The sequence below is a fragment of the Lentzea sp. NPDC020367 genome (genome assembly GCF_044387305.1).
GTDB lineage: Bacteria > Actinomycetota > Actinomycetes > Mycobacteriales > Pseudonocardiaceae > Lentzea.
Genome location: NZ_JBIRVV010000001.1, coordinates 853,067 through 968,139, shown reverse-complemented (window position 1 = coordinate 968,139; position 115,073 = coordinate 853,067). Strand labels below are relative to the sequence as shown.

General features: G+C 70.1%; 102 protein-coding genes (1 of these 102 cut by a window edge). 52 read left to right on the top strand and 50 right to left on the bottom strand.

Annotated elements, in window-relative coordinates:
* The 11 genes from ACH413_RS04315 to ACH413_RS04265 form a co-directional block, all read left to right on the top strand.
* On the top strand, window positions 1-83 hold the 3' portion of the coding sequence (locus ACH413_RS04315) for an alpha/beta fold hydrolase (protein WP_396424861.1). Its footprint begins 694 nt before the window's first position; 83 of the gene's 777 nt are visible here — the last part of the coding sequence; its start codon lies beyond the left edge, outside the window; it ends in the stop codon at window positions 81-83.
* A complete protein-coding gene (locus tag ACH413_RS04310; RefSeq protein WP_360042829.1) occupies window positions 80-1,258 on the top strand; it encodes a SpoIIE family protein phosphatase in 1,179 nt (392 codons plus the stop codon). The genes ACH413_RS04315 and ACH413_RS04310 overlap by 4 nt, the downstream gene beginning before the upstream one ends.
* Complete coding sequence (locus ACH413_RS04305) at window positions 1,255-1,614, top strand: STAS domain-containing protein (RefSeq protein ID WP_360042832.1); 360 nt, start codon at window positions 1,255-1,257, stop codon at window positions 1,612-1,614. The genes ACH413_RS04310 and ACH413_RS04305 overlap by 4 nt, the downstream gene beginning before the upstream one ends.
* A 310-nt stretch (window positions 1,615-1,924) precedes the next feature.
* The gene (locus ACH413_RS04300) at window positions 1,925-2,602 is read left to right on the top strand and encodes a GAF and ANTAR domain-containing protein (RefSeq protein ID WP_360042835.1); all 678 of its coding nucleotides are present in this window, start codon (window positions 1,925-1,927) and stop codon (window positions 2,600-2,602) included.
* A 72-nt stretch (window positions 2,603-2,674) separates the two neighbouring features.
* On the top strand, window positions 2,675-3,442 hold the full coding sequence (locus ACH413_RS04295; protein WP_360042838.1) for a GAF and ANTAR domain-containing protein: 768 nt from the start codon (window positions 2,675-2,677) through the stop codon (window positions 3,440-3,442).
* 81 nt (window positions 3,443-3,523) lie between these two features.
* A complete protein-coding gene (locus ACH413_RS04290) occupies window positions 3,524-4,813 on the top strand; it encodes a glycosyltransferase (RefSeq protein ID WP_360042841.1) in 1,290 nt (429 codons plus the stop codon).
* Window positions 4,814-4,876: 63 nt separating this feature from the next.
* A complete protein-coding gene (locus tag ACH413_RS04285; protein WP_360042844.1) occupies window positions 4,877-6,061 on the top strand; it encodes a glycosyltransferase in 1,185 nt (394 codons plus the stop codon).
* A 105-nt stretch (window positions 6,062-6,166) separates the two neighbouring features.
* The gene (locus ACH413_RS04280; RefSeq protein WP_360042847.1) at window positions 6,167-6,346 is read left to right on the top strand and encodes a hypothetical protein; all 180 of its coding nucleotides are present in this window, start codon (window positions 6,167-6,169) and stop codon (window positions 6,344-6,346) included.
* Between the two features lie 101 nt (window positions 6,347-6,447).
* The gene (locus ACH413_RS04275; protein ID WP_360042850.1) at window positions 6,448-7,569 is read left to right on the top strand and encodes a glycosyltransferase; all 1,122 of its coding nucleotides are present in this window, start codon (window positions 6,448-6,450) and stop codon (window positions 7,567-7,569) included.
* Window positions 7,566-8,576: a hypothetical protein gene (locus ACH413_RS04270; protein WP_360042853.1), complete on the top strand. Its 1,011-nt coding sequence runs from the start codon at window positions 7,566-7,568 to the stop codon at window positions 8,574-8,576. Before ACH413_RS04275 ends, ACH413_RS04270 begins: the two co-directional genes overlap by 4 nt.
* Window positions 8,573-10,036 carry a glycoside hydrolase family 130 protein gene (locus ACH413_RS04265; protein WP_360042856.1) on the top strand — a complete coding sequence of 488 codons (1,464 nt, stop codon included), beginning with the start codon at window positions 8,573-8,575 and terminating at the stop codon, window positions 10,034-10,036. Before ACH413_RS04270 ends, ACH413_RS04265 begins: the two co-directional genes overlap by 4 nt.
* Here ACH413_RS04265 and ACH413_RS04260 read toward each other — a convergent pair.
* Complete coding sequence (locus ACH413_RS04260) at window positions 10,001-11,242, bottom strand: polyketide synthase (protein WP_360042859.1); 1,242 nt, start codon at window positions 11,240-11,242, stop codon at window positions 10,001-10,003. The genes ACH413_RS04265 and ACH413_RS04260 overlap by 36 nt on opposite strands.
* A gap of 105 nt (window positions 11,243-11,347) precedes the next feature.
* Between ACH413_RS04260 and asnB the strand changes: the two genes are divergently transcribed.
* The 4 genes from asnB (at window position 11,348) to ACH413_RS04240 (ending at window position 16,132) form a co-directional block, all read left to right on the top strand.
* Window positions 11,348-13,162, top strand: a complete 1,815-nt coding sequence (gene asnB, locus ACH413_RS04255; RefSeq protein WP_360042862.1) for an asparagine synthase (glutamine-hydrolyzing) — start codon at window positions 11,348-11,350, stop codon at window positions 13,160-13,162.
* Window positions 13,163-13,357: 195 nt separating this feature from the next.
* Window positions 13,358-14,296 carry an acyl-CoA desaturase gene (locus ACH413_RS04250; RefSeq protein WP_360043055.1) on the top strand — a complete coding sequence of 313 codons (939 nt, stop codon included), beginning with the start codon at window positions 13,358-13,360 and terminating at the stop codon, window positions 14,294-14,296.
* A 345-nt stretch (window positions 14,297-14,641) separates the two neighbouring features.
* A complete protein-coding gene (locus tag ACH413_RS04245; protein WP_360042865.1) occupies window positions 14,642-15,367 on the top strand; it encodes a GAF and ANTAR domain-containing protein in 726 nt (241 codons plus the stop codon).
* A 39-nt stretch (window positions 15,368-15,406) separates the two neighbouring features.
* Window positions 15,407-16,132 carry a GAF and ANTAR domain-containing protein gene (locus ACH413_RS04240; protein ID WP_360042868.1) on the top strand — a complete coding sequence of 242 codons (726 nt, stop codon included), beginning with the start codon at window positions 15,407-15,409 and terminating at the stop codon, window positions 16,130-16,132.
* Window positions 16,133-16,158: 26 nt separating this feature from the next.
* Here ACH413_RS04240 and ACH413_RS04235 read toward each other — a convergent pair whose 3' ends face one another.
* Entirely contained in the window at window positions 16,159-16,314 is a 156-nt protein-coding gene (locus tag ACH413_RS04235) for a DUF6307 family protein (RefSeq protein ID WP_360042871.1), read from the bottom strand.
* Window positions 16,315-16,568: 254 nt separating this feature from the next.
* Between ACH413_RS04235 and ACH413_RS04230 the strand changes: the two genes are divergently transcribed.
* Both ACH413_RS04230 and ACH413_RS04225 read left to right on the top strand, forming a co-directional pair.
* Window positions 16,569-17,306: a GAF and ANTAR domain-containing protein gene (locus tag ACH413_RS04230; protein WP_360042874.1), complete on the top strand. Its 738-nt coding sequence runs from the start codon at window positions 16,569-16,571 to the stop codon at window positions 17,304-17,306.
* 92 nt (window positions 17,307-17,398) lie between these two features.
* A complete protein-coding gene (locus ACH413_RS04225; protein ID WP_360042877.1) occupies window positions 17,399-18,016 on the top strand; it encodes a hypothetical protein in 618 nt (205 codons plus the stop codon).
* Between the two features lie 75 nt (window positions 18,017-18,091).
* Here the strand turns inward: ACH413_RS04225 and ACH413_RS04220 are convergent, their stop codons facing one another.
* Window positions 18,092-18,268, bottom strand: coding sequence for a CsbD family protein (locus ACH413_RS04220; protein WP_360042880.1), 177 nt, complete (start codon window positions 18,266-18,268; stop codon window positions 18,092-18,094).
* Window positions 18,269-18,466: 198 nt separating this feature from the next.
* Between ACH413_RS04220 and ACH413_RS04215 the strand changes: the two genes are divergently transcribed.
* On the top strand, window positions 18,467-19,627 hold the full coding sequence (locus tag ACH413_RS04215) for an AI-2E family transporter (protein WP_360042883.1): 1,161 nt from the start codon (window positions 18,467-18,469) through the stop codon (window positions 19,625-19,627).
* A 2-nt stretch (window positions 19,628-19,629) separates the two neighbouring features.
* Here ACH413_RS04215 and ACH413_RS04210 read toward each other — a convergent pair whose 3' ends face one another.
* Window positions 19,630-20,070: a MarR family transcriptional regulator gene (locus tag ACH413_RS04210; RefSeq protein WP_360042886.1), complete on the bottom strand. Its 441-nt coding sequence runs from the start codon at window positions 20,068-20,070 to the stop codon at window positions 19,630-19,632.
* Window positions 20,071-20,148: 78 nt separating this feature from the next.
* Between ACH413_RS04210 and ACH413_RS04205 the strand changes: the two genes are divergently transcribed.
* Window positions 20,149-21,036, top strand: a complete 888-nt coding sequence (locus tag ACH413_RS04205) for an NmrA/HSCARG family protein (RefSeq protein ID WP_360042889.1) — start codon at window positions 20,149-20,151, stop codon at window positions 21,034-21,036.
* On the opposite strand, the gene ACH413_RS04200 is transcribed toward ACH413_RS04205, so the two are convergent.
* Window positions 21,030-21,908 carry a LysR family transcriptional regulator gene (locus tag ACH413_RS04200; protein ID WP_360043058.1) on the bottom strand — a complete coding sequence of 293 codons (879 nt, stop codon included), beginning with the start codon at window positions 21,906-21,908 and terminating at the stop codon, window positions 21,030-21,032. The genes ACH413_RS04205 and ACH413_RS04200 overlap by 7 nt on opposite strands.
* Window positions 21,909-21,987: 79 nt before the next feature.
* Between ACH413_RS04200 and ACH413_RS04195 the strand changes: the two genes are divergently transcribed.
* Both ACH413_RS04195 and ACH413_RS04190 read left to right on the top strand, forming a co-directional pair.
* Window positions 21,988-22,899, top strand: a complete 912-nt coding sequence (locus ACH413_RS04195; protein ID WP_360042892.1) for an NAD-dependent epimerase/dehydratase family protein — start codon at window positions 21,988-21,990, stop codon at window positions 22,897-22,899.
* Window positions 22,900-22,901: 2 nt separating this feature from the next.
* Entirely contained in the window at window positions 22,902-23,759 is an 858-nt protein-coding gene (locus ACH413_RS04190; RefSeq protein WP_360042895.1) for an aldo/keto reductase, read from the top strand.
* Here ACH413_RS04190 and ACH413_RS04185 read toward each other — a convergent pair.
* Complete coding sequence (locus ACH413_RS04185; RefSeq protein WP_360042898.1) at window positions 23,756-24,418, bottom strand: TrkA family potassium uptake protein; 663 nt, start codon at window positions 24,416-24,418, stop codon at window positions 23,756-23,758. The two genes, ACH413_RS04190 and ACH413_RS04185, sit on opposite strands and share 4 nt — an antisense overlap.
* Window positions 24,408-25,736 (bottom strand): potassium transporter TrkG, encoded by a 1,329-nt coding sequence (locus ACH413_RS04180; RefSeq protein WP_360042901.1) that lies wholly within the window; start codon window positions 25,734-25,736, stop codon window positions 24,408-24,410. The genes ACH413_RS04185 and ACH413_RS04180 overlap by 11 nt, the downstream gene beginning before the upstream one ends.
* A gap of 74 nt (window positions 25,737-25,810) precedes the next feature.
* On the opposite strand from ACH413_RS04180, the gene ACH413_RS04175 reads away from it, so the two are divergent.
* On the top strand, window positions 25,811-26,278 hold the full coding sequence (locus tag ACH413_RS04175; protein ID WP_360042904.1) for a DNA topology modulation protein FlaR: 468 nt from the start codon (window positions 25,811-25,813) through the stop codon (window positions 26,276-26,278).
* Here ACH413_RS04175 and ACH413_RS04170 read toward each other — a convergent pair.
* A complete protein-coding gene (locus tag ACH413_RS04170; RefSeq protein WP_360042907.1) occupies window positions 26,265-28,658 on the bottom strand; it encodes a glycoside hydrolase family 32 protein in 2,394 nt (797 codons plus the stop codon). The genes ACH413_RS04175 and ACH413_RS04170 overlap by 14 nt on opposite strands.
* A gap of 36 nt (window positions 28,659-28,694) precedes the next feature.
* On the bottom strand, window positions 28,695-29,939 hold the full coding sequence (locus ACH413_RS04165; RefSeq protein ID WP_360042908.1) for a multidrug effflux MFS transporter: 1,245 nt from the start codon (window positions 29,937-29,939) through the stop codon (window positions 28,695-28,697).
* A gap of 55 nt (window positions 29,940-29,994) precedes the next feature.
* Here ACH413_RS04165 and ACH413_RS04160 point away from each other — a divergent pair, with 55 nt between their 5' ends.
* Window positions 29,995-30,447 carry a MarR family transcriptional regulator gene (locus tag ACH413_RS04160; protein WP_360042911.1) on the top strand — a complete coding sequence of 151 codons (453 nt, stop codon included), beginning with the start codon at window positions 29,995-29,997 and terminating at the stop codon, window positions 30,445-30,447.
* On the opposite strand, the gene ACH413_RS04155 is transcribed toward ACH413_RS04160, so the two are convergent.
* The 9 genes from ACH413_RS04155 to sigJ form a co-directional block, all read right to left on the bottom strand.
* Complete coding sequence (locus ACH413_RS04155; protein WP_360042914.1) at window positions 30,448-32,277, bottom strand: glycoside hydrolase family 76 protein; 1,830 nt, start codon at window positions 32,275-32,277, stop codon at window positions 30,448-30,450.
* A gap of 98 nt (window positions 32,278-32,375) precedes the next feature.
* Complete coding sequence (locus tag ACH413_RS04150; RefSeq protein WP_360042917.1) at window positions 32,376-34,208, bottom strand: glycoside hydrolase family 3 N-terminal domain-containing protein; 1,833 nt, start codon at window positions 34,206-34,208, stop codon at window positions 32,376-32,378.
* Between the two features lie 19 nt (window positions 34,209-34,227).
* Entirely contained in the window at window positions 34,228-35,802 is a 1,575-nt protein-coding gene (locus ACH413_RS04145; protein ID WP_360042920.1) for a glucoamylase family protein, read from the bottom strand.
* Window positions 35,803-35,822: 20 nt separating this feature from the next.
* Window positions 35,823-36,650: a carbohydrate ABC transporter permease gene (locus tag ACH413_RS04140; protein WP_360042923.1), complete on the bottom strand. Its 828-nt coding sequence runs from the start codon at window positions 36,648-36,650 to the stop codon at window positions 35,823-35,825.
* Window positions 36,651-36,652: 2 nt separating this feature from the next.
* Window positions 36,653-37,549 carry a sugar ABC transporter permease gene (locus tag ACH413_RS04135; protein WP_360042926.1) on the bottom strand — a complete coding sequence of 299 codons (897 nt, stop codon included), beginning with the start codon at window positions 37,547-37,549 and terminating at the stop codon, window positions 36,653-36,655.
* On the bottom strand, window positions 37,546-38,820 hold the full coding sequence (locus ACH413_RS04130) for a sugar ABC transporter substrate-binding protein (RefSeq protein ID WP_360042929.1): 1,275 nt from the start codon (window positions 38,818-38,820) through the stop codon (window positions 37,546-37,548). Before ACH413_RS04130 ends, ACH413_RS04135 begins: the two co-directional genes overlap by 4 nt.
* A 47-nt stretch (window positions 38,821-38,867) precedes the next feature.
* A complete protein-coding gene (locus tag ACH413_RS04125; RefSeq protein ID WP_360042932.1) occupies window positions 38,868-39,902 on the bottom strand; it encodes a LacI family DNA-binding transcriptional regulator in 1,035 nt (344 codons plus the stop codon).
* A 210-nt stretch (window positions 39,903-40,112) separates the two neighbouring features.
* Window positions 40,113-40,865 carry a DinB family protein gene (locus ACH413_RS04120; RefSeq protein ID WP_360042935.1) on the bottom strand — a complete coding sequence of 251 codons (753 nt, stop codon included), beginning with the start codon at window positions 40,863-40,865 and terminating at the stop codon, window positions 40,113-40,115.
* A 9-nt stretch (window positions 40,866-40,874) separates the two neighbouring features.
* Entirely contained in the window at window positions 40,875-41,744 is an 870-nt protein-coding gene (sigJ, locus tag ACH413_RS04115; protein ID WP_360042938.1) for an RNA polymerase sigma factor SigJ, read from the bottom strand.
* A 126-nt stretch (window positions 41,745-41,870) separates the two neighbouring features.
* Between sigJ and ACH413_RS04110 the strand changes: the two genes are divergently transcribed.
* Both ACH413_RS04110 and ACH413_RS04105 read left to right on the top strand, forming a co-directional pair.
* Window positions 41,871-42,437: an NAD(P)H-dependent oxidoreductase gene (locus ACH413_RS04110; protein WP_360042941.1), complete on the top strand. Its 567-nt coding sequence runs from the start codon at window positions 41,871-41,873 to the stop codon at window positions 42,435-42,437.
* Complete coding sequence (locus ACH413_RS04105; RefSeq protein WP_360042944.1) at window positions 42,434-42,868, top strand: nuclear transport factor 2 family protein; 435 nt, start codon at window positions 42,434-42,436, stop codon at window positions 42,866-42,868. The genes ACH413_RS04110 and ACH413_RS04105 overlap by 4 nt, the downstream gene beginning before the upstream one ends.
* Window position 42,869: 1 nt before the next feature.
* Here ACH413_RS04105 and ACH413_RS04100 read toward each other — a convergent pair whose 3' ends face one another.
* Together ACH413_RS04100 and ACH413_RS04095 are read right to left on the bottom strand one after the other, a co-directional pair.
* Window positions 42,870-43,028, bottom strand: coding sequence for an RGCVC family protein (locus ACH413_RS04100; RefSeq protein WP_360042947.1), 159 nt, complete (start codon window positions 43,026-43,028; stop codon window positions 42,870-42,872).
* A complete protein-coding gene (locus tag ACH413_RS04095; RefSeq protein ID WP_360042950.1) occupies window positions 43,015-44,163 on the bottom strand; it encodes a N(5)-(carboxyethyl)ornithine synthase in 1,149 nt (382 codons plus the stop codon). The genes ACH413_RS04100 and ACH413_RS04095 overlap by 14 nt, the downstream gene beginning before the upstream one ends.
* A 236-nt stretch (window positions 44,164-44,399) precedes the next feature.
* On the opposite strand from ACH413_RS04095, the gene ACH413_RS04090 reads away from it, so the two are divergent.
* From ACH413_RS04090 to ACH413_RS04080, 3 genes are read left to right on the top strand one after another with little or no spacing between them, the layout of a single operon-like run.
* Window positions 44,400-45,317 carry a hypothetical protein gene (locus tag ACH413_RS04090; protein WP_360042953.1) on the top strand — a complete coding sequence of 306 codons (918 nt, stop codon included), beginning with the start codon at window positions 44,400-44,402 and terminating at the stop codon, window positions 45,315-45,317.
* A gap of 6 nt (window positions 45,318-45,323) precedes the next feature.
* Window positions 45,324-46,118: a GAF and ANTAR domain-containing protein gene (locus ACH413_RS04085; RefSeq protein ID WP_360042956.1), complete on the top strand. Its 795-nt coding sequence runs from the start codon at window positions 45,324-45,326 to the stop codon at window positions 46,116-46,118.
* A 43-nt stretch (window positions 46,119-46,161) separates the two neighbouring features.
* The gene (locus tag ACH413_RS04080) at window positions 46,162-46,917 is read left to right on the top strand and encodes a GAF and ANTAR domain-containing protein (protein WP_360042959.1); all 756 of its coding nucleotides are present in this window, start codon (window positions 46,162-46,164) and stop codon (window positions 46,915-46,917) included.
* Between the two features lie 9 nt (window positions 46,918-46,926).
* Here ACH413_RS04080 and ACH413_RS04075 read toward each other — a convergent pair whose 3' ends face one another.
* Window positions 46,927-47,802, bottom strand: a complete 876-nt coding sequence (locus ACH413_RS04075) for a transglutaminase family protein (protein WP_360042962.1) — start codon at window positions 47,800-47,802, stop codon at window positions 46,927-46,929.
* 46 nt (window positions 47,803-47,848) lie between these two features.
* A complete protein-coding gene (locus ACH413_RS04070; RefSeq protein WP_360042965.1) occupies window positions 47,849-48,343 on the bottom strand; it encodes a DUF5994 family protein in 495 nt (164 codons plus the stop codon).
* Window positions 48,344-48,692: 349 nt separating this feature from the next.
* On the opposite strand from ACH413_RS04070, the gene ACH413_RS04065 reads away from it, so the two are divergent.
* Complete coding sequence (locus ACH413_RS04065) at window positions 48,693-49,301, top strand: ANTAR domain-containing protein (RefSeq protein WP_360042967.1); 609 nt, start codon at window positions 48,693-48,695, stop codon at window positions 49,299-49,301.
* A gap of 163 nt (window positions 49,302-49,464) precedes the next feature.
* On the top strand, window positions 49,465-50,502 hold the full coding sequence (locus tag ACH413_RS04060; protein ID WP_360042970.1) for an acyl-CoA desaturase: 1,038 nt from the start codon (window positions 49,465-49,467) through the stop codon (window positions 50,500-50,502).
* A 1-nt stretch (window position 50,503) separates the two neighbouring features.
* Here the strand turns inward: ACH413_RS04060 and coaA are convergent, their stop codons facing one another.
* The 7 genes from coaA to ACH413_RS04025 form a co-directional block, all read right to left on the bottom strand.
* Window positions 50,504-51,466, bottom strand: coding sequence for a type I pantothenate kinase (gene coaA / locus ACH413_RS04055; RefSeq protein WP_360042973.1), 963 nt, complete (start codon window positions 51,464-51,466; stop codon window positions 50,504-50,506).
* 35 nt (window positions 51,467-51,501) lie between these two features.
* Complete coding sequence (locus tag ACH413_RS04050; RefSeq protein ID WP_360042976.1) at window positions 51,502-52,683, bottom strand: hypothetical protein; 1,182 nt, start codon at window positions 52,681-52,683, stop codon at window positions 51,502-51,504.
* Between the two features lie 145 nt (window positions 52,684-52,828).
* A complete protein-coding gene (locus tag ACH413_RS04045; RefSeq protein WP_360042979.1) occupies window positions 52,829-57,196 on the bottom strand; it encodes a ricin-type beta-trefoil lectin domain protein in 4,368 nt (1,455 codons plus the stop codon).
* Window positions 57,193-57,717, bottom strand: a complete 525-nt coding sequence (locus tag ACH413_RS04040; protein ID WP_360042982.1) for an SMI1/KNR4 family protein — start codon at window positions 57,715-57,717, stop codon at window positions 57,193-57,195. The genes ACH413_RS04045 and ACH413_RS04040 overlap by 4 nt, the downstream gene beginning before the upstream one ends.
* Window positions 57,695-66,508, bottom strand: a complete 8,814-nt coding sequence (locus tag ACH413_RS04035; RefSeq protein ID WP_360042985.1) for a LamG-like jellyroll fold domain-containing protein — start codon at window positions 66,506-66,508, stop codon at window positions 57,695-57,697. The genes ACH413_RS04040 and ACH413_RS04035 overlap by 23 nt, the downstream gene beginning before the upstream one ends.
* A 104-nt stretch (window positions 66,509-66,612) precedes the next feature.
* The gene (locus tag ACH413_RS04030; RefSeq protein ID WP_360042988.1) at window positions 66,613-69,300 is read right to left on the bottom strand and encodes a BTAD domain-containing putative transcriptional regulator; all 2,688 of its coding nucleotides are present in this window, start codon (window positions 69,298-69,300) and stop codon (window positions 66,613-66,615) included.
* A 71-nt stretch (window positions 69,301-69,371) separates the two neighbouring features.
* Window positions 69,372-70,235, bottom strand: a complete 864-nt coding sequence (locus ACH413_RS04025) for a LysR family transcriptional regulator (RefSeq protein WP_360042991.1) — start codon at window positions 70,233-70,235, stop codon at window positions 69,372-69,374.
* Window positions 70,236-70,329: 94 nt separating this feature from the next.
* Here ACH413_RS04025 and ACH413_RS04020 point away from each other — a divergent pair, with 94 nt between their 5' ends.
* Complete coding sequence (locus ACH413_RS04020) at window positions 70,330-71,331, top strand: NADP-dependent oxidoreductase (RefSeq protein WP_360042994.1); 1,002 nt, start codon at window positions 70,330-70,332, stop codon at window positions 71,329-71,331.
* Here ACH413_RS04020 and ACH413_RS04015 read toward each other — a convergent pair.
* Window positions 71,303-71,881: a helix-turn-helix domain-containing protein gene (locus ACH413_RS04015; protein ID WP_360042996.1), complete on the bottom strand. Its 579-nt coding sequence runs from the start codon at window positions 71,879-71,881 to the stop codon at window positions 71,303-71,305. The two genes, ACH413_RS04020 and ACH413_RS04015, sit on opposite strands and share 29 nt — an antisense overlap.
* Before the next feature lie 48 nt (window positions 71,882-71,929).
* Here ACH413_RS04015 and ACH413_RS04010 point away from each other — a divergent pair, with 48 nt between their 5' ends.
* Window positions 71,930-72,880, top strand: a complete 951-nt coding sequence (locus ACH413_RS04010; protein WP_360042999.1) for a zinc-binding dehydrogenase — start codon at window positions 71,930-71,932, stop codon at window positions 72,878-72,880.
* On the opposite strand, the gene ACH413_RS04005 is transcribed toward ACH413_RS04010, so the two are convergent.
* Window positions 72,871-73,287, bottom strand: a complete 417-nt coding sequence (locus ACH413_RS04005) for a nucleoside deaminase (RefSeq protein ID WP_360043002.1) — start codon at window positions 73,285-73,287, stop codon at window positions 72,871-72,873. The genes ACH413_RS04010 and ACH413_RS04005 overlap by 10 nt on opposite strands.
* Window positions 73,284-74,111: an LLM class flavin-dependent oxidoreductase gene (locus ACH413_RS04000; RefSeq protein ID WP_360043005.1), complete on the bottom strand. Its 828-nt coding sequence runs from the start codon at window positions 74,109-74,111 to the stop codon at window positions 73,284-73,286. Before ACH413_RS04000 ends, ACH413_RS04005 begins: the two co-directional genes overlap by 4 nt.
* A 93-nt stretch (window positions 74,112-74,204) precedes the next feature.
* Between ACH413_RS04000 and ACH413_RS03995 the strand changes: the two genes are divergently transcribed.
* Together ACH413_RS03995 and ACH413_RS03990 are read left to right on the top strand one after the other, a co-directional pair.
* The gene (locus ACH413_RS03995) at window positions 74,205-74,669 is read left to right on the top strand and encodes an Lrp/AsnC family transcriptional regulator (RefSeq protein WP_360043008.1); all 465 of its coding nucleotides are present in this window, start codon (window positions 74,205-74,207) and stop codon (window positions 74,667-74,669) included.
* A gap of 104 nt (window positions 74,670-74,773) precedes the next feature.
* A complete protein-coding gene (locus ACH413_RS03990) occupies window positions 74,774-76,570 on the top strand; it encodes a rhodanese-like domain-containing protein (RefSeq protein WP_360043011.1) in 1,797 nt (598 codons plus the stop codon).
* Between the two features lie 51 nt (window positions 76,571-76,621).
* Here the strand turns inward: ACH413_RS03990 and ACH413_RS03985 are convergent, their stop codons facing one another.
* The 5 genes from ACH413_RS03985 to ACH413_RS03965 are packed head-to-tail and all read right to left on the bottom strand — an operon-like array spanning window position 76,622 to window position 82,620.
* A complete protein-coding gene (locus ACH413_RS03985; protein ID WP_360043014.1) occupies window positions 76,622-77,665 on the bottom strand; it encodes an LLM class flavin-dependent oxidoreductase in 1,044 nt (347 codons plus the stop codon).
* The gene (locus tag ACH413_RS03980; protein WP_360043017.1) at window positions 77,662-79,251 is read right to left on the bottom strand and encodes an ABC transporter ATP-binding protein; all 1,590 of its coding nucleotides are present in this window, start codon (window positions 79,249-79,251) and stop codon (window positions 77,662-77,664) included. Before ACH413_RS03980 ends, ACH413_RS03985 begins: the two co-directional genes overlap by 4 nt.
* Window positions 79,230-80,042 (bottom strand): ABC transporter permease, encoded by an 813-nt coding sequence (locus ACH413_RS03975; protein WP_360043020.1) that lies wholly within the window; start codon window positions 80,040-80,042, stop codon window positions 79,230-79,232. The genes ACH413_RS03980 and ACH413_RS03975 overlap by 22 nt, the downstream gene beginning before the upstream one ends.
* Window positions 80,039-80,995 (bottom strand): ABC transporter permease, encoded by a 957-nt coding sequence (locus tag ACH413_RS03970; RefSeq protein WP_360043023.1) that lies wholly within the window; start codon window positions 80,993-80,995, stop codon window positions 80,039-80,041. The genes ACH413_RS03975 and ACH413_RS03970 overlap by 4 nt, the downstream gene beginning before the upstream one ends.
* A complete protein-coding gene (locus tag ACH413_RS03965) occupies window positions 80,992-82,620 on the bottom strand; it encodes an ABC transporter substrate-binding protein (RefSeq protein WP_360043026.1) in 1,629 nt (542 codons plus the stop codon). Before ACH413_RS03965 ends, ACH413_RS03970 begins: the two co-directional genes overlap by 4 nt.
* 110 nt (window positions 82,621-82,730) lie before the next feature.
* Here ACH413_RS03965 and ACH413_RS03960 point away from each other — a divergent pair, with 110 nt between their 5' ends.
* Window positions 82,731-84,908, top strand: coding sequence for a molybdopterin-dependent oxidoreductase (locus tag ACH413_RS03960; RefSeq protein ID WP_360043029.1), 2,178 nt, complete (start codon window positions 82,731-82,733; stop codon window positions 84,906-84,908).
* Here the strand turns inward: ACH413_RS03960 and ACH413_RS03955 are convergent.
* From ACH413_RS03955 to ACH413_RS03945, 3 genes are all read right to left on the bottom strand, one after another.
* Window positions 84,884-86,023, bottom strand: a complete 1,140-nt coding sequence (locus ACH413_RS03955; RefSeq protein WP_360043032.1) for an acyl-CoA dehydrogenase family protein — start codon at window positions 86,021-86,023, stop codon at window positions 84,884-84,886. The two genes, ACH413_RS03960 and ACH413_RS03955, sit on opposite strands and share 25 nt — an antisense overlap.
* Complete coding sequence (locus ACH413_RS03950; protein ID WP_360043035.1) at window positions 86,020-87,234, bottom strand: LLM class flavin-dependent oxidoreductase; 1,215 nt, start codon at window positions 87,232-87,234, stop codon at window positions 86,020-86,022. Before ACH413_RS03950 ends, ACH413_RS03955 begins: the two co-directional genes overlap by 4 nt.
* Window positions 87,235-87,313: 79 nt before the next feature.
* Window positions 87,314-88,183, bottom strand: coding sequence for a LysR family transcriptional regulator (locus ACH413_RS03945; RefSeq protein ID WP_360043037.1), 870 nt, complete (start codon window positions 88,181-88,183; stop codon window positions 87,314-87,316).
* A gap of 156 nt (window positions 88,184-88,339) precedes the next feature.
* On the opposite strand from ACH413_RS03945, the gene ACH413_RS03940 reads away from it, so the two are divergent.
* Both ACH413_RS03940 and ACH413_RS03935 read left to right on the top strand, forming a co-directional pair.
* A complete protein-coding gene (locus tag ACH413_RS03940; RefSeq protein WP_360043040.1) occupies window positions 88,340-89,032 on the top strand; it encodes an alpha/beta hydrolase in 693 nt (230 codons plus the stop codon).
* The gene (locus tag ACH413_RS03935) at window positions 89,032-90,351 is read left to right on the top strand and encodes an FAD-binding oxidoreductase (protein ID WP_360043043.1); all 1,320 of its coding nucleotides are present in this window, start codon (window positions 89,032-89,034) and stop codon (window positions 90,349-90,351) included. Before ACH413_RS03940 ends, ACH413_RS03935 begins: the two co-directional genes overlap by 1 nt.
* On the opposite strand, the gene ACH413_RS03930 is transcribed toward ACH413_RS03935, so the two are convergent.
* The 3 genes from ACH413_RS03930 to ACH413_RS03920 all read right to left on the bottom strand — a co-directional run bounded on the left by ACH413_RS03930 (window position 90,329) and on the right by ACH413_RS03920 (window position 93,592).
* A complete protein-coding gene (locus tag ACH413_RS03930; RefSeq protein ID WP_360043046.1) occupies window positions 90,329-91,282 on the bottom strand; it encodes a TIGR03564 family F420-dependent LLM class oxidoreductase in 954 nt (317 codons plus the stop codon). The genes ACH413_RS03935 and ACH413_RS03930 overlap by 23 nt on opposite strands.
* A 9-nt stretch (window positions 91,283-91,291) precedes the next feature.
* Window positions 91,292-92,263 (bottom strand): LysR substrate-binding domain-containing protein, encoded by a 972-nt coding sequence (locus ACH413_RS03925; RefSeq protein ID WP_360043049.1) that lies wholly within the window; start codon window positions 92,261-92,263, stop codon window positions 91,292-91,294.
* Between the two features lie 411 nt (window positions 92,264-92,674).
* Window positions 92,675-93,592 (bottom strand): TauD/TfdA family dioxygenase, encoded by a 918-nt coding sequence (locus tag ACH413_RS03920; RefSeq protein WP_360030382.1) that lies wholly within the window; start codon window positions 93,590-93,592, stop codon window positions 92,675-92,677.
* A 328-nt stretch (window positions 93,593-93,920) separates the two neighbouring features.
* Here ACH413_RS03920 and ACH413_RS03915 point away from each other — a divergent pair, with 328 nt between their 5' ends.
* The 7 genes from ACH413_RS03915 to ACH413_RS03885 are packed head-to-tail and all read left to right on the top strand — an operon-like array spanning window position 93,921 to window position 100,983.
* Window positions 93,921-94,925 (top strand): ABC transporter substrate-binding protein, encoded by a 1,005-nt coding sequence (locus ACH413_RS03915; RefSeq protein ID WP_360030348.1) that lies wholly within the window; start codon window positions 93,921-93,923, stop codon window positions 94,923-94,925.
* A complete protein-coding gene (locus ACH413_RS03910; protein ID WP_360030346.1) occupies window positions 94,922-95,743 on the top strand; it encodes an ABC transporter ATP-binding protein in 822 nt (273 codons plus the stop codon). The genes ACH413_RS03915 and ACH413_RS03910 overlap by 4 nt, the downstream gene beginning before the upstream one ends.
* Complete coding sequence (locus ACH413_RS03905; protein WP_360030344.1) at window positions 95,740-96,585, top strand: ABC transporter permease; 846 nt, start codon at window positions 95,740-95,742, stop codon at window positions 96,583-96,585. Before ACH413_RS03910 ends, ACH413_RS03905 begins: the two co-directional genes overlap by 4 nt.
* A gap of 9 nt (window positions 96,586-96,594) precedes the next feature.
* Window positions 96,595-98,148 (top strand): FAD-binding protein, encoded by a 1,554-nt coding sequence (locus ACH413_RS03900; protein WP_360030342.1) that lies wholly within the window; start codon window positions 96,595-96,597, stop codon window positions 98,146-98,148.
* Window positions 98,145-98,498 carry a ferredoxin family protein gene (locus ACH413_RS03895; RefSeq protein ID WP_360030339.1) on the top strand — a complete coding sequence of 118 codons (354 nt, stop codon included), beginning with the start codon at window positions 98,145-98,147 and terminating at the stop codon, window positions 98,496-98,498. Before ACH413_RS03900 ends, ACH413_RS03895 begins: the two co-directional genes overlap by 4 nt.
* Entirely contained in the window at window positions 98,495-99,652 is a 1,158-nt protein-coding gene (locus ACH413_RS03890) for an ROK family transcriptional regulator (RefSeq protein ID WP_360030337.1), read from the top strand. The genes ACH413_RS03895 and ACH413_RS03890 overlap by 4 nt, the downstream gene beginning before the upstream one ends.
* 2 nt (window positions 99,653-99,654) lie before the next feature.
* Window positions 99,655-100,983: an LLM class flavin-dependent oxidoreductase gene (locus ACH413_RS03885; protein ID WP_360030335.1), complete on the top strand. Its 1,329-nt coding sequence runs from the start codon at window positions 99,655-99,657 to the stop codon at window positions 100,981-100,983.
* Here the strand turns inward: ACH413_RS03885 and ACH413_RS03880 are convergent.
* Complete coding sequence (locus ACH413_RS03880; RefSeq protein WP_360030333.1) at window positions 100,973-101,842, bottom strand: NmrA family NAD(P)-binding protein; 870 nt, start codon at window positions 101,840-101,842, stop codon at window positions 100,973-100,975. The two genes, ACH413_RS03885 and ACH413_RS03880, sit on opposite strands and share 11 nt — an antisense overlap.
* A 98-nt stretch (window positions 101,843-101,940) precedes the next feature.
* On the opposite strand from ACH413_RS03880, the gene ACH413_RS03875 reads away from it, so the two are divergent.
* Window positions 101,941-102,498, top strand: coding sequence for a TetR/AcrR family transcriptional regulator (locus ACH413_RS03875; RefSeq protein ID WP_360030331.1), 558 nt, complete (start codon window positions 101,941-101,943; stop codon window positions 102,496-102,498).
* 1 nt (window position 102,499) lies between these two features.
* Here the strand turns inward: ACH413_RS03875 and ACH413_RS03870 are convergent, their stop codons facing one another.
* The gene (locus ACH413_RS03870; protein ID WP_360030330.1) at window positions 102,500-103,186 is read right to left on the bottom strand and encodes an SDR family NAD(P)-dependent oxidoreductase; all 687 of its coding nucleotides are present in this window, start codon (window positions 103,184-103,186) and stop codon (window positions 102,500-102,502) included.
* Between the two features lie 92 nt (window positions 103,187-103,278).
* Here ACH413_RS03870 and ACH413_RS03865 point away from each other — a divergent pair, with 92 nt between their 5' ends.
* A complete protein-coding gene (locus tag ACH413_RS03865; RefSeq protein WP_360030328.1) occupies window positions 103,279-103,887 on the top strand; it encodes a TetR/AcrR family transcriptional regulator in 609 nt (202 codons plus the stop codon).
* Window position 103,888: 1 nt separating this feature from the next.
* Here ACH413_RS03865 and ACH413_RS03860 read toward each other — a convergent pair whose 3' ends face one another.
* The 3 genes from ACH413_RS03860 to ACH413_RS03850 all read right to left on the bottom strand — a co-directional run bounded on the left by ACH413_RS03860 (window position 103,889) and on the right by ACH413_RS03850 (window position 108,523).
* Window positions 103,889-105,289, bottom strand: coding sequence for a radical SAM protein (locus ACH413_RS03860; RefSeq protein ID WP_360030325.1), 1,401 nt, complete (start codon window positions 105,287-105,289; stop codon window positions 103,889-103,891).
* Window positions 105,289-107,760, bottom strand: a complete 2,472-nt coding sequence (locus ACH413_RS03855) for a glycosyltransferase (RefSeq protein ID WP_360030323.1) — start codon at window positions 107,758-107,760, stop codon at window positions 105,289-105,291. Before ACH413_RS03855 ends, ACH413_RS03860 begins: the two co-directional genes overlap by 1 nt.
* A 175-nt stretch (window positions 107,761-107,935) precedes the next feature.
* Complete coding sequence (locus tag ACH413_RS03850) at window positions 107,936-108,523, bottom strand: transglycosylase family protein (RefSeq protein WP_360030321.1); 588 nt, start codon at window positions 108,521-108,523, stop codon at window positions 107,936-107,938.
* 354 nt (window positions 108,524-108,877) lie between these two features.
* On the opposite strand from ACH413_RS03850, the gene ACH413_RS03845 reads away from it, so the two are divergent.
* On the top strand, window positions 108,878-110,392 hold the full coding sequence (locus ACH413_RS03845) for a catalase (RefSeq protein ID WP_360030319.1): 1,515 nt from the start codon (window positions 108,878-108,880) through the stop codon (window positions 110,390-110,392).
* A gap of 51 nt (window positions 110,393-110,443) precedes the next feature.
* Window positions 110,444-110,620 carry a CsbD family protein gene (locus ACH413_RS03840; RefSeq protein WP_360030318.1) on the top strand — a complete coding sequence of 59 codons (177 nt, stop codon included), beginning with the start codon at window positions 110,444-110,446 and terminating at the stop codon, window positions 110,618-110,620.
* Window positions 110,621-110,768: 148 nt separating this feature from the next.
* On the opposite strand, the gene ACH413_RS03835 is transcribed toward ACH413_RS03840, so the two are convergent.
* Entirely contained in the window at window positions 110,769-111,206 is a 438-nt protein-coding gene (locus tag ACH413_RS03835; RefSeq protein ID WP_360030316.1) for an SRPBCC family protein, read from the bottom strand.
* Between the two features lie 51 nt (window positions 111,207-111,257).
* A complete protein-coding gene (locus ACH413_RS03830) occupies window positions 111,258-111,644 on the bottom strand; it encodes a hypothetical protein (protein ID WP_360030314.1) in 387 nt (128 codons plus the stop codon).
* Between the two features lie 87 nt (window positions 111,645-111,731).
* Between ACH413_RS03830 and ACH413_RS03825 the strand changes: the two genes are divergently transcribed.
* The 4 genes from ACH413_RS03825 to ACH413_RS03810 all read left to right on the top strand — a co-directional run bounded on the left by ACH413_RS03825 (window position 111,732) and on the right by ACH413_RS03810 (window position 115,042).
* The gene (locus ACH413_RS03825; RefSeq protein WP_360030311.1) at window positions 111,732-112,721 is read left to right on the top strand and encodes a YbdK family carboxylate-amine ligase; all 990 of its coding nucleotides are present in this window, start codon (window positions 111,732-111,734) and stop codon (window positions 112,719-112,721) included.
* Between the two features lie 154 nt (window positions 112,722-112,875).
* Entirely contained in the window at window positions 112,876-113,319 is a 444-nt protein-coding gene (locus ACH413_RS03820) for a DUF4383 domain-containing protein (protein WP_360030309.1), read from the top strand.
* A gap of 103 nt (window positions 113,320-113,422) precedes the next feature.
* Complete coding sequence (locus ACH413_RS03815) at window positions 113,423-114,160, top strand: GAF and ANTAR domain-containing protein (RefSeq protein ID WP_360030306.1); 738 nt, start codon at window positions 113,423-113,425, stop codon at window positions 114,158-114,160.
* A 117-nt stretch (window positions 114,161-114,277) separates the two neighbouring features.
* Window positions 114,278-115,042 (top strand): alpha/beta fold hydrolase, encoded by a 765-nt coding sequence (locus ACH413_RS03810; protein WP_360030304.1) that lies wholly within the window; start codon window positions 114,278-114,280, stop codon window positions 115,040-115,042.
* The last annotated feature ends 31 nt before the right edge of the window (window positions 115,043-115,073 follow it).

Below are 115,073 nucleotides of genomic sequence, written 5' to 3'. Positions count from 1 at the left end.
TGGACGCGACCGGGCACTGCCCGCAGCTGAGCGACCCGGAGCAGACCGCGGCGGCGATCGCCGGGTTCGCGGGCGTCCGGTGAGCAGCCGGGCCGACGACACCTTCGCGGACCTCTACGAGCGCGCGCCGTGCGGCTACCTGTCCACGTCGATGGACGGGACCATCGCCAAGGTCAACGAAACACTGCTGGGATGGCTCGGCGTCGGGCGCGACGACCTGGTCGGACGGCGCCGGTTCGCCGACCTGCTCACCGTCGGCGGCCGCATCTACCACGAGACGCACTTCGCGCCGATGCTGCGCATGCACGGTGAGGCCGGCGGCATCGCGCTGGAACTGGTGCGCGCCGACGGCACCCGGTTGCCGGTGCTGGTGAGCTCGACCGTCAAGACAGGCACGAGTGGCGCCGCCGAGCTGATCCGCACCACCGTCTTCGACGCCAGCCAGCGCCGTTCCTACGAAAAGGAGCTGCTGCGCGCCCTGCAGGTGGCCGAGCAGGAACGCGATCGGGTGCAGCTGCTGGCCAAGACGTTGCAACGCACCCTGCTGCCGCCCTCGTTGCCGGACATCCCCGGCATGGACGTCGCGGCCTACTACCACCCGGCCTCGGCCGACGAGGTCGGCGGCGACTTCTACGACCTCTTCCCGCTGGCCGACGGCACCTGGGCGTTCTTCCTCGGCGACGTGTCCGGCAAGGGCGCGGAAGCAGCCGTGGTCACGTCGCTGGTCCGCTACACGCTGCGCGCCGCCGCTGTGTACGACCCGCATCCCGTGGCCGTGTTGAAGCACCTCAACACGGTGCTCATCCAGGAACAGATCAGCACCACGCCACGCTTCTGCACCGCCATCCACGGCCTGCTGGAACCGGCCGGCGGCGGCGCCAGGATCACGCTCGCCAGCGGTGGGCACCCGCCCGCTCTGCTGATCCGCCACCACGGCACCGCCGAGCTGCTCTCCACCCTCGGCGGCCAGCTGATCGGCGCGCTGGACGACGCGCGGTTCGTCGAGCTCCAGGTGGACCTGCGGCCAGGCGACACGCTGCTGCTCTACTCCGACGGCCTCACCGAGGCCAGGACCCACGGCCGCGTCCGCTACGACGAGGAGTACCTGCGCGACTTCGCCGCCGCCCTCGGCACCAGCAGCGCGACCGAGACCGTGGCCGCCGTGTCCGGGTTGCTCGCCGGCTTCGGCGACGGCGTGGACGACGACACCGCGCTGCTCGCGCTGAGCGTCCGCCTCGACGAGGAAGGCCAGTCATGACCGCGTTCACCGTCGTCACCCACGACACCCCTGCCGGACCGGTGCTCGAACTGGCGGGAGACCTCGACGTCGCCACCGCTCCCCTGGCGCTGCGGGCGGTCGAGGCCCTCGCACCGCGAGCAGGCCAGCAGGTCGTCGTCGACCTGACCGGACTGCGGTTCTGCGACTCCACCGGCATCTCCACCCTGATCGCCGCCCACAACCGGGCGCACGCGGCCGACGCGGGCATCGCGCTGGCGGGCGTGCCCCGGCACCTCACCCGCACCCTGGCGCTCGTCGGGCTGGACGGCTTCTTCGTCACCCACGCCACCGCCGTGCAGGCGCAGGCCTCCTGGCCGCAGTCGCCTGGCGCCTGAGCGGAACTCGGCCCCTCGACGGGCATCGGCCCGTCCGGGACAATCGTCACTTCGTGTGGTTCCCACACTTCAACGGAGGCTGAACGGCGGCCCGCGGGGTGCGAGCCGTAAGCTGGTCGGGTTGATCCTGATGCGGTCACGCAAGGCGTACGCCCAGACCTCGCTACGTCCAGGAACGACTGGGTTCAGTCGACGTGGTGGAGGAATTCTGTGCCAGCCGTGGATGATCGGCCGTTTCCCGGTGGTGTGACCACCGGTGTCCGTACCTGATGGACCTCGTCAGGCGTTGAGTCACGCACGAGCGACGGTGATGGCCGCGGTTCGTGACAGCGAGAGCAAACTCGACACTCTGGCGCGGGTCATTCGCGCGTGTGTGGACGTGCTGCCGGTCGACGGCGCCTCCATCTCCGTGATGAGCGGTCCGCGCGAGCGGGAGACGCTGTACGCCAGCGACGAGATCGCGGCGCAGATCGAGGACGTGCAGTTCAGCCTGGGCGAAGGCCCCTGTTTCGAGGCGTTCTCCACGCGAAGACCTGTGCTGGTTCCCGACCTGCCCCAGGCATCGGCCGTGGAATGGCCGATGTTCGCCACGGCGATCGCCGCGCTGCCCATCGGCGCGATCTTCGCGTTCCCGTTGCAGGCGGGCGCGATCGGCATCGGCGCGGTCGATCTGTACCGCCGTCAGCCGGGCTGGTTGTCGGGCGACGAACTCGCCGTCGCGCTGGAGGTCGTCGACCTGGTGACCGCGGTGCTGCTCGGGCTGCTGCTGGGAGAGTCCGGTGACGCCGACGGCTTTCAGGGTGTGCTGTCGCCAGGCCGAGAACAGGTGCACCAGGCGACCGGCATGCTCATCGCGGCGTTCGACATCTCCGCGGAGGAGGCTTTGGCCCGGCTGCGCGGGTACGCCTTCGTCACGGACCGATCGCTGGACGACGTGGCCAAGGACATGGTGAACCGCAAGCTGTCCCCGCTGGAACTGGGCAAATGACCGCGCACGAGGTGTCGATGGCGACCCGCAGCGGTCAGCACTACCGTCGGACGAACATGACAGGAGCAGGACATGAGCGGTAGCGCACCTTCCAGAACGGAGCGAGAATCCCGGCTGCTCCAGGCTTTCGTGCAGTTGGCGGACACCCTCGTCGACGACTACGACGTGGTGGACGTGCTGCACCGGCTGGTCGATCACTGCGTTCAGCTGCTGGACGCGACGGCCGCCGGGTTGATGCTCTCCGACCAGCGCGGCGGCCTGCGGGTCGTCGCCTACTCCTCCGACCAGACGCGGATGCTCGAACTGTCCCAGCTCCAGGCGAGCGAGGGTCCCTGCCTGGAATGCGTGCACACCGGCGAGCCGGTGCTGGTCGCGGATCTGAAGACCACCACGGAGCGCTGGCCCCGGTTCGCGCCGCTCGCCATCGAGGAGGGTTTCGCCTCCGTGCACGCGGTGCCGATGAGGTTGCGCCGCGAGACCATCGGCGCGTTGAACCTGTTCCGCCGTGAGACCGGTTTGCTGGGCGACGAGGACCTGATGGTCGTGCGCGCCCTGGCGGACACCGCCACGATCGGGATCCTGCAGGAGCGGGCGATCCGGCGCGGCGAGATCGTCACCGAGCAGCTGCAGACGGCGCTGAACAGCCGGGTCGTCATCGAACAGGCCAAGGGCGTGCTCGCGTTCGCCGGCAACCTGGAGATGGAGAAGGCTTTCCAGGCGTTGCGCGAGTACTCGCGCAACCGCGGTCGCCGCCTGGCCGACGTCGCGCGGGAACTCGTTCTCGGAGAGCTTCGCCCGGACGACCTGCTCACCTCTTCGCCGCGCCCCACCGAGGCGTGACCTTGGTAGCCTGAACCCGCTGGCAGATGCAGCAACCGCCCGGACCCCGCGGTCTCGTCACCTCGTCGTGAGGAGATCACCGTGGCCGGCGGTATCGAGCCAATCGCGTTCAGGCGGATGACGATCGCGCTCGTCTCCGAGCACGCCAGCCCACTGACCCCGCCCGGCGCGTTCGGCGCCGGAAGCCAGAACCTCCACGTGGCGGGGCTCGCGACGGCGTTGTCCGCGCTCGGCCACCAGGTGGTCGTCTACACGCGGCGCGACCATCCCCACCTTCCGCAGCGCGTGCGGGCCGCCGACGGCTACGACGTGGTGCACGTGCCTGCCGGGCCCGCCACGAAGCTGAACGGGGAGGAGGTCCTCGCCTACATCGGGGACTTCGTCGGATTCCTGAAGCTCACCTGGAAAACACGACAACCCGACGTCGTGCACTCCCACGGCTGGTTGTCCGGTATCGCGGCCGTGCTCAGCGCACGGAACGTCTCGGTGCCGGTGGTGCAGACGTATCACTCGGTGGGCAGCGTGCCATTGCCCGACCGCCGGTCGAACGGTCCGGCGTCGACCAAACGGCTGGCCGTGGAACGTCTGGTCGGTCACGAGGTCGCCCGAGTGGTCGCGCTCTGTTCGACTGAAGCACGTGCCGTGCTGGGAATGGGAATAGACCGGGCGAAGCTCGCCGTGGTGCCCAGAGGCGTCGACCTCGACCTGTTCACCCCGGGACGGGAACCGGTGCACCGGCTGCGCCCGCGCAAGATCGTCTCGGTCGGCCGGCTGCTGCCGCGCAAGGGATTCGACGCCGTGATCCGCGCCCTGTCCACAATGGATGGAGCAGAACTGGTGATCGCCGGGTGTGGCGCCCAGGGTGACGTCTACGGCGATCCGGAGGCGAGGCGTCTGCTGACGCTGGCCCGGTCGATGGGAATCGGAGACCGGGTGGTGTTCGCCGGCCATGTGCCGTACGCCGAGTTGCCCGATCTGCTGCGGTCCGCGGACGTGGTGGCGTGCACTCCGAGACACCAGTCGTCCGGCAGTGTGGCACTGGAAGCGATGGCGTGCGGCGTACCGGTCGTCGCCACCGCGGTCGGTGGTCTCATCGACGCCGTGGTGGACGGGCTGACGGGAGTGCTGGTCCCGCAGGGAAAACCGGACGCGATCGGCAAGGCGCTGAGAGCGTTGTTCGCCGACAGCACACGCCGGGACCTGCTCAGCGTCGGCGGGCACGACCGTGCGCACGCGCGGTACTCGTGGCAACGCGCCGCCACCGACCTGACGCGGAACTACGCCGCGGCGACGGGCCCGCGACCGTCCTTTGCGGACGGACGTACCGCCACGCGAGGTAACGCCCTCGCTCCGCAGCGCGACAGCCGGTAGCCTGAACCCGTTCAACCGCCCGGCCCCCGCGGACTCGTCACCTCGCTGTGAGGAGATCCACCGATGGGCAGGATCGCGCTGGTGTCCGAGCACGCCAGCCCGCTGACAGCACCCGGTCAGCTCGACGCGGGAAGCCAGAACGTCTACGTCGCCGCTCTGTCGGGCGCGCTGTGCGGTCTCGGCCACGAGGTCGTCGTCTACACCCGGCGCACCGCGACGCGGGTCCCGAGCCGGGTGCGCACCCAGGCCGGTTATGAAGTGGTCCACGTGCATTCCGGCCCGTCGAGAAAGCTCGCCGAGGACGAGTCCACCGCCCGCGTCACGGACTTCGCCCGGTTCCTCAGCGCCGACTGGAACACGAAGCGGCCCGATGTCGTGCACGCGCAAGGCTGGCTGTCCGGGATAACGGCGGTGCTGGGAGCCCGCGACCGGCAGGTGCCGGTGGTGCAGACGTTCCACACGCTGGACGCCCACGGGAGCCTGGCGGTCGAGCGGCTGCTCGGCCAGGAGGTGGCACGGGTGGTGGCCACCCACTCGGACGAGGCGGACGACGTGCTCAGGATGGGGATCTGCGGTTCGAAGGTGTCCGTGATTCCCCACGGTGTCGACTTGAAGCTGTTCAACCCACGCGGTGCGATCGCGCCACGCGACCGCGCACGCCGCGTCGTGACGGTCGGCCAGTTGGCTCCGCACCAGGGATTCGACGACCTGATCCGCGCTCTGTCCACTGTGGAGAACACCGAGCTGGTGATCGTCGGCGGATCCGCGAACGGGCGGTTGCGCGGCGACCCGGAGGCGAGACGGCTGCGGACGCTGGCCCGTGCCCGCGGCGTCGCGGACCGGGTCACGTTCACCGGCCCGCTGCGCCAGTCCGAGCTGCCCGCCCTGCTGCGGTCGGCCGACGTCGTGGCGTGCACGCCGTGGCACGGCTCGTTCGGCGTCACCGCGCTCGAAGCCATGGCCTGCGGTGTGCCGGTGGTGGTGACGGCCGTGGGAGGCCTGGTCGACGCCGTGGTCGACGAGCAGACCGGCGTGCGGGTTCCGCCGCAGGACCCGCAGGCGATCGCCGAGGCGTTGAGGGCGCTGCTCCGCAACGCCACCCGGCGAAAATCGCTCGGTGCCGCGGGGCAGGAGAAGATTCGCGCGCGATACTCCTGGGATCGCGTCGCCGCCGAACTGGTGCGGGTCTACGCCGATGTCATCCGGCCGTCACCTGACGCAACCGGCGCGCGCGAACCGTGGGCGTAGTGTGAGGATTCCGAGGGTACTTCGCGCATCCGCGACCGAGCAGGTGCCTCCTCCGGAGCTTCACAACCCCGCCCGGCTCGTCCGGACGGAGGCGGGAGAACCGAGATGATCTCGGGTCCCATCAGCACGGGCGTCGACCTCACCCCACCCCGCGGCCCGCGGATGACGAGAAAGCCGGACGCCCTGTCCGGCGGACGGCTCACCGGCGGCTGGCGTCCCCTGGCGACCGACCCCGCCACCACCGTTCCCGCGCTGAACCCGCCGACCTGGCGAACGCGGCCGTGACACAGCACGGCTGACCGCCATCCCAAGACAGTCCTCTGTGGACTTCTGCTCGGCAGCCGACCCGAAAGGCCGTCCGCTTCATGGTTCGCACCTATGGCTTCATGAGCACGTATCCGCCCACACAATGCGGGCTCGCCACGTTCACCGCCGCCCTCCGGCGCCACCTGACCGCCGCCACCCCCGGCAGCAGGAGCCGGGTCGTCCGCGTTCTCACCGACGCGGACGCCGGCGTCGCCGCCGCGACGACACCGGCGGTGCACCACATGTTCCCCGGCGCGGTGGACTCCGCCGCCCGCGTGCTCAACCGTTGCGACGTCGCGGTGGTCCAGCACGAGTACGGGATCTACGCCGGGCGGGACGGCGCGGAGGCGCTGAGCGTGCTCGCCCGGCTGCGGGTCCCGGTGATCGTCGTGCTGCACACGGTGCTCACCGCGCCCACGCCAGGACAGCGTCAGGTGCTCGAAGCCGTCGTCGACCACGCCGACGCCGTGGTCACCATGTCCGAGGCGGCGCGAGAGCGTCTCCTGGCCGGCTACGCGGTCGAACGGCCCGGCGAGGTCGTGGTGATCCCGCACGGCGCCGTCCCCACCGACAGAACCGCGCCCGCCACGCCGGGACGCGAACCGCTGATCCTCACCTGGGGTCTGCTCGGGCGCGGCAAGGGCGTCGAGTGGGGCATCGCGGCGCTCGGCGACCTGCGCGACCTGCGGCCGCGTTACCTGGTGGCGGGGCAGACCCATCCCAAGGTGCTCGCCCACGAGGGTGAGGCCTATCGGACACACCTGCGGGAGCACGCCGCCAAGTCCGGTGTCGCGAACCTGGTCGAGTTCGACCCCGCCTACCTGGAAGCGAAGGCGCTGGCGGACCTGGTCGGCCGGGCCGACGTCGTCCTGCTGCCGTACGACTCGTCCGAGCAGGTCACGTCCGGGGTGCTGGTCGAGGCGCTCGCGGCACGGAAACCCGTGGTGGCGACGATGTTCCCGCACGCGGTGGAGCTGCTGGCGGACGGCGCCGGTCTCCTGGTGCCGCACCGCGATCCGGCCGCCATCGCCGCGGCGCTGCGCCGGGTGCTGACCGAGCCGGGACTCGCCGCGGGGATGCGTGACCGTTCCGCCGACCTGGGTCCGGTGCTGAGCTGGGCGGCCGTGGCGGGCCGCTATCGCCGGCTCGCCGAGAACCTGGTGGCGCAGAAGCTCACCACGCGAGTGGGCGTGACGACGTGATCGGCCCCGACTTCGCCCACCTCGTCCGGCTCAGCGACGACACCGGCCTGTACGAGCACGCGGAAGGCCCGCTGCCGCGCATCGAGCACGGTTACTGCCTCGACGACGTCGCCAGGGGCCTGGTCGTCCTGAGCCGCGAACCGGACCTGTCCGCCGAGCTCACGGCTCTGGCGGAGCAGTACCTCGCCTTCGTCGCCTACGCGCAGAGCGAGGACGGCCGCTTCCACAACCGGCTCGGTCCCGCGCGCGTCTGGCTGGACGAGCCGGGCCTGGGCGACTGGTGGGGACGTGCTCTGTGGGGGCTCGGCACCGCCGCCGCGCGCTCCCCCGTGCCCGCGGTCCGGCAGGCCGCGCTGGAGTGCTTCGACCGCGGCGCCCGGCACCGCCCGCCGTCGGTGCGCACGATGGCGTTCGCCGCGCTCGGTGCCGCCGAGGTGCTGGCCGCCGATCCCGTGCACGCTCCCGCCGCCGAGTTGCTCGGCGACATCACGACCTACGTCGGCGCACCGCGTCCCGACGAGAACTGGCCGTGGCCGGAGGACCGGCTGTTCTACGCCAACGCCGTGCTGCCGGAGGCGTTGATCGCCGCGGGCGACCTCCTGTCCGACGACGAGGTCCGCGACGACGGCCTGCGGCTGCTGGACTGGCTGCTGGCCGTGGAGTCCACGGACTTCCACCTCTCGCCGGTCCCGGCGGGCGGCTGGTCGCTCGGCGAGTCGCGCCCGGCGTTCGACCAGCAACCCATCGAGGCCGCCGCGCTGGCCGACGCCTGTGCCCGCGCCTACCGGATCACCTCCGACCCGCGGTGGCTCGCCGGAGTCCGCCGTTCGATCGCGTGGTTCAACGGCGACAACGATCTCGCCACGCTGATGCACGACGAGCAGACCGGCGGCTGCTACGACGGACTGACGCCGGACGGCCCCAACACCAACCAGGGCGCCGAGTCGACCCTGGCGCTGATCTCCACCATGCAACACCTGCGCACGCTCCTGGAGAGCACCGGATGAACCCCCGCGTCACGCGCAGCCTCCTGCGGCTGCGCCCGGACCCGCGACGGGTCATCACCAAGCTGTTCGTACCGGGAGAAGAGGTTCCGGAGCACGAGTCGCGGTCCGCGGCCGTGATCCGGCGGGTGATGGCACTCGACGAGGACACCGTGTGCGCCGCGCTGGAGCGCACGGTCCGCCTGTTCGCGGGACGGCATCGGGACGTCCGCGTGACCTTCGCGGACAACTTCGCGAGCGTGAGCCACCGGCTGGCCGAGGACGCCGGCCTGTCCGAGTCCCGCCGGTTGCTGATCGGCGCGTACTTCACCCACGAGTACGCCGTGGAGGGTGCCGCGCTGTGCAACCCGTCGATGGTCGCGCACCCCGACCAGAGCGGGACGGCACCGGGACAGCTGCGGTTCGTGCTGAGCGTCCGCGGCATCGGCGAGGGGCACCTGTCCTCGATCGGCTTCCGGACCGGGCTGGCCGGGCCCGGCGGCGCGCTCACCGTGGATCCGCAGCCGGGCATCATCAGCACCGGCCTGCACCGGGACTCGATCTACGAGAAGAGCCTCTTCCAGGGCAAGCTCGCCGACCGCGGCCACCACGACGAGGTCTCCGCCGTGCTGGACCGGTGGCTGCCCGCGAAGTTCACCGGCGCCGAACTGGACGAACTGCTGGCGGGCCTGCACCCGAAGCTGGTCGCCAGGCAGGCGGCGCACCGGACCGTCGAACTGATCAGGTGGATCGCCGCGTGCAACTACACCACCGAGTTCCCGGAGGACTCGGTGGTGAGCGGGCGCGTGCTCTGGCCGATCGGCCCGTCCGAACGCCACGGCATGGAGGACGCGAGGTTCGTCCTCTTCACCGACGACGACGGCGATCAGACCTACTACGCGACCTACACCGCCTACGACGGGGTCGACGTCGAGCCACAACTCCTGCAGACCAACGACTTCCGCACCTTCCGGGTGTCGCAGACGACCGGTTCCGCGGCACGCAACAAGGGCATGGCGCTGTTCCCCCGGCGGATCGGCGGCAGGTTCGCGGCGTTGTCCCGCGGGGACGGCGAGAGCACGGCCGTGACGACCACCGACGACATCAGGACGTGGAACGATCCCCGGCCGGTGGCGGTGCCGGCCAGGGACTGGGACCTCGTCCAGGTCGGCAACTGCGGTTCGCCGATCGAGACACCCGAGGGCTGGCTGGTGCTGACCCACGGCGTCGGCCCGATGCGGCTCTACTCGATGGGCGCGATGCTGCTCGACCTCGACGAGCCCTGGAAGGTGCTGGCCACGCTGCCGGAACCGTTGCTGGTGCCCAGTTCCACCGAACGCGACGGATACGTGCCCAACGTCGTCTACTCGTGCGGCGGCCTGCTGCACGACGACACGCTGGTCATCCCGTACGGCGCGAGCGACGCGACCATCGGCCTGGCGACGACGTCAGTGAGCGCCCTGATCGACGCCATGGAGCGGTGACGGCGGCTCACCGACGAGGAGGTGCACGAACGTGCCCGACAGGCCGTAGCTGCTGACCCCGGCGATCGCCGGTCCGGTGCCCGGCCACGGTGCCGCGCTGGGCACCGGCGCGATGTTGAGCCCCGGCCAGTCGACCTGCGACGTGGGCCGGTCGCTGTGCAGGCTGGCGGGAACCGTGCGCTCCCGCACCGCGAACGCCGCCTTCATCAGCCCCGCCATCCCGCCCGCGGCCTCCGGGTGGCCGATGTTGGTCTTGACCGAACCGACGAGGCACGGTTCGTCGCGGTGCACGCCGATGGTGGCACCGATGGCCTGCAGTTCCAGCCGGTCGCCCGCCGGAGCGGCGTTGCCGTGCGCCTCCACGTAGCCGATGGCGGCCGGGGTGATGCCCGCGACGGCCGCGGCGCGGGTGATCACCTGCACGTAGCCCTCCACGGACGGCGCGATGATCGCCTTGGCGGTGCGGCCCTTGCTGGCCTGTGCGCTGCCGAGGATGAGCGCGTGGATCGCGTCGCCGTCCGCCTGTGCCTGCGAAAGCCGTTTGAGAACGACGACTCCGGCGCCGTCCGCGCGCACGAAACCGTCGGCGTCCTCGTGCCCGAAGCGGCAGCGGCCGGAGGAGGACAGCATTCCGGCGGCGGAGTAACCATCGGTGTGATCGGTGCCGAGCACGAGGCTGACACCACCGGCCAGTGCCGTGTCGCACTCGCCGGTGCGCAGGCTCTGGCAGGCCAGGTGGACGGCGAGCGTGCCGGACGAACAGGCCGCGTCGACGGTGGCGCAGGGACCGCGCAGGTCCCAGGCGTAGCTGACGCGGCCGGACGCCATGCCCCGTGCGGCGGCCGTCGCGATCGCGTACATGTCCACAGTGGTCTCACCGTGCAGGCGATCCCAGTGCTCACCGGTGCTCTGCCCCATGAACACGCCGACGTCCTGGCCCGCGATCGCCTCGTCGTGCAGCCCGGCGTCGGCCAGCGCGTCGCGGGCGCAGGCCAGCAGCACCCGGTGCTGCGGGTCGAGGGTGGCGTTCTCCCGTTCGGTGACGAAGTAGTCCTCCGGCGCGAACTCCGTCGTGGCACCGGAGAACCGGCCGGTGGTCACCGCGTCGACCTCGCCGAGCACCAGCTCCCAGAGCCGCCGGGGGCTGTCCGCGCCGGGGAAGCGGCAGCCCATGCCGACGATCGCGATCGGCTCGCTCGTGTTCATCAAGATCTCTCCGTCATCACTTCGGGTGTCCTAATTGGACCACCAGTCGATCTTGCTGCTCTCATTGGCCCGTTCCTGATCATCGATCGAAAGAACCGTGAGCCGATGTGCGGCATCGCAGGCTGGGCCGATCTCGTCCACCCCTCCCCCGGGATGCGCTTACGCGTCCAGCTGATGAACGACGCCATGGCGTCCCGCGGACCTGACGGGGACGGTGTGTGGGCCGGCTCGCACGCGGTGCTCGGTCATCGCCGCCTGGCCGTGCTGGATCCGGCGCACGGACAGCAGCCGATGGTCCTCACCGACGACGGCGACGAACCGGTCGTGGCGCTGACCTACAGCGGTGAGGTCTACAACCACCGCGAACTGCGCGACGAACTGGAACGGCGCGGTCACAAGTTCCGCACCGGCACCGACACCGAGGTCGTCCTGCACGCCTACCTGGAGTGGGGCACGGACGCACCCTCCCGCCTCAACGGCATGTACGCCTTCGCCGTCTGGGACCACCTGCGCGGCCGGCTCGTCCTGGTCCGCGACCGGCTCGGCGTCAAACCCCTGCACTACACGCGGCACGGCTCCGGTCTGCTCTTCGCCTCCGAGCCCAAGAGCCTGTTCGCCAGCGGCCTCGTCATCCCTTCCGCGAGCACCGACGGGCTGCGTGACTTCCTCGCCTCCGTGCACACTCCGGGAACGAGCCTCTTCCAGGGCGTGCACGAGGTCCTCCCCGGCACCGTCGTGGTCCTCGACGCGAACGGCGTGCACGAGCAGCGCTACTGGCAGCTGGAGGCACGTCCGCACCACGACGACCTCGGCGAGACGGTCGCGAACGTCGCCGATCTCCTGGACGACATCACCTCGCGCCACATCCAGGCCGACGTCCCGCTCGGCGCCCTGCTCTCCGGCGGACTCGACTCCAGCGCGCTCGTCGCACTAGGTCAGCGCGCGTCGAGACGGGCTGGAATGCCACCGTTGCGGACGTTCTCCGTCGACTTCGCGGGCGACCACTTCACCGGCACCGGCCTGCGGTCCACTCCGGACGGTCCGTTCGTCCGCGACGTCGTGGCGCACTGCGGTACCGGCCACCGCGACATCGTCCTCGACGCCGCCGACCTGACCGATCCGCGGCACCGCCAGGCCGTGGTGACCGCCAAGGACGCGCCCGCGCTCGGCGACCTGGACGTCTCGCTCTACCTGCTGTTCCGCGCGGTCCGCGAGCACACCACCGTGGTGATCTCCGGCGAGAGCGCGGACGAGGTCTTCGGCGGCTACCCGTGGTTCCACGAGAGCGGCCGCGTCGGCGCGGACGACTACCCGTGGCGGTACTTCACCGGCCACAGCGGCACCTACCAGGCGTTGCTGCGCGACGACGTCACGACCGAACTCGGGATCGCCGCCCATCGCGAGGCGCACTACCGCCAGGCCCTCGCCGAGGTGCCCCGGCTCGCGGGCGAGACCGGCGGCAGGACGCGCGAGGTGCTGTACCTGCACCTCACCCGCTGGCTGCCCCACCTGCTCGACCGCAAGGACCGGCTCAGCATGGCGGTGGGGCTGGAGGTGCGCGTGCCGTTCTGCGACCACCGGCTCGTCGAGTACGCGTTCAACGCGCCGTGGACGCACCACACCTCGGACGGACGCGAGAAGTCGCTGTTGCGCGCCGCGGTGGCTCCTCTGCTGCCCGCGAGCGTGCTCGGCCGCACCAAGGCGCCCTACCCGATCACGCACGACCCGGCGTACCACCGGATGATCTCCGCACAGGCGCACGACCTGCTCGCCACCCCGTCCGCCCCGGTGTGGACGCTGCTGGAGCCCGCGCGGTTGCGGGACCGGCTGGAGCGGCCCGCCACCGACCACGCCACCCGTTCCGGCATCGACTTCGCCCTCAACCTCGACCTGTGGCTGCGCGGCGCACGATCCTCGTGACCCCCAGCGGGGTTTCGCGACCGCGCGACTCCGGGTAAACAGCAGGTGCCGGCGCTTCGGCATCGTCGCCTCCGCGCCGGCCCCTTCCCGTTCGCCCGAGACCCCGGCGGCACCGACGAGATCGCCGTCCCGGAGGTTCGCGACGTGAGCACGACGACGAACACCACAGCACCCGGTGTGCAGACCCCACAGCCGCTGCTGGCGGGTGAGAACTCCCCGTTCGAGAGATTCCTGATCAAGCTCTTCACCGTGATCCCGGCAGTGGCGCTGGCCGCCGCGGTCCCGCTCGCGTGGGGCTGGGGCCTGGGCTGGACCGACGTCGGTCTCGCCGTCTTCTTCTACAGCCTGACGTGCCTCGGCGTGACGATCGGGTTCCACCGCTACTTCACCCACGGCGCGTTCAAGGCCAACCGCGCGCTGCGGATCGCACTGGCGGCGACCGGCAGCATGGCGATGCAGGGGCCGATCATCGGCTGGGTCGCCGACCACCGGCGGCACCACGCCTTCGCAGACCGCGAGGGCGATCCGCACTCCCCCTGGTTGTTCGGCACGTCGGTCGCCGCGCTGGCCAAGGGTTTCTGGCACGCGCACCTGGGCTGGATGTTCCGCCGCGAACTGACCAACGCCGCCCGCTTCGCCCCCGACCTGCTCGCCGATCCCGACATCCAGCGCGTGAACCGGCTGTTCCCCGTGCTGACGGCGGTCACGCTGATCGCGCCGGCCGTGGCGGGCGGCCTGATCAGCTGGAGCTGGTGGGGCGCGCTGACCGCGTTCTTCTGGGCGAGTCTCGTTCGAGTGGCCGTGCTGCACCACATCACGTGGTCGGTCAACTCCATCTGCCACATGATCGGCGACCGGCCGTTCGAGGCACGCGACAAGTCGGCGAACTTCTGGCCGCTCGCGATCCTGTCCATGGGCGAGTCCTGGCACAACTCCCACCACGCCGACCCCACCTGCGCACGGCACGGCGTTCGCCGTGGTCAGATCGACATCTCCGCGCGATTCATCCGGATGTTCGAGATCTTCGGCTGGGCCACCGCGGTCCGCTGGCCGAGGCCGGAGCGGCTGGCGCGCAAGTTGAAGACGCCTGGCGACGTCCGAACGGCGGCGCAACCCGGGACGGCGGGGCACTAAGATCAACGACAGACCTGACCCGCGTCAGGTGAGAAAGCGACATCCGCCCCGGCCCCCGGCGGTGCCACTTCCACCACCACTGGTCTGGAGTGCTGCCTGCCATGATCCGTCTCGCCGACGTCACGCGTCTGGAAGAGGACACCCGCGCGTTGCGCGAAATGGACTACCGCCACGGCGGCGAGCAGCTCACTGCCGCGAACCTCACCGGCGTGGCCCGCTGGGCGAGGACGTGGGCCGCAGCCGGATCCTCCGCCTGGTCCTGCTGCCGACCGGCCGGTCGATCGCCGTCCAGGCCCGCGGACACGACCACACCGGCGCGCTCGACCTCACCTCACCGGACGCGCTGTGACAGGTGAGCGGCTCGCGAAGGTGCTGGCGCGTCTCACCGGCGACGCGGCTCATCGCGGCGTCACGCTGCCCAGCGAGGCGGCGTGCGAAGCGTGTGTGGCGTTGCTCGGGGTGAGCGGCGCTCAGTTGACCTTGAGGCGCGGCACGGGCCGGAATGCCTACAGCTACGCCACGAACCAGATCGGCACGCTTCTCGAGAACATGCGGTTCGTGCTCGGTGAGGGGCCGGGCGAGCACTCCCTGCGGTCCGGCGTTCCAGTGCTGGTGGACGAACTGGACTCATGGGAGAACCATCAGCGGTGGCCGCTGTTCACGCTGTCCGCCGGCGCCACGGGGGCACGGGCGGTGTTCGCGTTCCCGTTGCGCAGCGGTGCGATCCACCTGGGTGCGCTCGTGCTGCACAGAACGAGCCCGGGACCGTTGACCGCGGAACAGGTGGCCGACGCGCACGTCGTGACGGACATCGTCATGTCGTTGGTGCTGGACGAGTTGACCAGCGTGCACGTCGACGTTCCTCCGCTGGACGACATGCCGCTCCGCCGGACCGAAGTGCACCAGGCCACGGGAATGCTGTCCGTCCAACTGGGAGTGAGCATGGACGAGGCGCTCGTGCGGCTGCGCGCGCACTCGTTCGCACAAGACAAGCCGGTCGTCGAGGTCGCTCGCGACGTCGTCACCCGGCACCTGCGACTGAGCCCGGACGGCCGGTCCGATCCCCGATGATCGGCCCGCCCCGGCGAGAACCGACAGAGGTGACTTGTCATGTTCGTGGAGAATCTGGCGGAGACGTTCGTCGAACTGGCCGACACCCTGGTGGCCGACTTCGACCCGGCCGAGTTCCTGCACCGGCTGGCCGACCGCTGCGTCAGCACCCTCGGGGTGGACGCGGCCGGCATCCTGCTCGCCGACCACTTCGGTGAGCTGCAGGTGGTCGGTGCCTCCAGCGACCAGGCCCGGTTGCTCGAACTCTTCGAACTCCAGCACCGGCAGGGCCCGTGCATGGAGTGCTACCTCACCGGCGCGCCGATCACGGTCACGGGCTTCACCGAGCCACCCCAGCGCTGGCCCGAGTTCTCGGCGGTCGCGGCGGCCGCGGGGTTCGGCGCGGTGCACGCCCTCCCGATGCGGCTGCGCGAGCAGACCGTCGGGGCGCTGAACCTGTTCACCGGCACCGAGCACGAACTCGACGAGACGCGGATCCGGGTGGCGCGAGCCATGGCGGACATCGCCACCATCGGCCTGCTCCAGGCCCAGGTCATCAGCGACCGCGAACTGCTCGCCGGACAGCTGCGGCACGCGTTGCAGAGCAGGGTCCTGATCGAACAAGCGAAAGGGGTGCTCGCCGAACGGCTGCAGGTCGACATGAGCGTCGCATTCCACGCCCTGCGGCAGTATTCGAGGAGCAACCGCCTTCACCTGAGCAAGGTGGCGGAGGACGTCATCTCCGGCACGATCGACATGACCGCGCTGACGACCTCGAGGTCATAGCCTCCAGACCGGCGCCCCGCACCAGGTCACCGCACCTGCTCCGGGATGTGGTCCAGCGCGCGCAGCACGTGCACCGCCACCTCCCGCGCGTCCTTGCCGCCGAGCTTGGTGCGGCCGGACAGCACTTCCTCCACCATCTTGAGCCTGCGGTCGTATGCGGAGATGTAGGTGGAATCCGTCATGCGGGAACTCCCGACCTCGGCCGAAAGACGGCCGGTTCACGTTTCATCGAGCACGACAGGAGCTTGAACGCTCAGGTGCGAAATGTTCTCGACGAATTCAGAATACACTCTTTCGGACGCGTTCCACCGAGCAGGAGCCCATTTCCCAACGGGGTAATTCCCGAAAATGCCGGTCGCCGGTCGTCGCGACGCTAGTCTGATCTGAACCGCCCAGACCCCGCGGCTGCCACAGCGACGAACGAGAGGTGACCGGCGTGTCGGACCAGCGGGTGGCACAGACGTTCGCCGAACTGGCCGACGCACTCGTGGAACGGTTCGACACCATCGAGTTCCTGCACGTCCTCGCCGAGCGCAGCGTCGAGCTGCTGCCCGTGGACGCGGCGGGGATCCTGCTGGGCGGCGGCCAGGGCGCGCTCGAGCTGATCGCCACGTCCAGCCACCTGGCGCGGCCGCTGGGGAACCTGTTGCCGCACAACGAAGGCGGCCCTTCCGCGGACTGCGTCCACTCAGGACAGACAGTGGGCTGTCCCGATCTGCGCGGTGAGACGCGGTGGCCGCGGTTCACCGCCGCGGCCGTGGAACTCGGCTTCGCCGCGGTCGACGCGGTGCCGATGCGGTCGCGGGACGAGGCCATCGGCGCCCTGAACCTGTTCCGCACGTCGCCCGGCCCGCTGCCCGCCGAGGCCGCCGCACTGGCACGGTCCTTCGCGAACGTCGCCACGATCAGCCTGCTCCAGGTGCGCGCGACCGAGCAGAGCGAGGCCTTCGCCGGGCAACTCCAGGCCGCGCTGACGAGCCGTGTCGTGATCGAGCAGGCCAAGGGTGTGCTGACCGAACGGCTGGAGATCGACGTCGCGGATGCCTTCTCCCTCATGCGGAACTACGCGCGCAACACCGGTCAGCTGCTGTCCGACGTCGCCAGGCTGGTCAACGAACGGTCACCGGAGGCCGCCGGGCTGACGAGGGCCGGCAAACCGCGGCCGCGGTGGTGACGGAGTAGCGTCGACCCATCGACACCTCTGCGAACGACGAACGCCCTGGCACTGACTCGGCTCGGGTCACGGAGAGGGTCCGGGCCGGCGCCGTGGTGGTCGCGGTCCTGCTCCTGCTCCTCGGGGCGGCACTGGCGATCCTGCTCGGAATCTCGCAGGCCGGCACGGCGCTCACCGGCGTCCTGGGCTGGCTGACCGCACTGGCGGCGCGCCTGCCCGCGCTGGGCACGGCCGGGAGACTGCACGCGGTTCGACGCCGGGACACGATCATCGGGGTGTCGTCGGGGATCACCGACGAGGTGGTCCGGCTCGCACTGGTCCTGGTGGCCGTCAGCGGCGTCGAGTCCGCGCTCTGGGCCGGGTTCGGCTGGGCGCTGGCGCAACTCGTGTTCATCGCCGCCATCGAGCTGACGACGTTCACCTGGCCCATCGGGCGGCAGGCCGCCGAACAGCTGAAGGCGCAGGGCGGGTTCGTCAGCACGCATCCCGTGCACAGCGGCGTTCGCGGCATCACGGCGATGTCGTTCTACCTCGGCGCGACCCTGCTGCTGACCTCCGGGCCGTGGTGGGTGCTGGCCACGGCGTCCGCTCACGTCCTGGTGAACCTGGCTTTCGCGCGGCAGGCGAGGAAGCGGCTCGTGCCGGTCGAGGTGTTCGGCGCCGCCGTGAGCGTGGCGCTGTTGCTGGCCGGTTCCGCGGCGCTCGCCTGAACGCACAGTGCTCGCCTGAACGAAAACGGGAGCGTGCACCCGAAGGTGCACGCTCCCGTTCCGGTGGAACGCCGGTCAGTCCTTCTTGAAGGCGTCCTTCACCTTCTCCGCCGCTTCCTTGAGGTGACCCTTCGACTGGTCCACCTGGCCCTCGGTCTGCAGGCCCTGGTCGCCGGTCGCGTCGCCGACGCCTTCCTTGACCTTGCCCTTGACCTGGTCGGCCTTGGCGTCGATCTTGTCGTCGGTGCCCATGTATTCCTCTCCTCCACCCGAATCTCAGATGGGAACGTCGACCATCGGGTGCCCCCGGCGAGCAACCTCAACCATCGGCCACGCCACGTTTGCGGTGCGGCCGAAGGGGAATCCCCGGCAGAGATGGGCATGCACCGCCCATCTCACCGATGACCCCGGACCCCGGCGTCGGAGACCGACACCGGAGGTACGAACGTCGTGAGCCCAGACCGCCGGAACACACGGGACCCCGTTCCACTCGGGCTGCGCGTCAGCGCCGCCCTGGGATGGCGCTTCCTCGTCGTGGTGGCCTCGCTCTACATCATCGGCGTGATCTTCGGCAGACTGGCCTCGCTCGTCGTCCCGCTCGCGATCGCCTTGCTGCTGGCCGCTCTGCTCACCCCCGCCGTCGGTTTCCTGACGCGGCACACGTTTCCGCGAGGCTTCGCCACCCTGGTGGTGCTCGTCGGCGGACTGGCCGTGCTGGGCGGACTGCTCACGTTCGTCGTGAGGACCTTCATCAACGGCCTGCCGGACCTGGCGGCGCAACTGGTCCGCAGCATCGACGCGGTGTCCGACTGGCTCGTCAACGGGCCGTTGCAGCTCAGCGAGACGCAGCTGCGCGAGTTCGCCGACCGGATCGTGAAGACCTTGCAGGACAACCAGTCCGGCATCACGTCCAGCGCACTCACCACCGCCGCGACGGTCGGCGAGACCCTCGTCGAGATGCTGCTGGTGCTGTTCGCGCTCGCGTTCTTCCTCTACGACGGCCCGCGCATCTGGCAGTTCCTCATCCGCGTCGTCCCCGACGGGCCCCGCAGGCGGGTCGACGTCGCGGGCAGGCGCAGCCTCGCGGCGCTCGTCAGCTACGTCCGCGCGACCGGCGCGGTCGCCGTGGTGGACGCGCTCGGCATCGGCATCGGACTGGCCATCCTGCGCGTGCCGCTCGCGGTTCCGTTGGCAGCACTGGTGTTCATCGGCGCGTTCGTCCCGATCTTCGGCGCCGTGGTGGCGGGTGCCGTGGCCGTTCTCATCGCGCTCGTCGCGAACGGCCCGGTGACCGCCGCGATCGTCCTGGCCATCGTCATCGCCGTGAACCAGCTGGAAAGCCATGTCCTGCAACCGTTCCTGCTGGGACGGGCGGTGAAGCTGCACCCGCTGGCGGTGGTGCTGGCCATCGCGGCCGGGCTGCTCGTCGCGGGCATCGCGGGCGCGCTGCTCGCGGTGCCGTTGCTGGCGGTGCTCAACTCGGCGATCCGTTCCCTGCTGAGCGAGGCGGACGAACACGTGGCCCCCGCCGACGTGCACACCAGCGAACCGGAGGACTCGGGACCGGACGAACCGGGCCTGGACAGGGAATCCGACGAACCGCCCGGCTGAGTTCAGCCGGCGTGCCCGCGGGACGCGGTCTGCGGGGCGTCGGAGGTGATGCGGGCGACGGAGTCCGCGAGCCGGCGCCGTTCGTCCGCGGACAGCGCGGCGGTGATGTCGGGCATGCGCGCGGCGACGTCGGCGTAGAGCGCGCCCACGACCTTCTCCCCCAGCGGGGTGGTGGTGAGGGTGATCGCCCGCCGATCGCGTTCGTGCGTTTCCCTCCGCACCAGCCCGAGGCGTTCGACGCGGTCCACGAGGCCGCTGAGGGCGTTCTTGGCCACGCCGAGCAGCTGCGCCAGTTCGCCCATGCCCTGCGGCCGGTCCTTGATCGCGCACAGCAGCGTCGCCTGGGCCGAGGTGAGGTCGTGGTCGGCGCAGATCTGCGCGTATCGGCGCTGCACCAGCACCGACAGCCAGACGAGGTCGTTCCCGAAGCCGTTCTCCGCCACCCGTGCAGCCTACCCTGCGGAAGTTCTCGACGTGAACTACTTTAGTTCATGTCGAGAACTGTTCACATCGAGAACTAAGTGGGGAACCGTGAACACACAGGCAACCGGCACCATCGCCGTCTTCGGCGGCACGGGCAACAGGGTGGATCGGTCGTCGACGCGCTGCTCTCCCGCGGCGCACAGGTCCGTGCCCTGGTCCGCGATCCCGGCTCGGACAGGGCGCAGGCGCTGGCCGGACGAGGGGTCGACCTCGCCCGAGTGGAGATCGGCGACGCCGCGTCTCTGTCCGCTGCACTCAAGGACGTGGACGCGTTCTTCTTCATGACCACGCCCGCAGGCCACACCCTCGCCGACATCGACGGCGAGACGCAGCAAGGCATCGCGCTGGTCGACGCGGCGGTCACGGCGTCCGTGCCGCACGTGGTGTTCAGCTCGGTCGGGGGCGCCGAACGCGACTCGGGCGTGCCGCACTTCGAGTCCAAGCGGCGCGTGGAGGAACACCTCGAGCAGTCCGGCCTGCGGGCGACGATCGTCCGTCCGGTCGCGTTCATGGACAACTTCGCGTTCATGGGACCGAACGTGGAGAACGGCGAGATCGTGCTGCGCTGGCCGTTGCCGGACCGGATTCCGCTCCAGTTGATCGCCGTGCGCGACATCGGGCTGATCAGCGCGTCGCTGTTGCTCGGAACCGCGCAGGCGCCCGGCGGCACGATCGAGATCGCCGGCGACTCACGCACCGGCAGCGAGATCGCCGCCGCGTTCGGCGAGCACCTCGGACTGCCCGCGCGCTACGAAGCTCTGCCCCTGCAGGTGCTCGGCGACAACCCGGACTCACAGGCGATGTTCCGCTGGTTCGCGGAGACGCCCGCCTACCAGGCCGACCTCGAAGCGGTGCGGGCGATCGAGCCGAGCACGTGGGACCTGCCGGCCTGGCTCCGCACGACCGGCTGGGCCCCGAATCACTGAGCCTGCTCGCGGAGCGCCTCGACGAGGGTCGTCACGCACGGCTGGTCTCGGCGGCTCAGCGCGGCGGCACCGATGTGGCGGATCGGACCCGGCTCCGTGATGGCCACGACGCACAGGCCGGGGATCTCCGGGGCGAGCGCGATGGAGGGGATCAGCGAGATCCCCATGCCCGCGGCGACGAGTGAGCGGGCGAAGAAGTAGTCGGTGGTGGTGCCGCGGACGTCCGGGGCGAACCCGGCGCGCTCGGCGTAGCGGCGCAGGTAGGCCTCGGTCTTCAGACAGCCGAGCACCCACGGTTCGGCCGCCAGCTCGGCGAGGTCGAGCGAGTCCCGGCCGGCGAGCCGATGCCCTTGGGGCAGAACGACGTGCAGCGGGTCTTCGAGCAGCGGGGTCCACTCCAGACCGGCGCCCGGCCCCGTGGGGAGCGGGCCGTCGAAGTGGTAGGCGAGGGCGAGGTCCACGGCACCCTGGCGGACCAGCGGCAGCGCCTCCTCGGGTTCGCTCTCCCTGATGTGCACGACGGTGCCGGGGTGGACCGTCGTGAGCCGGGTGAGGGCGGCGGGCAGCAGGACCCTGCCGCCGCTGGTGAAGGTGGCGACGGTGATCTGCGTGCGGCCGGTGCGCAGCCGCGCGACCTCCCGCTGGGCGTGTTCGAGCTCGGCGGCCACGGACTCGGCGGCGCGGACCATGATCTCGCCGGCCCTGGTCAGGGTGACCCCGCGGGTGCTCCGGCTGACGACCTCCGTGCCGACGCTTCGTTCCAGTGCGGCCACCTGCTGCGAGACGGCCGACGGGGTGAGGCGGAGTGCGGCGGCCGCCTGGTTGAAGCTGCCGTGCTCCGCCACTGCTCGCAGAACGCGGAGCCGCTGCACGTCGATCAACAGTTTTCCTTAATGCCGGTACAGCAGGTCGGGACTTCTGCTGATGATCGCAGGTCTTCACGATGAGGGCATGCACAAGGTCTGCGTCATCGGCGGAAGCCGGTACTTCGGAACGCTCCTGGTGGAGCGCCTGCACGAGGAGGGCCACCAGGTCACGGTGATCAACCGCGGTGCCACCACACCGCCCGCCGGCGTCGAGCACCTCGTCGCCGACCGGAACGACGAGGCCGCGCTGACGGCGGCGCTCGGCGACCGCGCGTTCGACGTCGTGGTGGACCAGGTCTGCTACACCCCGGTGCAGGCCGCGATCGCAGTCCGCGCCTTCGCCGGACGGACCCGGCGCTACGTCATGACGTCCACGATCGAGGTCTACGACCCCGCGACCGCCGCGTTGGCCGTGTCTCCCGGTACTCCGGTGCAGGAGGAGGTCGTGGACCCGTCGACCTGGCTGGTGGCCCTGGACCTGCCGTGGCACGACGACAGCTACCTGGAGGCGCACTACGCCGAGGGCAAGCGCCAGGCGGAGGCGGTGTTCACGCGCACCGGCGGCTTCGACTTCGTCAGCGTGCGCAGCGCTCACGTGCTCGGCGGCGGTGACAAGGAGTTCACCGGCCGGCTCGCGCACTACGTCGAGCGCGTCCGGCGCGGCGAGGAGATCCTGGTGCACGCCACCGCGTTCCCCACCGTCTTCGTCCACTGGGAGGAGCTGGCGGACGTGCTGCGGTGGACGGCCACCAGCGACTTCACCGGCCCGGTCAACGCCTGTTCCGACGGCCCGCTCGACGTGCACGAGCTCCTCGCGGTCGTCGCCGCACAGACCGGCCGGGAACCTGTCCGCCGAACGGTTCCGGCGGACGCCTCCCCGTTCTCGTTCGACCGCCACTACGCCATGAGCAACGCCCGCGCGAAGTCGCTGGGCCTGTTCGTCTCGCACACCCGTGACTGGCTGCCTGGCGCCGTCACCGAACTGCTGGGGAACTGATCGTGCGACACCGTTTCCTCGCGAACACCGCCGTCAGCGCCATCGGCCTGGGCGCCATGCCGTTGTCCATCGAGCACCGTCCGGACGAGGCACGGGCCATCGCCACCATCCACGCCGCCCTGGACGCCGGCGTCACGTTGATCGACACCGCCGACAGCTACCACTGGCACGCAGGCGAAGAAGGCCACAACGAACTGCTGATCGCCCGCGCCCTGGCCCGCCGCGGCGACGTTCTGGTGGCCACCAAGGGCGGCCGCGGTCGTCCCGGCGACGGCAGCTGGACCGTCACGGCGACCCCGGAGCACCTCAAGCGGGCCGCCGAGGCGTCTGCCCGACGTCTGAGGGTCGACGCGATCGGCCTGTACCAGCTGCACAAGCCGGATCCCGCCGTGCCGTGGGCCGAGTCGGTCGGGGCTCTGCGCGACCTGCTCGACGCCGGCACGATCCGCGCCGCCGGCATCTCCAACGTCACCACGGCCCAGGTCCTCGAAGCACGCGAGATCCTCGGCGACGGGCTCGCGTCCGTGCAGAACAGGTACTCCCCCGCCGTCCGCGACAGCGAGCCCGTTCTGGCGCTGTGCACCGAACTCGGTCTGGCGTTCCTGCCCTGGAGCCCGCTCGGCGGCATCTCCCGCAGCTCACTCGACGGACCCGGCCCCGCCTCGGCGGGCACCGCGTTCCACGACGTCGCGGCCGAACGCGGCACGAGCCCGCAGCAGATCGCCCTGGCGTGGCTGCTCGCGCGTTCTCCCGTCGTGATCCCGATTCCGGGAGCGAGCCGGCCGGCGTCCATCACCGCCTCGGCCCAGGCCGTGGACCTCGCGCTGAGCGCGGACGAACTGGCCAGGCTCGAGGGCTAGGTGAGTTCGGCGAGCCGTTCCACCTCCGCCGTCCTGCCCGCCACGATGAGCACGTCGCCGGCGTGCACCATCGTCTCCGCGGTGGCGTAGGTGAAGCCCTCACCGGGACGCTTCACGCCGACCACCGTCACGCCGTACTTCCTGCGCAAACTGCTCTCGCCCAGGGTGTGCCCGACGGCCTCCTTCGGCGCGCGGGTCTTGACGATCGCGTAGTCGTCCTCGAACTCGATGAAGTCGAGCATGCGGCCGGTGACGAGGTGGGCGACGCGTTCGCCCATCTCGTGCTCCGGCAGGACGACGTGGTGCGCGCCGATGCGTTGCAGGATCCGGCCGTGCTCGCGGCTGATCGCCTTGGCCCAGATCTTCGTGATGCCGAAGTCGGCCAGCACGGCGGTGGTCAGGATGCTCGCCTCGAGGTTCGTGCCGATGCCGACCACGGCGAGCTGGAACTCGTCCACGCCCAGCTGGCGCATCACCTCGGCGTCGGTGCTGTCGGCGACCACGGCGTGCGTGACGTCGTCGGCGAGGCGTTGGACCAGCTTGGGGTCCTGGTCGATCGCCATGACCTCGGTGCCGTGGCTGACCAGTTCGAGTGCCAGGGAGCTGCCGAACCGGCCGAGGCCGATCACGACCACCCGGTTGGCCTGCCTATCCGACAATGGGGCGCTCCTCGGGTAGTTCGTAGCGGCGCCCGCGTTCGCGCAGCGCCAGCGTGGACACCAGTGTGATCGGGCCGAGCCTGCCGATGAACATCAACGCCATGATCACCAGCTGGCCCACCACGGGCAGCTGCGCGGTGATGCCGGTGGACATGCCGACGCCGCCGAACGCCGACGCCGCCTCGAACAGCACGGCGTCGAGCCGGAACGACGTCGTGGCGAGCAGGACGAGCGTGGCGGTCATGACGGCGCCCACGCCCATCAACGCCACGGTGATGGCCTGGCGCTGCACGTCGTTGCCCAGCCGGCGGCCCATCACGTGCACGCTCGGCTCGGCCCGCACCTCGGCGAGCAGCACGAACGCCAGCAGCGCGAACGTCGTCACCTTGATGCCACCGGTGGTGCCCGCGCTGCCGCCGCCGATGAACATCAGCACGTCGTTGACCAGCAGCGTGGCGGGCTGGAGCTGGGAGACGTCCAGGGTGTTGAAGCCAGCCGTACCGGGCTGCGCGCCGTGGAAGACGCTGATCAGCAGCTTCTCCCAGACGTTGTACGGCCCCAGCGTGCCCGCGCGGGCCCACTCGACGACGAGCACCATCACCGCGCCGAACGCGATCAGCGACAGGTACACCGGCACGGTGATGCGGGTGTGCAGCGACCAGCGCTTGCGCTTCCGCCCGCGCAGCACCTCGAACAGCACCGGGAAGCCCAGCCCGCCGATCACGCCCACCGTCACGACCGTCAGCGACACCCACGGGTCGGTGGCGAACCGCATCAGGTTGTCCGGGTAGAGCGACAGGCCGACGCTGTTGAACGCCGACACCGAGTGGAACACGCCGGAGTAGAACGCCCGGCCGGGCTCGTAGCCGTGGCCGAGCCAGAACCGCAGGCCCAGCACCACTGCGCCGATCGCCTCGACCACCAGGCTGATCACGACGACCCCCAGCGCGACCCGGCGGACGTGGCCGAGGTTCAGCGTGTTCGTCTCGGTCCGGACGGTGAGCTGCAACTGCAGGCCGATGCGGTTCGACACCATCATCGCCAGCAGCGACGCCAGCGTCATGATCCCGATGCCACCGATCTGGGCCAGCACCAGCAGCAGGACCTCGCCGAACGTCGACCAGTGCGTCCCGGTGTCGACCACCGCGAGACCGGTGCCGGTGAGGCCGGAGACCGCCGTGAAGAACGCCGTCATGAACGGGGTCGTCTTCCCCGGTTCTGCCGCCATCGGGAGCATGAACAGCGTCGTGCCGGCCGTGACCGCGGCCAGGAACGACAGCACGACGAGGCGGCCAGGGTGGCGCCGGCCATTGATCACCGGCGTAGCTTAACCGTCCTCACCGGACAAAACCGGCTCGCATCGCGGGTGGGCGCACTGGCACGATCGCGACCGTGCAGCGCGTGGTGGTCCTCGGCCGTGGCGGCGCGGGGAAGTCGACCCTCGCCCTCGCGCTGGGGGCGGCGACCGGACTCCCCGTCGTCGAGCTCGATCAGCACTTCTGGGGTCCTGGCCTGGAGGCGACTCCCCCGGACCGCTGGGCCGTCGTCCAGGGCGAACTCGCCGCCGCCGACCGGTGGATCATGGACGGCGACCTCGGCCCGTACGACGTGCTCGACGTCCGGCTGCGCAGGGCGGACACCGTTCTGCTGCTCGACTACTCGTTCCCGCGCTGCGCCTGGCGAGCGCTGCGCCGCTCACGGGAGCGTGCCGACTTCTGGCTCTGGGTGTGGTCGTGGCGCCGCCGGCATCGCCCGCTCCTGATGGACGCGATCGCGACGCACGCTCGCGGCGCACAACTGCACGTGTTCCGGACTCCGAGGGCGACCGCACGCTTCGTGGCATCGACTACCCGGCGCTGAGCGCGAGCTGCCGCACCGACGCGGTCCCGGCGTACACGTTGAGTCCCACCCGACCTGCGCCGTAGGTCGTGTCGGCCGCGTCGATGACCGGCGAGGTGCCGCGGTCGAGCCAGACCTGGATCCGTGAGCCGGTGGCCTGCACCTTCAGGTGGTAGGTGCGGCCCTGGACGATCGGCGTCGAGTACGTCGCGATGTCATGGCCTGGGCGCCACAACTTCACCGCACCGGACGCGTCAATGTTCGCCGTGTAGCCCGCGCCGTCGGCACCCGCGCGGAACGTCAGGCCCGCCGCCACCCCGTTCACGACGGACAGGTCGCCCTCGTAGACGAGGTCCGACGCGGTGCGGTCGCTGAGGTAGAAGGCGTCGCCAGAGGCGTTGGCGCGCAACGAGTCCGGCGTCGTGGTCCAGGTGCCGCCGACGGCCGCCCACGGTCCGGACGCGAAGGTGCCGAAGCCGGACGGACCGGTGTTCAGGTTCTGCACGGTCGCCGCGCCGCGATAGACGTTCGCGCCGAACCGCCCGGTGGCGTACGCGGTATCGGTGGCGTCGATGATCGGCGTTGTGCCGTGGTTGAGCCAGACCTGGATGCGCGGTCCGGTCGTCTTCACCGTGAGGTGGTAGGTCTGGCCCTGCGCGATCGGCGTGGAGTAGGTCGCGATGTCACGGCCGGGCCGCCACAGCTTCACCACCCCGGCCGCGTCGATGTTCGCGGTGTAACCGGCGCCTTCGGGAGTCGCGCGGAAGGTGAGACCGGCTGCCTGCGCGGTGTCCAGGCGCAGGTCGCCCTGGTAGGTCGCGTCGCCGGCCGTGCTCGCGCTCAGGTAGAACGAGTCGCCGGTCGCCTGCGCCCGCTTGCCGCCGGACACATCGGTCCACGAACCCGCGGTGGCGTGCCACGGACCGGCGAGGTTGCTCTCCAAAGTGGACTGAGCGGTGCCCCAGCTCGTGCTGAGCCGGGTGAACTTCGCGTCCTTCAACCGCACCTGGCCGCCGTTCGCGAACAGCCTGATGCCCTGACTGACGGCGGCGGAGTCGAAGTTCACGTTGTCCGCCACCGAGAACAGGCCGTCGCCGCTGAAGATCTCCAGCTGACCGCGGTCGACCAGCAGCCGCACGCTGACCTCGTCACCGGTGGGCTGGAAAGGCCTGCCGTACAACGTGCCCGCGGCGCGGTTGTAGGTGACCGTACGGTCCGCGGTGCCGTCGGAACGGCTGTGCAGCGCGAAACCGAACTCCTGGGCCGTCGCGCCGCGCAGGTCGAACCGCGCGGTGATCTCGTAGGTGTCGGCGAGGATTCCGGCGAACGGGTTGTTGGTGGCGTTCACGGTGGTGTTGCGCCAGGTGCGGGTGTCGGCGCGCAGCGAGTCCAGTTCGGCCACCGGGGTCCTGGTGATCTTCGGGCCGTCCGGCGACCCGACCAGGCCCAGCGCCACCGGGAAGGACGCGTTGCCGGTCCAGGAGCCACCCCTGTTGCCGCCCTGCCAGGCCATCTGGATCACGCGGCCGTCCGGTGTGTTGTCGAACGACTCGGCGGCGTAGAAGGTGCCGCCGGCGTACGTGGTGCCCAGGTTCATCTTCTTCGGCTGCGGCCGGTCGGTGCGGAAGTTCCTGCCGTCGAACGTGCCGACCACGTACTCGCTCGTCGCCGACGTGAGCACCCACTGCGGCTTGCCGTCGAGCGGCAGCACGAACAGGTCGGGGCACTCGAACAGCCAGTCCGCGGCGTAGCGGCTCGCGAACGTCCACTGCAGAAGGTTCGGCGAGGTGTAGATGTCCACACCGTTGCCGCCCCGGTTCGACCAGACGACCATCACCCACTGGCGGCGGTCGGCGTCCCACACGACGTTCGGGTCGCGGCTCTCCTCCGGGATCTCGATCTGCTTGCGCCCGCCGTCGTACGCCTGGAAGCTGCGGCCGTTGTCGTTGCTGTAGAAGACGCTGACGCCGTTGACGTTCGAGAAGACGACGATCGGGTCGAGGGCGCCGGTCTTGAGGCCGGAGGTGTTGTTCTTGTCCACGATGCCGCCGCCGGAGAACAGCGTGCCGGGGTGCACGCCGGGCTCCAGCGCGATCGGTTTCTGGGTCCAGTGCACGAGATCCGGGCTCGTGGCGTGGCCCCAGTGCATGGTGTCCCACTCGAGACCGTGCGGGTTGTGCTGGTAGAAGAAGTGGTAGAGGCCGTTGGCGAACACCAGCCCGTTGGGGTCGTTCATCCAGCCCGACTGCGAGCTGAAGTGGAACTGGCCGCGGAACGGTTCCGCGTAGGTCGTCGGCGCGTACGGGAACTCCGCGTAGTCCGGTGTGGTGCCCGCCGAGGCGGGCCCGGCGGGGACGAGCAGGGCGAAGGCGGTTGCCAGCACGACCAGCAGCGCACGCATGACGAGGACCTCCGGGACAACGTTGTCAGCCGGTGGTCACCGTGGCGCACCACCGGCGGGCGTCACAACCGCCCTCTGGGTGAGAGCGTTCCCATCACTCTGCGTCTGCGGGGTGCGGGCCAGTAGCCGGTAGGCGGAGACAGCCAGAACGGCGAGCACGGCGATGGTGATCGCCATCGGCACCGCCGAGTGGCCGTCGCCCACGCTGACCAGCGGCGAGACGACCGCGGCGAGCGCGAACTGCGACGCTCCCAGCACGGCGGACCCGGTGCCCGCGGCGCCCCGCACCGCGTCGAGGGCCAGTCCCGTCGCGGGTCCCGCGATGAAGCCCAGGGCCGGGACCAGGAAGAAGATCGGCACGACGAGCCAGCCGGCGTTGATCGGCAGGAGGGCCAGGAGCAGCAACGTCGCGGCGGCGGTGAGCAGCCAGGTCGTGCCGATGGCGAGGATCTGCCGCGGGGACCGGCGGAGCAGCAGCCGGGAGGCGACCGTGCTGCTGACGATCAGGCCGAGCGCGTTGAACGCGAACAGCGCGCCGTAGCCGACGGGGCTCAGCCCGATGACGACCTGGTAGAGGAAGGGCGAGGCCGAGATGTAGGCCATCAGCACGGCGAACGAGAGCACGAACGTCGCCGTCGCGGTGAGGTAGGCGCGCTTGCCGAGGCTGCGGAAGCCGCCGCCGTGCGCCGTGCCGCGGAGTTCCCGGGGATGGGTCTCGCGGACGAGGGCGGTCGATCCGGCGAGCATCGCGACGGCCAGACCGGCCAGCACGAACAGCACGCCCCGCCACCCGATGCCGTCGACCATCAGGCTGCCCAGCAGCGGCGCGACGACCGGCGCCACCCCGGTCACGGTCATCATGAGGCTGAACGCCCGCGCGGCGGCACGTCCGGTCGTGAGGTCGGCGATGATCGCGCGGCCGATGACCATGCCCGCCGCGGCGCTCACGCCCTGGACGAGCCGGGCGACCAGCAGGATCGCGATCGTGGGCGCGACGGCGGCGAGCAGGCTCGCGGCCACGAACAACGCCGACCCGATCAGCAGCGGTCCGCGCCTGCCCCACCGGTCGGAGACCGGGCCGAAGACGAGCTGGCCGGTCGCGAGCCCGAGCAGGAACATCGTGAGGGTGAGCTGGATGGCGGTGTCGCTGGTCCCCAGTTCGACGGCCATGCGCGGGAACGCCGGCAGGTAGAGGTCGATGCCGAACGGGGCGACGCTCGCCAGCAGGGCGAGGACCAGCAGCAACGGCACGGGGATGGCACTGCGTGACGGCGAGTTCACCACTTCTCCTGTCAGATGATAGCTATCAGATGACAGCAAAAGTAACATGGGTCGCGTGGATGAGGACGAGAAGGCCCGTTTGTTCGAGCTCGCCGACCTGATCGCCGCGGTCGGCCGCCAGATCCACGCCTCCAAGGAGTCGCTGAACCGGGAGTCGTGGACACCGGGCGACATCGCGGTGATGCGCTACATCGACCGCAACCCCGGCACGTCGGCCCGCGCCGCAGCCGAGGCCACCCAGCAGATCTCCAGCAACTTCAGCCGGGCCCTGCGCGGCCTGGAGAACAAGGGCTTGGTGCACCGCGAACCCGACCCGCAGGACGCCCGGCGCGTCCGCCTCTACCCCACCGAACGCGCGCAGGAGAACCTGCGGCGGCTCAGCGACCTCTGGAGCGACCTGCTCGACGGCGTCGTCACCGACCGGGCCGAGGTGGACGCGACGATCGCGACGCTGCGGCACATCGAGACGAAGCTCGCCGAGAAGGCCCTCGCCCGGCCCGACAGGTGATCAGGAGATCACCGCGTTCAGGCCGCTCGCCTGCGTGCGCCAGTCCACCTGGTTGGGCGTGCCGCCGGCCCAGCGCTGGCCGATCCGGTTCAGCGCGTCGCGGTCGTTCGCCCAGACCGAGTCCGACTGCTGACGCGCGAACCGTTGGTAGGCGGCGGAGTTCGTGGCCTTGAAGAGGTCGTTCAGGTAGCGCACGAAGATGCCCTTGAACTGCTTCTGGTTGTCGTCGCAGGAGCTCGAGCCGACGTCGCAGGACTCGGTGAGCACGCCGTTGCGAGTGAGCACCGGGCTCGCGATCGCCGAGTCCGCCAGGCGTTTCGCGGTGTCGAGGTAGCGGGTGTCGCCGGTCGCGCGCCACACCTCGACGAAACCGCCGATGCCGAGTCCCTGGTTGTAGGTCCACACCGTCTGGCCGTTGTTGCGGCAGTCGCCGGTCAGCCCGTCGTTGACCAGGCCGGACGAGCCGATCAGGCCGCTGTTGAGGTACCAGTCCGCGGCGGTGCGGGCGCGCTGGAGCCACAGCGAGTCGCCGGGCGTGCGGCGGTGGATCGACGCGGTCAGCCGCAGGTACTGGCCGTTCGTCACGGCGTTCTTGTAGGTGCGTTCGCGGTCCCACCAGACCCCGCCGCCGCACGTGCGGGTGTCCCAGTACTGGTGCACGTAGTTCGCGATGGTCGTGGCCATCGCGAGGTAACGCTGGTCGCCGGTGTGGTCGTAGGCGGCCACCCAGGCGAGGCCCCACCAGGCGCTGTCGTCGATCGACCGGCTGATGAAGTTGCCCTCGATCGGGTCGCTGCTGCGCTGTCCCGCCGCGAACGGGCCGCGGTTCACGTCGAACGTCCGCGCGATCACCCAGTCGTAGTCCCGGATTCCGGAGTCCATCACCGCGGTCAGCGTTGTGGCCGAGTTCCACCAGCTCGTCGGCCACCAGGCCGTGGACGGGTCGTAGGAGTAGAGGAGTGCATCGGCGGCGGCGCGCGCCCTGGTGGGGACGGGTCGCGCCCAGGCCGTGCAGCTGCCTTCCTGGTGCGCTGCTTCCCTGCCGCACGCGCGCACGGCACCGCCGTAGTGACGGCCACGCGGGTCTCGGGTGGCGAACATGGTCGTGCGCACCGAGTTCGCCCCGGCAGGAGTCGCGGTGCGGCCCAGCGACGAACCACCCGGCCAGCTCACGCCGCTGTCCCAGGAGCGGTCGAGCCAGACCTCGTCACCCGGCCCGCCTGCCTCGATGCTCGCCCACGCCATCGAGTTCGCGTCGGTGTGCAGGCGGATGACCCGGCCGTACAGCGTGGTCGACGGCACCGGTTGCAGGTCGCCGTTGGCCTGGCTCGCGCTCGTGCGGTCGCACAGCACGTCGCACACGGTCGGGTAGATCCACTCGGTGCAGGTGACGGCGGCGGCGTCACCGCACGCGCGGATCAGGCCGCGCCGGTGGGTGACGGGGTCGGTCACGTTGTACATCAACGTTCTCGTGCCCGTCCACGAGCCGGGGATGCTCGCCCTGCCCAGCAGCCCCTCCCAGCTCGCACCGCCGTCCCACGACCTGTCCAGCCACACCGAGTCGCCGGTGACACCGTTGTCGATGCTCCCCCACGCCATGCCGTCGCGGTCGGAGACGTGCAGCACGAGCCGCCGGCCGTTGATCTGCTTCTCCGGCACCGGGAAGATCTCCTGCGCGGCCTTGGAAGGATCAAGGGTGTCGCACGAGAGCACACACACCACCGCGGCCGCGACCATGGGCGGGGTGCTGGGCGGCGGTCCGCTGGGTGGTCCGCTCGGCGGTGCGGAGGGAACGAGCGCCACCAGGAACGCCACCAGGAAGTTCAGCACACCGACCACACCCTCGCGTCCGTGGGAACGCTCTCATGGTCTGGGGTGCGGCACTTCCCGGTCAACGGCCCGGTCGATTGATGTCCTGGACAGGATTTCTAGCTCTCGGCCGGCATCACTCCGTGCCCGAAGGGGAAGAGCGGGTCCTCGTAGCCCGCGACGTCCTCGGGGTGGCGGCGCACCTGTTCCATCGACCGCGGCAGGTCGAACGGAAGCCTGCCGCGCGGTGGGCACACGCCCGTCAGCGCGTCGACCAGGGCCTCGTCGTTGGTGCCGTAGCTGACCACCAGGGTCGAGGCCAGTGGAAGCAGCGGGGTCAGGACGGCCGGGCGGTCCAACGTCACGTCGACGACCAGCGGGCAGGCCTCGGCGATCCGCGCCAGGCGGGACGCGAGGCCCGGCTGGAAGTCCAGCGAGCCCTGGTGGAACCACGACTCCAGGAACAGGTCCGAGCGCGGGTCGAACGGAGCCATCAGCCGCACGAGCGCGAAGTCGGCCTCTTCGGGTGTGGCGACGACGGTGCCCAGGCGCGCGGCGGCCTCGGGCGAGACGTTCTCCACGTAGACCTTCAGGCCTGACTCCAACGGCAGGCTCAAGCCCGCTTGAAGCACCGTGACCGACTTGGCCTGTGCTTCGTGGCCCTCGTCGCGGAAGTCCTGCCGCCCCACGATCTCCGCCGCCCGGTCCTCGTCGACGAACGGGTCGTCGAAGAGACCGAGCAGGAACTTGACCTTGAGCAGCCTGCGCGCCGACTCGTCGATCCGCTCCTCCGTGACCCGGCCCTGCGCCACGAGTTCGAGCAGCACGTCGACGCATTCCTCGCCACCGAACTGGTCGGCGCCCGCGGCCAGGATGAGTTCCATGCGCCCGTACGCGTCGAGGTGTTCCACGCCCCAAGCACGCGCGGGAAGCACCTTGTCGCCGACGTGGTTGTCCATGACGAGTTCCCAGTCGGTGAGGACCACGCCGTCGAAGCCGAGTTGCTCGCGCAGCATCCCGGTGACGACCTGGCGGTTGTAGCCGAAGCCCACCTGCTCGATCGCCTCGCCGTCCACCTCCAGGCCGACGGGCATGCCGTAGTAGGGCATCACCGCCGCCGTGCCCGCTTCGATGACCGCGCGGAAGGGGGCGACGTGGTCGTCGAACCGCCCGCCGGGGTAGACCTGCTCACGGCCGTACGGGAAGTGCGCGTCCTCGCCGTCCTTCTGCGGGCCGCCGCCGGGGAAGTGCTTGCTGGTGCAGGCGACCGACTCCGCGCCCAGCGACGGGCCCTGGAACCCGCGCACGTAGGCGACGGCGAGTTCGGCCGTCAGCGCGGTGTCCTGCCCGAACGTGCCGGCCTGCCGCGCCCATCGCGGTTCGGTGGCCAGGTCGATCGCGGGGTGCAGGGCGCAGCGGATGCCGGCCGCGAGGTACTCCTGGCGCGCGACGTCCGCGAACCGTTCCACCAGCGCCGGATCGCGCAGCGCGGCGAGCCCCAGCGACTCGGGCCATTGCGAGAAGGCCTTGGCGCTGAACGAAACACCCGCGTTCTCGATGAACGCGTGCCGCGGATCGGTGGAGATGGTCACCGGAATTCCGTGCGGTGTGCTCTCGGCGATGAGCTGGAGGTTGTTGTGCCAGCGCGCCGCCATCCTGGCGTCGTCGAGCACGTGCACGTTGAAGTGCGACAGGTGTTTCTGCTTCACCACGACGCTCGTCGGCGACTTGCTGATGTCGCCGGGAGCCTCCTTCACCGTGCCGTCCGCACCCGCCTCGATCACGGTGTGGAACAGCAGGCCTGCCTTCTCCTCCAGCGTCAGGCGCCCCAGCAGGTCCGCCACGCGGTCCGCCACCGGCAGGCGCGGATCCTCGTAGGGGTCCATCACGCCGTTGCCGTTGAGGTCGCGGTACTCGACACCGTCCTGCGAGATCAGCCGTACGGGCCGCATGCCTTTACCTCCATAGCTTTCAGACTCGGCTCGCACCGAACTCCTCGACACCGATCACCGGCCGCAACGCACGTTCGACGGCCGGTGTCGCGAACGCCCTGCGGATCACGTCACGGCACAGCACGTTGCCGATCGCTCCGATGACCATCGCCTGGTCCAGCGAGAGATAGCGGCGTGCGATCAGGCCCGACCGAACGGCGACCGAGTCGAAGAACCCGCCCGTCCCGTAGGCGCGGAGATCGTTCTGGATGCCGACGAGGTTCGTGTACGCCTCGTCGCGTTCGTGCATCATCGCCAGGAACGCCGCATGCGGGGTCACCACGCCGTCGCCGTACGTCGGTGTGGGTGCGGTGGCGGGGCGGCACGAGCCGAAGCCCACGTCGTAGTTCGTCATCTCCTGGTCGGAGAAGTAGCCGCTGGCCGGGTTGCCCGGTTCGCCGCCGGGACCGATGCCCAGCGCGTCGACGCCGTACTCGCGGTAGCCGCCGGCGGGGTTGCTCGCCGGGCTGAAGCCCCAGAAGCCGTACTTCGCCTCCAGCAGACCGTGTTCCCGCTGCGCCCGGACGTGCAACGGGTGGTTGCGGCCCCACGACCGCGGCGCCCACTTCGCCTCCGGCACGAACACGTCCGGCATCAGTTCCTCGAACATCGAGCCGCCCCAGCCCGGCACGATCCGCATGCCGCGATAGGTGTAGGCGCCCTCGAAGACCTCGATGCCGTAGTAGGTCCGGTTCTCCCCCACCGGCTGCATCTCGTGCCACGACCAGTCGCACGAGGCCGGCAGCGTCCGCCACATCGCGAAGTACTGCTTCGGCGGGATCTGGCCGGTGATGATGCCGAGATAGCTGGTGATGCGCGTTTCGGACACCGTCGTGTCGTAGTGGTGCGTGGTCAGCCACACCGGGTCGCCGCCGATGTGCGTGCCCTGGTAGACCCCGCCGGGCCGGTCGTGGTCGAACGGGAAGAACCCGCCGTGGATCAGGCCGCCCGGCCGCACGGGGTGCGCGGGATCGTCGCCGGGGTTGTAGAAGGCGTCCCAGCGCATACGGGCGAAGATCCGCCTTGCCGACGTCGCCGCCGCGCGGTCGGAGCCCGCGACCACGAGCAGTGCCGCGCCGAGCCAGCCGTTGTCCACGCTGGAGCAGAACGGCTGCACGACGGCGCCGGTGCCGGGCCAGGCCCGCAACGCCTCGCCGGTCTCCTCGTCGTACCAGTTGAAGTACATGCCACTCGCGGTGTGGTGTTCCATCCGGTCGAGGGTCGTGAGCGTGCGGAGAAGCCGCGCCGACGCCTCGTCCTTCGAGATGAACCCGAGTTCACGGGCCACGACCGTCGACCACAGGTAACCGCCGATGTTGGTCGGCGAGGTGTAGCCGGAACGGTCGGCCGGGGCGAGCGACTCCGGGATGTTGTCGGCGGGCAGGCCCGTGCTCGACGGCGTCATGGCGACGAGGCTGCGCCAGGTGTCGCGGGCCCAGCCGCGCACCCGCGCCGGATCGTATCCACGCGAAGCGGAGGCGATCCCAGGTATGGCGAGTGCGGCGGTGGTTCCCAGGAGCAGGGTTCGGCGAGTGATCCTGAATGGCGAGTTCATGTGAGTCCCCTTTGGACTTCTCACTTGATGCCGGTGGTCGCGATGCCTTCGATGAAGCGCCGCTGGAAGACGAGGAACACGAGCAGGACCGGGAGGACGACGATGGTGGCCCCGGCCAGCAGCAGGCCGTACTGGATCGAGTTCTGGCCGGTCGAGTAGAGGGCCAGCGCGACCGGGAGCGTGTACTCGCTCTCCTGCTGCGCCACCACCAGCGGCCAGAGGAAGTTGTTCCAGCTGCCCAGGAACGTGAGGATGCCGAGGGTGGCGAGCGCGGGCCCGCACAGCGGCAGGATGATCCGGGCGAAGATGCGCACCTCGCTCGCGCCGTCGACGCGCCCGGCGTCGATCAGCTCCGCCGGCAGGCCCGTCATGAACTGGCGCATCAGGAAGACGCCGAACGGCGAGACGAGGAACGGCAGGATCAGCGCGGGCAACGAGTTCGCCAGACCCGCGTTGACGACCAGGACGTAGAGCGGCACGAACGTGACGACGCCCGGGATCATCAGGGTCGCCAGGACGACCGCGAAGAGCGCTCGCTTCCCGCGGAACTCGAGCTTGGCGAGCGCGTAGCCGACCATCGAGCAGAAGAGCAGGTTCCCGGCCGTGACCAGGACGGCGACGATCGCCGAGTTGAGGAAGTACGTCCCGAACCGCAGGCGGGAGAACAGCTGCGTGTAGTTGTCCAGGGACGCCGACTCCGGCAGCCACGTGGGCGGGTTGGCCAGGATCTCGCCCTCGCCCTTGAAGCTGCCCAGCACCATCCAGACGAACGGCGCGATGACGGCGATGAGCGCCACCGTGAGCGGAACGTAGATCCACCAACGGTTCTGCGTGCGTTGCCCGGTCACGTTCAGCTCCTCTCCCGCAGCAGGCGGAACTGCAGGGCGGTGACGATCGCGATGACCACGAAGATCAGGTAGCTCATCGCGGAGGCGTAGCCGTAGTTGCCGAACCCGAACTGCCGGTAGGTGTACATCGACGCGGAGATCGTCGAGTTGAGCGGACCGCCGTTGGTCATGACGTACGGCTCCTCGAAGAACTGCAGGTAGCCGATCGCCGTCGTCACCGACACGAAGAGGATCGTCGGACGCAGCAACGGCAGTGTGATGTACCGGAACCGCGTCACCGCCCCGGCGCCGTCGATCGACGCGGCCTCGTGCAACGACGCCGGAACCGCCTGCAACCCGGCCAGGAAGATGATCATCGCGGTGCCGAAGTTGCGCCACGCGGCCATCAGGATCAGCGCCGGCATCGACCAGTCCGGATCGCCGAGCCAGTTCGGCCCTTCGATCCCGACCCAGCCCAGCACTGTGTTGATCAGCCCGAACTCGTCCTGGAGCAGGAACCTCCACACCACCGCGACCGCGACGATCGAGGTGATGACCGGCGTGTAGAACCCGAGCCGGAAGAACGCGCGGAACCGCGAGATCCCCTTGTCCAGCACGACGGCGGCCCCGAGCGCGATGACGAGCGTGAGCGGCACACCGACCAGCACGAAGTACGCGGTGTTCGCCGCCGCCGTGCGGAACAGCGGGTCCGCGAACGCCTGGACGTAGTTGCCCAGCCCGACGAACTCCACGGCGAACGGCGTGCGCAGGTCGCGGTTGCGGGTGTCGGTGAGGCTCATGAAGAGCGACTGGATCACCGGCCACGCCGTGAAGATGAGGAACAGCAGGCAGAACGGCAGGATGAGCAGCCAGGCCGCCCGCTCCGCGCCGCGGCGGCGGGCCGGAGCGGTCAAGCTCACCGGCCGGTGCCGATCGAGTCGGCCGACGCCTGGGCGGCCTTCAGCGCGGCGGCCGGGTCGGCGCCGGAGCGGGCCACCTTCTCGACCTCGGTGTCGAGCGCGGTGATCGCCTGCTCCCAGGTGGCGAAGGTCGGCGGTGACTGCGCGGTGTCGAGCTGCTTGCCGAACTTCGTGAGCTTCGCGTCGGCGGCGAGCGCCGAGTCCTGCCACGCGCTCTTCACCGACGGCAGGTCGGTCGACTGCTGGTACCACTTGGCCTGGGTCTGCGGATTCGCCAGCCAGTTCACGAACTTCCAGGCGGAGTCGCGGTTCTTGCTCTCCTTGAACACGACGAAGTTGCAGCCGCCCACGAAGCTCGACGACGTCTTCTTCACCGGCATCGGCATGACGTCGTACTTGTCCTTGAAGCCTTCCCCGCCGAGCTTCTCGACCGCGGACATCATCCAGGGACCCGAGATGAACATCGGCACGCGGCCGCTGACGAAGTCCGGTTCGGTCGTGGGCTGCGCGGGAGCTTCCTTGTCCGCGATGCCCTCGCTGAAGAAGGAGCCGTAGTACTTCAGCGTCTCCTGCATCTCCGGGCTGTCGAAGTTGTAGGCGGCGTCGTTGTTCTTGGTCAGCGCCGCGCCGTTCGACCACGCGAAGGGCAGCAGCGACTGCCACGAGCCGGTGCCGCCGGCCTGCAACCCGATGCCCCACTTGGCGCCCGACTTGGCCTGCAACGCCTTGGCCATCTCCTTGAGCCCCGCCCAGTCGGTGGGAGGCGTCTCGTACCCGGCCGTCTTCGCGAGGTCCTTGCGGTAGTAGAGAAGCCTCGTCTCGACGTACCAGGGAATGCCGTAGGAGGTGCCGCCGACCTCGGTCGTGCGTTGCGCGCCTTCGAAGAACGCGTTCTTGTCGATCGAGGACGGCGTCGCGTCGAGCGCGCCCATGCCCGCGAACTCACCCATCCACGTCGATCCCACCATGGCGGCGTCGGGCGCCTGGCCCGCGGTGATCGCCGAGGTGAACTTGTTGTGGGCGGCGTCCCACGGGATGGCGGTCACCTGGACGTCGACGCCGGGGTTCGCGTCCTCGAACTCCTTCGCGAGCGCCGGGAGCTTCTCGCCCTCGGCACCCATGGCCCACACGGTGATGGTGCCCGTGGCAGGGCCCTGCGCGATGTCGGCGCTGCCCTGGCCCCCGGTCTGCTCGTCGCCGCGCCCGCAGGCGGCCAGCACCAGCACGAGGGCCGACACCCCCGCGATCGACCTGGAAGTTTTGCGCACCATTGCTTTTCGCTTCCTTTCGGCGTTCGTCTCAAGTAGACGGTGGTGGATCAGGTGACGGGCGGGCAGCCGCACGAGGTGCGCACCACCAGCCGCGTCGGCAGCATCTGGGCGTAGGTTCGCGGCGGCTCGCCACCCACGAGTTCGTGCAGGCGATCCGCGGCCAGCGCACCCAGTTCGTGCACGGGCTGGCGCACGGTGGTCAGACCTGGGCGCACGTACCGCGCGGTCATGACGTCGTCCCAGCCCACGATCGCGATGTCGCCGGGCACGTCCCGGCCGGCGTCCTGCAGCGTGGTCATGATCGACAAGGCCAGCTCGTCGTTGGCGCACATCAGGGCGTCCGCCTCGCGCTCACCGGCCAGCAGCCGTTGCGCGAAGGCGGTGCCGTCGGCCTCGGACAGCCGGGCCAGGACGGGGTCGGCGGCGTCGAGACCGCGGTCCCGATGCGCGGCGAGATAGCCCTCGTACCGGTTGCGGATGTCGGGACCGCTGTCCGGGTCGCCCACGAACAACGCCCGCCGCCTGCCGTGGTCGAGCACGTGCCCGGCCAGTTCCCGCGCGCTCTCCAGGTTCTCCGCCGCGACCGCCTCGATGCCGTCCTGCGGCTCGCCCGCGATGACGACGACCGGCTTCTTCGCGCGCAGCACCCGCACGAGGTCGGCCGGAATCGCCGCCGACCCGAACACGGCGATGGCGTCGACCCTGGTCGCCAGCTGCCGCACCGCCGCGGCCATGTCGGTGCGGCTGTTGGTGAGCACGAGCACCACGGACTGCGCGAGCTCGGCGGCGCGGGCCTCGAAGCCCATGAGCAGTTCGGCGTAGTAGGGACCCGACAGCTCGGGCAGCACGAGCCCGTGCGCCTCGTGGTGCCGCACGGCGAGACTGCGGGCCGCACCGGTCGGCACGTAGCCGAGTTCCTCGACGGCGGTGAGCACCTTCTGCCGGGTGGCCTCCGCCACGACCGTCGCGCCCTGGAGCACCCGCGAGACAGTGGCGATCGACACGCCGGCGTGGTCGGCGACCGAGTAGATCGTCGCTCCAGCGGACCGGGCCTCCGCAGAGGCTGGGTGCTGCTTCGCCATAGCGCTGCCTGCCGCCCTCGTCGTCGTTGATCGAGATGTAAGCGCTTACATGTCACTCTTGGTAATGTAAGCGCTTACATACGGGTGTTTCGGCAAATATAGGCACGAGTCGGTTCCCGGCACAAGGGCCGGTAGCGGTGGCTACCCGACGAGCACCCAAAGAAAACGCAGGTCAGGCCCGCGCGGAGCCGCCAAAAGAAGTTTGCACGGCTAAGGGCGTGCCGCGATGGCGTCGAGGTCGCGGGTGGCGTAGCGCAGGTGCTCCCACTCCTCGACGAGGATCGTGCGCAGGCACGAACCAGTGGAAACCGGGTGATCCGGACTCCACGGGTTGCTGCGCGTCACGGCCAGGTCCCCCTCGGTCACCGCGGCCAGGAACTCGCGGACCATCGCCTGCCGACCGGCCCGCGCCTCCAGCACCTCGGCGTACGGCGGGGTGCCCGACACGAAGACGGACAGGTCGTACCCGTCGGTCTCGTACTCGGCGTTCGGCAGGCCCAGCGGGTGGTAGGGCTTCTCGTGGCCCAGGATCGGCCCGCCGAGCCAGGTGTCCGTGGCCATGATCAGGTGGCGGACCGTCTGCGCGAACGACCACTCGCCGTCCACCGAGACGTCCTCCGTGCCCGGCGGCATCGCGGCGACCCGCTCCAGAACAGCGGCCCAGGCGGCTTCGGCCTTGGCCCACGCCGCCCGCAGCCCGTCCGGATCCTTCGCCCGCCGCTCCCCTCGTCCGGGAAAGCGCCGGTTGAGCTCGGCCTCCACGAACGGCGCGACGTCGACGCCGTTGACCAGCAACGCGTTCTCGCCACCGAGCAGCCACGGCGCGTCGATGTCGGCGCCGGCTACGTCGACCGCCCGCATGACCGCGCCGGACAGGTCCGACCGCGTGAACCGCGCGCCCCGCAGGCTCACGTCGGTGAACGCGGCACCGCTCAGGTCGTCAGGATGGCTGAAGGTCACCATCGGCCGACCCTACTGCCAGGCGCGGAGCTTCTCGGGATTGCGGACGGCCCAGATGCGGGTGATCCGGTCACCGGCCAGGTCGAACGCGTAGACCGACGACGTCACGCCGTCGTTCTCGATCAGCAGACCCGGCCTGCCGTTGACGGTGCGCTCGGTGATCGTGAAATCGCCGGGAACCCCGGTGGCGACGGCGACGAGGAACCGCGCGATCCGGTCCCCTCCCTCGATCGGGTCGAGCACGGTGGTCACCAGGCCGCCGCCGTCCGCCGTGAAGGTCGCGCCGGGGTCCAGCAGCCCGACCAGGGCGGGGATGTCCTGAGCCTCCCAGGCGTGTTTGAAGTCGCGGACCACACCGGCGTGGTGGACGGCCGGCGCGACGGGTGGCGCGGACGTGCTGACGCGGCGGCGGGCCGCGGAGGCGAGTTCACGGCACGCGGCCGGGGTGCGGCCGGTGATCTCGGCTATCTCGGTGAAGGAGTAGCGGAACACGTCGTGCAGGACGAGCGCGACGCGTTGGGCCGGTGTCATCGATTCCAGCGCGACGAGGAACGCCATGCTGACCGACTCGTCCAGGGTGACGCGGTCGGCCGGGTCGGCGGTGGCGCCCTCTGCGGGGTCGGGCAACGGCTCGGGAATCCACTCGCCGACGTAGCGTTCGCGACGGGCTCGTGCCGATCCCAGCAGGTCCAGGCAGATGCGGCTGGTGACGGTGGTGAGCCAGGCCCCGGGCGAGGCGATCTCGTCCTGCTTCGGCCCGGACAGCGCGTACCAGCGGGCGTACGCCTCCTGCACGGCGTCCTCGGCCTCGGCGAGCGAGCCCAGCAGCCGGTAGCCGAGGTTGATCAGATGGCGGCGCTCGCTGAGGATCGCGTCGGTCACCGGTGCTCCCGTCCGTTCGTGGCTTCACCCAGTCTGACGAGACAGCGCACCGGAATGTCAGGCCTGACGTTTTCCAGGGTCGTGTCGTCGTAGTGCTCGGAAGCGACACGCGAACGAAGGAGACCGATGATCAGGATCGGCATCGTCCTCGGCAGCACCCGGCCGGGTCGCCGGGGCGAGCAGGTGGCCCGGTGGGTGGAGCAACGGGCGCGGCTGCGCGCGGACGCGGAGTTCGAGGTGGTCGACCTGCTCGCGCATCCCTTGCCGCACCTGGACGAACTGCCCGGCGAGTACGGGCACCCGCACACCACGGCGTGGGCGGAGACGATCGCCTCGTTCGACGGGTTCGTCGTGGTCACGCCCGAGTACAACCACTCGGCGCCGGGGGTGCTGATGAACGCGATCGACTTCCTGCGCGCGGAGTGGCGGGACAAGGCGGTCGGGTTCGTGTCGTACGGCGGGGTCGGCGGCGCCCGCGCGGTCGAGCAACTCCGGTTGATGTGCGGGGCGCTGGAAATGGCGGACGTGTCGGCGCAGGTGACGTTGCCACTGGCGACCGAGTTCGAGAACTTCGCGGTGCTCGCGCCGGGCGAGCACCAGATCGCCGCCCTCGACCGGACGCTCGACCAGGTCGTCGCCTGGAGCACGTCTCTCCTGCCGCTGCGCGCCGGTGCCCCGGTGGCCGTGGCATGACCGTCCACGAAGGACAGACAGCGGTCAGGCAGCACATCGGCAGGATCGTCGACGGCATCGAGGCCAAGGACCTCGACGGACTCCGGCGGCTGTACGCGGCCGACGTCGTGTCGTTCGACGTCGAGCCGCCGCTGCAGCACGCCGGCATCGACGCGAAGCTGGCGAACTGGGCCAAGGCGTTCGCGTTCTTCCGGGACGTGAAGTACGAGTTCCGCGATCTGGCGGTGACGGCGGACGAGAACGTCGCCTTCGCGCACGGCTTCGGACGCCTGCACGGCACGACGAACACCGGTGTGGCGGTGGCCGGGATGTGGGTGCGGGCGACGTTCGGCTTCCGCCGGATCGACGGGCACTGGCTGGTCACGCACGATCAGGTCTCGGTGCCGTTCGACGTCGCCGGTGGCACGGCGGTGACCGGCCTCGAGCCCTGAATCACGAGCAGATGCACCCTCTGGGCAGTGCGGAGGCCGCCGTCGCGTTGCAGTACCGCACTCCCAGCGGGTCGTGCTCGTGCCATGGGTGGGGGCACACGTCACAGGTGAGGACGGGGGCGGGATCGGTGGTGGTGGTCAGGGGCTCAGACGTGGTCATGCGGGTACTCCGATGAACGGTGCTGGAACGTGAGGATGCCGGGGTTCTGGATGACGCCGTCGCGGATCTCGATGGCCCGCCGGATGGTGTCGGCGGCGTCCCAGGAGCCGGTGAGAACGGTGCGCAGGTGCGGGAGCAGCGCCTCGCTGATCTCCCAGGTCGCCGAGTTCCACAGGTAGGACGGGCTGTGGTCCACCCCGTAGTGCACGACGTGGTCGCCCACCAGGAACGACGGCTCGGCGAACGAGGTGGGGCGGGCCCAGCTGAAGCCCATCCCCCGGTCGCACGACACGTCGACGACGAGGGTGCCGGGCGGCAGGGTGGGCAGGTCGTCGTCGATGAGGAACGTCAACGGTTTGTCCGGGTCCTGCAGCACGCAGTTGACGATGATGTCGTGCTGCGCCAGGAAACCGGCGAGCGGGACGCGGCCCTCGTCGGTCAACGCGTGGCTGCGCCGCGGATCGGCGTCGTCGTGGTCGAAGTGGACCATCCGCGCCGAGTGGATCGGTGAGCCGACCGCGGCGACGCCGCGGTTCGTGAGGACGTTGACCTCGTGCACGCCGTGCGCCTTGAGCGCCGTGACGGCACCTCGTGCGGTGGCGCCGAAGCCGATCACGGCGGCGGTCAGCCTCCTGCCGTAGACACCGGTCGAACCGGCGATCTGCAGGGCGTGCAGCACCGAGCAGTACCCGGCCAGCTCGTTGTTCTTGTGGAACACGTGCAGACCGAACGAACCGTCGGTGGTCCAGTGGTTCATGGCCTCGAACGCGATCAGCGTCAGCCGGCGTTCGATGGCCAACTGGGTGAGCTTCGCGTCCTGCACGCAGTGAGGCCAGCCCCACAGCACCTGGCCCTCGCGCAGTTCCGCGACGTCCTCGGCGAGAGGCTTGGGCAGCAGGACGACGTCGCACTCCGCGATCAGCTGTTCGCGGGTGCGCAATCCCCCTACGGACGAGGAAAGTTGTTCGTCGGACACGCCGAAGCGCTCGCCGTAGCCGCGTTCGAGGAAGATCCGTTCCCGCAGATCCGCGTCGATCCGTTCGAGGTGCAGCGGATGGATCGCCAGCCGGTGTTCGTTCTCCTTGCGCGACAACGCGATGACGCCGAGACTGAGGTGCGCGGCACGGGTCAGCATCGACCGCTTTCCGCGAGAAGTTCTTCGGTGCAGAGCAGATCCGAGCTCAACTCGGCGCTCCCGCCTCCAGCCGGACGGCCGGGCTTACTGGTGCGCCCAAGGCGGCACCAGCTTGACCGCTGCTGCACGACATGCCCTCGGTGGAGCCCAGCCTACGCTAAAATCGGACACGACCCGGCCGCTCCGGACCCCGGCGGTGCCGCTCGCAACCGAATCCGGTGTGAGGTGCCCCCGTCATGATCGGTCTGTCCGAGGTCACGCGGCTGGAAGAAGCCACCCGCGCGTTGCGCGAACTCGACTACCGCAGCGGGGGCGAGACCTGCCTCGACGGCGTCCGCCTGTGCCTGCGCGAGAGCCTCCCGCTGCTCACCGAACCCACGTCGGAGCCCGTCCGGCACCGGCTGCACGTCGCCGTGGCGGACCTGCGGAACCTCGCGGGCTGGGTGTGCTTCGACGCCGGTCTGGTCGACAACGCGCAGAACCACTTCTGCCACGCCCTGGCGCTGGCCGGGCTCGCCCGCGCGGACGCGCTGACCGCCAACGTGTGCTACCGGCTCGGCCGCGTCTTCCTGCACCACGGGCACTTCGACGAGGCGTTGCGGTACTTCGACCTCGGCCGGCTCGCGGCCTCCCGCTGCGGCGACGGGCTCGCGGCCGGCATGCTGTCGGTCAACTCGGCGTGGGCGTGGGCGAAGAAGGGCGCCGAGCACAGCGCCCTCACACTGCTCGAGCGCGGCGAGGAGCAGTTCGCCACCGCGAGCCGCACGGGGGTGGCCGGCTGGGCGGCGTTCTTCACCCCGGCCGACCTGGCCGGGCTCGCCGGAGCCGTGCACACGGACCTGGCGGTCACCGCGGGCGGGCACCACGCGCAGACGGCCGTCGCGCTGCTCACCACCGCGATCGACGGCTACGACGAGGGCATGGCCCGCAGTCGCGCGTTCGGCCTGATCTCCCTGTCCGCCAGCCATCTGATCGAGGGCGACGTCGACGCGGGCGTGGACGTCGGACTGCGAGCGCTGACGTCGTCGGGGGCCATCGGCTCCGCCCGCGTGCGCGACCGCTTCCGGCCCCTCGTCTCGCACGCGCGCCGCTTTCGGGACCACGGCGGCGCGCGCGAACTCGCCCACCGGATCGACGCCGTCTCGGCGGCGTGAGCGGTCGTGGCCCCTTCCGCGGTGCGCGTCCTCGCGTGGGATGCTTCCGCACAACGGAAGGCGGAGTCGGTGAGCGGTGAGCGGCTGGCCAAGGTGCTGGCGCATCTCGCCGCGGACGCGGCGGCGAGGGGTGTCGCGACGTCGAGCGAGGCCGCCTGCGAGGCGTGCGTGACGCTGCTCGGGGTGACCGGCGCGCAGCTGACCCTGATGAACGGCACCGGCCGTGGCGAGTCCTGCTACGCCACGAACGACATCGGCGCCCAGCTCGAGAACCTGCGCTTCACCCTCGGCGAAGGACCGTGCGAGGACTCGGTCCGCTCCGGGACGCCGGTGCTCGCCGCCGACCTGGACTCGTGGGACAACGACCGGCGCTGGCCGCTGTACGTGCGCGCCGCCGTCGCCGCCGGAGCCAGAGCGGTCTTCGTGTTCCCGCTGCGCAGCGGCGCGATCCGGATCGGCGCACTGGTGCTGCACCGGACGAGCCCCGGTCCGCTGACCCAGGAGCAGGTCTTCGACGCGCACGTCGTGGCCGACGTGGTCCTGTCGATGCTCCTGGACGAGATGGCCATGACGCACCTCGAAGCCGAGGTGCTTCCGCTGGACGGCATGCCGCTCAGCCGTGCCGAGGTGCACCAGGCCACCGGAATGCTGTCCGTCCAGATGGGGGTGAGCATGGACGAGGCCCTGGTGCGGCTTCGCGCACACGCGTTCGCTCATGACCAGTCGGTCGTCGACGTGGCCCGCGACATCGTCGGCCGGCGCCTGCGACTGAGCCCGGAGAGCAGGCCCGATCCCCGATGATCACGCCCGCGCGCCGGCGAGAAGACCTACAGAGGTGACTCCCATGTTCCTGGAGAATCTGGCGGAGACGTTCGTCGAGCTGGCCGACACCATGGTCGCCGGCTTCGACTCGGTCGAGTTCATGCACCTGCTGGCCGACCGCTGCGTGGCCACGCTGGAAGTGGACGCGGCCGGCATCCTGCTCGTCGACCACCGCGGTGAGCTTCAGGTGGTCGGTGCCTCCAGCGACCGCGCCCGGCTGATCGAGCTCTTCGAACTGCAGCACCGGCAGGGTCCGTGCATGGAGTGCTACGTCACCGGCGCGCCGGTGACGGTCGCCGGCTTCACCGGATCACCGCAGCGGTGGCCCGAGTTCTCCGCGGTGGCGAAGGCCGCCGGATTCGGCGCGCTGCACGCCCTGCCGATGCGGCTGCGCGAGCAGACCGTGGGCGCGTTGAACCTGTTCAGCGTCGAGGAGGGCGCGCTGAGCGAGCCGACGTTGCGGGTCGCTCAGGCCATGGCGGACGTCGCCACCATCGGCCTGTTGCAGGCGCAGATCATCAGCCACCGCGAACTGCTCGCGGGACAGCTGCAGCACGCGTTGCAGAGCAGGGTCCTCGTCGAACAGGCCAAGGGCGTGCTCGCCGAGCGGCTGCAGATCGACATGAGCACGGCGTTCGAGACGCTGCGCCAGTACGCGCGAAGCCACCACGACTACCTCAGCACCGTGGCGGAGGAGGTCATCGCCGGCACGATCGACATGGCCGCGCTGACCGCCGCCGCCGAGACGAGGACGTCCACCGGGCACCCGCGGCCGTAGCGGCGAGGATCACCCGCGCGCGCCGGCGGTGAGGTCCTCCTCCGCGCGCACGATCATGGACTCCAGCACCGGACCGCCGAACGTGGTGACCATGGCGACGTCCGCCGCGTCCCGGCCGCGGCCGATGACCACGCGTCCCTTGCGCGGCACGTTGTTGCGCGGGTCGAAGGTCCACCAGCGGTCCTCCAGCCAGACCTCCATCCACGCCGCGAAGTCCATCGGCGCGCCGTCGGGCGGCACGTCCAGATCGGGCAGGTAGCCGAAGACGTAGCGGGCGGGAATGTTGAGGGCGCGGCAGAACGAGATCGCCAGGTGCGTGAAGTCGCGGCAGACCCCGAAACCCGCGGCGTTGACGTCCGCCGCCGTGGACAGCGCGGTGGAGGCGCCGTAGCGGAAGCTGAGCGACTCGTGGACGTACCGGCAGATCTCCCTGACCCGGCCGTAGCCGGGCGGATGGGCGCCGAACCTCGACCAGGCCTCGTCGCCGAGCACGTCGGACACGCAGTAGCGGCTGGGCAGCGTGTAGAGCAGCACGTCGTCGGGAAGGTCGTCGGGCAACGCCTCCGGCACGGTCTCGTCGACGGCCTCGGTGTCGTCGGGGACCTCGGCCCACGCGCTGTAGTGCACTGTGGACAGTCCGGAGGGCAGCACCAGGCGCGCCAGCCAGTTGCCGTAGAGGTCGAAGTAGTGCCGCACGGGGGTGTCCGGCTCCACGGACATCCGCTCACAGCTGACCTTCACGTCGCCCTGGCGGTCCGGGCGCACCAGGAACACCGCCGGCGTGGGCACTTCGGCGCGGTAGGTGAACGCGCAACCGACGCGGAGCATTCGGGGTGCCCGCGCCGGTTGCGCCTCCTCGCGGCCGTGGTTGCGGTGCGAGGTCAACGAACGCGCTCCGAACGGTGGTCCGGAGCGCTCAGGGAGGTGGTCATCAGAATCCTCGCGTCTCCTGCCTGATGACGTCCACAGTGGACTTGCGGGCGCGGAGCAGGGTCTCGACCGTGTCGGTGTTCTCACGGTGGGCGGCGCGCATCATGGCCTGGTGGGCGGCGAACGGGTCGGCGTCGGGCGGTACGAGCAGCAACGTGGTCCGGCTCCGATCGGCCGCGATGACGTCGATCGTGTGCTCGGGCCTGGACCAGAACCCGCTGAGCCTGACCCGGACCCCGTCGACCGCGATCTGCCGCGGCGCGATGTCCCACTCGGTCAGGTTGTAGCTCACCCGCGGGATGTCGCCCAGCCGAACCGCCAGCACCGCGAGCAGTGCCGGCAGCTCGGCGGCGAGGTCCCGGGAACGCGGCCACCAGGCACCGTCGACGTGCCCCGTGGTGGGCGCCTTCGGCCGCAACCGCAATCGCAGCGGATACCGAGGCTGCTCGCTGGCCCTGACGGCCGGTGGGGCGTGGGAGAGGTGCGGAGCCGACATCATGCCGAGACTCCCGTCTCCGACCGAAAAACGGCCGGTTCTGGTTTTGCCGAGCACGACTTGGGCTTGACCGCCCAGGTGCGAGAAGTTCTCGACGAATTCGACACTACACTCCGCGCAGTCTGATCAACCGAAATCGCTCGAAGTATTTACTCAGCCGTTGAAGTGCACGTCAGCGCCGTTCAACCGTTTGGAGGCACAATTCCCAGTTGGCTTCCCGGCACACGGCTGACAGCAGGAAAAAGTCTCCTAGAAGGTTTAGCGGGCGTTGACCTGGCGTTACCATCAAATCACCGCCCGGCCCCTGCGGTCACCCCAGTACCGACAGCGAAATGACAAGGTGACGCAAGTGTCGGAACACCGCGTGACACAGACGTTCCTCGAGCTGGCCGACACGCTCGTGGAGCGGTTCGACGGCATCGAGTTCCTGCACGTCCTGGCGGAACGGTGCGTGGAGCTGCTCGACGTGGACCGGGCGGAGATCCTGCTGGCCGACGACCAGGGCGTGCTCCGGCTGACGGCCACGGCGGGCGACCGGGCCGGCGGTGGGGACCGGGCCTCGGTCGACGCGTTCCCGATGCGGCTGCACACGGAGGTCATCGGCTCGCTGAACCTGTTCCGGACGTCGCCCGGCGCTCTCCCGCCGCACACGGCGACCCTGGCGCAGTCGCTCGCGAACGTCGCGACGATCAGCCTCCTGCAGGTGCGGCCGGTCGGGCAGGACAGCGCCGGTGCCGAGCGGCTGCGGACCGTGCTGGCCGGCCGCGTCGCGATCGAGCAGGCGAAGGGCGTGCTGACCCAGCAGCTGGAGATCGGCGTCGTGGACGCCTTCTCCCTCATGCGGACCTACGCCCGCAACACCGGCCGGCTGCTCTCGGACGTCGCCGAGCAGGTCAACGCCCGGTCACCGGAGGTAGCCGGCCTGACGAGAGTGAGCAAGCCGCGGCCCCGCTGGTGAGTGAAGTGCGCGGAGACGGGGTACAAAGGAGGTAGACCCGTGCGTTCGAAGCTCCGCACGGGAGGTTCGCCGCCGGACCCTCCGCGAACATCACCGCTGTGCGTTCATTCCCGCCTTCGGCATGTCCGAGCCTCCCCGCAGCACCTCTACCCGGAGCAGGTACATGACCACGACGCACACCGCACCGACCTCGACAGCGGAACGACAGCCCGGCAGCGACTTCGCCCGGCTCACCAAGGAACTCAAGGCGGCCGGTCTGCTGGACCGCCGGCGCGGCTACTACGTGCTGCGGATGGCGCTCAACGCGCTGGCGCTCGCCGCGATCGCCGTGGCGTTCGTGTGGGTGGGCGACTCCTGGTGGCAGGTGATCACGGCGGTCGCGCTGGCCGTGGCCTCGACCCAGCTCGCCTTCATCGGGCACGACGCGGGCCATCGGCAGATCTTCCGCAGCCATCGCAACAACAACGTGGTCGGGCACCTGCACGGCAGTCTCACCGGGATCAGCTACCAGTGGTGGGTCGCCAAGCACAACCGCCACCACGCGAACCCGAACCACGAGGACGAGGATCCGGACATCGAGATCCACGCCCTCGCCTTCAGCCGCGCGCAGGCCGAGACCAAACGCGGGGTGTACCGCTGGATCACCCGCAACCAGGCGTTCCTGTTCTTCCCGCTGCTGCTCGCCGAAGCGGCCGTGCTGCGGATCTCCGGCCTGGTCGCCCTGTGCCGCAAGGAACTGCGCAACCCGTGGCGTGAGGCCGCCCTGCAACTGCTGCCGCTGGTCATCTACCTCACGGCGGCGTTCCTCGTGCTGTCGCCCGTGAAGGCGCTCGTGTTCATCGCCGTGCACCAGGGCCTGATGGGCGTGTACCTGGGCTGTTCGTTCGCGCCCAACCACAAGGGCATGCCGATCATCGCAGAGGGCCAGCGCCTCGACCACCTCCACAAGCAGGTGCTGACCTCGCGCAACGTCACCGGTGGCCGCTGGGTCGACGCGCTGTTCGGCGGCCTGAACCACCAGATCGAGCACCACCTCTACCCGCACATGCCGCGCCCCAACCTGCGGCGCGCGCAGCCCGTGGTCGAGGACTTCTGCGCCCGGCACGGCATCCCGTACAGCAAGACCACCATGGTCCGCTCCTACGCCGAGGTGCTGCGCCACCTGCACGACGCCGGGGCGCCGCTGCGTCAGGCGAGCTGAGCTACAACTTCCGCAACCGGACCCGGTCCACTCGGTGGTCAGGGCCCTTCTGCAGCACGAGGTGCGCCCGCGACCGGGTGGGCGCGATGTTGCGCAGGAGGTTCGGGCTGTTGATCCGGTCCCAGATGTCGAGCGCGGTCCTGCGCGCGTCCGGGACCGACAGCTCCGCGTACTTGCGGAAGTACGAGGCGGGGTCGCGGAAGGCCGTCCGGCGCAGCGTGAGGAACCGGTCGACGTACCACTGCCGGATCAGGTCGTGGTCGGCGTCGAGGTAGATCGTGAAGTCCAGGAAGTCGGCCACGAACACCGACGGCGCGTCCTCGGCGCGACCGGCCCAGGTCTGCAGCACGTTCAGGCCCTCGACGATGAGGATGTCCGGTACCGAGATCGTGTCCACGTCCGGCAGCACGTCGTAGACCAGGTGCGAGTACCTGGGCACCTCGACCTCGGTCCCGCCGGACGTGATCTCGTCCAGGAACCGGATGAGCCTGCGCACGTCGTAGCTCTCCGGGAACCCCTTGCGGTCCATCAGGTCGCGCTCGCGCAGCACCGCGTTCGGGTGCAGGAACCCGTCCGTGGTCACCAGCGCGACCTCCGGGTGGTTCTCCCACCGCGACAGCAACGTCCTGAGCACACGCGCCGTGGTGCTCTTGCCGACCGCGACGCTGCCCGCGATCCCGATGACGTACGGCGCCTTCACCGGTTCGCGGCCGAGGAAGTCGTTCGCGACGTGGTGCAGGCCCTGCGACGCGACCACGTAGAGGTTCAGCAACCTGGACAGCGGCAGGTAGACCTCGGTGATCTCCTCGACCGACAGCTCCTCGTTGAGGCCCTGCAGGTCGGTGAGCTCGGCCGCGGTCAGCGTCATCGGCGTGGACTGCCGCAACCGCGCCCATTCGGACCGGCTGAAGTCGAAGTGGCCGACCGCCGCACGGTCCCCCGTGGACAACTCCGATGTGGACAAGTTCTCTCCCCGATCGTCCGCGTACCGGACCAGTCTCAGCTGAACCAGGTCAGGTCGCCAACGGCGGCGACGTCCTCGGCGAGCTGGACGAGATCGCGGTGCCACAGCAGCACGGAGGCGCCGATCAGCCCGCCGCTCGTCTCGTTGCCCTCCCTGGCGGCCCGGCGGACGTGGACCTCGTGCCCGCTCGCCAGACCGCTCAGGTCCGGGCCGGGCTCGTGGAACCTCGTGCCCGGCATGACCGGTGGCCACAGCCAGGCGGCCTGCAGGTCCTGCGCGACCGGTTCCGGCACCGGCAGACCGGCCTGCATCCGCAGGTTCGCCACCTCCAGCTGCACTCCGGCGTGCAGCAGCGCGAGCTCCGACACCAGCGCGCCCGGTGCCCGTCCCGCGACCTCCAGCACCACCATCTCTCCCGCGCCGTTCACCGCGAACTCGGTGTGCACGACGAAACGTCCCTCGCTGCCCAGGGCACGCACGACGCGTTCGTTCATCTCGTGCGCGGCCTCGGTGAACTCCGACTCCTGTTCGGTGGCACCGCCGAGAGTGCGCCCGGCGTCCAGGCCGAGCAACGGCCCCAGGTACCGGCCCACCTGCACCGGGGTGATCTCGCCGTCCCGCACCAGCGCGTTGACGTGGTGCAGCGAGCCGCCGACGAACTCGTCGACCTGCCAGCCGGGCTCGCCGTCGTGCCCCGCCAGCCAGTCGCGCAGGTCCTGCGGCGTGTGCAGGATCGTGATGCCGCGCGAGTTCGCCTCCTGCCGCGGTTTCGCCACCGCGGGCAGGCCGATCTCCTCGAGCAGCAGGTCGGCCGCCGTCGCGGTGACGACGGGCTCGAAGGCGTGGAACCGCGGCACCCGCACCCCACCGGCGGCGAGCAGCCGCTTCATGACGACCTTGTCCAGGTAGGCGGCCGGGCGGCGCGGATGCCGCGGCGCGAGCCCCAGTTCCTCGCGGATCCGCGCGCACTCGGCCAGGCAGTACTCGTCGTTCGTCACGACCTCGACCGGTCCTTCGAAGCCGCGGATCTGCTCCAGCCACTTCTCCCGGTCCAGCGCCACGACCTCGGGCGCGGCACCGATGACGTCCTCCCGCAGCACCGCGTCCGCCGGGCCGTCCGTCAGCACGACCAGGTCGAACTCGCCGGGAGGGAACGCCACGGCCGGCGCGACGGTGAACGGCTGTTTCGACTGCAACGCGACGATCGTCATCCTCATCGACGCTCTCCCCCTGCTCACGCACGACGCTGGTCCCGTTCGAGCCTTCCGGAACCTCGCCCCCGCACGCCAGCGCTCCGGGAGTGGGATGAACCACGTGGGAGGCGAGTCCTTGGGGTGGGGATCTCGCCTCCCACGCCGCCGGTCAGCTCGCGCGCAGCGGAACCGACCAGCGTTGCTGCGGGGTGCCAAGGCAGTCCCACAGCTGGATCTTGGTGCCGTTCGCGACGTTGCCCGCCTCGACGTCCATGCACCGGTTGGACTGGATGTTCACCAGAGTGGCGTCCGGGCGGACCGACCACTGCTGACTCAATCCGTTGTGGCAGTTGGCGACGCCCACCGCCGTGCCGTTGCCCAGCGCGCCGATGTCCGTGCACACGCCCATCGTGCGGATGGTGCCGTCGCTGAGCGCCTGGTAGGTCTCACCGGCCGGGCCGAAGCACTGCCAGAGCCAGATGATGCCGTTGGCCGGGTTCTCGCCCTTCACGTCGGCGCACCTGCCACCGACCCCTTCCACGATCCCGATCCACAGCGCCGTGGCGCTGAGCCTCCAGAGCTGCAACGGCGCGCGTGTGCAGTCCTGGACGGTGTACGCGGCGCCGTTGGTGGCGGACGCGGCGGTGAGGCAACGGTTCGCCGCCTCGTTCACCACGGTGCCATCGGGGGCGGCGGTCCACCTCTGGTTGCGGGTGCCGTTGCAGTCCGCGAGGGTCACAGCGCCGTTCGTGGCGTCCAGGCAGCGGCCCGACGACGCGATCCGGCCGTCACCCACGATGCTCCACCACTGCGCAGGTCCGCCGTTGCAGCCCCAGGGCTGGACCTTCTTGGTGTTGGCGTCGTTGTTGTTGATGTCCATGCACAGGCCGGAGGGGTTGTAGAACGCGCCCCACTGGCCGTGCTGGTCGGGAATGCGCCACACCTGGGCCGCGGTGCCGGTGCAGTCCTGGATCTTCAGCGTCGCGCCGCGGTCGTTGGTCGCGGGCGTGAGGCACTTGCCCGCGCGGATGCTGATGATCGCGCCGTCCGGGCGGACGACCCACTGCTGCGGGTTCTCCGTGGTGCAGCTCTGGAACGTGACCGCGGTGCCCGCCGCGGTACCGCCGTTCTCCACGCCCAGGCAGCGGCCCAGGTTGGTGACGCGGCCGTCACCGAGGAACGTCCAGCGCTGGTTCGGGAAGCTGTTGCAGTCCCACATCTGCAGCTGTACGGCGGACGTGCTGTTGCCGGGGATGTCCAGGCACCGGTTGCCGATGCCGACGACCTCACCGTTGCGCACGGCCGTGTTGCGCTTGACCCGGACGCTGCGGAACTTCACCGGCGAGGCGGTGCCGCTGTTCTCCAGGCCGATGTAGCCGTCGTTGTGCCAGCGGTTCGTGTCGGTGACGGTGAACTGGTTGACCTGCCGGCCGTTGAGGACCACGGTGACCGTGTTGAACGCCACGGTGATCTCGTAGGTGTTCCACTCCCCCACCGGTTTGGCGGCCGAGACGTCCGGCCTGCGGCCCGGCGTGATCGTGCCCGCCGTGGTCGCCGAGATCTCCACCTGCACGCCCCGGTCCTGCGGCACGGTCGCCACCGCGCCCGGATCGTCGAAGAGCACGAAGACGCCGGAGTCCGACGAGGTGTCGGTGGCCTTCCAGTCGAGCTTCACCGTGTAGTCCATGCCCATCGTGCGGGCGGCGTACCAGGTGACGTCCCGGCCGGAGGTGGTGGTGAGCTCACATCCGTTGGCCTGCAACGAGGTGGTGCCGGCGACCCGCCACGCGGACAGGTTCGACTCCAGCCTGCCGTCGAACGCGCTGGTGAAGCCCGGCTCGTTCACCGGAGCGGCGCAGTCGCCAGAGCCCGCCTGAGCTCCGCCGACGAAGTAGCCCTCGGCGTCGAGGGTCACCGTCGAGTTGCCGCGTTCGTTGCGCACGGCCACCCTGCCGCTCGCGCCCAGCGGCGTGAACGTCGTGGCGGACAGGCGTTCCCGCTGCTTGGTGCTGATCAGGCTGGCCGGCGCGGTACCGATCTCCGCCGGTGCGACGGACAGCTCGGTGCCGAGCAGGTCGTCCTGCACGGACGGCATGAGCACGGCCGAGGTCGCGTTCACCGGAACGCCGGCGCCGCCGCTCACCTGGAACGTCGTCGTCTCGCCCTGGCCCAGCGGCGTCGTGCGGCCGCCGGTTCCCGTGGTGGTGTCGGCGATCCTGGTCGGCTCGGTCAGCGGGACGTAGCGCGCTCCCCCGCCGCCGCTGACGAACCAGCCGAGCACGTCGACCATCGCGTGCACCTGCCCGGCGCCGTTGCGCAGCCGGAAGCTGCCGTCCGCGCCGATGGTGACGATCGAGGTGTTCGAGCGGCGTTCGTTGCGGGCGACGTTGAGCGAGGTGCCGTTGCTGTCCTGCGCGTAGAGGCCGAAACCCGTGCCGGTGGTGGACTCGACGCCGGTCAGGTTCACCACGACGGCGGTGGCGTTGTCCGGGATGCCGTTGGCACCGCGGGCCTTCACCGGCTGGACCTCACCCGCGCCGAGCGGGGTCTTGCGCGGACTGCCGTTGTAGCCGCGGGTGTCGAGCACGCGGATCGGCTGCGGGCTCGCCACGTACGTCGAGCCGGCCGTGGGGCTGAAGTAGCCGAGCATGTCGAGCTGGACGTTCACCGAGCCCGCTCCCGCCCGCAACCGGATGGCGCGGTCGGGGCCGAGCTTCGCCACGACCATGGTGGACACGTAGCCACCGCCCGGCCGCACGCGCACGGTCGTCGCCTTCGACGTGGAGGACGCGGGGTCCGTGGGGAACACGTCGATGCCGCTCTCGACCTCGGGTCCGGCCGCGGCGTCGGTCCTGGCTGCGAGGTTGAAGGCCACGGCGGTGGCGTCGTTGGTGACGTTCGGGACCGGGAGCGTGAAGACCTCGTTGGCCGCGTACGTCTTGGCGTGCATCTGCACCGGGGTCGGCAGCGGGTTGTAGCCGGAGCCGGTGACGCCGGGGACGTTGTCCGGCGGTCCCAGCGCCAGCACGCCGCTGCCCCAGGTGTTGTCGTTCTTGTGCGGGTTGGTGCGCGCCTGCAGTTCGGTCTGGATCTGCGAGGCGTCCAGCGCGGGGTTGGCGGACTTGAGCAACGCCGCCGCACCCGCCACGTGGGCTGCCGCGGCCGACGTGCCGGCGAAGCCCTCCTGGCCGTACGTCGTGGTCGTCACCTTGTCGAAGCCGGTGATGTCGGGCTTCGTCCTGCCGTCGATCGTCGGGCCGCGACCGGAGTACGACGGCACGACACCGCTGCCCGGCTTGGTGGCACCGGCCGCGATCACGTACGGCGAGGTCGCGGGCTCGGTGACGCTGCCGGCGGGAGTGTTGAACTGCAACGGGTTGTCGTCCGGCACGGCGGCGAAGAGGTCGAACCGGGTGGTGAACTTCGCCGTGTTGTTCTTGACGTAGATCCAGTACGGCTGGGTGCTGCCGGATGGGTTGGTGAAGGTCACCTCCTCCGTCGGCCGGGCGCCGCCCGCGACGTCGCGCTGGTTGTTCAGCGACGACGCGATGATCTGCGGATCGCTGGGCCCGGTCGGCGCCTGGGCGCCCTTCATCACGTACAGGTCGAGGTCCTCAGTGGACTTCGGCCACGCGTCCCAGCGCAGGCCGACCGTGGCGGTCTTGCCCGCGCCGAGGTTGAACCCGTTGTTCTGCCCCGAACCGCTGAACTCGACGAACCCGTCCCCGTTGGCGTCGGCGGCGGCTCCGCTGAAGTGGTTCTGCCCGAGGTTGCCGGCCGCGACGGACCACAGCACGCCGGCCTGGCGCGCCTGCCGCACGACGTCGGCGGGGCTGCCGGACTCGCCGGTGCCGTCCCCGCGCCCGGAGGTCAGGAACCCGATCGCGGCGGTGATCACCTGAACGCCCTGCTGCCGCAACCGGTCGGTGGCGGTGGCGAAGTCCAGCGGCCCGTCGACGCAGGCGAGGAACAGCTTCGCGCCGGGCGCCATGTCGTGCACGACCTCGGCGACCGCAGTGCCGTGGTCGGAGTTCTTGGTGGCGTCATGACACCCGCTGTTGTCGACCTGGACGTCGGCGGGCAGGTCCCCCTCGCCCTGCGCCTCGTCCAGCCGCGCGTACCCGACGTCGATGACGCCGATCTTGACGTCCTGCCCGATCCTGCCCGCGGCGACCCACTGCCGGGCACCGGAGGCGTCGAAGCCCTCCGACAACGCCATCGGCACCGCGCGTTCCGGCCGTCGAACATCCACAACGGACTTGTTCTTCACCAGGTCCGCCACGCGGTTCTCGGGCACGGCGATCTGCGCGCGGTCGTCCCGCTGCACGGTCACCTCGCCCCCGAGCACCGCCGCCGCCTCCTTGAGACGACTGCCCCGCACCTCCAGCAGGACGCGGCCGCGGTTGTCCTTCGCGACCTTCTCCCCGTTGTGCACGGGCAGCACCGGTCTCGGCGCCGCGCTCACCGGTGCGACCGCACCGGACACCGCAAGCGCGACCCCAACGGTCAGCACGACCGCACGTCGCAGTGTTCTCATTTCGCTTCCATTTCCTGGATCTGGTCGAACACGGGATCGCACCCCTCGAGGTGCTCGTCCAACAGGTCGTGGCGGAACCGCCCCGACATCAGGTCGCGCAGGAAGGCGACCGCACCACCGGCGTACTCGCCCCAGCGCTCGAACTCGTCGTCGCAGAAGACGACCGGCCAGCGGTCCGGGTCCGGGTCGCCGGTGAGCCAGCACAGCGTGTGGCCCTCCGTCGTCCCCGCCCACGGCAGCAGCCCGCCCGGTGCCGGGTGCACCGGGTGCGGCAGGTCGTCCTGCTCCGACAGCAACTCCAGCGAGTCCCGCGCCTCCGCGAGGAACGCCTCCGGCGGCGCGTAGATCTCCACGAAGGAGCAGAACAGTCCGGTCGGGAACCGCTCGGACAGCTCCTTCACGTCCGCCGGGAGCGTCAGCCCCAGCGCGGACTCCACCTCCTCCCAGGAGGATCCGGCGTCCGCGTGGCCGGTCCACCCCGTCAGTGCGGCGAGTTCGTCAACAGGCCGGGCGGGTGCCATTGAGCTTCCCTCCTGGATATCCGTTCACCGGATGGGGGTTCGAGAGCGTCACGTCACACCGGAAGTTGTTGCTGCCGCGGACGTGGATGGTGATGGAGACGGGCACGGCGTCGTTGGGCCCGGCGTAGTTCGGGACGACCCGGTAGTACACGCGGTTGCCGGCCTCGATCGCCGCCGCCACCTCGTTCTCGATGCCGAGCATGTCCGTCTCGTTGACGTCCTTGTCCAGCGGCACCATGTTGATGCGCTTGTTGCTGCCGCCGAACTGGTGACCGATGAGGTGACTGCGGTCGTGCTGCCCCGAGATGTAGCCGACGGGGGTCTGCGGCTTCTTGCGCTTGTCGCCGTTGAGAGCACCGATGCACGCCGTGCCGCCCGTCGCCCTCGTCGCGGGCCAGCCACGCCGCTTCCCGGGGTAGGCGCCGGGACCGCTGAAGCTGATCTGCTGGGCCGGGTCGTTCGTGACGGTGTCCTGTGTGGACCCGAAGCAGTCCTTCTCGTCATCGGTCAGGTCCTGGTCGGCGGCGACCTCGCCCTTGTCGTCGGACGGATCGGGCAGCAGGTCGATGAAGTCCTGCAGCGCCGACACGGCTTCCTGCGCGACCGAGATGATCGCGCCGGTGACGTTCGTGGCGTTCTCGAGGAAGTCGCCGGTCAGGTCGATGATCCTGGTCAGCGGTCCGGTCGGGTCGACGGTGCGGGGCACCGGGATCAGGTCGGAGCCCGCCGGCGGGTGCGGCAGCGGCTTGCGGATGTTGACGACCCACGCGGGCGGGGGCGGCGGCTTCGGCTTCGCCCTCGGTGGCACGACCTTGTGACCGCCGCGGCCACCGGGACCGGTCGTCGTCGACGGGCCGCGGGACTTGCACCCGCCGACGAAGTACCGGCAGTCGCCGATGCGGATGGGCTCCTCGTTGCCGCCCTTCCAGTAGTACGGGACCATCCACTCCTTGCCGGGGCAGACGCGGTGCATCGAGTCGCGGATGGTGGAGCGGCACTCGCCGGCGACGGACGGGGCGTTGCAGATCATCTGGTCGAGGACGGTGCCGATGACCGCGCCGGCCTTCGCCGCCCTGGCCGCCCACTTCCCGGCGGGCTTCGCCTTGCCCTTGATGCCGAGGTCGCAGACGTCGCTGATCCAGTCGTGGCCGTCGGGGTCGCTGTTGGACACCGGGTCGCCGGCGCCGTACGAGTAGCGGTTGGCCGCCGCGGACGGACTGGGGTCGACCGTCCAGTCGTCGCGACTGACGAACGCCCCCGTGCCCGGCTGGTACCAGCGCGCGGACATGTTGACCGCGCCCGACTCCGAGTCGGTCCAGTCCCCTTGGTAGCCAACGGAAGCCGCGTCGCCCGAGGACGCCGTCACGGCACCGAACGGGTCGAACGCGCGAGTTCCGTCCACGGTGTTGCTCAGGTACCGGCCCGTCACGTCACCGTGCTGGTCGGCGTAGAGCATCCGCCCGACGCCGGAACCCTTGTCCGAGAACGCACTCCCGTCCGGCAACCGGCTGATCGAACGGCCACCGTCGGTGACGGCCTCGTTGGACATGCCCGCGTACTGGAACTTCGTGCCGTTGCGGTCGCTGACGCGGTCGAGGCTGTCGTAGGTGTAGGAGACCGCGCCCGCGCCGGTCATCCGGTCGAACGCGTCGTGCTTGGTGGTGGTCGTCTGGCCGTCCCGGGTCGTGGTCTGCAACGTGCCTCGGGCCGAGTAGCCGTAGGTCGCGCCGTCACCGGACTTCAGGCGGTTGCGCTCGTCGTAGGCGAACGTCTTGTCCCCCACCGACGTGCGGTTGCCCGCGTTGTCCCAGCCGTAGGCCGTGGTGGCGGTTCCGCTGCTCCACGACGTGAGCCGGCCGGCGCCGTCGTAGCCGTAGGTGTTGCCGTTCTTCGACGTGATCTTGTTGTCGAGGTCGTAGCCGTAGTCGGTGCCGATCAGCGTGCGCGGCGGCACGCCGACGTCGACCGACTGCACGACGCGGTCCGTCGCCGTGCGGCCAAGGTCGTCGTAGGTGAGGACGCGGGACGTCCTGGCGGCGACCGCGCGGTCCGCGACCGAGGACAGCCTGCCGCCGAGGTCGTAGCCGTAGTCGGCGGTGCGGCCGGTCAGCGGGTCCTGCACCATCGCGAGCCGGCCCGCCGCGTCGTAGGCGAAGGTCGCGGTGCCGGTGACGTCGACCCGGCCGGTCATCATGCCGTCGGCGTCGTAGGTGTACGCCGATTCGCCTCCGGCGCCGTGCGTCTCCAGCAGGTTGCCGCGATCGTCGTAGCGGTAGGTGCTGTCGCCGTTCGGGCCACCTGCCTTGGCCAACCGGCCGGCGGCGTCGTAGCCGAAGGTGCGGTTGTAGGTCGGAGCCGCGGTGCCCGCGCCGGTCTGGAGGGTCAGCCTTCCCTGGGCGTCGAAGGTGTTCGCGGTCGTGACACCGCCGGGCTTGCTGGTCGCCACCGCCTGCCCGGCCGCGTCGTAGGAGGTCGTGAACGCGGTGGCGAGCGGGTCGATCACCGACTCCGGCAGGCCCCACGGCGTGTAGGTGAACGTGGTGGCGTTGCCGTTGCCGTCGACGAACCGGCTGCGGTTGCCGAGCTTGTCGTAGCCCGTCGTGGTGCTGATGGACTTGGTCGCGTCGACCTTCTCCGTCTGCTGCACCACCCGGCTCAGCTCGTCGTAGCCGTAGGTCACGAGCCGGCCCTGCGCGCTGGTCGTCTGCACGACGTTGCCCGCCGGGTCGAACACCGTGGCCGAGGGACGCTTCTCCTGTCCCCCGACGACCGTGGCGGTGCGCACGGGCCGTCCGGCGAGGTCGTACGCGGTGGTGGCGGTGATGCCCGCCGGGTCGGTGACCGAGGCCTGACGCCCGGCGATGTCGTAGCCGGCCTTGGTCTCGCGGTTGGTCGCGTCCTTGGTGGACGTGATCTCGCCGGCCGCGTTGAACGTCGCCGACGTGACGTGCTCCAGCGGGCTCTTGACGGTGACCGGGTTGCTGGCGTCGTCGTAGCCGGTGGTCGTGGTGAAGAATGCGGTCCGGCCGGACGAGCGGTCGACCTGCGTGCTGGTCACCTGACGGCCGAGGTCGTCGTAGGTGAACCGGTTCTCCACGCCGCCGGGCAGCGTCTGCGTGACGAGTTCGCCGGCCTTGTCGTACCGCATCGTCACGACGCTCGGAGTGTCACCGACCTGCGGCAGCGTCGAGGTCAGCACCCGCCCGTACGGGTCGTAGGTGGTCTGCAGGACACGTTGCAACGGATCCGTCGTCTTCACCGGGTTGCCGGCGCGGTCGTACTCGGTGCGGGTGGCGGCGCCCTTGATCGCCGTGCCGCCCGGAGGCGTGTAGTCCGGCAGCACGCCCGCCGTGACCCGGCCGAGCACGTCGCGTTCGGTGGTGGTCACGTTGCCCGCGGCGTCACGGGAGTGCGTGACCTCACCGAAAGCGTTGTAGCCCAAGGTTTCCGTGCGCTTGAACCCTGCCGTGCGCACGCCTGCCACCCACGCGTCGGTGCCGGGCGAGGTCGAGCGGTACAGCGCGCCCGCCGGGTCGTACTCGAAGGTGGTCTTGAGGCCGCGCCGGTCCGTGCTCTCGGCCAGCAGGCCGCGCTCGTCGTAGGCGGCGGACGACGACAGCACCGTCGTGGCGTCGACGTAGACGTCCTCACGGGTCCGGTTGTTCGAGAGGTCATAGCTGTAGGCGGACTTCTCGACGCGGTTCGGGTCGGCGGCACCACGGCGTTCGACGGTCAGCGCGTTGCCGTCGGCGTCGTAGCGGACCGACGCCGAGCGCTTCAGCCCGGACGGGTCGAGCGTCGTCGTGACGGCATTGCCCGCCGGGTCGTAGGCGTACGTCGTCTTGGTGCCACCGGCCGCGACCTGCTCGGTGAGGTTGCCGGCGGCGTCGTAGGAACGCTGGTCCACCAGCAGGTTCGAGACCTGGGTCGTGGCGGGCAGGTCGTCGTCGTAGTAGCCGTACTTCGTCAGCCTGCCCATGGCGTCGGTGACGAACGCGAGCCGTCCGGCCGGGTCGTAGGACCGCGACTCCAGCGTCATCGAGGTGGCGGCGGGGTCCTCCGGGTTCACCCCGGTGCCGGTGGCGACGCGGTTGAGCGGCTTGCTGAACTCGTTGAACCTGGTGGTCCAGGTGGTGCCGCGGACGTCGGTGACCGACTCGGTGAGCCCGTTGTCCGTGTACGCGCGGGTTTCCACGCCCTGGTCGGCGTAGTCCGTGCGCACCAGCCGGTCGTTGGCGTCGTAGCCGAACTTCGTCGTGCGCGCCGTCTCACCGGCGGTGGTGTCGGCGAGCGTCGTCTCGGTCGTGTTGCCGTTGGCGTCGTACTTGTAGGTGGTGACCTGGGTGTGGCTCACGCCGGTGACCGCGTTGACGACGGCGGGCGCGGTGACCTTCGAGACCAGGCCGCGGGACGTGTACTCGTAGGTCGTCGTGCCGAGCGTCGCGCCACCGGAGTTGACCTCGCTCAGCGTCTTCTGCCTGCCGAGCAGGTCGTAGGTGTAGCGCAGCGTCAGCCCGGCCGGGTCGGTCAGCTCGACGAGGTCGCCCTTGGCGGTGTAACGCCGGGAGGTGACCTGGTCGCGCTTGCCGGTGCTGCGGATCAGCAGGCCCGCGGGCACCTTTCCGCCTCCCGCGGCGTCTTCCGCGCCGGTGGAGTAGGTCGTGGTCTCGGCCGGTTGGACGGTCGTCCCGTCCGGCGCCGGGTACTTGACGCCGGTGGGACGGCCGAGGGCGTCATAGCTGTAGGTGGTGCGGAAACGGGTGTCCGTCGGCCCGGACGAACGGGCGTCCGAAGTGGACTCGACGCGGTCACCGCGTGGGTCCAGCGGGTTGGCCGGCTTGAGGTAGGTGGCGTAGCTGGTGTTGCACGAGCCCGAGGTGCGGCATCGCTTGGTGCTCAACACGTTGCCACGATCGTCGGTGGTGAACTCGGTGCGGTGGTTGTTCTCGTCGACGGTCGCGGACGGGAAGCCCGCGGTGTTGTACTCGATCTTCGCGGTCGCGTTGTCGTGGGTGCGGCTCGCGAGCCGGCCGCCGCTGTCCGCGTCGAAGGTGTACTTCCACTCGCCGTACCCCGCCGGGCCGCGCAACGTCGCCGTGCGCACGCCGTCCTGACGAGCGGGGGTGTCCATCTGCCAGAGCCGGCCCTCGTGGTCGGTGAGGGTGCGGACGCGGTCGTTGACGTCGTCGTAGGTGAGCGTGACGTACTTGCGGTTGTCCTGCGGCAACAGGTGTTCGGTCAGTTCGTCGGACGACTTGGAGGCCGCATAGTGCTGGCTGACGGCGAGCGGACCCAGCGTGTGCTGGTAGACGGCGACCTCGTCGATGGAGCCGCTGAAGTAGAAGTCGGCGTTGTTGCTCGCGGGCCAGTCCTTGCCGCTGCCGCCGCCGAGCGTGAGCCTGCCCTGCTTGCCGTGGTCGACGAACCCGGCGAGCGTGCCCGCCGCGGCGCCGTCGAGGTACAGCGTCTGGGTGTTGATCGCCGCGGACAGCACGACGTGGTGCCACTGGCCGTCGTCGACCTGCCTGGTGGTGACGATCTGCCTCGGCCCTGACGCGTTCTGGCGCGCGAACCCGCCGTAGAGCAGGCCGTCCGTGCCGACGTAGAGGATCGGCGTCGACTTCCCGGCCGCGGCGGGGAAGCTCTGGTCGGCGTAGCTGAGCAGCGTGCCCTGGGCGGTGGTCTTGAACCACAGCTCGGCCGCGACCGACATGGTCTGGTTGGTGATGTTGTCCGGCAGCGCCACGTAGCTGCTGGACCCGTCGAACGTGCCCGCCTTGTCGGAGCTTCCGGCCAGTGCGCCGTCGCTGCCGAGCAGGACGCCGTGGCGCTGGCCCGCGTCCGCGCCGGGCCTGCGGGCAGACGCGCTGGCGAACGTGTCGCCGCTGGTCTCGCCGAGCCGCCAGTAGCCGAACGGGCTGTCGTCGAACACGGAGCTGCGGTAGTGAGATCCGGCCCGGTAGTTGAGCGTCGTGCAGGCCTGGCCGGGCGCGCAGGACTTGGTGAGCTTGTCGCCTTCGTAGGTGTAGGTCCAGGTCAACGCCTGGCCGCCGGCCTCGGGCGCCGCGGCCGACACCGACGAGACGTGGTTGCCCTGCCAGGTCAGTTGCAGGCTGCGGCCGCTGGTGTCGTTGGTGATCGTGCTGACGTGGTCGTGGGAGTCGTAGGTCAGCGTCTCGGTGAGCCCGGCGGGGTCGGTGATCGTGACGAGCCGGCCGAGCACGTCGAACGTCCACTTGCTCGCCGAGGCGTCGCGCAGCACGTACTGACCGGTTGCGGAGGTGTGGACCAGGTCGGCGTTCTGGCCGGTCGGCGGTGAGAAGGTGCCGTCGGGGTTGCGCCCGAACCGTCCCTGCCTGCCGGTCGGGAAGGTGATGACGACGTTCTCGCTGCCGTCCTGGTCCTTCGCGAGCCGCATGTCCGCCCTGGACGACCAGCCGGTGCCGAACGCGGTGTCGCGGCGCGGGTCCAGGCTGTTGTAGGTGCGGCTGATCGTGAGGTCGGGGCCGACGGTGTCGACGTCGGCGTCGGTGACGACCGCCGAGTAGTTGCCGATCTGCGGGTCGAGGCCGGGCCCGATCGTGGTGCTGGGGCTGCCCGCGAGGTGCGAGGTGATCTCCGGCTGCTGCACGCGCGGCGTGAACATCAGCCGCACGTCGTCCTTGGCCGTCACCCAGAACGGGGTGGCGTCCACGGTGTCGTAGACCTTGACGCCCCAGAAGTAGGTGCGGTTCCAGAACAGTCCGGACGGTGCCCACGACTGCCCGCCCCACGGCGACTCCTGGCAGGCCTGGGTGAGCTCGGGGTTGGCGCAGACGATGAACTTGTAGGTCAGGCCCTTACCTGGCCAGCCGTCGTCGTCCTTGCCCTCGGCGTAGAGCGTCGGGGTGGTCGTGGGGACGATCGCGCCGCCGCCGGGTTGCTGGAGGTTCGACGTGGGCGGGGTGTTGCGCACCTTGATGTCGAACCGGCCGTACGGCACCTGGTAGGCGACGAAGAAGTCGTTGTTCTGCGGGTTGAACATCGTCAGGAAGACCTGGTAGTCCCCTGGGTTGATCGGGTCGATCGGCACGTCGAACGTCGCGGTCGCGCCCGGTGCCACGTTCTGCGTCCAGCAGCAGGCGGTGCGGACCTTCGTGCTGCCCTGGTTGAGGAGGTAGCCGAACTTCCAGCCGCCACCGCTGGTCCACGCCGTGGAGCCCAGGTTGGTGACCTTGACCTTCATGTTCCCGGCGCGGCTGGCCGAAGGCAGCGTCACGTCGGTGACCTCGAACCACGCGCCCTCCGGCACGTAGTTGATCTCCAGGTACGGCTTGTTCGGCGAGTTCACCGAGCCGAAGCGCATGCCGTTGCGGTCGGCCTCGTCCGACGCGCGCAGCGAGAGGCCGTGTTGCAGGCCGTCGCCGTGCGTCCAGCGCGTCATCGTCTCGAAGTCGAGCGGCAGCTTCTCCCAGTCGCGACCAGGACACGACGGCCCGCCGTGCACGAAGGACTTGCTGGACAACGACTTCCCGACCGTGGCGCCCGGCCACTGCATGGTGTTGGCGTCCCACGGCTGCGTGACCTCGTACACCGAGACGGACCTGGGTTGGCAGGTCGTGCTGGATGCGGCTTCGACGGCCAGTGCGGCGCTGAGCACGAACTGGTTGCGCACGGCGTTGAGCGCGTTGTTGTTGAAGTGCAGGTACGAGCGGGAGAGCTTGCCGTCGACCCAGCCGGTGTTCAGGTTGATGTCGTTGACCCGCTGCCCCGGCGTCACGTAGACGCTGTCGTCGGCGGCGCGTTCGGTGGTGGTCGGGTCGATCACGACGGGGAACGACCGGGCGGGGTCGCGCAGCCAGGCCGGGTCGAGCACGACCCGCAACGTCCAGGTGCCGTCGGGGTTCTTGGCGAGCTCGTAGTCCGTGTCGACGCGCTGCTGCTTGGCGTCGTAGGCGAAGCCGCGCGGGATGACCGCGACCACCTCGTCGCCGTGCACGAGTTGGATCGCGCCGTCGGCGAGGCGCGGGGTCAGGTCTTGCGCCCGCAGAGTGAAGCCGAAGGTGGACTTGGCCTGGGCGGAAGCGAGGACCAGGTCTTCCTTCACGCCGGAGGTGGTGGCGCTGAGCTTGAGGTCCACGCCCGGGAAGACGGCGGGATAGGTGATCGTCGCCTGGTCGGCGGTGCCGCGGGCGTCGGCCGCGTCGTCGAGGCGGTAGGACAGGGAACCCTTGCCGAACGAGGTCCTGGCCAACTCGGCGTCGCGGGCGGTGCGGCCGAAACTGGTGGTGCGCGGGGAGTTCTTCGGCTGCCAGCGGCCGGAGCGGTCGGCCAGCGCGAGGTCGATCGGCGCCCAGGAGCCGTCCGGCTGCCGCACGTTCGACTGTCCTGAGTAGACGCGCAACGTCCGGCTGCCGTCCGGGTTGTCGAAGGTCTCGGTGGTCTCCGTGCGATCCTGCGGCCGTTCCTTCGCCTTCGCATCGATGGACGGCTTGTCGGACTTCTGCGTCACGGCAGGCTTTTCGTGCTGCTGTGCCGTGACGTCCGGCTGCGGACCCGCGGGAGGTCTCTCGACGGTGTCGGCCACCGCGCCGGGCGGGCGCGGCTGGTCGTGGGCCGGCGCCTGCAACGCCGTCGCGGTGTCCCCCGGCCTGCTCCGCGGATCGAGCCCGTCGGCCGACCCGCTGCTCTGGCCCGGCGCCGAAGCGCTGGCCCCCAACGGCAACGGCGGCAGCACGGGCACCGCCGACGAGGCCAGGCCGAGTACGAGCAGCACCGCCACGAAGGCAGCGCAAAGCCCACGCGTTCTCATCCGTCTTCCCCCAGACCGAAGGTCGCAGCACGCGACCCGCCGCCCCAGACGGCGAGTCGGGGAGAGCCTGGTCTCAGGAGGTTGGTGAAATGTTGGTTCGCAGGTCAGAGCATCTGGGCGACCCGTTCGGCCTCGCTGGTGCGGCCCTGGCTCACCAGCAGCTCATGTGCCTGCACGAGTGCGGCACGCCCGGCTTCGGTGTCCCCCACGGCGATCAGCGCTTCCCCCAGGCGCTGCGTCGCGTCCGCCACGCGTGCGGCGTCGCGAGCGTCGCGGAAGATCCGCAACGCCTCGCGGCAGAGTTCCACCGCCCCGGTGTGGTCACCGGTCTTGTTCGCCACCAGCGCGAGGGTGTCGACCGCGCATCCCAGGCTCTGCATAGCGTTGAGCTCGGTGAACATCTCCCTCGCGCGTTCGGTGTGCTCACGGGCGTCGTCGTAGCGCCCGAGCAACGCGCTGTGCCAGCCGACCGCCGCGTAGGCCTGCCCGATCGCGAGCTGGTTGGTGCTCCTGCTGTAGATCCGCAGCGCCTCGGCGGAGTGCTTGACCGCGGACTCGTAGTCCGCGCCCGACTCGTAGGCGGCGCTGATGCCGTAGTGGACGTTGCCGTGCACCACCGGGTCGCCGGACGCCTCGGCCGCGACGAGCGCGCGCTGCAGGTGCTGCATCGCCTCGTCGTGCCGGTCGAGGTGCGCGTACGCGTCCGCGACCGAGCGATGGGCGAGCGTCAGCGTCCGCAGGTCGACGTCCTCCGCGTACGGCAGTGCGGCGAGCCAGAGCTGCAGCCGGTCGGCGTATTTGCTGGTGCGCACGTGGTAGGTCGTCGCGGACCAGGCGAGCTGCCACGCCCGGCTGCCCGCGAGGTCCCGGATCGCGAGCAGGTTCGCCCCCTCGGCCTCGAACCACGCCATGACCGGCGCCGTCCCGCTGATGGCCTCGACGACGGTGCCCTGCGAAGCTTCGGGCATCGGGATGTTCGCGCGTTCCGGGAAGAGGTCGCGCTCACCCGTGTAGGCGGTGTGCAGGTAGTGGTCGACGAGCCGGTCGAGTGCCCGGCCGGCGTCGGGGACGCGGTGTTCGGCGGCGTAGAGCTTGACGAGGTCGTGCATCCGGTACCGGCCGGGGACGTGCTGCGACACCAGGTGGGCGTGCTCCAGCTCGTCCAGCAGGTGCTGCACGGGAGCACCGGACAACGACTCGACGGCCGGCACCGCGACGTCGGCACCGGGCACCAGGCCGAGCAGCGCGAACAACCTCTGCGCGTCGGCGGACAGGGCGCGCACCGACCACGACAGCACCGCGCGCAGGTTCACGTCGGAGTCGCCGGTGTCGACGGCGTCCAGCCTGGCCGTCTCGTCGCGCAGCTCGTCGGCCAGCGCGGACAGCGGCAACTCCGACTGCACCAACGCCCGTGCCGCCACGATGCCCAGCGCCAGCGGCAGACCGGCGCAGTAGCGGAGCACGGCGTCGACGGCGTCCGGTTCGGCCGCGACCCGGTCCTCGCCGAGGTGACCGACCAGCACGGCGCGCGCCTCGGCGTCGTCGAGCACGTCCAGCGTCAACGGGTAGGCGCCGTGCGCGGAGACCAGGGCCGCCAGCCGGTTGCGGCTCGTCACCACGACCCGGCTGGGCCCGGATCCCGGCAGCAGCGGCACGATCTGCGCGGCGTCGCGTGCGTTGTCCAGCACGATCAGCATCCGGCGGCGCGCCAGCACGCTGCGGAACACCGAGGCCTGCGCGTCGGCGTCCGCCGGGATCGCCTCCGGCTCCACGCCGAGCGCGTCCAGGAACGACCTGAGCACCACCTCCGGCCGCACCGGCGCGGTGCTCGGGTCGAACCCGCGCAGGTTCGCGTAGAGCTGGCCGTCCGGGAAGGCCTCCAGCCGCTCGTGCGCCCAGTGCAGCGCGAGCCACGTCTTGCCGACGCCGCCGGCCCCGCCGATCGCGGAGATCACCACCGTGGACCGGCCGTCGAGGACGCCGCCCAGCGCGTCCAGTTCCCGCAACCGTCCGGCGAACACCTGCGGCCGCGCCGGCAGCTGCCGCGGCACCGAGGACACCGCGACCGGCACCTCGGCGCGCAGGATCCGTTCGTGCAGCTTGGCCAACTCCGGTCCCGGGTCGGTGCCGAGCTCGGACGCGAGGAACTTCCTGGTGCGGTCGAACTGTTCGAGCGCCTCCGCCTGCCGGCCGCTGAGGTAGAGCGCGAGCATCAGCGCCGCGGCGACCCGTTCGTCCTGCGGGTACCTGAGCGCGAGCCCGACCAGGTCGGGCAGCACCTCGGCGTGCTCACCGCGCCGCAGCCGGATGTCGGTGTGGTCGAGCCACGCCGTGTGCCTGGCGACGGCCAGCGCGTGCCGGTGCCCCGCGAACCACGGCGTCTCCATGCCCGAGAACGGTTCGCCCCGCCACAGCTCCAGCGCCGCCCGGTACGCCTCGGCCGCGCCCGCGTCGTCCGGCGTCTGCCGCGCCTGCTTGAGCAATGCGGTGAACCGGTGCGCGTCCAGGGCGTCCGGGTCGTAGTCCACCGTGTACGCGCCCGCCCGGCCGACGATGTCCACGCCGCGCAGGATCGTGCGCAGCTTCGACACGTAGCTGCGCACGCTCGTGACCACCGTGCCCGGCGCGTGATCGCCCCAGACCCGGTCGACCACCTGGTCCAGCGTCACCGGACGGCCCGGCTCCAGCACCAGCGCCGCCAGCACCGCGCGTTGCCGCGCCGTGCCCAGGTCGGCGACCGCACCGTCCACACGTGCCCTGATCTCACCCAGTACTTCGAACTCGACCCCCACGGGAAGTATCATGGCATGCGTCAAAAGCTCCACTGTGGACGATCAAAAAGAGAGGAACCGGACAGTTCACCTCAGTTCGCACTCGCCCGGAGCTCGCGGATCAGCTCGCGCACGGCGAGGGAGTGCCTGCCCGCACTCGTGGTCACGTGCACCAGCCTGCGCGTCGGCCGGTCGGGGCCGAGGTCGACGAGCTCCACCCCCGGAGGAGGGCTGAGCACCGTCAGCCGGGGCAGGATCGCCATGCCGATGCCCTGCGCCACCATCGACAGCACCACGCTGTCGTCGGCCACGTCCAGCCTCCTGGGCGGCAGCCAGTCCTGCGTCCTCCACCAGGTGCGGGTGTAGGAGGAGCAGTTCTCCGGCCAGTCGAGCAACGGCAGCGTGCGCGGCCGTGGGTGTCCGGCCGGGTGCACGAGCAGGTACGGCTCGGTGAGCAGGTCGCCGTGGTGCAGGCCGGGGAGTTCGGCGTGGTCGTCGAGGGTGGCGATGGCGAGGTCGGCGCGGCCGTCCGCGACCTCGCCCGCCGCGCCCCTGCCCAGCTCGGGCACGACCAGGACCTGCGGTTTCAGTCCGGGGAATCGGGTGGTCAGCCGGTCGAGCGCAGGCGGCAGCAGGTGCGCGGCGGCGGTGCGGAACGCCGCGATGCGCACCGGGCCGGTGACCGATCCGGCTGCCGCGTCGCGTGCTTCGGTGCGCAGCAGTTCCAATTGACGCAAGATTTGGCGTGCGTGCACGACTGCTCGTTCACCGGCGGGTGTGGGACTCGCGCCTCGCCGGCCGCGTTCGAACAGGACGGCCCCCACGCGACGTTCGCACTCCCGCACGGCGTGCGACACCGCGGACTGCGAGAGGCCGACCTCGCGTCCCGCGGCGGTGAAGCTACCGGTGTGCTCGACGGCGACGAGCAGGCGCAGGTCGGAAGGGCTCAGGTCCACGGTTCCACTATCCATGAACGCGGTTCATGGAACGGCGGGATCGATCGACTTCGCACTCTGCCGCGGCGCGCCTTGGCGTCCTTACGTTCTCCGCATGAGCACATTCCTCGCCGTCCGCCAGGTGCGCCGCCCGCAGGGCACGCCCAGCGCGGAGGACTTCACCGTCGTTCGAGAGTCCCTGCCCGCACTCGCCGACGGACAGGTGCTGGTGGAGAACGACTACCTGTCGCTCGACCCGTACATGCGGCAGCTGATGAACACCGGCGAGGCCGGGACGGAGGGCAGGGCGATCGGCCGGGTCGCCGACTCCCTGGCACCGGAACTCCCCGTAGGCACAACGGTGTTCCACCGCGCCGGATGGTCGACGCACGCTGTCGTGGGCGCTGCGGAGGTTCGGCGTGTGCATCAGGCCGAGGGCGTGCCGCTGAGCGCGTACCTCGGCGTGCTGGGCGGTACGGGCCTGACGGCGTTCGTCGGGCTCACGCGGATCGCCCGCCTGCAGCCGGGTGAGGACCTGTTCGTGTCCGCCGCCGCGGGCGGGGTGGGCAGCGCGGCCGGGCAGATCGCCAGGCTGCTGGGCGCCGGGCGGATCATCGGCAGTGCCGGGTCGGCGGCGAAGGTGGCGCACCTGAAGGAGATCGGCTTCGACGCGGCGTTCAACCACCGCGAAGGCCCGGTCGGCGAGCAACTCGCGCAGGCCGCTCCGGAGGGCATCGACGTCTACCTCGACAACGTCGGCGGCGACCACCTCGCCGCCGCGATCGACGCGTTGCGCCCGCACGGCCGGATCGCGTGGTCGGGCGCGATCGCCCAGTACAGCTCGGCTCCGCCCGCCGCGCCGCACAACCTGGCCGACGTCATGTTCAAGTCTCTGCGGCTGGAGGGTTTCCTGGTTCGCGAGCACCTCGACGCCCGTGAACGGTTCGAGCGCTTTCTCGTCCCGCACGTCCAGAACGGCACGGTGAAAGCCTCCGAGACCGTGGTGGACGGGTTCGAGAACGTCGTCGAGGCGTTCCTCGGTGTGCTGCGCGGGGACAACATCGGCAAGATGCTGGTCCGCGTGGCGTCTACAGAGGACTGGTCCGGAACGCCCTGATCACCAGTTCGGCGAAGCGCCGGGAGGCCGCGGCACGGGTGGCCGGCGAGTTCGCGTGGATGCCGCTGTTCGCCATGAGGACGAGGATCAGGTCGTCCAGCACGAAGTCCTGCCTGAGGTGACCGGACCGCTTGGCCTTGCGGGCCAGCTTCGCGACCGACTTCAGCGTCCGCTCGCGACGCTCCCCGAAGTCCACGGCGTGGGGGAAGGCCGACGTGAAGGCGGCGGTGAAGCCCCGGTCACGGGCGTGCAGCTCGCAGATCCGTTCGATCACCGAGCAGAAGCCCTGCCACGGGTCGGGGTGCGCGAGCCCGTCCTCCACGATGGTCTCGCAGGCCCGCATCTGGTCCGCGAACGCCTCGGTGGCGAGGATCTCCTTGGTCGGGAAGTGCCGGTAGAGCGTCGCCGGCCCGACACCGGCACGGCGCGCCACCTCCCGCATCGGCGCGTTCAGGCCTTCGGCGGCGAACACCTCGCGTGCCGCGTCCAGGATGTGTTCGCGGTTGTACCGCGCGTCGGAACGCACTGTCTGAGACAAACGACCAGCCATGCTCTCACTTTAGCGAAACGGACGGGTGCGTCCGTTAGTTTCGCGGTCGTGAAAGCTGTTGCTGTGCAGGAGTTCGGCAGTCCTGACGGGATGGCCGTGGTCGACCTCGCCACCCCGGTCCCCGCGCGGGGCCAGGTGCTGATCGCCGTCGAGGCGATCGGGGTGGGCGGGGTGGACGTGGTGATCCGGCGCGGTGATCTCGCCGCCTACGGGTTCCGCGAGGGCCATGTGCCCGGCGGTGAGGTGGCGGGCACCGTGATCGCGGCGGGCGACGACGTGGACGCGTCCTGGATCGGGCAACGGGTGTGGGCGGCCACCGGCACCGGTGGTGGTTATGCCGAGTACGCGATCGCCGCGGACTTCATCGCTCTTCCAGCGGCTCTGTCCTCGGTCGACGCGGTGGCACTCGGCAGCGCCGGTCTCGTGGCGCACTTCGGACTCGCCCGCGCCCGGTTCGCTCCCGGCGAGTCCGTGCTGGTCCGCGGCGCGTCGGGCAGCCTCGGGATCATGACGGTGCAACTGGCGGCGCTGGGCGGCGCGGGAGCGGTCGCGGTCACCACGTCCTCGGCTCTGCGCGGCGAACGGCTGCGCGCACTCGGGGCGACCGAGGTGCTGGACCGCTCAGGTCAGGGCGGTGCGGGCTACGACGTCATCATCGACGTCGTGGCCGGGCCGGACCTGCCGTCGTTCTTGGACCGGCTGAACCCGAACGGGCGCCTGGTCGTCGTCGGCGCTGTCGGGGGTCAGCCGCCGGACGACTTCGGCACCCGGATCATCGGCGCGTTCCAGAAGTCGCTGTCGTTCGCGACCTTCAGCGCCGCCACGGTGTCCGAATCGGACAGACGAGCGGTGCGGGAAGCGCAGTTCGCCGCGGCCGCGCGCGGCGAACTGCAGGTGGTGGTGCACGAACAGCTGCCGTTGACGCAGGCCGCGCTCGCGCACCGGAAGATGGACGCGGGCGAGGTGTTCGGCAGGATCGTGCTGATCCCTCAGGGGTAGTAGCCCTTGACCGGGATCCACGCCTCCTCGAACAGGTGCGGTCCGTCCGTCGGCACGTCGGCGAACCCGCCCGAGGTCTTCAGCAGGTTCAGCTGGTTGCCCGACAGCGCGAACACCACGTGCCCGATGCCCGACCGGGCCAGCGCTCCCGCACACATCCCGCACGGCTCGCAGCTCGTGTACATGGTGGTGCCGGCGGCGGTGGCCGGGTCCAGCTTCTGGGCGGCCCAGCGGGCCAGCTTCAGCTCGGGGTGGGCGGTGATGTCGTCGTCGGTCAGGCAGGAGTTGCGTTCCTCCGCCAGCACCGACCCGTCCGGGCCGACCAGCAGCGACCCGAACGGCGGGTTCCCTCCCGCCCTCGCCTCCGCCGCCAGCGCGAGCGCCCTGCGCAGGTGTTCCTCGTTCACCGCATCTCCTTTCGCACCGCGGCCAGCGCGTGCCACGCGGCTTCCGGACGCCGAGTCTCCTCCGGATCGCCGAGGAACGGGTCCAGCACCACGGCCTTGGCGCCGTCCGCACGCAGTCGTTCGAGGTCGCCGACGACCTGGTCCAGCGTGCCCTCGCCGAGCCGCCGGTCGTCAAGTGGCTCGTCGCTCAGCCGAAGCAGAATGCGCGGCGCCAGTTCGGGCAGCGGCCGATCTTCCTCCGCCGCGACCTTCCGCAGCCGGGTCAGCGACTCCTGCCACGCGTCCGGGGTCTGCCGCAGCGGGTGCCAGGCGTCGCCGAGCCGGACCGCGCGCCGCAGGCCGGCGTCGCTGTCCCCGCCGACCCAGATCGGGATGTCCCCGGCGCGGTAGCCCTCGTCGCGCCAGACCTCGCGCACCGTCGCGATCAGCTCGTCGGTGAGCGCGCCGCGGCGGCGGAACTCGACGCCGAGCGCCTCGAACTCCTGCCGCGCCCAGCCGATCCCGACGCCGAGAACGAACCGGCCGCCGCTCAGTTCGGCCAGGTTGGCGGCCATCCGCGCGACCAGCAGCGGGTGCCGGTACGGCGCGATCAGCACGGTCGTGCCCAGGGTGATCCGTTCCGTGACGCCGGCGAGCCACGCCAGCGTCGTGAACGGGTCGTAGAACGGGGCCGGGTACTGCCGCGCCACGTCGGGGGTGATCGCCACGTGGTCGGACACCATGAGCAGGTCGAAACCCAGGCCCTCCACCGTCCGCGCCCAGTCGCGCAGCACGGCCGGACTGGTGCCGGGGCCGAAGTTGGGAACGTTCACTCCGATCAACACGTGATCAAGGCTAGGCCGTTCGCCAGGTTCGTCAAAGGCAGTCTTCACGGCCTTGGCGATGTTCGGCCGTGAAATCCACGGTAGTTTGGCCGGGTGACCGAGACTCTGGACGAGACCGACTGGGCGATCCTCGCCGAGCTGCAGCAGGACGGCCGCGTCCCGCTCACCGAGCTGGGCCGCCGGGTCAGCCTCAGCGCCTCGGCCACCACCGAACGCGTCAAGCGGCTGGAGAGCATCGGCGTCATCACCGGCTACCGCGCCACCGTGGACCTCGGCAAGGTCGGCTACGGGGTGCTGGCGGTGGTGCGCCTGAAGTACCCGGGCAACCAGCACGGACCGTTGCACCGGCTGCTCGCACACCGTGCCGAGATCCTCGAATGCCTGCGCACCACCGGTGACGACTGCTACACGCTCAAGGTCGCCGCCACCTCGATGCGGCACCTCGAACAGGTCGTCGACGAGCTGATCGCGTTCGGCAGCACCACGACCAACATCGTCTACAGCCACACCCTGGCCTACCGGGGCGTGCTCACCGCGCCGCCGGAGTCCTCCCAGTAGCTGGAAGCGATTGACAGCGAACGCCGAGCCGACGAGCCTTCCCTGCGCAGGGAAAGAACATCTGACCGTCCACAGTGCACTGTCGGACCGCCTGGGAGAACCGCATGACGAGATACGTGATCATCGGCGGTGGCGCGGTCGGCGCCACCGCGGCCGCGGAGCTGCACGAGGCCGGGCGCCAGGTGATCCTGGTCGCCCGAGGCTCCAACCTCGACGCGCTGCGCACCGGTGGCCTGCGGTACGTCCGGCCCGGCGGTGTGTCGGAGATCCGTCTCGCCGTGGTCGGCGGGCCGGACGAGGTCGAGCTCCAGCCGGACGACGTGCTGGTCGTCGCCACGAAGTCCCAGGACACCGAGGAAGTGGTGCGGGCGTGGGCGTGGCGTCCGGTCGGCACGAGCACGGCGGCCGCGGCACTGCCGATCGTGCTGCTGCAGAACGGCCTGGAGAACGAACGGATCGCGTTGCGCAGGTTCGCGACGGTGTTCGGCGCGGTCGTGTGGATCCCGGCCAGCCACCTCTCCCCCGGTGAGGTCGTGTCCCCTGCTGAACCCGCCGCGGGCGCGTTCTGGCTCGGCGCCTACCCCAGCGGCACGCATCCGAGGCTGACGGAGATCGCCGAGGACCTCGCGGACGCGCGCTTCCACACCGAGGTCGTCGACGACATCCAGCGCTGGAAGGCCGCCAAGCTGATCGGCAACACCGGCAACGCACTCGACGCGCTCTACCGCCCCAGCGCCCTGCGCAGCGCCGCCCTGCGCCTCACCCGGCAGGAGGCCGCGCTCGTGCTCGGCGCCCCCGCCCTCGTTCCCGACCGGATCAGGGAGGTCGTGGTCATCCGTCCCATCCCCGGCCACGACCGCAGCGGTTCGTCGACCTGGCAAAGCCTTCAGCGCGGCGGCGCACCGGAAACCGACTACCTCAACGGCGAAGTGTCCCTGCGGGCAAGGCTTTCCGGCCAGACCGCGCCCTACAACGCCGCGCTGGCCGAACGCGTGCAGCGCGCGGTCGCCGAGGGCGTCGAACCGGGCAGCCTCGACGACGCCGACCTGGCCGCGACCCTGCCCGGCCTCACCCGGCGGGCCGTCCTCACCGAACCCGCCGAGCTGCACCGCCTGATCCAGGACGGCCAAGCGCCGGTGCTCCTGGACGTGCGCTGGGCGTTGGGCGACGCGAAGGGCCACGACCACTACCGCGCCGGCCACATCCCGGGCGCCGTCTACGTGGACCTGGACACCCAGCTCGCGAACCACGACGCGCCCGCTACGGCAGGCCGGCACCCGTTGCCGGACATCGCGGACCTGCAGGAAGCGGCCCGGAGCTGGGGTGTCACCGAGCACCGGCCGGTCGTGGTCTACGACGACAACGGCGGCACCTCGGCCGCGCGGGCCTGGTGGTTGCTGCGCTGGGCGGGCCTGAGCGACGTGCGCATCCTGGACGGCGCGTGGAAGGCCTGGCAGGCAGAGGGGTTCGAGATCGCGGTGGGCGACGAGACCGCGGAACCGGGCGACGTCGAGCTGTCCGCCGGAAACCTGCCCACCCTGACCGCCGACGAGGCAGCGGTGCTCGCCGACAAGGGCGTGCTGCTGGACGCACGGGCGGCAGAGCGGTATCGCGGCGAGGTGGAGCCGATCGACCCTCGCGCCGGGCACATCCCCGGTGCGCGATCCGCACCGACGGCGGCCAACCTGAAGGACGGCGCTTTCCTTTCCACCGAAGAACTTCAGGCCAAGTTCGCGGACCTGGACGGGTCGGACGTCGGGGTCTACTGCGGTTCCGGCGTGACGGCGGCGCACGAGATCGCGGCCCTCGCGATCGCCGGAGTGGATGCCGCGCTGTTCCCCGGCTCGTGGTCGGCGTGGTCGTCGGACCCGGAGAGGCCTGTCGCGACCGGCGCACAGTGACGGGAAGGGGTGGACGTCGAGTCGACGTCCACCCCTTCCTTTCGTGCCGGATCAAGCAGCAGGCGTCCAGCCCAACGCGGGTGCCAGCGTCACCGCGAGATCCGTGAGCAGCCGGACGTTGTCCGTCAGGCCGAACGCCGGCGGCAGGAACAGCACCACCTCGTCGGCCACGGCAAGCCCGAGATCGGCCAGCACGGCCTCCGTCACCTCGTCCGGCGAACCGTGGAACACCGGGCTGATGCGCATCCCGGCGGGCAGATCGGCCGAGACGACCGGCACCAGCGCACCTCGAGGCCGGGACGCGGCCATCCCCTCGGTGCGGCGCTGGAGGTCGTAGTCGGCATACCTCGCACGGAGTTCCGGCGTGGTGCCCGGCAGGATCGAGGCGGCGACGGCCACCGGAGGCGGTGTGGTGCCGTGCTTCTCGCGCCACGTGGTGCGGTAGGCGTCGATGATGCGCGCCTGGTACTCGCCGAACGTCTCCCCTTCGGCCAGGTCGTGCAGCACGGTGCCGGTGATCAGGCCGATGCCGAGTTCCGCCGCCCGCACCGCGGAACCGAGACTGGCGGCGCCCTGCCGCACGCGGGAGAGCAGTCCGGGGCTGTGCGGTGTCACCCTCAGCTCGGTGCCCACCGGTGCGCCCTGGCCCGGCCCGTCCACGACGTGCAGCGGTGAGCCGCCGACCGCCGCCAGGAAGCGTTCCTGGCGGCGTTGTGCCTCGGTTCGGGCGTCCGTCCCGACGGTGCCGAAGACCGCGTCGAACGCCGCCGTGGCACCGGTGGCGACGGCCAGTTCCAGCCGTTGTCCCACCAGCAGGTCCGTGGTGCCCGCGGCCTCCGCCAGCAGGATCGGGTCCTGGTAGCGCATCGGCAGCACGGCGGTGCCCAGGCGGATGTGCCGGGTGTGCTGGCCGACGGCGGCGAGGAACGGCAGCGGTGACGACAGGTAGTGGTCGAAGTGGCGCTGGTAGACCCAGCCGGACTGGTAGCCCAGCCGTTCCGCGGCCCGGAACAGCGCCAGCCCGTCCTGCAGACCGCGTTCGGGGCCGCTGTCGTCGTCGAACGACACCCGCGTGTTGAAGCCCAGGCGCGTCATCGGAGTCCTTTCACACCAGCGGGAAGCGACTCGACGAGGGTGCGCGTGTAGGCCTCGCGCGGGGAGTCGAGGACGGTCTTGACGGGGCCGCTCTCCACGATCCGGCCGCGGTGCATGACCGAGACCGTGTGCGCGAACTGGCGGACGAGGGCCAGGTCGTGCGAGACGAACACGTAGGTCAGCCCGAGCTCGGCCTGCAACGTCAGCAGCACCTCGACGATCCCCGCCTGCACGCTCACGTCCAGCGCCGAGGTCGGCTCGTCGAGCACGATCACGTCCGGCCGCAGGACGAGCGCACGGGCGATCGCGACACGCTGCCGTTGCCCGCCGGACAGCGCGGAAGGCTTGCGGGACACCAGGTCCGGGCTCAGGCCGACCGCCTCCACCGCCTCGCGCACCCGATCGGCGCGCTCGGCCCGCGTGCCGATGCGGTAGCGGTCGAGCGACTCCCCGACCAGCCTGGCGACCGTCCACGTGGGATCGAGCGAGGTGAACGGGTTCTGGTAGACCAGTTGCAGGTGGCGGCGGATCGACCGGAGGTCTCCGTGCGAACGGCCGGTCACGTCCTCGCCGGCGACCGTGATGGCGCCGCTGTCGGGCACTTCGAGTCCGAGCAACAGGCGGATCGTGGTCGTCTTGCCGGAGCCGGACTCGCCGACCAGCGCGTGGGTCTCCCCCGCGCTCACCGCGAACGACACGTCGTCGACGGCGGTCAACCGGGCCCCTTCGACGACGAACGACTTCGTCACGCCGCTGACCTCGATCTTCGGCACCTCGCCGGGCAACGTGCGGAGGTGTTCGTAGCGATCGGGGTTCAGCGCGGGCACGTCGGCGTGCAACTGCTCGGCGTAGGCCGACGAGGGCGCGCTGAACACCGTGCCCGTGTCGCCGGCCTCCTGGACGACGCCGTCCTTCAGCACCACCAGCGAGTCGGCGCGTTCGGCGGCGATCGCGAGGTCGTGGGTGATCAGCAGGAGGCTGATGTCCAGCTCCTCGCGCAGCCGTGACAACAGGTCCAGGATGCGCTTCTGGATGGTCACGTCCAGCGCCGAGGTCGGCTCGTCGGCCACGATCAACGCGGGCCGCGGCAACACGGTCAGTCCGATGAGGACTCGTTGCAGCATGCCACCGGACAACTGGTGCGGGTACGAGTCGTACACCCGGCGCGGATCGTCCAGCCCGACCTGGGCGAACGTGTCCAGCACCAGTTCCCTGCGCCCGGTCTCGGCGACCAGCGCGGCCGCCTCCAGGGCCTGCGAACCGATCGTGCGCACGGGATTCAGCGCGTGGCCGGGATCCTGCGGCACGAACCCGATCGCCCGCCCGCGCAACGGCCGGAACCGCCGCTCGGGCAACGACAACACGTCCTGGCCCTCGAACTCGACCACACCGCTCGCCCGGCCCGAGCGCGGCAGCAGGCGCAGCACGGAACGGGCGATGGTCGACTTGCCCGAGCCCGACTCGCCGATCAGCGCGAGGCTTTCCCCGCGCCGCATCGAGAAGCTGACGTTCGACACCACCTCGTGGTGCCCGTAGGCGACGGACAGGTCCGAGACGCGCAGGGTCAGTCGGTCTTGCGTAGCCATCGGCTGATCCTGTTCACGGAGAGGACTGTCGTGATCATGACGAGGGCCGGGGCGTAGACCAGCCACGGCGACAACGGGTAGTCCTTGCCGACCGAGATCAGCAGGCCCCAGTCCGACGCGGGCGGCGGGTCGCCGTAGCCGAGGAACGCGAGTCCCGCGATGAGCAGGATCGAGTACCCGAACTGCAGCACCGCGAGCGACAGCAGCGAACGCGAGGCGTTGGGCAGGACGTGCCGCACGAGGATGTGCCACTGCGCCCCGCCCTGCAGGTAGGAGGCCTCGACGAACACCGCGCGGCGGGTCTTGAGCACCTCCGACCGCATCACCCTGGCGAAGATGCCGACCGCCGACACCCCGGTGGCGATCGCGGCGTTGGTCGTCTCGAAGCCGAGCGCGCTGACGACGATCACCGCGAGCAGGAACTCCGGGATCGCCAGCAGCACGTCCACGAACCGCGCCAGCACCGTGTCCGTCCAGCCGCCGAGGAACCCGGCGAGCAGCCCCATCAGGCCACCGACCAGGACGGCGATGGTCACGGCGATCAACGCGCTGCTGACCGACGACGCGGTGCCGTGCACCACCCGTGCGAACAGGTCACGGCCGAGGTGGTCGGTGCCGAACCAGTGCGTCAGGCTCGGTGCCTGGAACTTGTCGGCGGGCACTCCCAGCGCGGGGTTCTGGGTCGTGAACAGGCCGGGCACCAACGACCACAGCAGCACGACCGCGACGACCCCGAACGACAGCCCCGCGCTGAGCGGAACCCTGGTCGCGGGCCTGGTGAGCGTGGTCATGCGGACACCTCCTCGGTCAGCCGGACCCGCGGGTCGAGCAGCGGGTAGACCAGGTCGGCCGCGAGGTTGACGACGACGAACACCACGGCGGCCAGCGCCACCACCGCCTGCAGCACCGGAAGGTCCTGCGTGGTCACCGACCGCTCGACCAGGCTGCCGATGCCGGTGCGCCCGAAGATCTTCTCGGTGATCACCGCACCGCCCAGCAGTTCGCCGACGGTCAGCGCGATCACCGTCACCACCGGCAGCGACGACGGCTTGAGCAGGTGGCGGAAGAACAACCGGGTCTGACCGAGTCCGCGGGACCGAGCGACAGCCGCGTACTCCTGCCCTGCCTCGTGGTCGAGGTTCGCGATCAGCACCTCCGCGACCCGTGCGGACACCGGAATCCCGAGCGCGATGGACGCGAACAGCGTCGCGAACCCGCCCTCGGAGTCGATCACCCGGAACAGGCCGAACTGGAACGCGAACACGTTGATCAGCAGCAGTCCGATCACGTAGTTCGGCACCGACAGGAACAACGACGGGAACGCGCGCAGCAGGTTCTGCCCGTAGCGCGAGGGCAGGTACCGCGTGCCCAAGGCGACGGCGAACGCCAGCAGCACCGCGACGAGAAGTGCCGACAGCGCGAGGACGATCGTCGACGGCAGGACCTCGCCGATCAGCCTCGACACCGGCAACCCCGACCGCAGCGAGATGCCCAGGTCGCCGACGAGGAAGCGGGACAACGACTCCCACAGCTGCACGTACACCGGCCGGTCGAGCCCGTAGTAGGCGACGATCCGGGAGATCTCCTCCTCGGAGAAGCCGTTCTGCGGGTTGCGCAACGTGTTCGTCACCGGGTCGCCGGGCAGCACGCTGATCACGATGAACGTGAACACGTAGGCCAGCAGGATCACGACCGCCGCCTGCACGACCCGCCGCAGCGCGAAGGCCAGGTAGGCGCGGTTCATGACGTCAGCGAGGCGGTGTAGTAGTTGGCGTACGCGATGCCGTTGTACGTCACGCCCTTGAGCTTCGGCGACTGCAGGTAGATGCGCTGCACGATCTGCGTCAGCGGCACGTAGTAGCCCTGCTGCAACACGTATCCCTGCAGTTCGTCGAGGATCTTGGCGCGTGCCTCGACGTTCTCCGACCGCGCGACACCGGTCGCGAGCTCGACCAGCTTGGCGTCGCTCTGCCCGAGCCCGAACCAGTTCTCGCCCTTGTTCGCGTCGGTCAGCACGCCGGCCACCGTGCCCGCGTCGATGAAGCTGCGGGTGATCTCGTAGGCGGCGATGTTCGGGTTGTTGATTTTCACGCGCTCGCCGTAGGTGACGACGTCGAACGACTGGATGCCGACCTTGAAGCCGAGCTTGCCGAGCTGCTGCGCGACCAGTTCGTCGATCGACTTGGAGGCGGCCAGGTACGGGTTGGAGTACAGCGTCAGCGCGAGCTGCTTGCCGTCCTTGGCACGCACGCCGTCCGCGCCCTTGACCCAGCCCGCCTCGTCGAGCAGCGCGTTCGACTTGGCCGCGTCGAACGCGAAGTCCGCGCTGCGGTCCGTGGCACCGGGGACGTTGCTCTGGAACAACGACTTCGCGGGCAGCCAGTCCTCGGTGTAGACGGTCGAGATGATCTCGGCGCGGTCGATGCCGTGCTGGAACGCCTGGCGCACCTCGAGGTCGTCGAACGGCGCGGCCTTGGTGTTCACCGCGTAGCCGTTGACGAACCCGAGGTAGCGCGGGGTGGCGGTGGTGAAACCCTGGTCCTTGAAGGACTTCAGCTCCTGCGGCGACGGGTTGTAGGCGACGTCGGCCTGTCCCGACTGGACCGCGGACGTGCGCACCGACGGTTCCGCGACGAGCTTGTAGGTGATCGAGTCGAGCTCGGCCGGTCCCTGCTTGCCCAATGCCGCCGGCGCCCAGTTGTAGTCAGGGCGCTTCTTCAGCACGACGCTGTCGCCCTCCTTCCAGGAGGCGACGGTGAACGGCCCGCTGCCGATGTCGTTGGACAGGTCGGCCTGCTGGGCCGCCGGAAGCGCGATGGTCTTGGGCGAGACCAGGATCGAGCCGTGGTAGCCAAGGGTCGGGATGAATCCGAGCGTCGGTGCCTTGAAGAACACCTTCACCGTTTTGGCGTCCACGGCCTCGGAACGCTCGTAGGTCTTGGGGAACAGGCCGATCGGGTTGATGCCGCGCGCCGGGTCGCCCTTGGACCAGATGTCGAGGTTCGCCACGACCGCGGCGGCGTCGAGCGGTGTCTTGTCGGAGAACGTCACGCCGTCCCTGAGGTGCAGCGTGAACTCGGTGGCGGTGGGGTTCTGGTCCCACTTCTCCGCGATCCACGGGCTGACGGCGCCCTTGTCGTCGACGTAGACGAGCTTGTCGGTGACGTGGCCCCAGATGTGGCCCTGGAAGCTGGAAATGGCGCTGTTGTTGGGAATCCAGGTGTCACCGAGCGAGTCGATGAGGAACGTGATGTCGCCGCCCTGCCTGGGCTCCCCACCGCTTTGGGCACCCACGCCGGCGCCGCACGCGGTGAGGGCGAGCACGGTGGCGAGGCCGACGATCGTCCGGAACGCGTGAGGGAATTTCATGCGAAGACCGTAGAAGCGCGGACAGGAATGGGTCCAAGACGAAATGGGGATCGGAACTCATCACGGAGTCTTATCTCTTATCGCGTTGCCCACGCGGATAATCTCGTTCCGTGGAGACCAGCGCACACTGGGGCACCTACTGGGTCGAGACCGACGGCGGGGAGGTCAGTTCGGCGCGTTCTGCGGAACCGGACGCCGCACCGGCGATCGGCAACGTCGTGAGCGGAAACCGGCACCGGTCCCGGATCGCACGGCCGGCCGTGCGCCGGGGCGACGAGTTCGTCGAAGTCTCCTGGGACGCCGCCCTCGACCTCGTGGCGGGCGAACTCGATCGCGTGCGGTCGGAGTTCGGCAACCAGGCGATCTTCGGCGGCTCGTACGGCTGGGGCAGCGCGGGACGGTTGCACCACGCGCAGAGCCAGCTGCACCGGTTCCTCAACAGGATCGGCGGCTACACGCGTTCGATCAACGACTACAGCCGCGGCGCCAGCCAGGTGCTGCTGCCGCACCTGATCGGCGCGCGGGAAACGCTCGACATGCGGCACAAACCCACGTCCTGGGCGGACATCGCCGACCACACCGATCTGCTGGTCAGCTTCGGCGGCGTGCGGCGGTCGAACACCTGGGTCGCGCCGGGCGGGCACGCGCGGCACACCAGTTCCGAACGCATCCGCGCCGTCGGGCGCACCACGCGGGTCGTGTCCCTGTCCGCGCAACGGGACGACGCGTTCGCCGATCTCGGCGCCGAGTGGATCGGGGTGATGCCGGCCACCGACACCGCCGTGATGCTCGCGTTGATCCACGTCCTGATCGTCGACGGCCTCGCGGACGACGAGTTCCTGGCGACGCACACCGTCGGGGCCGAACAGGTGCGCCGGTACGTCCTGGGCGAGGTCGACGGGGTGCCCAAGACCCCGGAGTGGGCCGCGGAGATCAGCCGGGCGCCCGCGGGTGTGATTCGCGCGCTCGCCCACCGGATGGCGGCGGGCCGGACCCTGATCAACGTGGTCTACGCCTTGCAGCGCGGGGAGAACGGCGAGCAACCGGTGTTCGCGGGCCTCACGCTGGCGGCGTTCCTCGGGCAGATCGGGTTGCCCGGCGGTGGTTTCGCGCACGGGTTCGGGTCGATGGGCGACTACGGCGTGGGCGTCGCCGGACCGGGCCTGCCTACGTTCCCCCAGGGCGTGAACCCCGTGCCCGACTTCATCCCGTGCGCCCGGATCAGCGACATGCTGCTGCACCCCGGCGAGAAGGTCCCGTACAACGGCCGGACCTTGACCTATCCGGACGTCAAGCTCGCGTACTGGGCGGGCGGCAACCCGTTCCACCACCACCAGGACCTGCGCCGGCTGCGCACCGCACTGTCCCGTTTGGACACGTTCGTGGTGCACGAGACGCACTGGACGCCGACCGCCAAGCACGCCGACATCGTCCTGCCGGTCGCGACCACACTGGAACGCGACGACATCGCGGCCGGCGCGGGTGACAGCAGGCTGCGGGCGATGCCCCGCGTGGTGGCACCGTTCGGAGAGTCCCGCGAGGAGTTCTGGATCTACACCGAACTGGCGTCCCGGCTCGGCGTGGACTTCGCCGAGGGTCTCGACTCCTCGCAGTGGCTGGAGCGGATCTACGAGGAGTGGCGCACCGAGGAGGCTCCCCCGTTCGCGGAGTTCTGGCGCGACGGAGGGCTGGACCTGCCCCAGGAGCCGTACCGCGACGCGGTTTTCACCGCGTTCCGCGCCGGTTCGCCCCTGGGCACTCCCAGCGGCCGGCTCGAGCTCGACTCCGCTGTGGCGGGCCACGCCCGGTGGCGCGAGCCCACGCAGTGGTGGGGTTCGCCGCTCGCCGAGGAGTTCGACCTGCACCTGCTGTGCAACCAGCCGACCCACCGGTTGCACAGCCAGCTGGACATGGGTGACGCGAGCCAGTCGACCAAGGTCGCCGGCCGCGAACCCATCAGGCTCCACCCCGAGGACGCGGCACGGCGCGGACTGTCCACAGGGGACGTTGTACTGGTCCGCAGCGCGCAGGGCAGCCTGCTGGCCGGGGTGGTCATCTCGGACGTCCTGCTGCCCGGTGTGGCGCAGATGCACACCGGGGCGTGGTTCGACCCCAGCGCGCCCGAGGTCGCCGACTGCGTCAACGGCAACGTCAACGTGCTGACCAGGGACGTCGCCACCTCGCCGTTGACGCAGGCGACCAGCGGAGCGCACGTGCTGGTCGCCGTCACCCGGTACGACGGCCCGGTACCGCCCGTCCGGGCCTACGATCCGCCGAGCACGCGCTGACCGGCGGCGATGAGCGCGGCGTCCTCCTGCGGTGGGTGAACCCGCACGCACAGAACGTCGCGCAGGTGCCGTTCCAGGGAGTTCCGTCGCGACAACCCGGGGTTGCCCAGTGCCGCGACGGCCGTCTGCACCGCCGAGACCACGGACCGCGCGATCCCGACCTTGATCACCGACAGCTGCGGGTGCACCGACTCGTCGCCCGCCTCGATGCGCAGCAAAGCGCCGTGCAGCAACGTTTCCGCCTGCGCGATCTGCAGGTCGATCTCGCCGGCGACCGCCTGGATGCGTTCGGTCGTGGCGATCGGCCTGCCCAGCCCTGCCGGGACGCGGTTGCGCGCGAAGTCCGCGAACGCGCTGCGGGCCGCCCGAGCCACACCGATGTACAGCGCGGGATGCCCGAAGCTGCCCGGTCCCGCGACGGCCGCCGGGTCGCGGTAGGCGCCGTCGGCACCACGCGGGATCTCGACGAACGCCTCGTGCGGCAGCTCCACGCCCTCGTAGATCACGTCGTGGGTGTTCGAGGCCCGCAGGCCCAGGTGGTCCCACGTGTCGACCCAGGTGATGCCGGGCAGGTCCCCCGGCACGATCACGTGGCCCACCCGCGGTTCGGGATCGTCGGTGACGACCCACACCTGGTGGTAGGCCAGCGCCGAAGCACCCGTGGCGTAGGCCTTGTGGCCGTTGAGGACCCAGCCCCGCCCGGATCGGCTGATCTTGGTCTTCGGCAGGCCGCCACGGGCAGGCGCGCCCAGTTCGGGTTCGGCCCTGATGGCGTTGATCGGTGCCGGGCCTTCCGCGGAACGCCGCAGCACGTCGTCGTAGAACGCCTGCGGCCAGTGGGAGTGCGCGGCCTGGGCCGAGTGCGCCATCAGCGTGTTCGCCACGATCAGCGCCACCGACGGGTCGCCCTCGCCGAGCGCGGTGAGGATGCGCGCCACCTCCCGCGGCCCGGCTCCGGCGCCACCGAACCGCGTTCCCACGGTCGCGGTGAACAACCCCGCGCGATGGACGACCTCCAGGCCCTTCACCGGGATCGCGCCGCTCTGGTCGTACTCGGCCGCGGTCTCGGCCAGTTCCGCCGTGACCGCGGCGAGGTCCGTGACCGTGGTCGTCATGCCTGGCCCGCGAAACGCCGGTAGTCCTCGGTGTAGCCGCCGAGGTGGTCGGCCTGCAGGGTGCCGCGGGTGCCGGTGGCCTCCCGGTGCGCGAGTTCCTGACGCACCAGCGGAAGCACGTGCTTGCCGTAGTCGACGGCGTCGGCGAGCGTGTCGTAACCGCGGATGCTGACCAGGTCCGCGCCGCGATCGACGTAGTCCAGGATCGCCGCGGCCACCGTCTCGGGCGAGCCGACCAACGCGGTCGAGGCACCGGCCGCGTTCGTCACGGCCGCCGTCCGAGTCCACAGTGCACGGTCGTAGAGCTCGCCCTTCTCGGCGAACGACAACGCCCGCTGCGAGCCGACGTTCTGCGGTGAGCCCTTCGGGATGAAACTCTGCTTGCCGTAGGCGGCCTTGCCGAACGTGTCGGCGATCTTCGCGACGTACTCGTGGGCCTTCTGCCAGGCCAGTTCGTCGGTCCTGGCGATGATCGGCCGGAACGTGACCCAGATGCGCGGCAACGTCGTACGGCCGGCGGCGCGGGCGATCGCGTGCACCCGGTCGATCTCGCCGCGCAGGTCGTCGAGCGGCTCGCCCCAGAAGCTGAAGATGTCGGCCTTCTCGCCGCCCACCTGGAACGCCTCGTCGGACTGGCCGCCGATGGAGATCGGGATCGGCGCCTCGTACGGCGCGAAACCGGGCCCGAAGTCGTCGAACTTGTAGAACTCACCCTCGTGGCTGAACGGTCCTGGCTCGGTCCAGGCCCGGCGCAGCAGGTCGATGTACTCCGAGGTGCGCGCGTACCGGCGGTCCTTCGGCAGGTAGTCGCCCTGCCTCGCCTGCTCGGCGTCGCTGCCGCCGGAGATCAGGTGGACGACCGCGCGGCCCTCGGTCAGCTGGTCGAGGGTGGCGAGCTTCTGCGCACCCACCAACGGGAACGTCGTGTTGGGCCGCAAGGCGACGATGGGCCGGATCCGCTCGGTGAGCTGGCCGACCGCCGACGCCACGACGAACGAGTCGGCGGAGGCGGCGCCGTACGGGAGCAACGTGTAGTCGTAGCCGCCCTCTTCGAGCGAGCGGACGTACTGGCGGAAGTACTTGAGGTCGATGCCCCTGCTCGGGATGGGGTTCAGCTCAGTCGACGGGTTCAGGTGCGACAGGCTGATGAACTCCACCTTCGGCGAGGCGGTCTCGGGGATCTTCGCGTCGAAGACGGGTGCGCTGGTCACGGTTCCGACCGTAGGGCGGGCTCAGCGGACGCGTCCAAGACAAGTACGCGAACCAATTCCATAGTCACGCCTTATCGACTCACGCTCCCCGCACCAGTTGCAGGTGCGGGCGTTGCGTGAAGAAGTCGGTGCCCGCCGACAAGGCGGTCTGCTCTATGTCGGCGGCGAGACCGCGCCGGGCGACCATCCGCAGGTGGGTCGTACCGGCGTCGGGCAGGTCGGTGTGGACGGCCAGTTCGGACGACCGGCCGCCGGCACTCGGCAGCAACGCGATGCCCAGCCCTGCGCGCACTCCGGCCAGCACCCCTTCCAGCGTCGTGGACTGGGCGACGACCTCGACGCGGTGACCGACGGCCGCCAGCACCGACAACGCCCGTTCCCGCAGGCCGCAGGGCTCTTCGAACGCCACGAGCGGCAGCGTCGCGCCCGGCGTCCAGCCGCGCGAGGCGTACCAGACGAGCGGTAGCTGCCCGACGAGGTGCCCGGCGCCCTGACCGCTCGGGTCCAGCACGAACGCGAAGTCGACCGTGCCCTTGCCGACCGCGTCGGTGAGCTGCGTGGACCTGCCGATCTCGAACCGCGTGGCGACGCCGGGGAAGGCCGCCTGCAGCGCCTTGATCATCTCCGGCAGGATCTGCTCGGCGCTGTGCTCGGTGGAGCCGACCACGATCGTCTGGTCGCGCTCGGCGTCGAGCCGCAGCAGTGACGCGTCGTGGACCTCGATGATGCGCCGCGCCTCGGCGAGCACGCGCTCGCCCTCGTGGGTGAAGCGCATGTTGCGGCCGTCGCGTTCGAACAGCTTGCGCTTGAGCCCTCGTTCGAGCAGCCGGACGTGCTGGCTGAGCGCGGGCTGGCTGATGTGGCGGACGGCGGCGGCCTTGCTGAACCCGCCGCACTCGGCGATCGCGATCAGCGTCCGCAGGTGTTCGAGGTCGAGCGAGTTCGTCATGGCTCGATTAGAGCCGATGAACCCGGTTTCCGAGACGGGCGACCGGCATGTGAGAACGTACCCGCGAACCCCTTGCCAATTCATCAGTTGTCCGCATGGGTAGTCATCGAGAAAGTCTCTTGGACGCCGGATGTGTCTGGCCACGATGGTTTCCGGGTGACCATCACCTCCAGCACCGGCGCTTGGGACGAGCCCTCCGGTCTCGCCGCGCGCGGCACAGTCGTCGTTCTCACCGGCCGCGGCGAGACGGCGGCGACCTACCAGCGTTTCGGGCGGCGGCTGGCGGCCGACGCCTACCGGGTGCGGGTGGTCGAGACCGATCTCGACGACCTGGCAACGACCCGCAAGCAGGTCGCGGCCCTGCTGAGCGACAGCGACCTGCCCGCTCCGCACGTGCTGGCGGGCGCGGACACCGGCGCGTCCTACGCCACCCGGCTCGCCTCGGACCTGTCCGGTGTGGACGGTGTGGTCCTGGCCGGGGTGGCCGCGCCGGAGAGCACCGCGGTCACCGGCTGGGTCGACGAGCTCGACGCCCGTTCGGCGTGCCCCACGCACCGGCGCGCCCTCACGGAGGACGAGGACTTCACCCGCGGCGCGCTGGCCAAGCCCGTCCCGGCCGGCTGGGAGATCACCGCTCCGGGCGTGCCCACGCTCGTGGTGCACGGCGACAGCGATCCCGTCACTCCCCTCGCCCTGCTCGAACCGTTGCGCGACCTGCGTTTCCGGACGGTCGTCGGCGGCCGGCACGACGTCCTGAACGACGTGTCGCACCGGTCCGTCGCCGCGACCGTGGTGTTGTTCCTGGAGAGCCTGAAGCTCGGCGGCGACCTGCCGGACATCGTGGTGTGATGGGCTTCCTCGATGAACTGGGCGCCTCGGTTCCGGACTCGCTAGCGACCGACCGCTCCGGAACCATCCCCGGCGGTCTGCCGCTGGCCGTCGTACGCGCGTCCACTGTGGACGACGTCCGGCGGACACTCCGCCTGGCGCACCGGCACGGCGTTCCCGTCGTGCCCCGGGGTGCGGGCACCGGACTGGCCGGCGGCGCGGTGGCCGGGCCCGGCGAGGTCGTGCTGGACCTCAGCGGGCTCTCCCGGATCGTCGAGATCGACCCGGTCGACGAGATCGCGGTCGTCGAACCCGGCGTGATCACCGCCGAGCTGGACCGGGCCGCCGGAGCGTTCGGCCTGCGCTACGCCCCGGACCCGGCGAGCGCCGAGATCTCGACGATCGGCGGGAACATCGCGACGAACGCGGGCGGGATGCGGTGCGTCAAGCACGGCGTCACCAGAGACTCCGTGCTGGGCCTCGACGTCGTGCTCGCGGACGGCCGCCTGATCAGCACCGGCCGCCGCACCGTCAAGGGTGTGGCGGGCCTGGACCTCACCGCCCTGTTCGTGGGTTCGGAGGGAACGCTGGGCGTGGTCGTCGGCGCGACCCTCCGCCTACGACCGTTGCCAGCACTCACACTCACCGCCGCGGCCGCCTTCGACAGCGTGGTCGCGGCGGCAGCGGCGTGCAGCGCGCTGGCACGGGCGCGTCGCGAACCCAGCCTGCTCGAACTGCTGGACGGCGCCACCCTGAACGTCATCGACCGGGCCCAGGGCACCGACTTCGCCGAACGCGGCCAGGCGCTGGTGATCGCCCAGGCCGACGGACCCGCCGCCGAGTCGGAGATCGCCGCGATCGCCGACGTCCTCGGCAAGGAGGCGACGTGGACGGAACGGGCGGTGGACTCCGAGTCGTCGGACCGGCTGCTGTTCGCCCGCCGCATGGCTCTGCCGTCGATCGAGCGGTTCGGGCGCGCCCTGATCGAGGACATCTGCGTTCCTCGCTCCCGGCTGGCCGACGCGTTCCAGGGCGTCCAACGCATCGCACAAGCCCACAGCGTGAACATCTACTCCTTCGCCCACGCCGGTGACGGCAACGTTCACCCGATCATCTCGTACGACGACTCCACGCCCCCGCAAGCCGTCCGGCAGGCCGGTGACGACGTCTTCGCCCTGGCACTGGACCTCGGCGGCACCGTCACCGGCGAGCACGGCGTCGGTCTGCTGAAACGGGACTGGCTGGCCCGCGAGGCGGGCCAGGACGTCCTGGACGTGCAGCACTCGATCAAGGCGGCGCTGGATCCGCGCGGAATCCTCAACCCGGCGAAGGGCTTCTGACGGCCTTCGCGAGTTCTCCCGCCAGCCGCCGAGTCCGGCTCTGAGTGTCAGCGTCAAGATCGTGGTGCGCGGTGAGGACGACCTCGGTGGCCCCGGCCTCGACGTACTCCCGCACCCCCTTGGCAACGTGGTCCTCGTCGCCGATCAGGGCGAGGTCGACGGGGTTCTCGGTGTCGTTGAGCTCCAGAACCCTCCGATACGACTCGAACTGCGTGTAGAAGGAAAGCCCGTCGGCCATCGTGCGGCGGGCCTGCTCCTCGGTGGTGACGGCGGCCGGCACGAGGGCGACGATGCGCGGCGCGGGCCTGCCGGCGGCTTCAGCGGCGGCCGTGATGGCGGGAATGATGTGCTCCGCCAACGCCTTCGGCCCCGCCAGGTAAGGCACAGTTCCGTCCGCCAGCTCGCCCGTGACGCGCAAGGCCTTGGGAGCCATGGCAGCGACCAGGAGCGGCGTACGCCGCGCACCGGGAACGTGCGTCGGCAGAAGCGAGCGGGCGGTGATCAGCTCACCTTCGTGCTCGACCGTCTCGCCGCGCAGCAACGGCCCCAGCACGCTCAGGAACTCGCGCAACCGGGCCACGGGCCGTTCCCAGGGCAGCCCGAACGCCTGCTCGACGATCGGGGGCGCTCCCAGCGCCACGGCGAGGTGGAACCGGCCACCGGTGGCCGCCTGCGCGGTCTGGGCCTGGCTCGACACCAGCAACGGGTGACGAGCGAAGACCGGCACCGCGGACACCCCGACGTCAACGCCCGGCACCCGCGTGCCGACGATCCCGGCCAGGCCGATCGCGTCGTAGTCGAGCCGCTGCCCCATCCAGACCGAGTCCACGCCGTACCCGGCGGCTTCGCGGGCTTCGGCCACCGCGGCCTCCACCAGGTCGTCCCCGGCCGAGCCCGCCAAGGTCACGCCGAACCGTGTTGTGATCGCCATGCCGCAATCTCACTCGGCGAAGGCCTCCACGGGTGCCGATGATGCCCGCCCACCCGCTTTCCGATGCCTCTTGAGCATCAAGAGGTTCAGCCGCTTGCCCGTGTCGGGGCAATGCACAGCCGTCACGGCGAGAAAGGCGTCCAACGGCGGCGACTCGTCCGCGGTGCGAAACGCCATCGTGAGGTCAGGCAGCCGCAACGGCGGCTCCACCTCCACCATCACGGTCTCCGCCCGCGCAAGCCGCCGCGCACTGGAAGGCAACAGCCCGACCCCCATCCCACACGCGGCAAGCCCAATCACGGTGTGCACATCCCGAGCATGCGTAACCCCACCAGCCACCCCAAGCAACGGCTGCAACACCCGAACCGCCGCAGGCTCATCGCCGGCAGACGCGGCGATGAGTGCCTGCCCACGCAACTGCTCCACCGCCACCGCGGGCCGGCTGGCGAACGGGTGCGCACGATGACACGCGACAATGAGGTGATCACCGGCCACGGGCACCGCAGTGAGCCTCTCCGCACCATCACCGGTAGGCGCACCACGACTGATCGCCAGATCGATGTCGCCCGCGAGCAGCGCAGCACCGCTCTGCGCGGTGGAGAGCTCACGACACTCCAGGTGCACACCAGGATGCGCAGACCGGAAGCGCGCCAGCAACGACGGCAACAGCTCGATCAACGCCTCGCCCACGAACCCGAGCCGCAACGAACCAGTCTGCCCACGCGCAGCCCGTTGCGCCTCGGTAGCCCCGGCAGCAACCTCGTCCAGCACGCGCCGCGCGTGCACGACGTAAACCTCGCCCGCCGCCGTCAACACGGCCCCACGCGCCGTCCGCTCGAACAACGCCGTGCCCAGTTCCCGCTCCACCGCCCCGACCTGCCGCGACAGCGAAGGCTGGGTCATGCCGAGCGCCTGGGCCGCACGCCGGAAATGCCGGTGCTCGGCCACCGCCACCACGTATCGCAGTTGCCTCAGTTCCACAGCCCAAGCCTGCCACGCCGATGCCTCCCAAGCATCGCCCGCGGTGCCACCAGACGCCCAACAACGCAAGGCAACCACGTACGAAGCCTGGCGGCGCAATGCCGAAGGCGAGCCGTGTGAACCTCTGCCGCCTGGGTAGCGGTGCACCCCGCTCATGGCGATTGGGGCTTGACCTTGAGGGGCTGGGTGCCACCCTGTCTGGGCTCGGCCGGGGCGCTCTTCACCCCGGTCTTTGAGGCCGACTACGCGCCCAGCTAGAGGCTCAAGGTCAAGCCCCAATCGCAACCCCGCACTTCGTCACTACCCGCGCGCCCACCCTCGCAAGGTGACCTCTCGCACGGGACGCGACCAACCCCGCTGGAACGCGACAAACGCCCGCAAGCCGACCCGCACGCAACCCGCACCGAACACTCAAAGCGACGAAAAGTGCGCAGCATCCCCCACAACCGTCGTGCTGGCGACCCCGTCAACACTCACCGGCACATCCCCGGCGATCGTGATCCGATGCAACCGACGCCGAAGGTCGTCGTAGTCAGCAACCCCGTAATGCTGGGTGGCCCGGTTGTCCCACACAGCGACATCCCCATCGACCCACTGCCACCGCACGGTGTTCTCCAACCGAACAACCCGCTCCTGCAACAACTCGAACAAAACCTGCGACTCCCGCGGAGAAACCCCGACGATCCGCTTCACGAAGTGCCCCAGCAACAACGCCCGTTCCCCGGTCTCCGGATGCACTCGAACCACCGGATGCTCGGTCTCGTACCGCTGAGACACGAACTCCTCACGGTAGGCCTGCTCCTTGACGTCGACTCCCCCGATCCGGGTCGAGTCAGCATGCCCCGCGTAGTCGTAGACGTTGGTGTGCACGGCCCACAACCGATCCACCAGCGCCTTCAACGCCTCAGGCAGCTCCAAGTACGCACGCGCGGTGTTGGCCCACACCGTGCTCCCACCATAGGGAGGCAGTTCGACAGCGCGCAGAATGCTGATCGCGGGCACCCGATCGACGAACGTTACGTCAGTGTGCCAGCTGTTGGCCTTCCCGTGCTCGGAGTCGATGGCGAGAACGTTGCTGTGCTCCTGCCCTGCCACCGTCGGGTGGGCCAGGGTGGGCGAGCCCAGCAACCGCGCGAAATCCAGCTGCCCGGCGTCGTCCAGATGCCCCTGGTCGCGGAAGAACACGACCTTGTTGGCCAGCAACGCCTCCCTGATCTCGGCGACAGCGTCCGCCGGCACGTCGCCGCCGAGCCGGACGCCGTCGATCCGCGCACCGATGCCCGCGCCGAGTTTGTGCACGGTGACAGTGCTCGAAAGCTGTGCGGTCATCGCGAATCCTCTCCTGGAACGGCGAACCTCCCTTCCACCGTGCTGAGTTCCGCGCGGCCGGCGCAACTTTGCGACGAAGTAAATTAAGTCTTCCCAGCAGCTGGAATCCGCGCACCGCCAGAGTTTCTTCCAGCGTGAAAAATAGGTCACCACGTCCACCCCGGCGCCATGATGTGGGACGGTCGTTCCGGCCGTTGACCCGGCCGGATCCGGATGTGACGCTCCATCCCGTGAGCGCCGGTCGCTGAAACCACCTCACTCATTCCACTCAGGACAGATCGTCCTGCTATTTCGGCGTGCCCGTTTCCCCTTCAGCAAAGGACCTGCCGTGACCACCACGCGACGGAACTTCCTCGGCCTCACCCTCTTCGGCCTGACCGCCGCGACCGTCGGCTGTTCGACCGCGTCCGGCGCGGGCGCGGAGACCAGGACGCTGCGCTACCAGGGTTCGGCGGGTGACGTGACGCTGCCGGAACTGGCCGCGGACCTCGGTCACCTGAACGACCTGAAACTGGAGTGGGTCGGCAACACGATCAGCGGCCCGCAGGACATCCAGTCCGCCGCCACCGGGCAGGTGGACTTCGGCGGCGCCTTCAACGGCGCCGTCGTCAAGCTCAGGGCCGCCGGGGCGCCGATCAGGTCGGTGATCGGCTACTACGGCTCGGACGAGCAGGCCTACAGCGGCTTCTACGTGCTCGACGACAGCCCGGTCAGGACGGCGCGCGACCTGCTCGGCAAGAAGGTCGGGATGAACACCCTCGGCGCGCACCACGAGGCCATGCTCGGCATCTACCTCAAACGCGCGGGACTGAGCCAGGACGAGGTCAAGAAGGTCGAGCCCATCGTGGTGCCGCCGGTGAACACCGAGCAGTCGGTGCGGCAGAAGCAGATCGAGGTCGGCGTGCTCGGCGGCATCCTGCGGGACAAGGCGCTGGCGAAGGGCGGAGTGCGCAAGCTGTTCTCCGACTTCGACCTTCTCGGCCCGTTCACCGCCGGCAGCTACGTCTTCACCGAGAAGTTCCTGCGGGACAACCCCGGCACGGTGCGGACGTTCGTCAGCGGTGTCGCCAAGGCGATCGAGTGGAGCCGCACCACGCCGCGCGAGCAGGTGGTGGCGCGCAAGGTCGAGATCCTCGCCAAGCGCGGCCGCAACGAGGACCCGGCTGCGCTGCAGTTCTGGAAGTCCACCGGGGTCGCGGAGAAGGGCGGCAAGATTCTCGACAAGGAGTTCTCCATCTGGGTCGACTGGCTCGCCGAACGCGGCGAGATCGCCAAGGACCAGGTCAAGCTCACCGACCTGTTCACCAACGAGTACAACGAGCTCGCCGGATGAGCCCGCACATCGAGTTCCGCGCCGTCACCAAGCGGTTCGACGTCAAGGTCCGCGGCTCCCGCCAGCACACCGAGTTCACCGCCGTGGAGGGCATCGACCTCGACGTCGAGCGGGGCGAGTTCGTCGTGCTGGTCGGCCCGAGCGGCTGCGGCAAGTCCACGCTGCTCGACCTGCTCGGCGGCCTCACCGCACCGACCGAGGGCGAGATCCTGCTGGACGGCAAGCGGGTCACCGGGCCGGGGCTCGATCGCGGCATCGTGTTCCAGCAGTACGCGCTGCTGCCGTGGCGGACCGCGCAGGGCAACGTCGAGTTCGGGCTGGAGGCGACCGGCGTCCCCCGCCGGCAACGCGCCGACCGGGCCCGCGAGTTCCTCGACCTGGTCGGGCTGACCGGGTTCGAGGACCGGCACCCGCACCAACTCTCCGGCGGCATGCGGCAGCGCGTCGCGATCGCCCGCAGCCTCGCCTACGACCCGCAGGTGCTGCTGATGGACGAGCCGTTCGCCGCGCTGGACGCGCAGACCAGGGAGTCGTTGCAGGACGAGCTGCTGCGCATCTGGCAGCGCACCGGCAAGACCGTCGTCTTCATCACGCACTCCATCGACGAAGCCGTCTACCTCGGGCAGCGCGTGGTCGTGCTGACGTCACGGCCGGGCAGGGTCAAGGAGACCGTGCCGATCGACCTCGGCGACCGGACTCGGCAGGCCGATCTGCGTTCCAGCAGCGAGTTCGCCCGCTACCGGCACCGCATCTGGGACCTGCTGCACGACGAGGTGTCCCGTGCTCAGCTTCAGGAGAAGGAGGTGGTGGGCGCATGACCGCACTGCTGGAGACCCCGCCGCGGACCGACCCCCGCCTGCCCGCACCGAGTCCGCAGAGGACCATCTCGCGGTTGACGGACGCGCTGCTGACCGTCGTGGGCAAGAGCGCGGCGATCGTCGTGCTGCTCCTGGTCTGGGAGGTCGCGCCGCGGCTCGGGCTGGTGGACGCCACGTTCCTGCCGCCGTTCTCGACCGTCATGGCGGCGTGGTGGGATCTCGCGGTCAACGGGCAACTGCTGGAGAACACGCGGGCGAGTCTGGTGAGGTCGTTGTCCGGCTTCGGTCTCGCGGTCGCGGCCGCCGTGCCGCTCGGCCTGCTGATCGGCTGGTACAAGCCGGTGGCGACGCTGCTCGGACCACTCCTCGAGGTCTTCCGCAACACCGCCGCGCTCGCGTTGCTGCCGGTGTTCGTGCTGCTGCTGGGCATCGGGGAGACGTCGAAGATCGCGATCGTGTTCTACGCCTGCGCCTGGCCGATCCTGCTCAACACGATCAGTGCCGTGCGCGTGGTCGACCCGACGCTGCTGCGGCTCGCGAGGTCGATGGACCTCTCCGGATTCCGGTTGTTCCAGAAGGTGATCCTGCCCGCCGCGGTGCCGACGGTGTTCACCGGCATCCGGCTGGCGGGCGCCGTGTCGATCCTGGTGCTGGTGGCCGCGGAGATGGTCGGCGCCAAGGCCGGTCTCGGCTACCTGATCAACGCCTCGCAGTTCAACTTCGCGATCCCGCAGATGTACGCGGGGATCATCACGATCTCCGCCATCGGTGTGCTGTTCAACCAGGTGCTGGTCGGCCTGGAGCGCCGCTTCACCTCGTGGCGCGTCCCCGTCGGAGCATGAGGAGGCGTCATGACGCTCACAGCTGACGTGCTGGTGGTGGGTGGTGGACCCGCTGCCACCTGGGCCGCGTTGAAGGCCGCCGAACAGGGCGCCTCGGTCGTGCTGGCGGACAAGGGCTACTGCGGAACGAGCGGCGCGACCGCGTCCGTCGGCACCGGCGTCTGGTACGTGCCGCCGGACGACGAGGCGCGTGAGGCCGCCATGGCGAGCCGGGAGGCGCTCGGCGGCTATCTCGCCGACCGGCGCTGGATGGCCAGGGTGCTCGACGAGACCTACGAACGCGTCAACGAACTGGCCGACGCCGGCCGCTACCCGTTCCCGGCCGGGCCGGACGGCACCTCGCTGCGCAACGGCCTGCAGGGCCCGGAGTACATGCGGCGCCAGCGGATCCGGGTGAAACGGGCCGGCGTCACGATCCTCGACCACAGCCCCGTCACCGAGCTGCTCACCGACGCCGACGGCGCGGTGGCGGGCGCGGCCGGGTACCAGCGGCAGGCCGACCGCCCGTTCGAGGTGCGGGCGGGCGCGGTGGTGCTCGCGACGGGCGGCTGCGCGTTCCTGAGCAAGGCGTTCGGCTGCAACGTGAACACCGGTGACGGCGCGCTGCTCGCCGCGGAACTCGGTGCCGAGCTCTCGGGCATGGAGTTCTCCAACGCCTACGGCATCGCGCCGGAACACACGTCGGTGACCAAGACCGCGTTCTACAACTACGCCACCTTCTACCGGGCCAACGGCGAGGTGCTCGAAGGCGCGGGCAGCCAGCGCGGCCGTTCGGTGATCGCCCGGACCCTGTTGTCGGAGAAGGTGTTCTGCAAGCTGGACCTCGCCGACGACGCGGCGCAGAAGGCGATGCGCCTGGCGCAGCCCAACTTCTTCCTCACCTTCGACCGGCTGGGCGTCAACCCGTTCACCGACCTGTTCGCGGTCACCCTGCTGGCCGAGGGCACCGTGCGCGGCACCGGCGGGATCCGGATCGTGGACGACGGCTGCGCCACCACGGTTCCGGGCCTGTACGCGGCGGGCGACGCGGCGACCCGTGAACTGATCTGCGGCGGGTTCACCGGCGGTGGCAGCCACAACGCGGCCTGGGCGATCTCGTCCGGTTCCTGGGCAGGTCGTGCCGCGGCTGAGTTCGCCCGATCGCTCGGACGGGGCACGCGCACCGTGACCGCCGCGGGTGGCGCCGGACTGCGGCCGACGGGCAACGAGAACGTCGACGTCGCCGAGATCGTCCGGACCGTGCAGGCCGAGGTCCTCCCCTACGACAAGAACTACCTGCGCCACGGCGACGTGCTGCGGACGGCGCTGAAGGAACTCGACGGTGCCTGGCTGTCCATCCGAGCCGGACTGCACGGCGAAGGCGCCGCGGTCGTACCGGCACGTCAGGCCGCCGCGATGGTCGCGCACGCGAGATGGATGTACACGTCCGCCTTGGTGCGCGACGAAAGCCGGGGCATGGCGAAGCGGCTCGACCGTCCCGAACTCGACCCCGCCCAGCACCACCGGATCACCTCCGGCGGTCTGGACGAGGTGTGGGCACGACCGGAGGGAGCACTGACGTGATCGAACTCGTGTCGGCGGAGCGGTGCATCACCTGCGACAAGTGCATCGAGGTGTGTCCCACCAACGTGTTCGACCGCGGTGAGGACGGGCTTCCGGTCGTCAGCAGGCAGTCCGACTGCCAGACGTGCTTCCAGTGCGAGGCCAACTGCCCGGCCGACGCGCTGTTCGTCGCCCCGCTGACGCACCCGTTGCCCGCGGAGTCCCCGGAACACGACGAGGAACACCTCCGAAGCACCGGTCTGCTCGGCAGCTACCGCAGGGAGATCGGCTGGGGACGTGGCCGCACGCCGGGGGCCGCGCGGGCGATCGGCCCGGCGCTCTCCCCGACCGGCCCACCGCTGATCTCATGAGCACGGCCGCGTCAGTGGTGCTCGGCACGGTGTTGCGGCAGGGGCCGATCCCGCGCAGTGCCATCGCGCGCACGTCCGGACTGAGCCCGGCCGCGGTCACCCGTGCCTGCGCCGCGCTCGCCGAACTGGGCCTGCTCGTGGAGATGCCGCAAGCCGTGCCGTACCAGGGAATCGGACGGCCGCAGGTGCCGGTCGACGTCGACACCGGCAGGCACGTCGTGGCGGGCATCCACGTCGCGCACCCGTACTGCACGCTGACGTTGCTCGACCTGCGCGGCACGGTGCTGGCCCGCAGGACGATCCCGCACGCCGGCCCCGATCCGCGTGAGGTGCTCAGCACCGCGGCCGACGAACTGCTGCGACTGCACGACGAACAGCTGCCGGGCCACATCCCGCTCGGTCTCGGCGTGGCGGCCGGCGGCTGGGTCGACCCCGAGCACGGGGTGATCGTCCAGCACGCCTCGCTCGGCTGGCACGGCACCGAGGTCCGGGATCTGCTCACCGCCAGGACCGGGCTGCCCGTGCGGGTCGACAGCCACACCAGAGCCCTGGCGCGCGCCGAGCAGCTGTTCGGCGCCGCGAACGGCCACGACTCGGTGCTGCACCTGTTCGTCGGCAACGTCGTCGACGCCGCGATCGTGACCGGCGGCGCGGCCCATCGCGGACCGCGTTCCGCGGCCGGTGACGTCGCGCACCTGGCCCTGGGCGATCCCGCTGTCCGTTGTGAGTGCGGCAAACGCGGCTGCCTCGAAGCCACCGTGTCCGACCGGGCCTGGGCCGAACGGGCGTTCCGCGAGGGCGTGATCAGCAGGCCGCACATCTTCGACCTGGTCGGCGCGGCGGTCGCGGGATCACCGGAGGCGGTGGCCTGTCTGGCCGAACGGGCCCGCGTCGTCGGCAGGGCGGCGGCCGTGCTGTTCGACTTCGTCGACCCCGGGGTCCTCGTCGTCACCGAACTCGGCACGAACCGCGTGCCCGAGTGCGTCACCGCGCTGCGCGACGAGGTGTCGGCGATGTCCCGCGCGTCCGCCGACGTCGTGCTGGCGAGCAGTTTCGGTGAGGACGTCCTGGCCGTCGCGGCGGGTGCCGTGCAGCTCGACGCCCTCTACGCCGACCCCCTGAACATCCGAATCCCCGTCTGGCGAGGAGTTTGAAGTTGTCCGCACGCGAGCTGCACCTCAACGCGTTCCTGATGGGCGTCGGTCACCACGAGGCCGCCTGGCGGCACCCGCGCACCGACCCGCGCGCGCTCGACGACGTCACGCACTTCCAGAACCTCGCGCGCATCGCCGAACGCGGCACGTTCGACTCGGTCTTCCTCGCCGACGGCGTGCAGATCTGGGGCGACGTCCGGCACACCGCCGCGGGCCGGTTCGAGCCCCTCACCCTGCTCACGGCGCTGTCGCAGGTGACCGACCACATCGGACTGATCGCCACCGCGTCCACCGGCTTCTCCGAGCCCTACAACCTGGCCCGCCTGTTCTCCTCGCTCGACCACATCAGCGGCGGCCGCGCGGGCTGGAACATCGTCACCACCGCGCAGGACCGCTCGGCGCAGAACTTCAACCGCGAGGTCAACACCGCGCACGCCGAGCGCTACCAGCGCGCCGACGAGTTCCTCGACGTCGTCACCGCCCTGTGGGACTCGTGGGAGGACGACGCCCTGGTCCTCGACCAGGAGAACGGTGTCTTCGCCGACGAGGCGAAGGTGCACGAGATCGGCCACAAGGGCCGGTTCTTCTCGGTGCGCGGCCCGCTCAACGCCGTCCGCAGCCCGCAGGGTCACCCGTTGCTGGTGCAGGCCGGTTCCAGCGAGGACGGCAAGACGTTCGCCTCCGCCTGGGCCGAGGCGGTGTTCACCGCGCAGCAGACCCACGAGGAGGCGACCGCGTTCTACTCGGACCTGAAGCGCCGCGTGGTCGCGTTCGGCCGGGACGCGGACGACCTCCTGGTGCTGCCCGGCGTCGTGCCCGTGCTGGGCGGCACCGAGGCCGAGGCGAAGGAGCTGGCCGCCGAACTCGACGACCTCATCATCCCCACGCGGGCGGTGCGCCAGCTGACGGAGCTGATCGGCATCGACCTGACCGGGCACCCGCTGGACGAGCGGCTGCCCGAACTGCCGCCGGTCAGCCACGTCAACGGCGCGAAGAGCCGCTTCGAACTCGTGCGCGACCTGGCCGAGCGGGAGAAGCTCACGTTGCGGCAGCTCCTCGGCCGGCTCGGTGGCGGACGCGGCCACCAGGTCATCGCCGGGACGCCCGAGCAGATCGCCGACCACATCGAGCTGTGGTTCACCACGGGCGCCGCCGACGGGTTCAACGTGATGGCCCCGCTGCTGCCGTCCGGGCTGGAGGACTTCGTCGACCACGTCGTGCCGCTGTTGCGGGCCCGCGGCCTGTTCCGCAGCGAGTACACCGGACGGACGTTGCGCGAGCACTACGGCCTGACGAGGCCCGTCAGCCGGTACAGCCGCGTCACCGTGTGAGCGCCCACTCGGCGAAGCTAGTGAGAGGAAGGCCGAGCGCCCTGGCGTACTCGGGGCGCCCCGCCATCCAGGTCTCGTTCAACCGGTCGTGCCCGGCACCCATCTCCGGCATGCCCGCGGCGAACGCCTCTTCCAGCGTCATGTCCGGTGCCGTGAGTTCTGCGCCGAACGCGTCTGAGAGCACGGCGGCGATCTCCGTCATCGAGAGGTGATCGCTCGCCAGTTCCAGCTCGACGCGGTCGAACCGCTCGGGGTCGGCGACGACGGCGGCCACCGCGACACCGATGTCCCTGACGGCGACCAACGCCAGCTTCGTGGTGGGCTTGAGCAGGCTCACCAGACCGCCCTCGATGCCGCGCGGGAACAGGAATGCCGACGACGGCAGGAAGTTCTCCATGAAGAAGCCGGGCTTGAGCAACGTCCACCGCTCGAACCCGGCCGCGCGGACCCGGTCCTGGATCTCGGCCTTGGTGTTCATCGACGCCTGACGGATCGGGAAGCGCTCGTCCACGACCCGCGGCCCCGCACTGTCCACAGTGGTCTGGATGAACTGCGGAACGCCCGCCTCGACCGCCGCCTGGATGAGGTTGGTCGCCTGGGCGAGTTCGCTCGCGAAGTCGAACCCGTCCTGCGTGAACGGCGCCATCTGCACCGAGAACACGGACCGGACGCCCTTGACCGCGGCGGCCAGCGAGTCGCGGTCGAGCAGATCGCCTTCGACGAGTTCGACGTCCAGGTCCTTCGCCCGAGCGGGATCGCGAACCAACGCGCGCACAGGCACACCTGCCGCCTTGAGGGCGCGCACAGCGGCACCGCCCTGCTTCCCGGTGGCTCCCGTGACCAGCACTGGTGCGGACATGACTCTCCCTAGCAGCAGAAACATAAACGGCGGGGCCCGCCGTTTCATGTCCGCTACGATATGGCGGACCCCGCCACTTAGCAAGCTTGAGGATGAGCATGGCCGATCACCAGCGAGCCGATGCCCGGCGCAACTACGAGCGGATCCTCGCCGTGGCCGAGCAGGAGGTGGCCACGCACGGCGGCGGCGCGTCACTGGAACAGATCGCCCGAGTCGCCGGAGTGGGTTCGGCCACCGTCCGCCGACACTTCCCCACCCGGCACGCACTGCTGGAAGCCGTGTCAGCGCAACGGATCGAGGCGCTCTGCGTCCGCGCCCGTGAACTGGACGGCGTCGGCGACAGCAGGGACTCGTTGCTCGCCTGGCTGGACGACCTCGTCGCGTACTGCGTCGCCGCGCGCGGACTCGCCACCGCCCTGGCCTACGAGGGCGACCCGGTGGACGGCAACTCGTGCGCGTCCGTGATCGCGGAAGCCTCGGAACCGTTGCTGCGCCGCGCGATTCGGGACGGCGCGGTCCGCGAGGGCGTCACCGCGATCGAGCTGGTGACGTTGATCGTCGGCATCGTGATGGTCACCGAGCACCACCAGGATCCGGCCGCCTCGGCCGGGCGGCTGTTCGCACTGGCCGTGGCGGGGATCAGCCCGGTCCGCTGACCTACCAGGGCAGTTCGCCGGACTCGTCCTGCAGCGTCCCGGTCGGACCGTCCGGCCCGAAGGTCGCGAACCGCACGACGACCGCGGCGCTCTCCTGCACCGGCCGCCCGATCCCGAACGCCGCGGTCATGTCCGTGGCGGTCGCGCCGGGCTCCAGCGCGTTGAACTTGATGCCGGGGTGGGACTTCGCGTACTGGACGGTCAACATGGTCGCCGCCGACTTGGAGGCGGCGTAGAGCGCGAGCGGCAGGCCGAACTCCGGCCGTTCGGGGTTCGTCACCGCCCAGAACGAGCCCAGGCTGCTGGAAATGTTGACCACGTTGGGGTTCTCGGACTTGCGCAGCAGCGGAAGCGCCGCCTCCGTGACGCGGACGATTCCCACCGCGTTGGTGTCGAAGGCCCGCAACGCCATGGGCCCGTCGAGGGCTTCGGTGGCGAGGATGCCGGCGTTGTTCACCAGCACGTCGAGTCGGCCCTGCTCCGCGTCGATCGTGGCCAGGGCGGCGGTCACCGAGGCGTCGTCGGTGACGTCGAGCTGCACGAACCGGGCACCGAGGTCGGCCGCGGCCTTCTCGCCGCGTTCGGTGTCACGCGCACCGACGTAGACGACGTGACCCAGTTCCAGGAGCTGTTTGGCCGTCTCGAAACCGATGCCCTTGTTGGCCCCGGTGATCAGCGTGATGGTCATGCGCCTCTACCCCTCACTTCTAGAACGATCGATGCAGAACTCGACCGTAGCACGTTCTGAAGCGATCGCTTCAGAAGGCGTAGGATGGAGAGGTGGAGACCACACCGCGCCGCACGACCGGCCGACCGCGAGGGTTCGACGCCGACGAGGCGCTCGACCGCGCCCTGCTGGTCTTCTGGGAACAGGGGTACGAGGGCGCCAGCCTGGCCAACCTGACCCAGGCGATGGGCATCTCGACGGCCAGCATGTACGCGACGTTCGGCAACAAGGAGCAGTTGTTCCGCAAGGCCCTGGAGCGCTATGACGAGGGTCCGAGCGCGTACGTGCCCGTGGCTCTGGCGGAACCGACCGCCCTCGGTGTGGCCGCGGCGCTGCTGGCCGGCACCATCCGCACCACCACCCGCCCTGACCAGCCGCACGGGTGTCTCGGGGTGCAGGGCGCGCTGGCCACCGGTGACGCCGGACGGGAAGTGCGCGCGCTCCTGGTCGACTGGCGCAAGAACGGCTTCGCGCGGATTCGCGAGCGGTTCCAGCGAGCCGTCGACGAGGGTGATCTGCCCGCGGACACCGATCCGGCGCTGCTGGCTCGCTACGTCGCCGTCTTGCAGCAGGGCCTCGCCGTGGAGGCCGCCAGCGGCGTCGATCCCGCGGAACTGCAGGAACTCGCCGACGCCGCTCTGCGCAACTGGCCGCTGCCCTGACTCACAGCTCCGTGTTGATGATGGCCTCCACCAGCACCTCGCCGTCTTCGGTCAACGAGACTCCGTCCGCGTCGACCGACACGAGACCGCGTTCCGCCAGGGAACCGAACTTCTCCCGCCACGGACTCTCGTGCAGGGACTTGCCGTACAACGCGCTGTGCAGATCGGCGCGCAGTGGCTGCAGGGTCGACAACGCCATCTTGACCGCACGAGCCTCCTGCGCGGTGGCGTCGAACCCGGTCGCTGAGCCCAGCGGCACCCTGCCCTCGTCGACGGCCTGGGCGTAGTTCTTCCAGTTCACGTCGGTGATCGCCTCGGAGGCGCGGCAACTGGAGCTGCCACCGAGACCGATCGCGACCTCGGCCTCCTGCTTGTCCTGGTCCACCATGATGGACTTCCACTTCTCCGGGCCGAGGCCGTCGCGGGCGAAGTACATGGTGGGGTGCTCGGTGTAGCCCGCGGCGCGCAGGCCGTCGGTCAGCACCTCGCGCATCCGGTACTGCTCCTGCAAGGTCGGCCAGAAGTGCCCGTCCTTCACCAGCTTCTCGCGGTACTGCGGGAGCTGCCACGGTGCCGGCTGCTCCCCCGCCACCCCGGTCCTGGTCTCGGCGTAGGACTTCAGGTGCAGCTTGGTGCACACCACGGCGGTGATCTCGTTCTCCAGCACCACGTCGAGGTCGCGTTTGACGCTGTCGACGGTCTGGTCCAGCAGGCCGTACATCAGGTCGATGCTGACCCACTCGAAGCCCGCGGCCTGCGCGTTGCGGACGAAGTCGACGCACATCTGCGCCGAGTGCTCACGGCCGCACTCCCGCAGCACGTCGTCGTCGAACGACTGCACGCCGCTGGACAGCTTGGTGCAGCCCAGTTCCCTCAGCGCCTCGAGCTTCGCCGGGGTGAACGTGCTCGGGTCGCCCTCGAAGCGGATCGTCGTGTCGTCGGTGAAGCCGAAGTTCTCCCGGTAGAAGTCGAGCAACCGGCGGATGTCCTTCTCCGGCAACAACGACGGGGTGCCACCGAACACGTTGAACTCACCGACGGGTGCGGTCGCCAGCTCCGGCACGCGTTGCAGCCAGAGCTCGGCCTCCCGGATGTTCCAGTCCACCCACTGCGTCAGCTTCGCCTCGTTACGGCCGCCCTTGACCAGCACGACCGGGTACTGGCAGAAGCGGCACTTGTAGGCGCACGTGGGGATGTACGACCAGAGGTGGATCGGCGCGGTGCCGACGAGCTGATCGGTCAGGTCGTCGAGGAAGTTCTCCACGCCGTAGCCCTCGACGTTGCCGGGGAACACGTGCGCGCCGAACGGGTCCTCGGTGACGTAGTCGAGCAGGTGCGCGTTGGCGGGATCCTGCAAAGCCGCCCACACCCTCGGTTCGGGGTCCGTCAGAACTCGGTTCATCAGAACACGCCTCCATTGCCGAAGTAGTTGTGCGCCTCCCCCGACTCGCGGTCCTCGCAGTAGTACTTCACGAACTCCGCGAACCTGGCGGCCGGTACCGAGTCGAAGCACTCCGGCAGCGGTGGCGGGAAGCCGATGTCCTCGCCCACCGTCGCGCGCAGCCGGGCGAAGATCTCGTCCCGGAACTCCAGGTACAGCCGGTACGACGGCGTCTTGTAGGAGTGGATGGGCAGGAAGTCGGTGACGCTCATCTCGGCCTTGATCTCCGCGATGCGCGCGCCGAGCCGGTGCGTGAGGTCCTCGCCGAAGAACTCGACCACGGCGTCCTCGTCCAGAAAGGACGGTGTGAGCAGGACGGGCAGGATCGTGTTCTTCGGCGTGAAGTCCTTGATGGAGAACTCCCACGCCTGCAACGCCTCGGCCTCGGTCAGGTCGACCGTCACCGGCGGTGCCTCCGGCCGGATGTCGCGCATGACGATGATGCCGTCGTTGCCGTACGCGCGGCCGGTGATGACCTCGTCGATGGCGTGGTTGACGCGCCGCGGGTTGATCTCGACCTTGGACTTCGGGGCGTAGGTGATGTCGTGGCCGGAGCCGGCGACCCGGATGCCGAAGTCCCAGTCGTCGGACAGGTGGTTCACGAACCGGCCGTGCTGCAGCTGGTAGAAGATCTCGATGCCGCCGACGTCCTCGTAGGCCTCGCGCTCGACCGCGAAGCCCTTGCCGTCGGGAAAGCCGCCGAACAACGAGAACGTCACCGCTCGGCACCGCAACGTGCGCTGAATCGCGTCCCAGAGCCGTGGTCTGCCAACGAAGTGCTCGGCGTTGTAGTAGTAGTCGCACACGCCGATCGCGGCCTTGTCCTTCTCCATCGCCGCCAGGAGCTCGGTGAGCCAGCGACGGTCCACCCGGCAGTCCGCGTCGGCCGACATCAGGTAGAAGCGCTCGCCGGGGTCCTTGCGGTTCCTGCTCCTGCGCACCGCGAACTCCATGCCCGCCCGGCGCGCGCACGCGACGCCCTGCTCGCGTTCGCTGATCACCTGGATGTCGACCGGCGAACTCTCGGCGAACCGGCGGGCGATCTCGACTGTGTCGTCGGTGGAGTTGTTGTCCACCAGCACGATCTCATAGCTCGCGGGATCGATGTCGTCCTGGTTCTGCAACGACAGCAGCACGTCGTTGATGTTCGCGGCCTCGTTGTACACCGGCAGCACGACGCTGAGGCGGACCTCCGCGCCCATCGCGGGCGGGTACAACGTTGTCACCAGCTCGTCCGCGACCTCGCGGGTCTGCGTGCCGAGCTGCCGGTTGTGCGCCACCACTTCCGCCCGCCTCTCCGCGTTCGTCATGAGATCGTGCACCTGCCGCGCGAACTCCGGCGTCGGCAGGTCGTGCTCCAGGATGTCCAGCACCGGCGCCTCGAAACCGGCGTACACCGTGTCGTACAAGGCATAACGGCTCGCGATGTACGGCACACCGGCCGCGATCGCCTCACCGATGGGGTTGCCGTAACTCTCGTAGTCGTACGACGTCAGGAACGACACGACGTCGGCGTGCGCGAGCAGGTCGCGCACCGAGAACTCCGCACTGGCCGACTCGCACGGTTCCAGCACACCGCCGAAGACGACCGGCACCTGGAGTTCTTCCGCGAGCGCGCGGAGTTTCCCGGTCTCGGCCGGGTTCTCCTCGGTGTCGCCCGCGACGAACAGGCACGTGCCCGGCAACTGGGCCACCAGGTGCAGGTCCCGATCGATGCGCTTCTGCGGGATGATCCTGGTGAACCTGGCGATGATCTTCGTGTCCGGCGCGATGCCGTGCCGTTCCAGGAAGTCCGGGCGGCCGGGACGGCTCGGCGGCGTGAAGGTGTTCGGCAGCACGTCCAGGTTGCGCAGGTGCGGCATCCACTCGAGCGTGCGGCGCTTCGCTTCCTCGTGCAGCGCGAAGTAGTGGATGTGCGGCGAGTTCACCATCGGAGGCGTTGCCGGATAAGGAAAGCTGCCGTACTTCGCCGGCTCGCTTTGCCACATCAGGTCGTGGTCACGCCACAACACGAACGTGCCGAGCTCGTGCGCGGCGCCGTATCTGGCGATCGCCCGGTACAGGGCCTTGGTGTAGGCGACGTTCTCCGGCAGCGTGCCGTTCTCGACCACGACGAGCGTGACGCCGCGGTCTTCCCATGTCCGCACGATCGCGTCCGCGAGTGCATCAGTGACACGATCGGTGTCGGGCAACTCGTTGCGACGCACGGATTCCAGCGTCGCCGCCACGAATTCCCGGTCGTAGCCCTCGATGTGCGCGACACCGTCGACGCGATCCAGCGTCACCCAGTCCGGCACGCGTTCGTGCCGATAGTCCTGGAAGAACCGGTCTTTGTCGGCCTTGATGTCGTACCCGAGGTCGAGATGAACGCCGAAACCCCGGTCAGCGAAGGACTTGGCGGTCTTGAGGAACTCGACCACCACTCCGGACATTGCCGTGGCATCGAAGGAAACACCCCAAAGAGCCGGCATTGGCTGCTCCGTTTCGAGTGAGTCACTCTCACTCGAACCTAGCATGGAAGCGCTTCCCCGCCAGGTTGCGTCTCAATGGGCTCCACACGCGAACGGACCGCCCACCACGTTCAGCGGTGAGCGGTCCGTTCCTGCGTCACTTCGTGGCGATCCTGTCCCCGACCCTGATGAGGTCCGGGTTCGTCAGGAACCGGGAGTTCTTGGCCACCAACGCCTGCCAGCCCCCGTCGACGCGGAGTTCGGTGGCGATGCTGCTCAGCGTGTCACCGGCCTTGATCGTGTAGTCGCCGTCCGGGTTGCTCGCCGACGGCGCGGCCGCCGGGACCACGGGCACGACCCGCGACACGGCCTTGCCGGCGTTCGGAACGTGCCGCTGGCGAACCGGCTGCGGGCTGCTTCCCCCACGCCGGCCGCACGAGCCCCACGCTCCGATTCCCTGGCTGGCCAGCACGCGTTCCGCGACGCGGATCTGCTCCTCGCGGGAGGCCTGGTGGGCACTGCCGGTACCGCCGTTGGCCTTCCAGGTGGACGGGCTGAACTGCAGTCCGCCGGAGTAGCCGTTGCCGGTGTTCGTCGACCAGTTGTTACCGCTCTCGCACTGCGCGATCCGGTCCCAGTCGACGGACGGCGCGGCGGAGGCGATGGTGCCGCCCGCCGCGAGCAGTGCCGCCGTGGAAGCGGAGAGGAGCAGGACGCGGGCGGTGGTGACGCTGAGCTGACGCATGTCCCTTTTCGGGCCCCGCCGCGCTCTCGCCGGTGAGGGCGCCTGTCCGGCGGAGACGTGTTCCGTGACCTGGAACAGGGCCCGGCCGCTGGACAGGTGAGCGCACGGCGGGCCCTGGTGCTGCAGCGGCCTTGCGGTCGCTGGCAGGACCGTAAGAACGCTCGGCGGGATCCGCACGGCCGGAGGCGGGCAAGATCACTCGATCGGTGATGATCACGAACTTCGTGTTTCGGCTTCGCGCGACGGTGTTCACGGTGGACGTGTTTGCGCCACCGCCGTCAGGTCGATCCGTCGGTCAGCGGCTCGCCAGTCCGCCAACCGCACCCCTGTGCGCCGAGCAGCTGAGAGGACCCGATGTCTGACCTTCCCACCACCAACGACGCCGGCATCCCGGTCGAGAGCGACGAGCACTCGCTCACGATCGGCGCCGGTGGCCCGATCGTCCTGCAGGACCACTACCTCATCGAACAGATGGCGCAGTTCAACCGGGAACGCATTCCGGAGCGCCAGCCGCACGCCAAGGGCAGCGGCGCGTTCGGCAGGTTCGAGGTGACCGCGGACGTGTCGTCCTTCACGAGGGCGGCGGTGTTCCAGCCTGGTGTCACGACCGACGTGCTGGCCCGGTTCTCGACCGTGGCCGGTGAGCGGGGCAGCCCCGACACCTGGCGCGACCCCCGCGGGTTCGCGCTGAAGTTCTACACCTCAGAAGGTGTGTACGACATGGTCGGCAACAACACGCCGGTCTTCTTCATCAAGGACCCGATGAAGTTCCAGCACTTCATCCGCTCGCAGAAGCGGCGGGCCGACAACAACCTGCGCGACCACGACATGCAGTGGGACTTCTGGACGCTGTCACCGGAGTCCGCGCACCAGGTCACGTGGCTGATGGGCGACCGGGGCATTCCGCGCACGTGGCGGCACATGAACGGCTACAGCTCGCACACCTACATGTGGGTCAACGCCGCAGGTGAGCGCTTCTGGGTGAAGTACCACTTCAAGACCGACCAGGGTGTCGAGTTCTTCACGCAGGACGAGGCGGACCAGCTCGCCTCCGCCGACACGGACTACCACACGCGCGACCTGTTCGAGTCGATCGCGAAGGGCGACAACCCGAGCTGGACGCTGTTCGTGCAGGTCATGCCGTTCGACGAGGCCGAGGGCTACCGGTTCAACCCGTTCGACCTGACCAAGGTCTGGCCGCACGCGGACTACCCGCTGACCGAGGTCGGCAAGTTGACCCTCGACCGCAACCCCACCGACCACCACACGGAGATCGAGCAGGCCGCGTTCGAGCCGAACAACCTGGTGCCCGGCATCGGCGCCAGCCCGGACCGCATGCTGCTGGGCCGGATGTTCGCCTACGCCGACGCGCACCGGTACCGCATCGGCGCGAACTACAAGCAGATCCCGGTCAACGCCTCGAAGTCGCCGGTGAACAGCTACAGCAAAGACGGCGCGATGCGGGTCACGAACGTGTCCGACCCCGTCTACGCGCCGAACTCCAAGGGCGGCCCCCGCGCCGACGTCGAGCAGTACGGCACACCGGCGGGCTGGGCCGCGCAGGGCGACATGGTCCGTGCCGGATACGTCTCGCACGCCGAGGACGACGACTGGGGTCAGGCCCGCACGATGGTCCGGGAGGTCCTGGACGACGACGCGCGGGCGCGGCTGGTCGACAACGTCGTCGGCCACCTGCTCAACGGCGTGTCCGAACCGGTGCTGGTCCGGGCGTTCGAGTACTGGCGCAACGTCGACGAGGACCTCGGCAAGCAGGTGGAGGCCGGGGTGCGCGCCAAGGAGGACGAAAAGGACCCGAAAGCGGAGAAGCAGGCGAACCCGGCACGCGAGAGCATGCAGCGAAAGGCCTGAACCATGTTTTCGGACACGTTTGTCCTCAACAGCAGAGGGAATCCGAGAGCCATGGGTGCTGATGACAAGCTGGACGCCAAGGGCGACGAACTCAAGGGCAAGCTGAAGGAAGGCGTCGGTGACGCCACGAACGACCGAGGCCTGCAGGCCGAAGGCAAGACGGACCAGGCCAAGGGTCACCTGAAGGAAGCGGCGGAGAAGGTCAAGGACGCTTTCAAGAAGGACTGACCGTCACGCCGTTGAGGGCCCCACATCGTTGATGTGGGGCCTTCGGCGTCTCACGACAACGGCCGGGAAATCGCGATGCGCTTCTGGCAGTGGCGATTTCCCGGCCGGTTCCCGCATTCGCCGCTCGTGCGTTTCGCGGCCCTGCGTACTAGCGGGCCAGCCCGTTGAGCACCTCGGTCATCTGCTTCTCGGTGTCGTTGCCGAGCTTCTCGAACACCACCTTGGCCAACGGCGCCGCGAGCTTGGCCGCGCCGTTGAACTCGAGGTCGTTGGTGTAGGTGATGCTCGAACCCGTGCCGCTGGGCGTGATCTCGATGGTCTCGGTGGAGGTGGCGGTGTCGTTGCGGCCCACCAGCACGATCCGGTCGTCGAGGAGCTGTTCGAGCGTGTAGGTCAGTTCGGTGGTGACGCCCGCGATCTTCGAGGTGTTGTGCCAGTTCGCCCCGACCTGGACAGGTCCGCTGTCGTTGCGGGTGCAGCTCTCGGTGCCGGGATCCCACTGCACGGCGTTGCCGAAGTCGGCCAGGTACGGCACCGCGGTCTGGGGCGGGGCCTCGACGGTGAACGTGCGGGACACGGTGGTCATGGCTCGAACCTTTCGCTGGAGATGCGATCCGGGTACCCAGCGAGGGAGCGCTCAGTCGTTCTCGGCGTACGCGGCGGCGCTGCGCCGTTGCCGGTCGCGCTTGAGCTCCTTCTCCAGGCCGTGCCGCTGCCCGCCGGCCAGGTCGTCGCGGGCCGCGCGTTCGACGTCGCGGAACACGTCGTAGTACATGTCGTCGTACTCCTCGACGATCTGGAACGTCCACCGTCCAGGAAGGACGTTGCGGCCCACCAGGTCGCGTTGCACCCGCTTCGCGTGTTCGCCGTGCCCCGCTTCGCGCAGCGCCGCGATCGCCGCGTCGAGCTCGAAGTCCGCGGTGCCGGTCAGCTGGTGGAACGAGTACAGGTGCCCGCGTGCGCGTTCGGTCGTCTCCAGCGCTTTGCGGAGCTTGCCCAGCGCTTCGATCGTCTTGTCGTCCATGCCGAACCGAATACCCCGCTGCGGTTCGCGCCTACCCCGCACGGGTAACCGCAGATCGCAACGTCCAGGAAGAGCGGAGACGGTCACTTGGCCAACGCGTGCGCCGACACCGTGGGTGTTGAAGAAGAGTTCCTGCTCGTCGATCCGGCCTCCCGGCGCACGGTGATGCGCGCGCCCGCCGTGCTCGCCCGACTGCACGGCACGGAACTGACCAAGTTCCACGCGGAGCTGGCCGGAACCCAGGTGGAAGCCGCAACCGGGCCGTGCACCAGCGTGGTCATCCTCGGCGAGGCACTCACGCACGCCCGCGCGATGGTCGCCGACGCCGCCCGCGAAGAGGGCGTGGAACTGCTTTCCCGTGGCACGCCGGTCAAAACCGCCACGCATTCGATCGTCACGGAAGGCGCTCGGTACCACCGCATCCTCGACGCCTACGCGGGCGTCATCGAGGACTACGAGGCCAGCGGGTGCCACGTGCACGTCGGCGTACCGGACCGCGAGACGGCCGTGGCCGTGCTGAACCACGTGCGGCCCTGGCTGCCCACGTTGCTGGCGCTGTCGGCCAACTCCCCCGACCGCGGATACGCGAGCTGGCGGACGGTGCTGCAGTCGAGGTTCCCCGGCGCGGGCGTGCCTCCGCTGTTCTCCGGCGCGGAGGAGTACGACGCGCACGTCGGGCGGATGGTGGCCTGCGGAACGCTCGTGGACCGGTCGCAGTCGTTCTGGCTGGTGCGCCTCGGCTCGTCGCTGCCGACGGTCGAGTTCCGCGTGGCCGATGCCGCCGCCGAGGTGGACGACGCGGTGCTGCAGGCGGCACTCTCCCGTGCACTCGTGCACACCGCCCACGACGACATCCACTCCGGCAAGGAACCTCCCGCGGTACGGGACGACGTGCTCGCGGCTGCGGTGTGGGCCGCGTCCAGGTACGGCATCGAGGGCGCCGGCGTCGATCCGTGGCGGGAGTGCCGGGTACCCGCGACCGCGTTGGTCGACGACCTGCTCAAGCACGTGACGTCCGCTTTGGACGAACGCGGCGAGCTGTCGCTGGTCCACGGGCTCATCGCCAAGCGCGTGTGACAGGTCGGGGAAACTTCCTTCGCAGCACGGCCTGTCGAATGCGCTGAAGGCGTGCGCAATGCCTTGTGAACCGGGCCGCTGAGATCAGTTTGCGGGGTAAAGGCACGGGTAGCCGCCCCACGACCGAAGCGGTTCACCCTTCACGGGAGAAGACATGTCCCGAACTGAAATGACCACGCGCACGCCCCTGCAGAAGGCCGCGTTGGCGGTCGGCGCGGTGTTCGCCCTGGTCGGTGTCGCCGGATTCATCCCCGGCGTCACGACGAACTACGACACGATGTCGTTCGCGGGCCACGAGTCGCAGGCGATGTTGCTCGGCCTGTTCATGGTGTCGATCCTGCACAACCTCGTCCACCTCGGCTTCGGCGTCGCCGGATTCCTCATGTCCCGCACGGTGGACGGCGCCTACTGGTACCTGGTCGGCGGTGGCGCCGTCTATCTGGTCCTGTGGCTGTACGGCCTGGTGATCGACCACGACAGCACGGCCAACTTCGTGCCGGTCAACACCGCCGACAACTGGCTGCACCTGCTGCTGGGCGTCGGCTTGATCGGCCTCGGCCTGGCGCTGCGCCGCACCCGCGCCCACCGCGGGCGCTAGTCGCGGTCCTGCTTCCCCGGCGGGCAGCGGAACGATCACCGCCGGGGTAGCTGCGGGCGTCCGCCCAGCTCGTGCCTCCGCTCTGGAAGAAGGTGAAAGACCCGTGACACCGCACCACTCGAACAGCCCGCCGATCGGCGATGCCCTGGACGAGGTGACCAGCGCGCTGGACGCCCTCGGCGAGGCACTCGGCCGCTCCGAGGACCTTCCCGCGCTGGTCGAGCTGGTGTGCCATCAGGTGATGCACGCGGTGCCCGGCGCCGAGGAAGTGTCCGTGACACTGCTCGACGCGGGGAAGCCGTTCACCGCGTCGTCCACCAGCGAACTGGCCGAGGAGCTCGACGAGGTCGAGTACCGCGAGGACTCCGGCCCCTGTGTCGACGCGGCGAAGCAGGGACAGCTGGTCCGCGCCGGCCTGGAGGAGGCGTTGGAACGCTGGCCGGTCTTCGCCAGGGCGTGCCGGTCGGCCGGCATGGTCAGCTTCCTGTCCACCCCGTTGGTGGTCGACGACCAGCACGCCGGTGCCATCAACGTCTACTCGGCGCGCGACCACGGGTTCGCCGACCTCGACGGCCCGTTGCTGGGCCTCTACACCGCCGCGGCCGAGGTCGCGCTGCGCAGCCACAGCAGGTACCTGCGGGCCTCCGAGCACTCCGCACACCTGCGCACCGCACTGGACTCCCGCGCCGTGATCGACCAGGCGAAGGGAATCATCATGGCGGTGCGCGGCGTCAGCGCGGATGACGCGTTCGGGGTGCTCGTCGAGCATTCACAGCGGGAGAACCGCAAGGTGCGGCTGGTCGCCGAGGAATTCATCGCCGGAGTGCTGAACGGCCGGTGAGTCGCGGGTGTGCAGCTCACCGCCCCGACCAGCGGCCAAACGTCGCGTGCCTCGCGTTTGTGACGCCTTTGCGCGGCAATCCGGCTCCTACTGACTGAGCCGAGGAGAACCGCGCACATGCGTGCATTGCGTTCGTTGCATTCCATCACCCGTGAGCACATCGGAACGGCGATGCTCGGTGTCCAGCTGGTGGCCCATCCCGTGTGGCGTCACGCTGATCCGGACGAGGGCGCCGGTGCGGGCGTCCTGCTCGTGCCCGGCTTTGGAGCCGCGGACGCTGCGCTGAGCCCGACCAGCATCTGGCTGGCTCACCGCGGTTACCGTCCGGCGGGAGCCCGCATCGGATTCAACCTCGGTTGCACCACCGAACTGGTCGACCGGATCGAGCGACGACTCGAGGAACACGCGGACGTCACCGGCGGACCGGTGGTGCTGATCGGACACAGTCGCGGTGGTGGCCTCGCCCGGCTCGCCGCCGTGCGCAGGCCCGATCTGGTCCGCGGTCTCGTGATGCTGGGAAGCCCCGTCGTCGACCCGATGGCCGCCAACGCGAACGTGATGCTCGCCGCGCACGCACTCACCAGGCTCGCCGCGGTCGGCGTCCCCGGACTGATGGATCGTGAGTGCTTCAACGGAACCTGCCACGACAACAGCACCAGGGCACTGGCCACGCCACTGCCGCAGGGAATTCCGGCCGTGTCGATGTACTCCCGGACCGACGCCGTCGTGCCGTGGCGGCTGAGCCTCGACCCGTCCGCGGAGTGCATCGAGGTGAAGAGCACCCACATCGGCATGGGCCTCGCACCGGACGTCTACATCGCCCTGCAGCCACGGCTCTCCGCCTGGGCCACCGGCCACCTGACTGCACAGCGTGTCGGATGAGTCGCGCGCGGGTAGCCTGAAGCCGTTGGCA

What these genes read in the sequence shown, in the direction of transcription:
- ACH413_RS04045 (WP_360042979.1), bottom strand. Translation starts at nt 57,196, where the DNA reads ATGAGAACACTGCGACGTGCGGTCGTGCTGACCGTTGGGGTCGCGCTT.
- ACH413_RS03850 (WP_360030321.1), bottom strand. Translation starts at nt 108,523, where the DNA reads ATGCGTCAGCTCAGCGTCACCACCGCCCGCGTCCTGCTCCTCTCCGCT.
- ACH413_RS04130 (WP_360042929.1), bottom strand. Translation starts at nt 38,820, where the DNA reads ATGGTGCGCAAAACTTCCAGGTCGATCGCGGGGGTGTCGGCCCTCGTG.
- ACH413_RS04040 (WP_360042982.1), bottom strand. Translation starts at nt 57,717, where the DNA reads ATGGCACCCGCCCGGCCTGTTGACGAACTCGCCGCACTGACGGGGTGG.
- ACH413_RS03980 (WP_360043017.1), bottom strand. Translation starts at nt 79,251, where the DNA reads ATGGCTACGCAAGACCGACTGACCCTGCGCGTCTCGGACCTGTCCGTC.
- ACH413_RS03920 (WP_360030382.1), bottom strand. Translation starts at nt 93,592, where the DNA reads ATGACCGCACAGCTTTCGAGCACTGTCACCGTGCACAAACTCGGCGCG.
- ACH413_RS04220 (WP_360042880.1), bottom strand. Translation starts at nt 18,268, where the DNA reads ATGGGCACCGACGACAAGATCGACGCCAAGGCCGACCAGGTCAAGGGC.
- ACH413_RS04020 (WP_360042994.1), top strand. Translation starts at nt 70,330, where the DNA reads ATGAGCACATTCCTCGCCGTCCGCCAGGTGCGCCGCCCGCAGGGCACG.
- ACH413_RS04305 (WP_360042832.1), top strand. Translation starts at nt 1,255, where the DNA reads ATGACCGCGTTCACCGTCGTCACCCACGACACCCCTGCCGGACCGGTG.
- asnB (WP_360042862.1), top strand. Translation starts at nt 11,348, where the DNA reads ATGTGCGGCATCGCAGGCTGGGCCGATCTCGTCCACCCCTCCCCCGGG.
- ACH413_RS03930 (WP_360043046.1), bottom strand. Translation starts at nt 91,282, where the DNA reads ATGGCGATCACAACACGGTTCGGCGTGACCTTGGCGGGCTCGGCCGGG.
- ACH413_RS04240 (WP_360042868.1), top strand. Translation starts at nt 15,407, where the DNA reads ATGTTCGTGGAGAATCTGGCGGAGACGTTCGTCGAACTGGCCGACACC.
- ACH413_RS03975 (WP_360043020.1), bottom strand. Translation starts at nt 80,042, where the DNA reads ATGACCACGCTCACCAGGCCCGCGACCAGGGTTCCGCTCAGCGCGGGG.
- ACH413_RS04035 (WP_360042985.1), bottom strand. Translation starts at nt 66,508, where the DNA reads ATGAGAACGCGTGGGCTTTGCGCTGCCTTCGTGGCGGTGCTGCTCGTA.
- ACH413_RS04150 (WP_360042917.1), bottom strand. Translation starts at nt 34,208, where the DNA reads ATGCGGCCCGTACGGCTGATCTCGCAGGACGGTGTCGAGTACCGCGAC.
- ACH413_RS03935 (WP_360043043.1), top strand. Translation starts at nt 89,032, where the DNA reads ATGGGCTTCCTCGATGAACTGGGCGCCTCGGTTCCGGACTCGCTAGCG.
- ACH413_RS04195 (WP_360042892.1), top strand. Translation starts at nt 21,988, where the DNA reads ATGCACAAGGTCTGCGTCATCGGCGGAAGCCGGTACTTCGGAACGCTC.
- ACH413_RS03860 (WP_360030325.1), bottom strand. Translation starts at nt 105,289, where the DNA reads ATGAACCGAGTTCTGACGGACCCCGAACCGAGGGTGTGGGCGGCTTTG.
- ACH413_RS04100 (WP_360042947.1), bottom strand. Translation starts at nt 43,028, where the DNA reads ATGACCACGTCTGAGCCCCTGACCACCACCACCGATCCCGCCCCCGTC.
- ACH413_RS04280 (WP_360042847.1), top strand. Translation starts at nt 6,167, where the DNA reads ATGATCTCGGGTCCCATCAGCACGGGCGTCGACCTCACCCCACCCCGC.
- ACH413_RS03905 (WP_360030344.1), top strand. Translation starts at nt 95,740, where the DNA reads ATGACCGCACTGCTGGAGACCCCGCCGCGGACCGACCCCCGCCTGCCC.
- ACH413_RS03870 (WP_360030330.1), bottom strand. Translation starts at nt 103,186, where the DNA reads ATGACCATCACGCTGATCACCGGGGCCAACAAGGGCATCGGTTTCGAG.
- ACH413_RS04265 (WP_360042856.1), top strand. Translation starts at nt 8,573, where the DNA reads ATGAACCCCCGCGTCACGCGCAGCCTCCTGCGGCTGCGCCCGGACCCG.
- ACH413_RS04260 (WP_360042859.1), bottom strand. Translation starts at nt 11,242, where the DNA reads ATGAACACGAGCGAGCCGATCGCGATCGTCGGCATGGGCTGCCGCTTC.
- ACH413_RS04050 (WP_360042976.1), bottom strand. Translation starts at nt 52,683, where the DNA reads ATGAGGATGACGATCGTCGCGTTGCAGTCGAAACAGCCGTTCACCGTC.
- ACH413_RS03840 (WP_360030318.1), top strand. Translation starts at nt 110,444, where the DNA reads ATGGGTGCTGATGACAAGCTGGACGCCAAGGGCGACGAACTCAAGGGC.
- ACH413_RS04295 (WP_360042838.1), top strand. Translation starts at nt 2,675, where the DNA reads ATGAGCGGTAGCGCACCTTCCAGAACGGAGCGAGAATCCCGGCTGCTC.
- ACH413_RS03890 (WP_360030337.1), top strand. Translation starts at nt 98,495, where the DNA reads ATGAGCACGGCCGCGTCAGTGGTGCTCGGCACGGTGTTGCGGCAGGGG.
- ACH413_RS03855 (WP_360030323.1), bottom strand. Translation starts at nt 107,760, where the DNA reads ATGTCCGGAGTGGTGGTCGAGTTCCTCAAGACCGCCAAGTCCTTCGCT.
- ACH413_RS03810 (WP_360030304.1), top strand. Translation starts at nt 114,278, where the DNA reads ATGCGTGCATTGCGTTCGTTGCATTCCATCACCCGTGAGCACATCGGA.
- ACH413_RS04275 (WP_360042850.1), top strand. Translation starts at nt 6,448, where the DNA reads ATGAGCACGTATCCGCCCACACAATGCGGGCTCGCCACGTTCACCGCC.
- ACH413_RS03965 (WP_360043026.1), bottom strand. Translation starts at nt 82,620, where the DNA reads ATGAAATTCCCTCACGCGTTCCGGACGATCGTCGGCCTCGCCACCGTG.
- ACH413_RS04145 (WP_360042920.1), bottom strand. Translation starts at nt 35,802, where the DNA reads ATGAACTCGCCATTCAGGATCACTCGCCGAACCCTGCTCCTGGGAACC.
- ACH413_RS04105 (WP_360042944.1), top strand. Translation starts at nt 42,434, where the DNA reads ATGACCGTCCACGAAGGACAGACAGCGGTCAGGCAGCACATCGGCAGG.
- ACH413_RS03845 (WP_360030319.1), top strand. Translation starts at nt 108,878, where the DNA reads ATGTCTGACCTTCCCACCACCAACGACGCCGGCATCCCGGTCGAGAGC.
- ACH413_RS03880 (WP_360030333.1), bottom strand. Translation starts at nt 101,842, where the DNA reads ATGTCCGCACCAGTGCTGGTCACGGGAGCCACCGGGAAGCAGGGCGGT.
- ACH413_RS04070 (WP_360042965.1), bottom strand. Translation starts at nt 48,343, where the DNA reads ATGTCGGCTCCGCACCTCTCCCACGCCCCACCGGCCGTCAGGGCCAGC.
- ACH413_RS04170 (WP_360042907.1), bottom strand. Translation starts at nt 28,658, where the DNA reads ATGCGTGCGCTGCTGGTCGTGCTGGCAACCGCCTTCGCCCTGCTCGTC.
- ACH413_RS03910 (WP_360030346.1), top strand. Translation starts at nt 94,922, where the DNA reads ATGAGCCCGCACATCGAGTTCCGCGCCGTCACCAAGCGGTTCGACGTC.
- ACH413_RS04300 (WP_360042835.1), top strand. Translation starts at nt 1,925, where the DNA reads ATGGCCGCGGTTCGTGACAGCGAGAGCAAACTCGACACTCTGGCGCGG.
- ACH413_RS03830 (WP_360030314.1), bottom strand. Translation starts at nt 111,644, where the DNA reads ATGGACGACAAGACGATCGAAGCGCTGGGCAAGCTCCGCAAAGCGCTG.
- ACH413_RS03955 (WP_360043032.1), bottom strand. Translation starts at nt 86,023, where the DNA reads ATGACGACCACGGTCACGGACCTCGCCGCGGTCACGGCGGAACTGGCC.
- ACH413_RS03985 (WP_360043014.1), bottom strand. Translation starts at nt 77,665, where the DNA reads ATGACGCGCCTGGGCTTCAACACGCGGGTGTCGTTCGACGACGACAGC.
- ACH413_RS04015 (WP_360042996.1), bottom strand. Translation starts at nt 71,881, where the DNA reads ATGGCTGGTCGTTTGTCTCAGACAGTGCGTTCCGACGCGCGGTACAAC.
- ACH413_RS04080 (WP_360042959.1), top strand. Translation starts at nt 46,162, where the DNA reads ATGTTCCTGGAGAATCTGGCGGAGACGTTCGTCGAGCTGGCCGACACC.
- ACH413_RS03990 (WP_360043011.1), top strand. Translation starts at nt 74,774, where the DNA reads ATGACGAGATACGTGATCATCGGCGGTGGCGCGGTCGGCGCCACCGCG.
- ACH413_RS04120 (WP_360042935.1), bottom strand. Translation starts at nt 40,865, where the DNA reads ATGGTGACCTTCAGCCATCCTGACGACCTGAGCGGTGCCGCGTTCACC.
- ACH413_RS04060 (WP_360042970.1), top strand. Translation starts at nt 49,465, where the DNA reads ATGACCACGACGCACACCGCACCGACCTCGACAGCGGAACGACAGCCC.
- ACH413_RS04095 (WP_360042950.1), bottom strand. Translation starts at nt 44,163, where the DNA reads ATGCTGACCCGTGCCGCGCACCTCAGTCTCGGCGTCATCGCGTTGTCG.
- ACH413_RS03970 (WP_360043023.1), bottom strand. Translation starts at nt 80,995, where the DNA reads ATGAACCGCGCCTACCTGGCCTTCGCGCTGCGGCGGGTCGTGCAGGCG.
- ACH413_RS04125 (WP_360042932.1), bottom strand. Translation starts at nt 39,902, where the DNA reads ATGGCGAAGCAGCACCCAGCCTCTGCGGAGGCCCGGTCCGCTGGAGCG.
- ACH413_RS04235 (WP_360042871.1), bottom strand. Translation starts at nt 16,314, where the DNA reads ATGACGGATTCCACCTACATCTCCGCATACGACCGCAGGCTCAAGATG.
- ACH413_RS03820 (WP_360030309.1), top strand. Translation starts at nt 112,876, where the DNA reads ATGTCCCGAACTGAAATGACCACGCGCACGCCCCTGCAGAAGGCCGCG.
- ACH413_RS04090 (WP_360042953.1), top strand. Translation starts at nt 44,400, where the DNA reads ATGATCGGTCTGTCCGAGGTCACGCGGCTGGAAGAAGCCACCCGCGCG.
- ACH413_RS04110 (WP_360042941.1), top strand. Translation starts at nt 41,871, where the DNA reads ATGATCAGGATCGGCATCGTCCTCGGCAGCACCCGGCCGGGTCGCCGG.
- ACH413_RS03875 (WP_360030331.1), top strand. Translation starts at nt 101,941, where the DNA reads ATGGCCGATCACCAGCGAGCCGATGCCCGGCGCAACTACGAGCGGATC.
- ACH413_RS04285 (WP_360042844.1), top strand. Translation starts at nt 4,877, where the DNA reads ATGGGCAGGATCGCGCTGGTGTCCGAGCACGCCAGCCCGCTGACAGCA.
- ACH413_RS03945 (WP_360043037.1), bottom strand. Translation starts at nt 88,183, where the DNA reads ATGACGAACTCGCTCGACCTCGAACACCTGCGGACGCTGATCGCGATC.
- ACH413_RS03900 (WP_360030342.1), top strand. Translation starts at nt 96,595, where the DNA reads ATGACGCTCACAGCTGACGTGCTGGTGGTGGGTGGTGGACCCGCTGCC.
- ACH413_RS03835 (WP_360030316.1), bottom strand. Translation starts at nt 111,206, where the DNA reads ATGACCACCGTGTCCCGCACGTTCACCGTCGAGGCCCCGCCCCAGACC.